The sequence below is a fragment of the Streptococcus equinus genome (assembly GCF_900104225.1).
GTDB lineage: Bacteria > Bacillota > Bacilli > Lactobacillales > Streptococcaceae > Streptococcus > Streptococcus equinus_D.
Window position 1 is genome coordinate 115,344 of record NZ_FNJK01000003.1, and the last position, 115,343, is coordinate 230,686.

The 115,343-nt window shown below is 36.9% G+C and carries 109 protein-coding genes, 1 tRNA gene, 1 other RNA gene and 1 pseudogene (2 of these 112 cut by a window edge); 93 read left to right on the forward strand and 19 right to left on the reverse strand.

The genetic code is table 11. From position 1 onward, the window contains the following. The 11 genes from BLP98_RS09410 to BLP98_RS05785 all read left to right on the forward strand — a co-directional run. On the forward strand, positions 1–4,081 hold the 3' portion of the coding sequence (locus BLP98_RS09410; protein ID WP_159427430.1) for a SpaA isopeptide-forming pilin-related protein. It extends 401 nt beyond the left edge of the window; the window shows 4,081 of its 4,482 coding nt (coding positions 402–4,482); its start codon lies beyond the left edge, outside the window; the stop codon is at positions 4,079–4,081. A gap of 125 nt (positions 4,082–4,206) precedes the next feature. Further along, entirely contained in the window at positions 4,207–5,691 is a 1,485-nt protein-coding gene (locus tag BLP98_RS05740; RefSeq protein WP_074482339.1) for an isopeptide-forming domain-containing fimbrial protein, read from the forward strand. Positions 5,692–5,809: 118 nt separating this feature from the next. Continuing rightward, the gene (locus tag BLP98_RS05745; RefSeq protein WP_074482340.1) at positions 5,810–6,637 is read left to right on the forward strand and encodes a class C sortase; all 828 of its coding nucleotides are present in this window, start codon (positions 5,810–5,812) and stop codon (positions 6,635–6,637) included. A 158-nt stretch (positions 6,638–6,795) separates the two neighbouring features. Next, positions 6,796–8,691 carry a M13 family metallopeptidase gene (locus BLP98_RS05750; protein WP_074482341.1) on the forward strand — a complete coding sequence of 632 codons (1,896 nt, stop codon included), beginning with the start codon at positions 6,796–6,798 and terminating at the stop codon, positions 8,689–8,691. A gap of 262 nt (positions 8,692–8,953) precedes the next feature. Continuing rightward, on the forward strand, positions 8,954–9,826 hold the full coding sequence (locus tag BLP98_RS05755; RefSeq protein ID WP_074482342.1) for a helix-turn-helix domain-containing protein: 873 nt from the start codon (positions 8,954–8,956) through the stop codon (positions 9,824–9,826). A 582-nt stretch (positions 9,827–10,408) separates the two neighbouring features. Then, positions 10,409–10,624, forward strand: a complete 216-nt coding sequence (locus BLP98_RS05760) for a hypothetical protein (protein ID WP_074482343.1) — start codon at positions 10,409–10,411, stop codon at positions 10,622–10,624. Between the two features lie 45 nt (positions 10,625–10,669). Continuing rightward, on the forward strand, positions 10,670–11,398 hold the full coding sequence (locus tag BLP98_RS05765) for an ATP-binding cassette domain-containing protein (RefSeq protein WP_074482344.1): 729 nt from the start codon (positions 10,670–10,672) through the stop codon (positions 11,396–11,398). Then, complete coding sequence (locus BLP98_RS05770; RefSeq protein ID WP_074482345.1) at positions 11,340–12,698, forward strand: hypothetical protein; 1,359 nt, start codon at positions 11,340–11,342, stop codon at positions 12,696–12,698. The genes BLP98_RS05765 and BLP98_RS05770 overlap by 59 nt, the downstream gene beginning before the upstream one ends. After that, a complete protein-coding gene (locus BLP98_RS05775) occupies positions 12,685–12,960 on the forward strand; it encodes a hypothetical protein (RefSeq protein ID WP_074482346.1) in 276 nt (91 codons plus the stop codon). The genes BLP98_RS05770 and BLP98_RS05775 overlap by 14 nt, the downstream gene beginning before the upstream one ends. After that, positions 12,953–13,327, forward strand: coding sequence for a hypothetical protein (locus tag BLP98_RS05780; RefSeq protein ID WP_074482347.1), 375 nt, complete (start codon positions 12,953–12,955; stop codon positions 13,325–13,327). The genes BLP98_RS05775 and BLP98_RS05780 overlap by 8 nt, the downstream gene beginning before the upstream one ends. Beyond that, positions 13,317–13,841 (forward strand): transporter, encoded by a 525-nt coding sequence (locus tag BLP98_RS05785; protein ID WP_234792801.1) that lies wholly within the window; start codon positions 13,317–13,319, stop codon positions 13,839–13,841. The genes BLP98_RS05780 and BLP98_RS05785 overlap by 11 nt, the downstream gene beginning before the upstream one ends. A gap of 87 nt (positions 13,842–13,928) precedes the next feature. On the opposite strand, the gene BLP98_RS05790 is transcribed toward BLP98_RS05785, so the two are convergent. Next, positions 13,929–14,882 carry a S66 family peptidase gene (locus BLP98_RS05790; RefSeq protein WP_074482348.1) on the reverse strand — a complete coding sequence of 318 codons (954 nt, stop codon included), beginning with the start codon at positions 14,880–14,882 and terminating at the stop codon, positions 13,929–13,931. A gap of 162 nt (positions 14,883–15,044) precedes the next feature. Here BLP98_RS05790 and BLP98_RS05795 point away from each other — a divergent pair. The 3 genes from BLP98_RS05795 (at position 15,045) to tsf (ending at position 17,322) form a co-directional block, all read left to right on the forward strand. Further along, positions 15,045–15,115: transfer RNA gene (locus BLP98_RS05795), tRNA-Cys, on the forward strand. Positions 15,116–15,408: 293 nt separating this feature from the next. Further along, positions 15,409–16,176, forward strand: a complete 768-nt coding sequence (gene rpsB, locus BLP98_RS05800; RefSeq protein ID WP_074482349.1) for a 30S ribosomal protein S2 — start codon at positions 15,409–15,411, stop codon at positions 16,174–16,176. Between the two features lie 108 nt (positions 16,177–16,284). After that, positions 16,285–17,322 carry a translation elongation factor Ts gene (tsf, locus tag BLP98_RS05805; protein WP_074482350.1) on the forward strand — a complete coding sequence of 346 codons (1,038 nt, stop codon included), beginning with the start codon at positions 16,285–16,287 and terminating at the stop codon, positions 17,320–17,322. 99 nt (positions 17,323–17,421) lie between these two features. Here tsf and BLP98_RS05810 read toward each other — a convergent pair whose 3' ends face one another. Further along, entirely contained in the window at positions 17,422–17,886 is a 465-nt protein-coding gene (locus BLP98_RS05810; RefSeq protein WP_074482351.1) for a COG2426 family protein, read from the reverse strand. 261 nt (positions 17,887–18,147) lie between these two features. Here BLP98_RS05810 and BLP98_RS05815 point away from each other — a divergent pair, with 261 nt between their 5' ends. Together BLP98_RS05815 and BLP98_RS05820 are read left to right on the forward strand one after the other, a co-directional pair. Next, positions 18,148–18,609: a CtsR family transcriptional regulator gene (locus BLP98_RS05815; protein WP_074482352.1), complete on the forward strand. Its 462-nt coding sequence runs from the start codon at positions 18,148–18,150 to the stop codon at positions 18,607–18,609. After that, positions 18,606–21,047, forward strand: a complete 2,442-nt coding sequence (locus BLP98_RS05820; RefSeq protein ID WP_074482353.1) for an ATP-dependent Clp protease ATP-binding subunit — start codon at positions 18,606–18,608, stop codon at positions 21,045–21,047. The genes BLP98_RS05815 and BLP98_RS05820 overlap by 4 nt, the downstream gene beginning before the upstream one ends. A 73-nt stretch (positions 21,048–21,120) precedes the next feature. On the opposite strand, the gene dusB is transcribed toward BLP98_RS05820, so the two are convergent. The 5 genes from dusB to gshAB form a co-directional block, all read right to left on the reverse strand. After that, on the reverse strand, positions 21,121–22,098 hold the full coding sequence (gene dusB / locus BLP98_RS05825) for a tRNA dihydrouridine synthase DusB (RefSeq protein WP_074482354.1): 978 nt from the start codon (positions 22,096–22,098) through the stop codon (positions 21,121–21,123). Continuing rightward, a complete protein-coding gene (hslO, locus tag BLP98_RS05830; RefSeq protein WP_074482355.1) occupies positions 22,091–22,957 on the reverse strand; it encodes an Hsp33 family molecular chaperone HslO in 867 nt (288 codons plus the stop codon). Before hslO ends, dusB begins: the two co-directional genes overlap by 8 nt. A 119-nt stretch (positions 22,958–23,076) precedes the next feature. After that, entirely contained in the window at positions 23,077–24,348 is a 1,272-nt protein-coding gene (locus tag BLP98_RS05835; protein ID WP_074482356.1) for a toxic anion resistance protein, read from the reverse strand. Between the two features lie 26 nt (positions 24,349–24,374). Next, positions 24,375–25,193, reverse strand: coding sequence for a hypothetical protein (locus tag BLP98_RS05840; protein ID WP_074482357.1), 819 nt, complete (start codon positions 25,191–25,193; stop codon positions 24,375–24,377). A 101-nt stretch (positions 25,194–25,294) separates the two neighbouring features. After that, entirely contained in the window at positions 25,295–27,544 is a 2,250-nt protein-coding gene (gshAB, locus tag BLP98_RS05845) for a bifunctional glutamate--cysteine ligase GshA/glutathione synthetase GshB (RefSeq protein ID WP_074482358.1), read from the reverse strand. Between the two features lie 411 nt (positions 27,545–27,955). Between gshAB and BLP98_RS05850 the strand changes: the two genes are divergently transcribed. From BLP98_RS05850 to perR, 9 genes are all read left to right on the forward strand, one after another. After that, entirely contained in the window at positions 27,956–29,248 is a 1,293-nt protein-coding gene (locus BLP98_RS05850) for an adenylosuccinate synthase (protein ID WP_074482359.1), read from the forward strand. A gap of 241 nt (positions 29,249–29,489) precedes the next feature. Next, on the forward strand, positions 29,490–30,260 hold the full coding sequence (locus BLP98_RS05855; protein WP_074482360.1) for a DUF4931 domain-containing protein: 771 nt from the start codon (positions 29,490–29,492) through the stop codon (positions 30,258–30,260). Beyond that, positions 30,247–31,167, forward strand: coding sequence for a DMT family transporter (locus tag BLP98_RS05860; protein WP_074482361.1), 921 nt, complete (start codon positions 30,247–30,249; stop codon positions 31,165–31,167). Before BLP98_RS05855 ends, BLP98_RS05860 begins: the two co-directional genes overlap by 14 nt. Positions 31,168–31,187: 20 nt before the next feature. Next, entirely contained in the window at positions 31,188–32,210 is a 1,023-nt protein-coding gene (locus tag BLP98_RS05865) for an ArsR/SmtB family transcription factor (RefSeq protein WP_074482362.1), read from the forward strand. A 229-nt stretch (positions 32,211–32,439) separates the two neighbouring features. Then, complete coding sequence (locus tag BLP98_RS05870) at positions 32,440–33,693, forward strand: YkvI family membrane protein (RefSeq protein WP_074482363.1); 1,254 nt, start codon at positions 32,440–32,442, stop codon at positions 33,691–33,693. A gap of 113 nt (positions 33,694–33,806) precedes the next feature. Further along, a complete protein-coding gene (locus BLP98_RS05875) occupies positions 33,807–34,751 on the forward strand; it encodes an AEC family transporter (RefSeq protein WP_074482364.1) in 945 nt (314 codons plus the stop codon). A gap of 270 nt (positions 34,752–35,021) precedes the next feature. Then, positions 35,022–37,658, forward strand: coding sequence for a DNA polymerase I (gene polA, locus BLP98_RS05880; RefSeq protein WP_074482442.1), 2,637 nt, complete (start codon positions 35,022–35,024; stop codon positions 37,656–37,658). A gap of 104 nt (positions 37,659–37,762) precedes the next feature. After that, positions 37,763–38,185 carry a CoA-binding protein gene (locus BLP98_RS05885; protein WP_074482365.1) on the forward strand — a complete coding sequence of 141 codons (423 nt, stop codon included), beginning with the start codon at positions 37,763–37,765 and terminating at the stop codon, positions 38,183–38,185. Between the two features lie 232 nt (positions 38,186–38,417). Beyond that, complete coding sequence (perR, locus tag BLP98_RS05890; protein WP_074482366.1) at positions 38,418–38,924, forward strand: peroxide-responsive transcriptional repressor PerR; 507 nt, start codon at positions 38,418–38,420, stop codon at positions 38,922–38,924. 41 nt (positions 38,925–38,965) lie between these two features. On the opposite strand, the gene BLP98_RS05895 is transcribed toward perR, so the two are convergent. Both BLP98_RS05895 and BLP98_RS05900 read right to left on the reverse strand, forming a co-directional pair. Then, positions 38,966–39,751: a DUF975 family protein gene (locus tag BLP98_RS05895; RefSeq protein ID WP_074482367.1), complete on the reverse strand. Its 786-nt coding sequence runs from the start codon at positions 39,749–39,751 to the stop codon at positions 38,966–38,968. A 130-nt stretch (positions 39,752–39,881) separates the two neighbouring features. Then, on the reverse strand, positions 39,882–40,637 hold the full coding sequence (locus tag BLP98_RS05900; RefSeq protein ID WP_074482368.1) for a DUF975 family protein: 756 nt from the start codon (positions 40,635–40,637) through the stop codon (positions 39,882–39,884). A 260-nt stretch (positions 40,638–40,897) separates the two neighbouring features. Here BLP98_RS05900 and tgt point away from each other — a divergent pair, with 260 nt between their 5' ends. The 11 genes from tgt to BLP98_RS05955 all read left to right on the forward strand — a co-directional run bounded on the left by tgt (position 40,898) and on the right by BLP98_RS05955 (position 49,643). After that, positions 40,898–42,040 carry a tRNA guanosine(34) transglycosylase Tgt gene (tgt, locus tag BLP98_RS05905; protein WP_074482369.1) on the forward strand — a complete coding sequence of 381 codons (1,143 nt, stop codon included), beginning with the start codon at positions 40,898–40,900 and terminating at the stop codon, positions 42,038–42,040. Positions 42,041–42,172: 132 nt separating this feature from the next. Further along, positions 42,173–42,475: a CHY zinc finger protein gene (locus tag BLP98_RS05910; protein WP_419177411.1), complete on the forward strand. Its 303-nt coding sequence runs from the start codon at positions 42,173–42,175 to the stop codon at positions 42,473–42,475. 3 nt (positions 42,476–42,478) lie between these two features. Then, entirely contained in the window at positions 42,479–43,009 is a 531-nt protein-coding gene (locus BLP98_RS05915) for a biotin transporter BioY (RefSeq protein ID WP_074482370.1), read from the forward strand. A gap of 73 nt (positions 43,010–43,082) precedes the next feature. Continuing rightward, positions 43,083–43,859, forward strand: a complete 777-nt coding sequence (locus BLP98_RS05920; protein WP_074482371.1) for an MBL fold metallo-hydrolase — start codon at positions 43,083–43,085, stop codon at positions 43,857–43,859. Next, complete coding sequence (gene tadA / locus BLP98_RS05925) at positions 43,859–44,365, forward strand: tRNA adenosine(34) deaminase TadA (RefSeq protein WP_074482372.1); 507 nt, start codon at positions 43,859–43,861, stop codon at positions 44,363–44,365. Before BLP98_RS05920 ends, tadA begins: the two co-directional genes overlap by 1 nt. 26 nt (positions 44,366–44,391) lie before the next feature. Then, positions 44,392–44,489: signal recognition particle sRNA small type (ffs, locus tag BLP98_RS05930), an RNA gene on the forward strand. A 189-nt stretch (positions 44,490–44,678) separates the two neighbouring features. Then, entirely contained in the window at positions 44,679–46,028 is a 1,350-nt protein-coding gene (locus BLP98_RS05935) for a glucose-6-phosphate isomerase (RefSeq protein ID WP_074480136.1), read from the forward strand. 251 nt (positions 46,029–46,279) lie between these two features. After that, positions 46,280–46,978: a 2,3,4,5-tetrahydropyridine-2,6-dicarboxylate N-acetyltransferase gene (gene dapD / locus BLP98_RS05940; RefSeq protein ID WP_074482373.1), complete on the forward strand. Its 699-nt coding sequence runs from the start codon at positions 46,280–46,282 to the stop codon at positions 46,976–46,978. 58 nt (positions 46,979–47,036) lie between these two features. Further along, complete coding sequence (locus BLP98_RS05945; protein WP_074482374.1) at positions 47,037–48,170, forward strand: N-acetyldiaminopimelate deacetylase; 1,134 nt, start codon at positions 47,037–47,039, stop codon at positions 48,168–48,170. A 277-nt stretch (positions 48,171–48,447) separates the two neighbouring features. Beyond that, a complete protein-coding gene (locus tag BLP98_RS05950; RefSeq protein ID WP_074482375.1) occupies positions 48,448–48,975 on the forward strand; it encodes a 5-formyltetrahydrofolate cyclo-ligase in 528 nt (175 codons plus the stop codon). Beyond that, complete coding sequence (locus BLP98_RS05955) at positions 48,972–49,643, forward strand: rhomboid family intramembrane serine protease (protein WP_074482376.1); 672 nt, start codon at positions 48,972–48,974, stop codon at positions 49,641–49,643. The genes BLP98_RS05950 and BLP98_RS05955 overlap by 4 nt, the downstream gene beginning before the upstream one ends. A gap of 58 nt (positions 49,644–49,701) precedes the next feature. On the opposite strand, the gene galU is transcribed toward BLP98_RS05955, so the two are convergent. Next, a complete protein-coding gene (gene galU / locus BLP98_RS05960) occupies positions 49,702–50,616 on the reverse strand; it encodes a UTP--glucose-1-phosphate uridylyltransferase GalU (RefSeq protein WP_074482444.1) in 915 nt (304 codons plus the stop codon). A gap of 48 nt (positions 50,617–50,664) precedes the next feature. Next, positions 50,665–51,681: an NAD(P)H-dependent glycerol-3-phosphate dehydrogenase gene (locus BLP98_RS05965; RefSeq protein ID WP_074482377.1), complete on the reverse strand. Its 1,017-nt coding sequence runs from the start codon at positions 51,679–51,681 to the stop codon at positions 50,665–50,667. 203 nt (positions 51,682–51,884) lie between these two features. On the opposite strand from BLP98_RS05965, the gene BLP98_RS05970 reads away from it, so the two are divergent. The 22 genes from BLP98_RS05970 to bglS (BLP98_RS06070) all read left to right on the forward strand — a co-directional run bounded on the left by BLP98_RS05970 (position 51,885) and on the right by bglS (BLP98_RS06070) (position 71,202). Continuing rightward, positions 51,885–52,652: an epoxyqueuosine reductase QueH gene (locus tag BLP98_RS05970; protein ID WP_074482378.1), complete on the forward strand. Its 768-nt coding sequence runs from the start codon at positions 51,885–51,887 to the stop codon at positions 52,650–52,652. Positions 52,653–52,678: 26 nt separating this feature from the next. Next, entirely contained in the window at positions 52,679–53,125 is a 447-nt protein-coding gene (locus BLP98_RS05975; protein WP_074482379.1) for a dUTP diphosphatase, read from the forward strand. Between the two features lie 54 nt (positions 53,126–53,179). Beyond that, a complete protein-coding gene (locus BLP98_RS05980) occupies positions 53,180–53,653 on the forward strand; it encodes an isochorismatase family protein (protein ID WP_074482380.1) in 474 nt (157 codons plus the stop codon). Further along, positions 53,646–55,007, forward strand: a complete 1,362-nt coding sequence (gene radA / locus BLP98_RS05985; protein WP_074482445.1) for a DNA repair protein RadA — start codon at positions 53,646–53,648, stop codon at positions 55,005–55,007. The genes BLP98_RS05980 and radA overlap by 8 nt, the downstream gene beginning before the upstream one ends. A gap of 132 nt (positions 55,008–55,139) precedes the next feature. Beyond that, a complete protein-coding gene (locus BLP98_RS05990; RefSeq protein ID WP_074482381.1) occupies positions 55,140–55,637 on the forward strand; it encodes a beta-class carbonic anhydrase in 498 nt (165 codons plus the stop codon). Positions 55,638–55,690: 53 nt separating this feature from the next. Beyond that, positions 55,691–56,188 carry an LURP-one-related/scramblase family protein gene (locus tag BLP98_RS05995; RefSeq protein WP_074482382.1) on the forward strand — a complete coding sequence of 166 codons (498 nt, stop codon included), beginning with the start codon at positions 55,691–55,693 and terminating at the stop codon, positions 56,186–56,188. A 122-nt stretch (positions 56,189–56,310) separates the two neighbouring features. After that, a complete protein-coding gene (gene gltX / locus BLP98_RS06000; RefSeq protein ID WP_074482383.1) occupies positions 56,311–57,768 on the forward strand; it encodes a glutamate--tRNA ligase in 1,458 nt (485 codons plus the stop codon). A 176-nt stretch (positions 57,769–57,944) separates the two neighbouring features. After that, a complete protein-coding gene (locus tag BLP98_RS06005; protein WP_074482384.1) occupies positions 57,945–59,111 on the forward strand; it encodes a CynX/NimT family MFS transporter in 1,167 nt (388 codons plus the stop codon). A gap of 219 nt (positions 59,112–59,330) precedes the next feature. Continuing rightward, positions 59,331–60,521, forward strand: coding sequence for an argininosuccinate synthase (locus tag BLP98_RS06010; RefSeq protein ID WP_074482385.1), 1,191 nt, complete (start codon positions 59,331–59,333; stop codon positions 60,519–60,521). Between the two features lie 483 nt (positions 60,522–61,004). Further along, positions 61,005–62,399 (forward strand): argininosuccinate lyase, encoded by a 1,395-nt coding sequence (gene argH, locus BLP98_RS06015; RefSeq protein WP_074482446.1) that lies wholly within the window; start codon positions 61,005–61,007, stop codon positions 62,397–62,399. A 140-nt stretch (positions 62,400–62,539) separates the two neighbouring features. Then, complete coding sequence (gene rnpA / locus BLP98_RS06020; protein WP_074482386.1) at positions 62,540–62,902, forward strand: ribonuclease P protein component; 363 nt, start codon at positions 62,540–62,542, stop codon at positions 62,900–62,902. After that, positions 62,868–63,701: a YidC/Oxa1 family membrane protein insertase gene (locus BLP98_RS06025; protein WP_327084540.1), complete on the forward strand. Its 834-nt coding sequence runs from the start codon at positions 62,868–62,870 to the stop codon at positions 63,699–63,701. Before rnpA ends, BLP98_RS06025 begins: the two co-directional genes overlap by 35 nt. A 12-nt stretch (positions 63,702–63,713) precedes the next feature. Further along, positions 63,714–64,721 (forward strand): RNA-binding cell elongation regulator Jag/EloR, encoded by a 1,008-nt coding sequence (gene jag / locus BLP98_RS06030; RefSeq protein ID WP_074482388.1) that lies wholly within the window; start codon positions 63,714–63,716, stop codon positions 64,719–64,721. A 122-nt stretch (positions 64,722–64,843) separates the two neighbouring features. Then, a complete protein-coding gene (locus BLP98_RS06035) occupies positions 64,844–65,695 on the forward strand; it encodes an ABC transporter ATP-binding protein (protein ID WP_074482389.1) in 852 nt (283 codons plus the stop codon). A gap of 1 nt (position 65,696) precedes the next feature. Beyond that, positions 65,697–66,536: an ABC transporter permease gene (locus BLP98_RS06040; protein WP_074482390.1), complete on the forward strand. Its 840-nt coding sequence runs from the start codon at positions 65,697–65,699 to the stop codon at positions 66,534–66,536. A 14-nt stretch (positions 66,537–66,550) separates the two neighbouring features. Then, positions 66,551–67,006, forward strand: a complete 456-nt coding sequence (locus tag BLP98_RS06045; protein WP_074482391.1) for a LytTR family DNA-binding domain-containing protein — start codon at positions 66,551–66,553, stop codon at positions 67,004–67,006. A gap of 10 nt (positions 67,007–67,016) precedes the next feature. Then, complete coding sequence (locus BLP98_RS06050; RefSeq protein ID WP_074482392.1) at positions 67,017–67,418, forward strand: DUF3021 domain-containing protein; 402 nt, start codon at positions 67,017–67,019, stop codon at positions 67,416–67,418. Between the two features lie 241 nt (positions 67,419–67,659). Continuing rightward, a complete protein-coding gene (locus BLP98_RS06055; RefSeq protein ID WP_074482393.1) occupies positions 67,660–69,141 on the forward strand; it encodes a hypothetical protein in 1,482 nt (493 codons plus the stop codon). Positions 69,142–69,296: 155 nt separating this feature from the next. Continuing rightward, positions 69,297–69,431, forward strand: a complete 135-nt coding sequence (rpmH, locus tag BLP98_RS06060) for a 50S ribosomal protein L34 (protein WP_002885866.1) — start codon at positions 69,297–69,299, stop codon at positions 69,429–69,431. 127 nt (positions 69,432–69,558) lie between these two features. Continuing rightward, on the forward strand, positions 69,559–69,768 hold the full coding sequence (locus BLP98_RS06065; protein ID WP_074482394.1) for a CsbD family protein: 210 nt from the start codon (positions 69,559–69,561) through the stop codon (positions 69,766–69,768). Positions 69,769–69,916: 148 nt separating this feature from the next. Next, positions 69,917–70,090, forward strand: coding sequence for a hypothetical protein (locus tag BLP98_RS09470; RefSeq protein ID WP_015695712.1), 174 nt, complete (start codon positions 69,917–69,919; stop codon positions 70,088–70,090). A gap of 389 nt (positions 70,091–70,479) precedes the next feature. Beyond that, the gene (gene bglS / locus BLP98_RS06070) at positions 70,480–71,202 is read left to right on the forward strand and encodes a beta-glucanase (RefSeq protein ID WP_074482395.1); all 723 of its coding nucleotides are present in this window, start codon (positions 70,480–70,482) and stop codon (positions 71,200–71,202) included. 495 nt (positions 71,203–71,697) lie between these two features. Here the strand turns inward: bglS (BLP98_RS06070) and BLP98_RS06075 are convergent, their stop codons facing one another. Next, positions 71,698–74,109, reverse strand: a complete 2,412-nt coding sequence (locus BLP98_RS06075; protein ID WP_074482396.1) for a glycoside hydrolase family 94 protein — start codon at positions 74,107–74,109, stop codon at positions 71,698–71,700. A gap of 19 nt (positions 74,110–74,128) precedes the next feature. Continuing rightward, positions 74,129–76,841 (reverse strand): annotated as a pseudogene (locus BLP98_RS06080) (GH36-type glycosyl hydrolase domain-containing protein). Positions 76,842–77,220: 379 nt separating this feature from the next. Between BLP98_RS06080 and BLP98_RS06085 the strand changes: the two are divergent. The 13 genes from BLP98_RS06085 to dltD all read left to right on the forward strand — a co-directional run bounded on the left by BLP98_RS06085 (position 77,221) and on the right by dltD (position 90,155). After that, positions 77,221–78,588, forward strand: a complete 1,368-nt coding sequence (locus tag BLP98_RS06085) for an ABC transporter substrate-binding protein (RefSeq protein WP_074482397.1) — start codon at positions 77,221–77,223, stop codon at positions 78,586–78,588. A gap of 176 nt (positions 78,589–78,764) precedes the next feature. Then, a complete protein-coding gene (locus BLP98_RS06090) occupies positions 78,765–79,709 on the forward strand; it encodes a carbohydrate ABC transporter permease (RefSeq protein ID WP_058832839.1) in 945 nt (314 codons plus the stop codon). Beyond that, positions 79,709–80,554, forward strand: a complete 846-nt coding sequence (locus tag BLP98_RS06095) for a carbohydrate ABC transporter permease (protein WP_074482398.1) — start codon at positions 79,709–79,711, stop codon at positions 80,552–80,554. The genes BLP98_RS06090 and BLP98_RS06095 overlap by 1 nt, the downstream gene beginning before the upstream one ends. Positions 80,555–80,579: 25 nt before the next feature. After that, positions 80,580–81,905, forward strand: coding sequence for a beta-glucanase (gene bglS, locus BLP98_RS06100; RefSeq protein ID WP_074482399.1), 1,326 nt, complete (start codon positions 80,580–80,582; stop codon positions 81,903–81,905). A 27-nt stretch (positions 81,906–81,932) separates the two neighbouring features. Next, on the forward strand, positions 81,933–82,580 hold the full coding sequence (gene bglS / locus BLP98_RS06105; protein WP_074482400.1) for a beta-glucanase: 648 nt from the start codon (positions 81,933–81,935) through the stop codon (positions 82,578–82,580). Between the two features lie 159 nt (positions 82,581–82,739). Continuing rightward, positions 82,740–83,534 (forward strand): helix-turn-helix domain-containing protein, encoded by a 795-nt coding sequence (locus BLP98_RS06110; protein WP_074482401.1) that lies wholly within the window; start codon positions 82,740–82,742, stop codon positions 83,532–83,534. A gap of 311 nt (positions 83,535–83,845) precedes the next feature. Then, positions 83,846–84,535: a response regulator transcription factor gene (locus BLP98_RS06115; protein ID WP_074482402.1), complete on the forward strand. Its 690-nt coding sequence runs from the start codon at positions 83,846–83,848 to the stop codon at positions 84,533–84,535. Beyond that, a complete protein-coding gene (locus tag BLP98_RS06120; RefSeq protein ID WP_200795913.1) occupies positions 84,529–85,686 on the forward strand; it encodes a sensor histidine kinase in 1,158 nt (385 codons plus the stop codon). The genes BLP98_RS06115 and BLP98_RS06120 overlap by 7 nt, the downstream gene beginning before the upstream one ends. 9 nt (positions 85,687–85,695) lie before the next feature. Then, positions 85,696–85,818, forward strand: a complete 123-nt coding sequence (locus BLP98_RS06125; protein ID WP_074482404.1) for a teichoic acid D-Ala incorporation-associated protein DltX — start codon at positions 85,696–85,698, stop codon at positions 85,816–85,818. Between the two features lie 15 nt (positions 85,819–85,833). Next, positions 85,834–87,372: a D-alanine--poly(phosphoribitol) ligase subunit DltA gene (gene dltA / locus BLP98_RS06130; RefSeq protein ID WP_074482405.1), complete on the forward strand. Its 1,539-nt coding sequence runs from the start codon at positions 85,834–85,836 to the stop codon at positions 87,370–87,372. Further along, positions 87,369–88,631 carry a D-alanyl-lipoteichoic acid biosynthesis protein DltB gene (dltB, locus tag BLP98_RS06135; protein ID WP_074482406.1) on the forward strand — a complete coding sequence of 421 codons (1,263 nt, stop codon included), beginning with the start codon at positions 87,369–87,371 and terminating at the stop codon, positions 88,629–88,631. Before dltA ends, dltB begins: the two co-directional genes overlap by 4 nt. A gap of 26 nt (positions 88,632–88,657) precedes the next feature. Next, on the forward strand, positions 88,658–88,897 hold the full coding sequence (gene dltC / locus BLP98_RS06140) for a D-alanine--poly(phosphoribitol) ligase subunit DltC (protein ID WP_074482407.1): 240 nt from the start codon (positions 88,658–88,660) through the stop codon (positions 88,895–88,897). Beyond that, entirely contained in the window at positions 88,890–90,155 is a 1,266-nt protein-coding gene (gene dltD / locus BLP98_RS06145) for a D-alanyl-lipoteichoic acid biosynthesis protein DltD (RefSeq protein WP_074482408.1), read from the forward strand. The genes dltC and dltD overlap by 8 nt, the downstream gene beginning before the upstream one ends. Positions 90,156–90,213: 58 nt before the next feature. Here the strand turns inward: dltD and BLP98_RS06150 are convergent, their stop codons facing one another. Further along, on the reverse strand, positions 90,214–91,095 hold the full coding sequence (locus tag BLP98_RS06150; protein ID WP_074482409.1) for a LysR family transcriptional regulator: 882 nt from the start codon (positions 91,093–91,095) through the stop codon (positions 90,214–90,216). Between the two features lie 157 nt (positions 91,096–91,252). Between BLP98_RS06150 and BLP98_RS06155 the strand changes: the two genes are divergently transcribed. Then, on the forward strand, positions 91,253–92,875 hold the full coding sequence (locus BLP98_RS06155; RefSeq protein WP_074482410.1) for a malolactic enzyme: 1,623 nt from the start codon (positions 91,253–91,255) through the stop codon (positions 92,873–92,875). 21 nt (positions 92,876–92,896) lie between these two features. Beyond that, positions 92,897–94,168 (forward strand): 2-hydroxycarboxylate transporter family protein, encoded by a 1,272-nt coding sequence (locus BLP98_RS06160; RefSeq protein WP_074482411.1) that lies wholly within the window; start codon positions 92,897–92,899, stop codon positions 94,166–94,168. 120 nt (positions 94,169–94,288) lie between these two features. On the opposite strand, the gene BLP98_RS06165 is transcribed toward BLP98_RS06160, so the two are convergent. Then, complete coding sequence (locus BLP98_RS06165; RefSeq protein WP_074482412.1) at positions 94,289–95,482, reverse strand: L-lactate MFS transporter; 1,194 nt, start codon at positions 95,480–95,482, stop codon at positions 94,289–94,291. Positions 95,483–95,621: 139 nt separating this feature from the next. Continuing rightward, positions 95,622–97,187 (reverse strand): ATP-binding cassette domain-containing protein, encoded by a 1,566-nt coding sequence (locus BLP98_RS06170; protein WP_200795914.1) that lies wholly within the window; start codon positions 97,185–97,187, stop codon positions 95,622–95,624. 164 nt (positions 97,188–97,351) lie between these two features. Between BLP98_RS06170 and BLP98_RS06175 the strand changes: the two genes are divergently transcribed. The 8 genes from BLP98_RS06175 to BLP98_RS06205 all read left to right on the forward strand — a co-directional run bounded on the left by BLP98_RS06175 (position 97,352) and on the right by BLP98_RS06205 (position 101,970). Then, complete coding sequence (locus BLP98_RS06175) at positions 97,352–98,122, forward strand: TatD family hydrolase (RefSeq protein WP_074482414.1); 771 nt, start codon at positions 97,352–97,354, stop codon at positions 98,120–98,122. Beyond that, the gene (gene rnmV, locus BLP98_RS06180; protein WP_074482447.1) at positions 98,115–98,684 is read left to right on the forward strand and encodes a ribonuclease M5; all 570 of its coding nucleotides are present in this window, start codon (positions 98,115–98,117) and stop codon (positions 98,682–98,684) included. The genes BLP98_RS06175 and rnmV overlap by 8 nt, the downstream gene beginning before the upstream one ends. Beyond that, positions 98,681–99,205: a DUF1697 domain-containing protein gene (locus BLP98_RS06185; RefSeq protein WP_074482415.1), complete on the forward strand. Its 525-nt coding sequence runs from the start codon at positions 98,681–98,683 to the stop codon at positions 99,203–99,205. Before rnmV ends, BLP98_RS06185 begins: the two co-directional genes overlap by 4 nt. A gap of 88 nt (positions 99,206–99,293) precedes the next feature. Further along, positions 99,294–100,166: a 16S rRNA (adenine(1518)-N(6)/adenine(1519)-N(6))-dimethyltransferase RsmA gene (gene rsmA / locus BLP98_RS06190; RefSeq protein ID WP_074482416.1), complete on the forward strand. Its 873-nt coding sequence runs from the start codon at positions 99,294–99,296 to the stop codon at positions 100,164–100,166. Positions 100,167–100,545: 379 nt separating this feature from the next. Beyond that, positions 100,546–100,704, forward strand: coding sequence for a bacteriocin class II family protein (locus BLP98_RS09320; RefSeq protein ID WP_081341169.1), 159 nt, complete (start codon positions 100,546–100,548; stop codon positions 100,702–100,704). Positions 100,705–100,800: 96 nt separating this feature from the next. Next, positions 100,801–101,199: a hypothetical protein gene (locus tag BLP98_RS09575; protein WP_234792804.1), complete on the forward strand. Its 399-nt coding sequence runs from the start codon at positions 100,801–100,803 to the stop codon at positions 101,197–101,199. After that, positions 101,160–101,474: a CPBP family intramembrane glutamic endopeptidase gene (locus BLP98_RS09580; protein ID WP_234792805.1), complete on the forward strand. Its 315-nt coding sequence runs from the start codon at positions 101,160–101,162 to the stop codon at positions 101,472–101,474. The genes BLP98_RS09575 and BLP98_RS09580 overlap by 40 nt, the downstream gene beginning before the upstream one ends. Positions 101,475–101,790: 316 nt before the next feature. Beyond that, on the forward strand, positions 101,791–101,970 hold the full coding sequence (locus BLP98_RS06205; RefSeq protein WP_074482417.1) for a hypothetical protein: 180 nt from the start codon (positions 101,791–101,793) through the stop codon (positions 101,968–101,970). Positions 101,971–101,995: 25 nt separating this feature from the next. Here BLP98_RS06205 and BLP98_RS06210 read toward each other — a convergent pair whose 3' ends face one another. Together BLP98_RS06210 and BLP98_RS06215 are read right to left on the reverse strand one after the other, a co-directional pair. Further along, positions 101,996–103,378, reverse strand: coding sequence for a bacteriocin secretion accessory protein (locus tag BLP98_RS06210; RefSeq protein WP_074482418.1), 1,383 nt, complete (start codon positions 103,376–103,378; stop codon positions 101,996–101,998). A 9-nt stretch (positions 103,379–103,387) separates the two neighbouring features. After that, complete coding sequence (locus tag BLP98_RS06215; protein WP_074482419.1) at positions 103,388–105,535, reverse strand: peptide cleavage/export ABC transporter; 2,148 nt, start codon at positions 105,533–105,535, stop codon at positions 103,388–103,390. 435 nt (positions 105,536–105,970) lie between these two features. Here BLP98_RS06215 and BLP98_RS06220 point away from each other — a divergent pair, with 435 nt between their 5' ends. The 7 genes from BLP98_RS06220 to BLP98_RS06265 all read left to right on the forward strand — a co-directional run bounded on the left by BLP98_RS06220 (position 105,971) and on the right by BLP98_RS06265 (position 111,211). Next, on the forward strand, positions 105,971–106,192 hold the full coding sequence (locus BLP98_RS06220; protein WP_074482420.1) for a bacteriocin class II family protein: 222 nt from the start codon (positions 105,971–105,973) through the stop codon (positions 106,190–106,192). A gap of 28 nt (positions 106,193–106,220) precedes the next feature. Next, on the forward strand, positions 106,221–106,418 hold the full coding sequence (locus BLP98_RS06225; RefSeq protein ID WP_074482421.1) for a Blp family class II bacteriocin: 198 nt from the start codon (positions 106,221–106,223) through the stop codon (positions 106,416–106,418). A gap of 654 nt (positions 106,419–107,072) precedes the next feature. Beyond that, positions 107,073–107,243, forward strand: coding sequence for a Blp family class II bacteriocin (locus BLP98_RS09630; RefSeq protein WP_074482423.1), 171 nt, complete (start codon positions 107,073–107,075; stop codon positions 107,241–107,243). 40 nt (positions 107,244–107,283) lie between these two features. Continuing rightward, positions 107,284–107,493, forward strand: coding sequence for a hypothetical protein (locus BLP98_RS06240; protein ID WP_074482424.1), 210 nt, complete (start codon positions 107,284–107,286; stop codon positions 107,491–107,493). Between the two features lie 259 nt (positions 107,494–107,752). Continuing rightward, positions 107,753–108,367, forward strand: a complete 615-nt coding sequence (locus tag BLP98_RS06250; RefSeq protein ID WP_074482426.1) for a thioredoxin family protein — start codon at positions 107,753–107,755, stop codon at positions 108,365–108,367. A 785-nt stretch (positions 108,368–109,152) separates the two neighbouring features. Continuing rightward, positions 109,153–109,884 (forward strand): response regulator transcription factor, encoded by a 732-nt coding sequence (locus BLP98_RS06260; RefSeq protein WP_074482428.1) that lies wholly within the window; start codon positions 109,153–109,155, stop codon positions 109,882–109,884. 4 nt (positions 109,885–109,888) lie between these two features. Further along, positions 109,889–111,211, forward strand: a complete 1,323-nt coding sequence (locus BLP98_RS06265; protein ID WP_074482429.1) for a sensor histidine kinase — start codon at positions 109,889–109,891, stop codon at positions 111,209–111,211. A gap of 19 nt (positions 111,212–111,230) precedes the next feature. Here BLP98_RS06265 and BLP98_RS09415 read toward each other — a convergent pair whose 3' ends face one another. Beyond that, positions 111,231–111,380, reverse strand: coding sequence for a hypothetical protein (locus BLP98_RS09415; protein WP_159427431.1), 150 nt, complete (start codon positions 111,378–111,380; stop codon positions 111,231–111,233). 323 nt (positions 111,381–111,703) lie between these two features. Here BLP98_RS09415 and BLP98_RS06270 point away from each other — a divergent pair, with 323 nt between their 5' ends. From BLP98_RS06270 to BLP98_RS06290, 5 genes are all read left to right on the forward strand, one after another. After that, complete coding sequence (locus BLP98_RS06270) at positions 111,704–113,032, forward strand: sensor histidine kinase (protein WP_074482430.1); 1,329 nt, start codon at positions 111,704–111,706, stop codon at positions 113,030–113,032. Positions 113,033–113,267: 235 nt separating this feature from the next. Further along, on the forward strand, positions 113,268–113,420 hold the full coding sequence (locus BLP98_RS06275) for a bacteriocin (RefSeq protein WP_234792806.1): 153 nt from the start codon (positions 113,268–113,270) through the stop codon (positions 113,418–113,420). A gap of 11 nt (positions 113,421–113,431) precedes the next feature. Further along, complete coding sequence (locus tag BLP98_RS06280; RefSeq protein WP_074482432.1) at positions 113,432–113,737, forward strand: bacteriocin immunity family protein; 306 nt, start codon at positions 113,432–113,434, stop codon at positions 113,735–113,737. Positions 113,738–113,754: 17 nt separating this feature from the next. Continuing rightward, positions 113,755–114,048 carry a bacteriocin immunity protein gene (locus BLP98_RS06285; RefSeq protein WP_074482433.1) on the forward strand — a complete coding sequence of 98 codons (294 nt, stop codon included), beginning with the start codon at positions 113,755–113,757 and terminating at the stop codon, positions 114,046–114,048. 542 nt (positions 114,049–114,590) lie between these two features. Further along, positions 114,591–115,343: part of a sensor histidine kinase coding region (locus BLP98_RS06290; protein WP_074482434.1), annotated on the forward strand (this coding region is incomplete at its 3' end). The annotated region continues 176 nt past the right edge of the window; the window shows 753 of its 929 annotated nt.

Here is a 115,343-nt window from a genome sequence, read left to right on the forward strand (position 1 = left end):
TGATACCAATGCCATTGATAACAAATTGACATCACTACTAAGTGAAAGCAAACAAAGCTTGTCACAAGCACATTCTTACGACATTTCATTTGTCACAGATGATGGCAAGGAAGTTGAACCAAGCAAAGAGGTTAAGGTTTCAATGGCCTTTAAGAATGACTTATCCACAACCGACGACAAACAAGCTGGTTGGAAGTTGTATCACTTTGTGGATAACGATGTCAACCAAGTTCAAGATTTGACTGAATCGACAGATACAGACATCAAAGAAACTGGTGACGGAGCCGTCGAAAGTGTTGATTTTAAATCAAATACGTTTTCAACATACACCCTAGCAGGAGTTACTTATGCTGATTTTGCAGATTATTTGACAGGATACAGTTATGATGAAAAATCAGCTCAAAAAGACTTATCCACAAAATTATTAAGTGTCTTGTTGCATTTAGATTTTAAGATTAACCAAAAGGATGTTGCTAAAGAAAAACATTACTATTTAGCATTACCGGACGATACAGCAATCGGCAAGGATCTTAAATTAGGCACTGAATATACCGGACGTGATAGCAATAATACTGATGCTTTTAATTATCAGTTCAAAAAAGATGACAAGACTGGCAAGTATTATTTGTTGATTACATTTTTGGATAGCTATGTTGCTAGTATGGGACAGGGTGTTCAGTCGACAGGTTATATTGATTATGAAGCAGTTTTTGGTTTAACTCATAAGAACAATCATGATGATTACACAATCAAGTACTCTGATAATGTAACTGTTCAAATCCCATCGGATAAGATTACAAAAAATTATGATTTATCGGCAACCAAGACAGGTCAGGTATCTTACGATGGCGATACGCCGTATATCACCTATACGGTTAAGATAGATTCTAAATATGGAACGCCAGGTAATATTGATTTATCAGATGTTTTAACTGCATCAGATATTTCGATAGCTGATGTGGATAATGTATCCATTACAAAATCAACTTATACCGGTGATTCTAATCAAGTGACAGCTACTGAGAATGTATATGCTAAGCCAAGTTTTGATAAAGCTAATAAGAAATGGTCATTGACACTTCCACAACTAGTCACTGGTGGAACGGATAGTAGCGGCAATCCAATTGGTCATTTTTACACTATCACTTATCGTTACAAGATTAATGGCTTGTCAGCTGGTAAAACGGTTCAAGCCAATAATACAGTAAATGCAGTTTCTAAAGATGACCAAGATAAACGTGAATCAAGTAGTAGTACAAGTGTTACTTTAAAACTTAATGATGTTAAGAAGACTGGTAAATATGATAAATCAACTGGTAAAATTACTTGGACTATCACTGTAAATCCAGATGGCAATAATATTTATGGCGCAATCTTGAAAGATGATTTCTTAAAAGATGCACAAGATTTAAAGATTTCGCCAGAAAATAAAGGCTATCATATTTACTATGACAGTAAAGGTAAAATTGATTACATTAAGTTTACCGGTAATCCTAATCGCAAATCTTATACGATTACTTATACAACAGATGCTAAAAATTCAAGTTGGAATAAAAAAGCTATAAAAAATACCGTCATCCTAGATGATGATGGTAATACTGATACTAAAAATGATCAGACTTCAGCTTCTGACAGTCCTTCGGTTCCTGGTGATGGAGATTTTGAAAAAACCTCACTTGGAGAAGCCGATACATCGGATACAGATGTCAAAATACTTAGTTGGCAAACTAAAATCATTATGCCAAGTAGTGGTGTGATTGAAAAGGGAACAAATTTCAGAGATATTTTGACAGACCCTTATAATCAAAATTCTGAAGTTCACTGGTATACAAAAGCTCAACTGCAAGATTTGTATCAAAATCTGGTTAAAGTTTTTGGTTCAGGCAAGTTTACTTTGGAAGCTCGGGCTAAAAACTGGGGCGGTTATACAAACTATGAAGATTTGGATGACAATGCTAAGTACACAGAATTTCAAATTATTTTGACCTCAGATTTCAAATCAAGTAAAAATGTTATCATTTCTTACAACTCGACTGCTAAGTTAAATGGTGGAGCTAATCTTGATTTTTGGAATACGATTAGTTCAGCCGATCATTCTAGTCAAGCTAAATATCATCATACAGATAATCCAAATGTTATCAAAATGGATGGTGATGAAAATCACGCAACAACTAAAAAGACTAGTACTGATGGTGTCGTGACTTGGAAAGTTAAAGTTAATCTAAGTGATGATGCTAAAAACATGACAGTGACGGATACTTTGCCAAAAGGTGTTCATTTGACGGGTTTGGTCTTTGGACGTCACTGGAGTCAAACGACTGCAACAATTTCAGATAAAACCATTTCAGCCGCAACCAACCAGGATGATTGGGGAGCTGCTAATATGAAAGTTGATGGTAGCATCTCAGCTGATAATGTTGTTACGTTGAACTTTTCAACAACTGATGGTAGAACCATAAAGGAAAGTATTGGTGGCAATAATGATTTCTGGCTAACCTTTACTACAGCCTACGATAAGTTACCCGAAGCAGGTAAAAAGGTGACAGATACTTTGACTAACACGGTTTCTGTTCTTGTAGACGGTAATAAAGATTATGGCTCAGATAGTCAAACACAAATTGTTACTTTTGGTAAAAATAGTGAAGCTGTAAAACCAATTACTAAGACTGGTAGTTGGGATAATAGTCATCGTGATTTGCATTATAGTTTATCTATTAACCCTAATGCTGATGACTTGGTTGAAGGTAGTGATAAATTAACTTTGACAGATGTTCTAAGCATTTATGGAACAGATATTTCAATTGCTTTGAGTCAAAGTTCTGTTAAACTTTATTATGCCGATAGCAATCAAGAAGTTCCCTCTAGCGAGTGGTCTTGGAAAGTGTCATCGACAGATGATGGCTACGGCAATCTAACAAGTACTTTGACAGTTGATTTGAAAGATTCAACAGCATACACACTGAAATATGATTATGTTGTAACGAAACAAAATCCAGAATATCAAGCAAGCTACTGGTCTAAGAACACAGCAACCTTATCTGGTGTCAAGTCTGGTTCAACTGACACGACAACCGAGGTAGCATGGCAAAGAGTGGGAACAGATGCTGGTATTGATACTGAGCATGCTTACACTATTGATAAAGTTGATTCAAACAACTACGGAAAAGGGCTTGAAGGTGCGGTATTTACGGTTTATAAGGCTGATGGTGATTGTGATGACCGTAATGACGAAGTAGTTGGTGAATATGTCAGTGATGCAAATGGGCATATTTCAATTTCAAAAACCTTGTTGGAACCAGGTAAATGTTACCAAGTTTATGTTCCAATTCTTGGACGGATTACAGTAGGTTGGACAGATCCAAAAGAAAACTTTGAAGATAATCAAGCCTATTACTTCAAAGAAACCTTTGCTCCACCTGGTTATGAATTACCAGAAAATCCAGAAAAGCATTATTTCTACTACTCTCCAAATGAATGTGATGCTTATGATGATTATTATAAAAAGGTATATGGAGCTGTTAACTTAGCCAAGACTGGTGCTTCGATTTATGTTGAAAATAAAAAAATCAAGCAAACCAACTTAACCGTTAAGAAAGAATGGCTAAAATCTGATGGTAGCAAGACTGACCGTTCGGATGGTTCGATTACCTATGACATGATACAGGTGGCAACAAATGAGTGTGGTCAATCAACTGAGACAGTTTATAAGTCTGGTGAGACATTGACTCATGCTGATAATTGGACACGAATGTACAAGGATTTACCAGTTTCTGGTAAAGATGCTTGTGGTAATAAGGTAGATTATAGTTACTATATTCGTGAACAAGCTGTTCCTGGCTATGATACTAGTTATTATGATGGTTCTAAGGCTTCTAAAAATCCGGCTGAGATGGCTACGGATTCTGAGGATGGTCAGATTACCATTAAAAATAAAGCTCAGAAGCAATATGAATTGCCTGAGACGGGTGGTATTGGTGTGAAGATGCACTATATGATTGGCGCTGGTCTTGCCCTACTTTCCTTAGGATTAATCCTCCTAAAAAGTTACAAGAATTATCAAAGAGGAGGTGACTCCGAATGATAGTATTTTCGGTAAAGGTGGTGATGCCTGATTCACTACTGTAAGGATTTAGGTTGTAACTTCAATTTTGGAGTTTACACAATTTAATTTTTGGTTTAAAAAGAAAGAAGGAAAAGGAATTTATAATGAAGAAGTTTAAATTATTCTTAGCAGCCTTGGCTGCAACGCTTTTTGCCTTTGTTGGTGGAAAAGCATACGCTTATACGTTGACAATTGATCATGTTGCAGATGGTCATACTTACGAAGCTTACCAAGTATTTTCTGGTACGCTTGCTTCAGATGGTAAGACACTTTCAAATATTCAATGGGGTTCTGGTGTTAACCCATTTACATATGCTGGTGAATCAGACGCTGCTAAAATTGCTGAAGCAATTTCAGGCCAAGAAGCTGATTCAGCTGATGCAAAAGCTCTTTCAAAACTAGCTGGTGCAAATCTTACAACTCCAGCAGCTACTGCTGAAAGCTCAAACGGTCAAGCTGTTCTTACAGTTTCTGAACCTGGTTACTACTTGGTAAAAGATGCTGATGCTTCACAAAATGATAAATATTCAGCTTACACTCGTTTTATGATGGAAGTTGTTGGTGATGTTACTGCCCGTGTTAAAAATGATAGACCAACTGTTCAAAAGAAAGTAAAAGAAACTAACGATTCAACTGGTACAACAACTGATTGGCAAGATGCTGCTGACTACGATATGGGTGATACTGTTCCATTCCAATTGAAGGCAACACTTCCAATTCATATTGATGATTACGAACACTACTATGTAGAATTTACAGATACTTTGTCTGCAGGTTTGACATTTAACGAAATCACAAAAGTAACAGCAGACGGTACAACTTTGACAAAAGATCAATACCAAGCAACTACAACACAAAATGAAAATGGTACAACAACACTTTCTGTTATCATCACTGATGTTAAAAAAGTCGCTACAATCACTAAAGAAGACGATATCGTCGTAGAATACAATGCAACACTTAATGATAAAGCTGTTCTTGGTTCAGCAGGTAACACGAATGATGTTGAATTGACTTACTCAAACAACCCTAATGATACTGGTGATGGTACATCTAAACCAGCTGATACTGGTAAAACTCCAAAAGATACTGTAAAAGTCTTCACTTACCAAACAATCATTAACAAACTTAATGAAAATAAAGAAGCCTTGAAAGGTGCTGGATTCACACTTTCTAAAAAAGATAAAGATGGTAACTGGAATACTGTAAAAGCTATTTCGGCTGGTGAAGCAACAACATTCGAATTCAAAGGTCTTGACGCTGGTAACTACAAACTTGAAGAAACAACTACACCAGATGGTTACAATAGAATCAACCCAATCGAATTCACAATCGATGCTAAATACGATACAGAAGCTGATGATCCTCAATTGACTAAACTTTCAGGTGATGTTACATCAGGTGAAGCACAATTTGATGCTAACAAAGCCGACGGTTCATTGACTGCAGGTATCGTCAACCGTAAAGGTTCACTTCTTCCATCAACTGGTGGTATGGGTACAACAATCCTTTACGTTGTAGGTTCAATCCTTGTTCTCGCAGCAGCTGTTCTATTGATTACTAAAAAACGTATGGATGCTGCTAAATAAGGATTAATTACCGCATCAATTAACCTTGTTTAATCAATTTGATAAAGGGAGTGGCAAGTAGCGATGAGCTTTCTTTCTACTCCCTTTACTCTTGCAAGGGTTTGGAGAGCTCTTTATTATGTTAAAAAAATTCAAAGAAAATTTTTTGACGAATATACTCGTCTTTATATTAATAATCGGGCTGTCCCTCTTGTTGTATCCGACAGTTAGCGATTATTGGAATTCTTTTCACCAATCAGAAGCTGTGGCTGGCTATGTCCAAGATGTTCAGGACATGAGTCAACAAAAGAAAGATGACATGTTGAAAGCAGCAAAAGATTATAACCAAACTTTAGCAAAAGGTGTCATGCCTGATTTGAATTTATCAAAAGCTGAGAAAGCTCGTTATAATCAAACGCTTGACGTAACTGGTACAGGAATCATGGCTTATGTCGATATTCCAAAGATTAACACGACTTTGCCAATTTATCATGGTACGGACGATAGTATTTTGCAAGTGGCTGTCGGTCATATCCCAGGAACATCCTTACCAGTTGGCGGAAAAGGGACACATGCAGTGATTTCAGGTCACCGTGGTTTGCCATCAGCTAAGCTTTTTACAGACATCGACCGTTTGCGTGAAGGGGATACGTTCATGATTCAAGTTCTAGATGAAACCTTGACTTATGAAGTAGATCAGATTTTGACGGTCTTGCCAGATGATGTCTCAGCGCTAGCAATTGATCCAAATCAAGATTATGTGACCTTGGTAACTTGTACGCCTTATGGTGTAAATAGCCATCGCCTCTTGGTACGTGGTCATCGTATTCCAAATAAAGTTAAAAATGCGCGCGTGATTTCTGAAGCTAGTCGGGTAGAACCCCTATTAGTGGCACCGCTATTAGCTGTTTTTATCTTTATTCTTCTCTTGTTGGTGATTACGGTTTATCGTAAACTGCGATATTAATTTGTGTTTTATCGAAAAGTTAGCTTTGTAATAGGCTAGCTTTTTGATTTTTTATTGAGGAAATCAGTCCTGAAATCTTTTGCGTTTGAAAATCCTTGTAACTGTTATTCTTTTGATTTTTTGATAGAATGGTTTTAACAGATAAAAAGGAGATCCTTATGACTCGATATCAAGATGATTTTTATGATGCCGTTAATGGCGAATGGGAAAAAACAGCTGTTATTCCCGATGATAAACCACGTACAGGAGGCTTTTCAGATCTAGCTGATGAAATTGAAGAATTAATGCTAGCAACGACAGATGACTGGTTGGCTGGAAAAAATCTTCCGGATGATAGCATTTTGCAGAATTTTGTTAAGTTTCACCGCATGACATCTGATTATGCCAAACGTGAAGCAGTAGGAGTAGCACCAGTCCTTCCTTTGATTGAAGAATATAAAAAGTTAACTTCTTTTACGGATTTTGCAGAGCAAATTGCTGATTTTGAACTGGCAGGAAAACCAAATGAATTTCCATTTGGTGTTGCACCTGATTTCATGAATGCTCAGCTAAATGTGCTATGGGCAGAAGCACCTGGAACAATTTTGCCAGATACGACTTACTACGCAGAAGACAATGAAAAAGGAAAAGAATTGTTAGCGACATGGCGTCACATGCAAGAAGAATTGCTAGCAAAATTTGGTTTCTCAGCAGAAGAAATTAAAGATTTGCTAGATAAAACAATTGAACTTGATGCCAAGTTGGCTAAATATGTCTTGTCACGTGAAGAATCATCTGAGTATGTTAAACTTTATCATCCATACGATTGGGCTGATTTTACCAAATTAGCACCGGAACTTCCTTTGGATAGTATTTTCACAAAAATTCTTGGGGAAATTCCAGATAAAGTCATCGTACCAGAAGAACGTTTTTGGAAAGAATTTGCAGCTGAGTATTATTCAGAAAAAAACTGGGACTTGCTTAAAGCAGACCTTATCATTTCTGCAGCAACAAGTTACAACAGTTATTTGACAGATGATATCCGCGTGCTTTCAGGGACTTACAGTCGTGCTCTTTCAGGAACACCACAAGCCATGGATAAGAAGAAAGCGGCTTACTATCTAGCATCTGGTGCTTATAGTCAAGCACTTGGTCTTTGGTATGCTGGTCAAAAATTCTCTCCTGAAGCTAAAGCTGATGTAGAGCATAAGGTCGCTACTATGATTGATGTTTATAAGAAACGTCTAGCATCTGCAGATTGGTTAGCTAAAGAAACACGTGAGAAAGCTATCGTTAAGTTGAACGTTATTACTCCTCATATTGGTTATCCGGAAAAATTACCAGAAACTTATGCGAAAAAAATCATTGACGAGTCTTTGTCACTCGTTGAAAATGCGCGAAATCTGGCTAAAATTTCTATCGCTCACAGCTGGAGCAAATGGAATAAACCGGTTGATCGTAGTGAATGGCATATGCCAGCGCACATGGTCAATGCTTATTATGATCCTCAACAAAACCAAATTGTCTTTCCAGCAGCTATCTTACAAGCACCATTTTATAGTTTAGAGCAAAGCTCATCAGCTAACTATGGTGGTATTGGAGCAGTTATTGCTCATGAAATTTCGCATGCTTTTGATACCAATGGAGCATCATTTGATGAAAATGGTAGCCTAAACAACTGGTGGACAGATGCTGATTATAAAGCCTTCACAGAACGCACTGATAAAATTGTTGAACAATTTGACGGACTAGATTCATACGGTGCGAAGGTCAATGGTAAATTAACTGTTTCTGAAAATGTAGCAGACCTTGGTGGTGTGGCTTGTGCCTTAGAGGCAGCAAAACAAGATGCTGATTTCTCTGCGCGTGATTTCTTTATCAACTTTGCAACGATCTGGCGCATGAAGGCGCGTGAAGAATACATGCAAATGTTAGCAAGTATTGATGTGCATGCGCCAGGTAAACTTCGTACTAATGTGACTTTGACAAACTTTGACGAATTCCATGAAGAATTTGATATCAAAGCTGGTGACCCAATGTGGCGTGCACCAGAAAATCGAGTGATTATTTGGTAATTATTATCGATAAAATCGTGAGAAACAAGAACTTGGATAAACCAAGTTCTTGTTTTTTTTGCTATCTCTTTTTTAAAAATGTGATACAATAAACATTAGTATACCTAGCTAATACAACTAGATTTTTAAAATAGAAATATAGACTATGACTTTTCTAAGCTGTTTAGGATAACAGATAAAGACCTTTCTTGTTGTGAGAATATAGAAAACATAGTTCTTAAAGGTCTGATAACATCAGATTACAATCAACAAAGGAGACTGTATGAAACTTGAAAAATCAATGCAATTGGGTGAACTTTATCGTGAATTACGAATCGCGCGTGGCTTGAAACTAAAAGATGTCGCACGCGAAAACCTCTCAGTATCTCAACTCTCACGTTTTGAAAACGGCCAATCCATGCTCGCTGCAGACAAACTTTTAATCGCCATTTCAGGTATTCACATGACCTTCTCAGAATTTGGACATGCGATTAATAACTATCAAGAACCGAAATATTTTCAATTATCAACCAAAATAGCTGAGTTATATAACAAACAAGATATTGAAGGTCTTAAAGCTTTACTTGAAAGTGAAAAAGGGTCTGAAGTTTTTGATGTTTATGAGCGTTTAAACGGATTGATTATAAAAGCTTATATTTATAATCTTGATCCCACTTATGTAATACCTGAAGAAGAGACAAATTTTTTGACTTCGTATCTTTACGAAATTGAAGAATGGACAGAATTTGAATTATTTATTTTTGGAAATACTATGTCCATTCTATCAGAGTCGGATTTGATTTTTTTGGGAAAAGCTTTTGTGGATCGAGATAAGCTTTATCAATCACTTACAAGTCATAAAAAAAATGCAGAAGTTGTTTTCTTAAACCTAATTGTTTTATTGGTTACTTATCGAAAGTTTTATCAAGCTACTTATTTTATTGAAGCTCTAGAAAAAATAATTACTTACCAAGACATGCTTGCCATGACTTATCTTAATTTTTTAAAAAAATTAATTGCTAATCTTGAAGACGGGACAGATGATTTATCGGATTTGGAGCATTTTATTGTCTGTGTTGAAGAGATTGGGAACCCTTTAGTTGCTTCGTATCTCAAGATGAATTTATTAAGAATTACTAATAATAGTGAGAAATGATATTGACTGGATTCTAAAACATAAAGATAATGGGGAGAAGAACAGCAGGACCAATCAAAGCATAGTTAACCAATTGTTTAGCAGTTTTTTTCAATGTGAACATAATAAGTATCCTCCAAATTTTATATATTACGTATTATTCATAAGTTTTGTGAGTAACAACATTTCTTAGGGCAGGGGAAGGGATGAATGTTATTACTTGGGGCTGATTGATTATTTTGAATGGGTTTTACGGGTAATATACAAAGAATGGAAGTACCAGAACGACTGTTTTAAGTAATGATTTAAGGGTTAGTTTAAGCATTAGTAGTATCCTCCTTAATGTTATGTCTTCATTGTATCAGCGAAAGTCTTAAAATTGGTTTATTTGCAAATACGCAAATAAACTTTTTTTGTTGAGCAAATATACAATTTTCAGAAAATAAGACTTTTCAATGGTAGGATATAGGAGTAATCTGTTTAAATAGTTTACGTTTTTGGTAATTATTTTTCGAAAAATAACACCTTGCAAAATAGGAATACCTTACCATTTACCATGGTAATTTTGAGTATTCATATTTTAAAGTTGAAAGGAAAAACATTATGTTTGGATTTATGGATAACTACTTGGTTGCTTTGCAAGCTAAATATGCTTCAAAAGTGACTGTTAAGTGGGTTTGGGCAGTTTGCGCTCTTGTTTCTGTTATTGCAGTTATTGGTTATGCAGCTTACTGTACTTCACAATCAGGGAATTTTGCTGGCGGTATTAAGCTAGGTGTTCCAGATGTTATTCATGTAACATTTAACTGTACTAAATAGAATCTTTTCTTTATTTTTAAGAGAAGGTGTTAGAATAAGGAATTTATGATTAAGATTGAACACTTATCTAAAAAATATAAGCGCTTGGTTTTAAATGATATCTCAGTGAGTTTTCCTGAAAAACAAGTGAGTGTTATTGTTGGTATTAATGGTAGCGGTAAGACGACATTTATAGATTGTGTCGTTGGTTTGAAACGCCCAAGTGATGGTCAGATTTGGATTGATGATCACCATAATCAATCCGATGCCTTCAAAGAGCAAGTCTTTTATATTCCATCTGATTTTTATCTTCCGGATTACATGACGGGAAATGAATACATTCAATTTGTTTTGGCGCGTTATCCAAATGCAGAACCTGATAAGGTCGATTCTTTCTTTGAATTATATGATTTGAAGGAAGCTAAGAATCAGCTATTAGAATCATATTCTTTTGGGATGAAAAAGAAGGTTCAAATCATAGCTGCTGTTTTATCAAATGCTCCCTATGTTTTAGGAGATGAATTGTTTAACGGTTTGGATTTTGAAACCACTTTGATTACAGTAAAACTTTTTCAGGCTTTGCTTAATCATCGCAGCTTCGTCTTAATTTCACATAATATGACCATAATCAATCACTTTTGTGACCATATCTTTTTAATGTCCAATGGGAAATTAGTTCCTTTTACTGGTGATGCTAGCCAGCTGGAAGCAGAAGTGTTACGCACGGAGTCTGTTCATGATAAAATCACGTTCATTCAAAGATACGCAACTTTTGATGACCATGTTTCTGAATAATGCTTTGAAAGGTTTCTTAAATCGTCCTATTTTTAAATCAAAATGGGTAAGACGTTCCTTTGTAACTTTCCTATGCCTGCTTTACATTTTGTATTATCTTTACAATATGAAAGAATTGGCAAAAATATCATCCATCAGAACAAATGTTCCTCTTGCTATTTTGGAAACAGGGCAAAAACAAATCTTTTTTAGTTATTTCAGCAATACTGTCGTTTTGGGCTGCTTGTCCTTCCTTTTTGTTGAGGCAACCTTAGCTTTGGATAAGACATCTTTGTACTTCGTTAAAGCCTTACCATTTCGAAGACGTGATGTTCAAAGAGCCTACTCTTTGTTTCGCTTGGTGTTGATGATTGGGATTTATGAATTAGTCATGATTATTGCAACGCCTGCTATTAAATTAGTCACAACTTCTGTGGGAGATTTTGGCCTGTTTTTCCTTAGTCAACATTTTTCGTTCTTTCTTGTTATCATCAGCTTAGAAATTCTATCCTTAGGGCTGGATCTGCTTTTGCAAAGGCAGATAAAACACTTGCTTGTGATTAAACTACTCCTAGCAAATGTTATTTTGATAATCAGTTTAGCTTATTTCTTTCAATGGCGTTATGCTCTAGAATCACGATTAGCTTCTTCTCCATTTTCCATTCATGAGTTGATTTTAGGGGCGTTTCTTGTTAGTTTGAGCTGTCTGATTATAGCTGTTTATCTGCTTTTGCATTTGCCTTTAGCTGATACTTTAGTAACTAGTCATAGTCGTTTTATCAAGGTACCTGTTCTTGATAAAGTCACTTTTCGTTATAAAACAAATTGGTATTACCTCATTTTTCCGGTGATTGTTGTGGGAATTATTGCTTATCAAAGCGGCAGAGATGCAGTTTTGGCAGTCTTACCAACATTGCTTGCTTTTAATGGCTTATTATTACTTTCGCATGGCGATAGCACAGAGGATTTTCGACATCAATATAATCTCTTACGGATTACGGTGTGGGAAGAATACTTTAGACAGTATTTTCTTCTTGTATTGTTGGAAGTTCCTTTATTGATTTGCTATGGCTACCACTTAGCTAATATCAATCAAGTAATGGTGTCAATTGCATTTGCTCAATCTGCTTTGATGTTAGGCTATCTTTTTCCAAAATCACGAGGGAATCTCAATGAGACCACATCAATGTTTTTGTTAGGAATTGTTTTTATATTAGTTACGCTTGTTGTAAAAAATGCAAGTTTTGGTTTGATAATTATTATTCTATTAGCAGGTATTCACTATAGTCTTCTTAGGAGGTTAAGATATGAAAGATTTTAGTCGTTGTCTAGGGATTAGTGTAGTGAGCTACGCTGCCTTAGTTGTGTTTACAAGCCTTTGGAAATTATTTCAACTTGGCGGCTCATCAGCTTCAGTAAAAACTTTGTTAGGCATCACCATTGATAACAAAATTACTGAGCATAATATTTCCACAACGTTTGGCTTGTCTTGGCAAACTTTGATAGCTTTTATTATCTATTTTTGCCTTGTCTATGCTTTGACATATCTCACTGATAAATACAGCACGAATAAACATGATTGAAATATTCGTTTTAGTCGTCATTACGATTCTGTCGGTTTATGTCGCTGTTGGATTACATGAGATTTTGCATTACTTGGTGGCACGAGTATTGCGTTATCAAGCGTGTTTTAAACACGTAGGTATTCTTGCTTTTCAAGTAGAGTATAGAAATCAAAACTGTCCACTAGATAATTTCTTAATTGCTTTTATATCACCATTTCTGTTAACAATTATTGGCATTTTAATCCCTTTAAACTACTATACCCTTGTATTGAAGGTAACTTGTCTAATGAATCTGTTTAACCTCTTACCATTTACAGCAGATGGCGAAGTGATTTTATTGTCAATTGTTCAACTTATCCAAAAGGAGAAAAATAGTGAAAAATAAAAAAACATTGAAAATAGGTTTTCTTGTTGTTTTATTTGCAGTTGTTTTCGTTGGCGGTTATGTCATAACCAATAAAGTCAATGGAACAAGTCCATATGTTGATGAAACGGCTCAGCTGGTTAAAGAAAATCCAGATGATGTGGTTAATCGCTTAGAAGCTAAAGAACAAGGAATGTATTATTTTGGCTTTCCAACCTGTCCATGGTGTGTAGAGTTATTGCCTGTTTTAGACAAGGAATTACAAGCAGACCATAGTAAAGCCTATACAGTCGATGTTCGAGGCGACCAATATAGTGATGCTGACAACGCTATCGTGAAAAAATTTTCTCAGACTTACACCAAAGAAGACAAATTATACGTTCCTTTTGTCGTTGCAATTAATAGTTCAGGAGAAGTCAAAGTTCACGTTGGTACAGTCGATGACCACGATGCTACTAAGGATAAAATGACTAAAGATCAAGAACAACGTCTAGTTAAAATCCTAGATAAAATGATTGCATTTAGTCAAAGCTGAAAGATAAAATACGCCAATTCGTTTTTACGAAAAGGCGTTTTTGTTTTTTAGTTCATACTCATATATAAAATTCTTCATAGAGGAGTTTTATTCCTCGATGTGAATATTCAAAGTATCAGTGTCAATGCTTGTTTTAGCGCCAATGGTGAAGGTGAAGAGTGGTTGGGTATGGGCAAAATCAAGGTCATACATGACAGGAATGGTTTTAAGGAGTGGGTGTTTATCAAGAATGAAGGTAAAGATTTCTGGTGTCATTTGGCATTCTTTTGGGAAGCGTCCGATAAGCACCGCTTTTGGATTGGGGTAAGCTTGTAAAATAGCTGCTAAATTGCGGTCAAAATCATGATAGTCATCATCTTCTGCCTCTTCTAAGAAAAGGACATAATCGTTGACTTGAGGGGCGTAAGGTGTTCCGCGAAGAAGTCCAAAAGTAGATAAATTTCCACCAATAATGGTGCCAGAAGCTTTCCCTGCGTTGTAAATTTTCCATTTTGTTGGCATAAAATGACGTGGTTGAGTTGGATCATACCAAGGGTCGCTTGACCACTTTTGACTTGGAACAAGGTCATAAGCTGATTTTGTCATGGCGTTTAACCAAGCCTTGCTTTGATACTCTTGACCTTCTTTCATTTTAAAACTTGAATATGAAGGTCCCATGTATGTCAGCATTCCAGTTTTAGCATAGATAGCATTTAAAAAAGCTGTTGAATCAGAATAACCGCAGATAATTTTGGGGTGTTTGGCAATTAAGTCATAGTCAAGATAGGGTAATAGCTCATTAGAATTAAAGCCACCAATGGTAGCCAAAATGACGTCGACAGAGTCATCAGCAAAAGCAGCGTGCAAATCAGCAACACGGCTCTTGATTGAAGAAGAATCGAGCATATCAGATTCTAAATAATGTTCTGAAAATGACACACGAAATCCTAGATTTTCTAACGTTTCTTTGGCAGAAAGATTGGCTTCAAATCCACCCAAGCGAGCAATTGAATCTGACGGACTAAGGATACGAATATGACTGTTAGGACTTAGTTTTTTCATAAAACACCTCCAAATATTTTTAGTATTCTATCACAGACTAAAGAAATGTCAAAGCTAAAGTCGTGAAAAGCTATATTTTCTAAATTTCTGAAATCGTCTACCATAATTTCACGAATTAGGCTTGACGAGCTTATTATTTTAGGGTAAAATATTATCTGTTATGGCGGTATAGCCAAGTGGTAAGGCACGGCTCTGCAAAAGCTTGATCGTCGGTTCAAATCCGTCTACCGCCTTCATGACAAAAAAGCTCGACTTTGTCGGGCTTTTTTTCTTTCCTAAAAAAGAAAAATCATGAAAATTTTTTCGGATAATTTTCAGTCATGATTATCGTCAAAAGCCTAAAATAAAAACTCTTTCAAGCCTCATATGGCTTGTCAAAGCAATGCTTTTATGGTAAACTATGATAGTTGTATTATGCAACAAATACTCATTCTGGATGTATTGTGAGTCTGTTGCTCATTATGAGTGGATTTGCAAGATGAAGTCTGGAAGAGGAAAAAAACATTTTATAAAGGAGAAACTACTCATGGCAGTAATTTCAATGAAACAACTTCTTGAAGCTGGTGTTCACTTCGGTCACCAAACTCGTCGCTGGAACCCTAAGATGGCTAAATACATCTTCACAGAACGTAACGGTATCCACGTTATCGACCTTCAACAAACTGTAAAAATGGCTGACGCAGCTTACGAATTCGTTCGTGATGCAGCTGCTAACGACGCTGTAATCTTGTTTGTTGGTACTAAAAAACAAGCTGCTGACGCTGTTAAAGAAGAAGCAGAACGCGCAGGTCAATACTACATCAACCACCGTTGGTTGGGTGGAACTCTTACAAACTGGGATACTATCCAAAAACGTATCGCTCGTTTGAAAGAAATCAAACGTATGGAAGAAGATGGAACTTTTGAAGTTCTTCCTAAGAAAGAAGTTGCTCTTCTTAACAAACAACGTGCTCGTCTTGAAAAATTCTTGGGCGGTATCGAAGATATGCCACGTATTCCAGACGTAATGTACATTGTTGACCCACACAAAGAACAAATCGCTGTTAAAGAAGCTAAAAAACTTGGTATCCCTGTAGTAGCTATGGTTGATACTAACGCTGATCCAGATGATATCGATGTTATCATCCCAGCTAACGATGACGCTATCCGCGCCGTTAAATTGATCACTTCTAAATTGGCTGACGCTGTTATCGAAGGACGCCAAGGTGAAGATGCTGACGCTGATTTTGCAGCAGAAGCACAAGCTGATTCAATCGAAGAAATCGTTGAAGTTGTAGAAGGCGACAACGAATAAGATTAGAGGCTTAACAGTCTTTGATATGCTTTAAAACGGGGCAGAAAGCAAACCGCTCTGTCTCGTTTTTATTATTTGGTAAACAAAAAAATCCTGGAGGACATAAAAATGGCAATTACTGCAGCTCAAGTAAAAGAATTGCGTGAAAAATCAGGTGCTGGTGTCATGGACGCTAAAAAAGCACTTGTTGAAACTGACGGTGACATGGAAAAAGCAATTGAATTGCTTCGTGAAAAAGGTATGGCTAAAGCAGCTAAAAAAGCTGACCGCGTTGCTGCTGAAGGTTTGACTGGTACTTACGTTGACGGTAACGTTGCAGCAGTTGTTGAAGTTAACGCTGAAACTGACTTCGTTGCTCAAAACGCACAATTCGTTGAATTGGTTAAAGAAACAGCTAAAGCTATCGCTGAACAAAAACCTGCTAACAACGAAGAAGCACTTAAAGTTACTTTGGCTTCAGGTGAAACTTTGGAAGCAGCTTACGTTAACGCTACAGCAACTATCGGTGAAAAAATTTCATTCCGTCGTTTCGAAGTTATCGAAAAAACTGATGAACAACACTTTGGTGCATACCAACACAACGGTGGACGTATCGGTGTTATCACTGTTCTTGAAGGTGGTGACGAAGCTCTTGCAAAACAAGTTTCAATGCACGTTGCAGCTATGAAACCAACAGTTCTTTCATACAAAGAACTTGACGAACAATTCATCCACGATGAATTGGCTCAAATGAACCACAAAATCGATCTTGATAACGAATCACGTGCAATGGTTAACAAACCAGCTCTTCCACACTTGAAATTCGGTTCTAAATCACAATTGTCTGATGAAGTAATCGCACAAGCTGAAGAAGATATCAAAGCAGAACTTAAAGCAGAAGGTAAACCAGAAAAAATCTGGGATAAAATCATCCCTGGTAAAATGGCTCGCTTCATGCTTGATAACACTAAAGTTGACCAACAATACACACTTCTTGCACAAGTTTACATCATGGACGACAGCAAAACTGTTGAACAATTCCTTGATTCAGTAAATGCAAAAGTTGTTACTTTCGCACGTTTTGAAGTTGGTGAAGGTATCGAAAAAGCAGCTAACGACTTTGAATCAGAAGTTGCAGCTACAATGGCAGCAGCTCTTAACAAATAAGAATAGCTTGCTAATATAAAAAGAAGATCACTTAGTGGTCTTCTTTTTTGTTATAAATAAAGAGCTTGGAAAAGTTTCCAAGCTCTATTTTTTAAGTTTTTAAGATAAAGCACCTAATCCAAGAACAGTTAATGTTCCCATGATTAAGCCAGCAAGGATAACGCCTAGCATAACTGCTGTGATACTGCGTTTGAAGTCCCAGTCAAGGATTGAAGCAGCAAGTGTACCTGTCCAAGCTCCTGTACCAGGAATTGGAATACCTACAAAGAGAAGAAGCGCGATAAAGACTCCTTTATCCCCTGCAGTATCGGCTAGTTTTTTACCACCTTTGTGACCTTTTTTCAAGCACCAAGTAAAGAAACCACCAATAATAGGTTTATCAGCACCCCATTCTAAGACGCGACGTGCAAAGAAGAAGATAATTGGTACGGGAAGCATGTTTGCGACAACACCGATAACGAGTGCTTGCCACATTGGAATACCAGATGCAATGGCATAAGGTACAGCACCACGAAGCTCAATAAGTGGCACCATACCAATCAAAAATGTAATAATATAGTTCATTTACTTGAAACCTTTCATTTGTTACAAAGTTAATTGTATCTTATCTCTTAAGCAAAGACAACTAAAATCTGTAGTAATGAAAAAATACTATCAATGAAATGAAACCGTTGTCGGTTACAAACCATAAGAAAAGCTTGCTAGGTAAGCTCATTTGGTGTATTTTCGTTTATAAATAGTGATATTTTTGTTATAATGATAGTCAGTTATAGTCAAAGAGAGTCCATCTTGAAATGGTCTTTAATCTTGAAAAGGAGGAAGCTAATGGCAAAAAATACATCTGATAGTATTGAAGAATACATCAAGCAATTACTTGCCCAATCAGGTATTGCTGAGATTAAACGGTCAAACTTGGCAGATGCCTTTCAAGTTGTTCCTAGCCAAATTAACTATGTGATAAAAACACGTTTTACAGAAAGTCGTGGCTATACAGTCGAAAGTAAGCGTGGTGGCGGTGGCTATATTCGCATTGCTAGAGTGCGTTTTTCAGATCAACACCAAATGTTTGACAACCTCATGGCAAATATTGGTGAACGTATTAGTGAGCAAGTCTTTACGGATCTGATTCAATTACTTTTTGACGAAAAAATTATTAGTGAACGTGAAGGAAATCTGATTTTAGCAACAGCAACTGATGATGTTTTGGGTAAAGATGCTCCCGCCATTCGAGCACGTATGTTGCGAAAAATCTTACAAAGATTAGATAGAAAAGGATTCCATTTATGAGTGAATATTCAATGAAAATGCAAGAGGTTTTCAGTATCGCCCAGTACCAGGCAGCACGATTTGAAAGCCCATATTTAGAAAGTTGGCATGTGCTTTTGGCCATGGTAGCTGTTCATGATTCAGTGGCAGGATTAACATTTGCTGAATATCAAAATAAAATTGCTTATGAAGAGTATGAATCAGCAGCAGTATTAGCACTTGGAAAATCACCTTTGAGTGATGTAAAAAATGTTCAATTTTTGGAGCAATCAAAGGCTCTTAAGGATGTGTTAGCTTTTGCAGAATCTATTTGCAAAGTGACTGGTGGCACTGAAGTTGGGACAGAACATGTTCTTTATGCGATGTTGCTTAATTTAGATCTATTTGCCACACGTCTATTAGAACTTGCTGGTTTTAAAAATAAAGAAAATGAAGACTCAGCACGTTTACTTGACTTGCGTAAGAGCTTAGGACGTAATGCTGGATTTACTAAAGAAAAAATCAAAGCTATCCATGATCTTCGCAAACCGAAAAAAGCTACAGTAGGCGGAGCTTTTTCAGAGATGATGAAACCTCAGTCAACAGCGGGAGAATTATCTGATTTCACACGTGACTTGACTGAAATGGCTCGTCAAGGGAAATTAGAACCAGTTATTGGTCGTGATAAAGAAATTTCACGTATGGTTCAAGTCCTTAGCCGTAAAACTAAAAACAACCCTGTCTTGGTCGGTGAAGCCGGTGTTGGTAAAACAGCTCTTGCTTATGGTCTAGCCCAACGAATTGTTGATGGTGAGATTCCATACGAACTTCAAGACATGTGTGTTCTAGAACTTGATATGATGAGTGTTGTGGCTGGTACGCGTTTTCGAGGTGACTTTGAAGAACGCATGAATCAAATCATCTCTGATATTGAAGAAGATGGTCACATCATTTTATTCATCGATGAAGTGCACACTATTATGGGATCTGGTTCTGGAATTGATAGTACTTTAGATGCTGCTAATATTTTAAAACCAGCTCTTGCACGCGGGACACTTCACATGGTTGGTGCGACAACTCAAGAAGAATATCAAAAGCATATTGAAAAAGATGCTGCGCTTTCTCGTCGTTTTGCTAAAATCACCATCGAAGAACCAAGTGTTGAAGATGCTTATCAAATTTTACTTGGGCTTAAGAAATCTTACGAAACTTTCCATAATGTGACGATTTCTGATCAAGCTGTGTTGACGGCTGTTAAAGCTGCACACCGTTATTTGACAAGTAAAAATCTACCAGATTCAGCTATTGATTTGCTTGATGAAGCTAGTGCAACTGTTCAAGGTTTGGTTAAAAAAGAAGTCCCAAAAGCTCTTACAGCTGCAGATAAAGCTATTTTAGAAGGTGATTTCAAATTAGCTACAAAATTGCTTAAAGAGTCACGTAAGAAAGTGACACGTAAACCAACAGCTGTGACTGAAGATGATATCATGGCAACACTTAGTCGTTTGTCAGGTATTCCTGTTGAGAAAATGACACAGGCTGACAGCAAGAAATATTTGACGCTTGAAAAAGAGCTTCACAAACGTGTGATTGGTCAAGATGCTGCTATTTCAGCGATTAGCCGAGCAATCCGTCGTAATCAAGCAGGTATCCGCACAGGAAAACGTCCAATTGGATCATTCATGTTCTTGGGACCTACTGGTGTTGGTAAGACTGAATTAGCTAAAGCTTTGGCTGAACTTCTCTTTGATGATGACTCAGCACTTATTCGTTTTGATATGTCTGAGTATATGGAAAAATTTGCGGCTAGTCGTCTTAACGGAGCTCCTCCAGGATACGTTGGTTATGAAGAAGGTGGCGAATTGACTGAAAAAGTTCGTAACAAACCTTATTCAGTCCTTCTTTTCGATGAAGTTGAAAAAGCTCATCCAGATATTTTCAACGTCCTTCTTCAAGTTTTGGATGATGGTGTGTTGACAGATAGTCGTGGTCGTAAAGTTGATTTCTCAAATACGATTATTATCATGACGTCAAACCTTGGTGCGACAGCTCTTCGTGATGATAAAACTGTTGGATTTGGTGCGCGTGATATGGCTCATGATTATGATGCTATGCAAAAACGTATCATGGAAGAACTTAAGAAAGCTTATCGTCCAGAATTTATCAACCGTATTGATGAAAAGGTTGTCTTCCACCACTTGACACAAGAAAATATGCGTGACGTGGTTAAAATCATGGTTAAACCATTGATTGCAACCTTAGCTGAAAAAGATATTACGCTTAAATTCCAACCATCAGCACTTAAATATCTTGCTGAGGCTGGATATGACCCAGAAATGGGAGCTCGTCCACTTCGTCGTACTCTCCAAGATAAAGTTGAAGATAAATTATCAGAGCTTATCCTAGCAGGCGACCTAGCAAGTGGAGATACCCTTAAAATTGGTGTTTCTAAAGGACAACTCAAATTTGATATTGCTTAATAAAATAACCCCTGCTGGTAAACCAGTAGGGGTTATTTTTAATCCCTGAGAAAGTTTCAGGGACTTCTTTATCTCATCGCAAACTGTTAAAGATTTCTTTGACTTCGTCGATAGTTTCTGCGCGTGAAACAGCTCCGCGGATTTTGGCTGCGCCAGCAGTACCACGTAGGTAATGTGGAGCTAGACCACGGAATTCACGGACAGCAATTTTTTCACCCTTGAGGTCAATGAGACGTTTGAGGTGATCTTCTGCAATGTCCAATTTTTTGGCAAATGGAAGATCTGGTAATTCTTCACCAGTTTCAAAATAATGATTGATTTGAGTGAAGATGTATGGGTTGTTCATGGCTGCGCGTCCAACCATAACAGCATCAACACCGATTTCTTCAATCATGTACTTAGCATCGTGAACGCTGCGCACGTCACCATTTCCGATAAATGGAATTTTAGTGATGGCTTTTGAGACGCGAGCAAGTGTTTCATGGTCACATTTACCAGTATACATTTGTTCACGTGTGCGTCCATGCATAGCAAGGGCAGACACACCAGCTGATTCAGCAGCCAGTGCGTTTTCAACAGCCAGTTCGCTGTCTGACCAGCCTGTACGCATTTTAACAGTTAATGGAATATCAAGAACAGAAGTGACTTCATCGATGATATGATAAATCTTATCAGGGTCTTTGAGCCATTTTGCTCCTGCTTCATTTTTGACAACTTTATTGACAGGACAGCCCATATTGATGTCAACGATGTCAGCTTTTGTATTTTCTTGAATATACTCAGCTGCACGTTTCAAACCATCCGCGTCTCCACCAAATAATTGGATAGACATTGGATGTTCAGTTTCATCAATGTGAAGCATGTGAAGGGTTTTTTCGTTATTGTAAAGGAGACCTTTTTCGGAAATCATCTCCATTACGACTAAGCCAGCTCCGAATTCTTTGGCAATAGTACGAAAAGCAGAGTTTGTCACCCCTGCCATGGGTGCTAGAACCGTACGGTGAGGAATTTCAACATCACCAATCATAAATGATGAGCTGAGTTTAGTCATTGATTAATTCCTCCAAGTCATCTTCAGTGAAGTTGTAAGTTTTACCACAGAATTGGCAAGTGATTTCAGCACCGTGGTCTTCGTCTTTCATAGCTTTAAGCTCGTCTTTGCCAAGAGTGACAAGAGCAGCTTCAAAACGTTCACGTGAGCAGTCACAGTTAAAGCCAATTTCATCTTCAGCAAGAACTTTATATTCGTCTTCGCCGTAGATAGCTTTTAAAAGAGCTTCGATGTGGTCATCAGATTCCAAGAGTTTTGAAATGGCAGGCATTTCTTGGATACGTTTTTCGTAACGGTTGATTTCTTCTTCAGAAGCACCTGGAAGAACTTGCAACATAAAGCCACCGGCAACTTCAACTTTATCATCGTCATCAAGAAGGACATTAAGTCCAACAGCAGAAGGTGTTTGTTCAGATTCAGTCAAATAAAAAGCCAAATCTTCACCGATTTCACCTGAGACAAGTGGTGTTGAAGATGTGTAAGGATTACCTGTACCATAGTCAGTAATGACAACGAATTGACCGTGTCCCATGAATGGACCAACCATGACTTCGCCAGTAGCAGTTTTCTTAACATCGATACCAGTATTTTGAATGTAGCCCTTAACATGTCCTTTAGTATCAGCCACAGAGATAATGTGGCCAAATGAGTTATCACCAATGACTTTGACGGTTACTTTGCTGTCTCCTTTCTGATTGGCAGCTAGGATTTGATTGGCAATAAGCGTTCTACCTAGAGCAACTGTAGAGCTAGAAAGTGTTTGATGTTTTTCTTGAGCAGTTCTGACAGTCTCAGTGCTATCAAGCACATAAGCACGGAAAGAACCAGATTTTGAAATTGATTTTATAAGTTTATCCATAAGAATATTATAACACAAAGCAAATTTGATGGGCTAGTATTGTGAGCTGTAAAGCGTAATCATCTAGTGAAAAATGAGAAGATAAAAAAGGCGAGGTTTTCCTTGCCTTTTTACTGTTATTATTCTTCTGCAATGTCTGTTCTTTCGACTTCTTCTTGGCTTTCTTTGCCTTCGTTAAGAAGGGCTTCGACGATTTTTTGGTCACGGATTTTGACAGAGTCGTTAATGGTTTCTGCGGATTTGACAACAGCTGCTTCGAGTTGGGCACGTTGTTTACGACCGTTGTCGATAGCGGTGATAATGCCGTTATTTTGTTCAACGAGGCTTTCAGCAAGAGCTGTGACAGACTGGATAGAAACCGTTGGGCTTTGAGCAGTGCGTTCGAGCATAGGAATAGCTTCCTTGCTAGTCTCAGCAAGCATTTGAAGAGCAGCGTTATTAGCATTGACAATGGCATCAGCAGTCACACCAGATTTAACTGATTGTTGCAAAATGCCGAGCTGGGCAATTGACAATTTCATTGTCGGAATGGTGTTGCGACGAAGCATACCAAGTTTTTGGCGCATGTCTGATGACACTTTGACCATGTTACGCATTTGCGGCGTTGTTGTCCAAGCCACGTAAAGGCGACTGAGGTATTCAGTGTGCTGTTGTTCCAGTGTGTTGATAACTTCAGTCATGCGAGCTAGTTCGTCAGATTTTGTTTGATATTCTGGTGTTGCACTATCTAGTGTTGCCAGTTCATTTTGAAGGGCTTGTGCGCGGTTAGCACTTTCTGTTTGAGAAGCTTCGATAAAAGCAATCACACCGACAAGGTTTTCAATCGATTTGTTATTATCTTCAATCAGCATCTCAGCAGAGACGATGTTGCGTGCTAAGGTTTCTTCTTGTTTAACAACAGCGGCAGCCATGCCATCCATTTTTTGTTCAATATTTTGTGAATCAAAGTAGAATTCTTGTAAGCTATTTTTGCTTTGCTTGAAGAGTTTTTGGAAGAAATTCGGTTTCTTTTCAAGCTCAGCAGGTGTAGCATCTTTATATTTAGCGATGAAGCCATTCAATTCACGGTTAGCATTTTTGAGCAGGTCATCAACTTGCGGAATTTCCAGTTTCTTTTGTTCTGCCAAAATGCGATTAACTGTCGTGTTAACTTCTTCAACAGCAGATGTTCCAAAATCAAGCAGTGCATTCTGGTCAGCAACAAAATTATCAACCAAAGCTGGCGCTTTAGCGGTAATAGCAGTCTGTTGTTCAGGAGTCAACTTATCGTAAAAAGAGACTTGTCCAGTTGAGGCGGTGTCAGTTGCTACGATAATTTCTGTTGTTTTGTCAGTTTTTGTAATAGCATTATCAGCGATTTTATCAATGTCAAAATTAAATGTATCAGCCATAAATAATCTCCTTTGTCAGAGCTAAATTACAAATTAGTATCGTCATCAGCCATCATGCGTAGGCTAATGTCAAAGTCTTTCAAGTCGCTTTCGTTAAGTTTTCTAAGGGTCTCATCAAGTGCCAAATCAAATTTTTTCATAGCAGCTTTTGCTTTTGCTAGGCGCTCCTCAGCATTGTAGTAATTCTTAGGAGCTCTTTTGATTTTGAGGTAGCCATCTAAAATATCATGGAATCGTTCCATATCAGCTTCATGCAGAGCAGTAAGCTCTTCACGGTTATCAGCTTTTTCAATTTTTTTCAAAATGGTAAGGTGATCTTGCTGAATGTTGTTATAAAGATGAGCCAACTCTGGAGCAAGTTTTAGCAAATCTGTTTCTTCCTTAGAAGCATTTGCTGTCGTTGGAGAGACATCTAATTTATCCAGTTGCAAGAGAATATCATTTTCGACTGATTCGGCTTTTTTAAGGACACGTTTATAGATTTTGAGGTCCATTTTAGCCTTAAGGTCAGTAACTTCACTTTTAATATGACGAATTTGTGGCAATAGCTGGCGCGCCACAACGACATATTGTGTATAGTTTTTTTCATCGAGATAACTGTCCAAAAGTTTGACTTGGCGGTCAGCAATACGAATATTATCTTTTAAGTCTTGAAGACGTTGTTTAGTATTTACTTTTTCTAAGCGTGATTGTTTGGTCGCCAAATAATAAACGCCAAACCCAATACCACCGATAAAGGCAATTGGGATAATAATTTCAAGTAAGCTTTCGAGTAAAGCAATAAGAAGGATAACGCCAATAATAATAGTGATTAATCCTCCGGCACTATTTCTAGGTCTTGACATAAACTCATTCAATCCATTTCTATCTAAGATTGTATTTATTTTATCGCAAAAAGGGGAATAATGACAAGCGATGACTGTAATTGTGGCAAAGATTTTATGGGCTAAAGTTCAGGAAATAGTTTAGCTAGAATTTTAGGTGCGAGGGCTTGTCCAGGTCCTTCATGACAGTAAGTGTGAAGGTAAATGGCAGGGTTAAAGTTTAGCTCGATACAAGCGCAATTTGGTGTTTCTTTACTAGCTGGTAAGGTCTTGTCTGGGATAATCAAGTCAACACCACAGACCCAAGCACCGACAGCGCTAGCCATTTGCGCAGCTAATGTTTTATAATCGTCTGGCATGATGTCAGTGACATCGATGGAATCGCCACCAGTTGAAATGTTAGAGTTACGGCGCAAATCAACCTTGACACCTTTTGCTGGAATATCATCAGGAGTATAACCTTGTTGCTCTAACATGAGACGCTCGACAGCTCCAAGGTCAATGACTTCAAGAGGTGAGCGGTGACCACGGCCTCGAAGAGGACTCTGGTTTTTGAGTTCTACCAATTGGGCAATGGTGTGTTTGCCATCGCCAACGACATTTGCTGCCACGCGCAAGACAATAGCTTCGCATTTACCATCAAGAACGAAGAAACGGTATTCGGTACCTGCGATAAAGTTTTCAACTAAGACGGTATCATCTTCAGAAAATGCAATATCTAAGGCTTTTTGATACGCTGTCAGTTCAGCTGGTTCTTTAAAAATAGAAATTCCCAGACCGAAGTTAGTTGATTTAGGTTTAACGACGATAGCTTTATTTTTGATTTGTGAGAAATAGCGGAGCGCACTGTCTTTATCGCTGAATTCTTGGCCAGCTGGAACAGGAAATCCTGCTTGAGCGAGGAGTTTTTTAGTAACCACTTTATTTTCCATAATAAGTGGTGTAATGTAGCTGTCCTTAGCAGTCATATTGGCATTTTTAACGTATTCAATATGATCGCCATGCCATAATTTAATAAATTGATCACTCTCATCAAGGATTTCCAGGTGAAGGCCTTTTTGGATGGCTTCAAACATTAACATTTGAGTTGATAACTCCATTGATTCATACCCTTTAAGAGCATAGGGAGCTTTAAGGGCATACTCGTGGAAAGCTTGTCCTTGTTTTTGACCAAATGTTTCTAATGAAAGATTATCAATTTTTTCTAGTAAACGTCCTCCAATAGTTAATTCAGGATTCTTGATTTGTTCTTTGACATGATTTAACAATTCTTGGTAATAAGATGGCAAGTCAAAATGTTCAATCACGCCTTGCATAGCTGATAAGATTTCTGAAATAGGTGCTTCTTGTGGTAATTTTTCAAGCGGGTGGCTAAGAGCAATGGCATTATTAAGCTCACTAGCCTTAGCGATATCTTGGTCAACAGAAGAACTACTATCTAGCCAGAGAAGGGCAAGAACGAAAAGATGAACAGTATCAAGTGTTTCTTGGGTGATTCCACGATGATCAAAAGGATTAAGGTCAAAGCAGCGTACTTCAAGGTAAGTAACGCCTTGTGCGATATAATCATGGATGTGCTTGCTACCACGAAGGCGAACAGCAGAATAGAATTCTTTTTCAGCAATAAGTTGACCAGAAGCTACATAATGTTCGATATCATTAATGTAGTTTTCAAGACTCTGATAAGACACTTGGATGTTATTGCGGTTCACGTAGCCAAACTGACTATTTCGAATAGAACGAACAGGTTGAGCTAATTTGTGACTTAAAAATCTTTGTTCAGCGATTGGCGAAGCTCCGTAAAGATAGGTTAGAAGCCAACGATAGCGTAAGAAATTTTGAGCTAATTTTAGATAAAGGTCGTTTTTGAAGGTGATGAGCGAATCATAGCCGCTTTGTTGGAAAAGCGCAGCGACCAAATCTTTTCCCAGCTCCATATTGTAATGGATGCCAGACATAGATTGTAATTTTTTGCCATAAACCTCAGCTAGATGTTTACGATAATGACGCTCCCAATCATCTTCTAATTGAGCAATGTGAATCTCATCTTCACTGACTTGAGGTGGCATTGATAAAGGCCAGAGGTATTCATCCTTATCAATCGAGCGCCCTGCAACGTCTGTAATGGCTCCTAAAAAACGTAGGGCATCTTTGGTTGACTGCCCGATAGGAGTAATGAGTTCCAGCTGAGCTTCACTATAATCTGTCTGAATATAAGGGTGAAAAGAACGACTTCCAAGACAGGTTGGGTGGCTTGTTTGAGCAATTTTGCCTTGCTGATTAATCCGCAAGCTTTCTCTTTCCAAACCAAAAGTTGCTTGCAAGATTGGTAAATGTTTAGACGAATCTTGTAATAAACTATTGATGTTCATATCTATGTATCTCCGTTGATTTTCAATTATTATTATGGCAAATTCTACCATTGTATGTAATGTATACCTATTCTATGGAAAAGTTTATGAAAATGCAAAGAATTGCTATACTTTTGCACAAAAAGTTTAAGAATTTTTAGAAAATTTAGACTATGTTAGAAAAACTGTCATATTTAGCCCCTTTTTCAAAAAAAGTTCGGAAAAAATAATATTTTACCGTGAAATATTGAAAAAAAAGCAGAAAAGTCATATAATGAATTGTAAGACAAACTCGCAGGTGAGATTCCTGCCAAGTTGTAGAGAAAGGACGAAGATACGAATTTTAGCTTGGAGATGGAGACGACAGGCTGGATAAGTTAGTATCGTTTTTATTTGCTCGCTAGGTGATTTCGTATCAATATCGAACAGAATATGACATCAGTAGTAGTTGTTGGTACCCAATGGGGTGATGAAGGTAAAGGTAAAATCACTGACTTCTTGTCACAAGATGCTGAAGTGATTGCACGTTATCAAGGTGGAGATAATGCAGGACACACTATCGTTATCGACGGTAAAAAATTCAAATTGCATTTGATTCCATCAGGTATTTTCTTCCCAGAAAAAATCTCTGTTATCGGAAATGGTGTAGTTGTCAATCCAAAATCATTGGTAACTGAGTTGAAATACTTGCATGATGAAGGCATTAAAACAGACAGCCTTCGTATTTCAGACCGTGCTCACGTTATTTTGCCATATCACATCAAACTTGACCGTTTACAAGAATCTTCTAAAGGTGATAACAAAATTGGGACAACAAACAAAGGAATCGGCCCTGCTTACATGGATAAAGCAGCGCGTGTTGGTATCCGAATTGCTGACCTTTTGGATAAAGACATCTTTGCAGAACGCTTGCGCGTGAACTTGGAAGAAAAAAATCGTCTCTTCGAAAAAATGTACGAATGCGAACCAATCAAATTTGAAGATATTTTTGAAGAATACTATGAATATGGTCAACAAATTAAAGACTATGTAACAGACACATCTGTTATCTTAAATGACGCTCTTGACGCTGGTAAACGTGTCCTTTTTGAAGGTGCACAAGGTGTTATGCTTGATATCGACCAAGGTACATATCCATTTGTTACATCTTCAAACCCAGTTGCTGGTGGTGTAACTATTGGTTCTGGTGTTGGTCCAAGCAAGATCAATAAAGTTGTTGGTGTATGTAAAGCTTACACAAGTCGTGTTGGTGATGGACCATTCCCAACTGAACTTCTAGACGAAGTTGGAGATCGTATCCGTGAAGTTGGTCACGAATATGGTACAACAACTGGACGTCCACGTCGTGTTGGTTGGTTTGACTCAGTTGTTATGCGTCACAGCCGTCGTGTATCTGGTATCACAAACTTGTCACTTAACTCAATCGACGTCCTTTCTGGCCTTGATACTGTTAAAATCTGTGTGGCATACGACCTTGATGGTCAACGTATCGACCACTACCCAGCAAGTCTTGAACAATTGAAACGTTGTAAACCAATCTATGAAGAATTACCAGGTTGGTCAGAAGACATCACAGGTTGCCGTAGCCTAGATGAACTTCCAGAAAATGCTCGTAACTACGTTCGCCGTGTTGGTGAGCTTGTTGGCGTACGCATTTCAACATTCTCAGTTGGACCAGACCGTGACCAAACTAACATTCTCGAATCAGTTTGGGCAAATATCTAAGAAGAATTTTTAGGTTATAAATATAGAAAACCGCTGAATCTTTGTATTCAGTGGTTTTTTTAGTGATTTTCTAAATTAATGATTTGATAAATCTGAAATGGATTTGCTGACTTTACTTAGTAAAATTGGTCTTTTGTATAATCTGTTCTATATGTTCAGTGATTAACGATTTCAAAAAATCACAATAGATTGGAATGGGAGGAGTGATTCAGTATAATTTACAGTTAAAAGGAGGGAGATTATGAAACCATTGATTTTTAATCCTAAAATTGCAAAAGAAAAGCCTGATGATAGTAGTGATTGTCCATTTTGTCAGGTTCATCAGTTGACAAATATTCTTGATCAAAATGGAGCAATGATTTGGTTGGAAAATAAATATCGAACGTTAGAGGAAACTTATCAAACGATTATTATCGAGTCTGATGATCATTGGGGAGATATTTCAAATTATACTTATGACTATAACCGGCAGTTGATTCGATATGCAATGGACAAATTTTCTAGTATGCAATCGCAGAAAACATTTCAAAGCGTGGCAATGTTTAAAAATTATGGGCCTTTATCAGGCGGTAGTTTGCGTCATCCTCACCTGCAAATAGTAGGATTTGAATCCCAAAACGTCTATGAAGCTTTAAAAACTGAAAATTTTGAAGGGCTTACTGTATGTGAAGAGGATAGTTATCATGCTGAAATCAATTTATCAACTGAGCCAATAATGGGTTTCTGCGAATTTAATATCATCACAAATCAGAATAAATTGGATTATTTTGCGGATGCTATTAAAAATGTTGTCATGTATTTGCTTAAAGACTACTTTTTAGGAAATTGTCGCTCTTATAATCTTTTCTTTTTCAGAAGTAAAGAAAAAGTCATGTGTAAAGTTGTTCCTCGCTTTGTAGTGTCACCTTATTATGTAGGGTATAAGGTATCGCAAATGAATGATATGACTAGATTGGTAGAGATTAAGCAGGAGTTTTTGAAGAAGTTTAGGAGTTATTATGTCAAAAAATAAATTTTTAACAGGTTTTTGTAGTTGTTTGATTGCAGGGGTAATGTTTGGTGCTCAATGGCCAATTGCGGGAAGTGCCTTACATGTAATAGACCCATATTGGTTTACTTTAATAAGGTATTTGATTGTAGCAATTGTTTTGTCAGTGATTCTTTTTTTGAGAGAGGGAAAAGGTGGCTTTACGGTTAACAAAAGTCAATTGATTGGCATTTATTTTTTAGGAACAATGGCTTTTTGTGCTTACAATTTTCTAGTTTTTGCTGGTCAAAAGATGGCAGGAACTCAAGGAACAATATTAGCCTCTTTGTTAATGGCTTTAATTCCAATGGTTTCTATTTTGGTTTTATGGGTTTATAAAAGAGAATTTCCAGGTTGGTTAACTTTGAGTTTGATTTTGGTTTCTCTTTTAGGAGTATTTTTAGTTGTTACAAAAGGAAATATTTCTATTTTTCAACAAGAAAAGAATCTTTTGAAACCAATTATCTTAATTTTTTTAAGCGTATTTGCTTGGGTATTTTATACAATCGGTGTTAGTCATTATCCAAGTTGGTCACCATTAAAATATACGACTTTAAGCTGTTTATTTGGGAATATCAGTTCGATTTTTGTTATAATTATTCTAACAAAAATGAATATTTCTAATGCTCCATCTTTATCTGATTTACAATCTGTTCAAGGACAATTATTATACATGAGTATTTTTTCAGGTGTTATTGGTGTCTTGATGTGGAATGTTGGGAATAAGTTTTTAGGACCTCAGAATGGTTCGTTATTCATGAATTTAGTGCCAATTGTGACTTTTTTGGTAGAAGTCTTTTTAGGTTACCAGATTTCAGCCATTGAAATTTTTGGAGCTTGTTTAACAATTGGGGCAATTGTTGTCAATAATTTAGCTAGGAGAAAAATTTAGGATTTTATAGGGGGCAGTTAATGACGATTACAATCAATTTTTCAGAACAATTAGTGGAAAATATTCGTTCGATGGATAATAATTGTCGTAGCATTTTTTCACCTCTTAGTGAGCTTTTTTGTAGTTTACATGTTTTGCTAAATCCTGAGGGGCATGGACTAATGACCGCATGGGCTATTGAAACTCGAAAACAGATGGATTGTAAAACATTAGCTGAGTTAAAGTATTTTTCGCCACTTTATAGGAAGGCTGTTCCTAGCTTTTTTATGGAAGAGATGATTCTTGAAGATAAGTGCCTAGAACTGCAGCTATCTCATTTAGGAACTAGTTTTTTTAACAAAAATGTTGATGATTTGATTCAGGAACTCAAGGAATTCGATAACACAGAGTTAGTACATGATTTGAAGTGCAATCAGAATTTGGTTTTTTTGAAGCTTTTTTCTTTTTTGAGGGAATATCATGATACCTATTTTAAAGAATTGGTTTCGAATTCAAATTTGATTAATATTTTGAACCATAATGTCAAAAAACAAAGGGATTATATTGCAGAAAAAGGATTTATAAATTTCATTAGCACCATTGATTCCAATCAAATTTATTGGAATAATGATTCAATTAAGATTCAAACTAAGGAAGATGACGTTTATAAGCTAGATGATGGAGAAAAGTTATATTTCATTCCAAGTTCTGTGACTTGGCCCCATGTTAGAGTAAATCGGCTTAAAAATGGTATTACCATCATTTATGATATTAATTCGCAACATATAGGAAATTTTTCGCGACAAGTCATGGCCAACACTTTTAAAATTTTATCGGATCCGGTGAGAATTGATATACTAGTTAACTTAAATAAAGGAAAAAAGACAACCAAAAATTTATCGCAAATTTTAAGTGTCAGTGAGCCAACAATCTCTCATCATTTGACTTTGTTAAAAGAGGCTGGTTTGGTAAATAAAATCCGAGATGGTAAGCGTGTTTTTTATTATAATACCAACAAAGTTCTTAGTTTGATTCCTAATTTTTATAATAATGCTAGTCGCTAATTTTATGGTGGATCCCCTGCTAGAATCACCGTTCTAGTAGGGTTTTATGTTAAAATGAAGGTAAGAATACCCTTGTTTTTTTAATGGCATTTGCTTGAAAAAGAGTTGTAAATAACGTGAAAATTTTCACAGGAATTTAACAAATGTCATACTGAGATTACAATCGTCATTTTGTCTTAATCTGTTTTTGTTAACCTATTAATGTTGCCTGATTTAAAAAGGAGGAAAAATGGTTAAACGAATTTTATCAATTGCACTAGCTTATGTTGGTATTATTGTTGGTGCTGGACTTTCTTCGGGGCAGGATTTGATGCAATATTTTGTCGGATTTGGTATCTGGGGAATGATTGGCGTTATTGTTTTAGGGATTTTGAATGCTATCTTTGGACGTATTATCGTGACATTAGGAAGTTACTATCGTTCGAATGACCATTCAGAGGTACTTTCAAAGATTGCCCATCCTTTTACCAATCGTGTATTAGACATTGCTTTGATTGTTTCTTGTTATGTCATTGGTTTTGTTATGATTGCTGGAGCGGGTTCCAACCTTAATCAACAATTTGGATTGCCCACTTGGTTAGGAGCTTTAATCTGTGTTCTCCTTGTGATTTTTGTAAGTTTCCTTGATTTTGAGAAAATTACTCAGATTATTGGGATTTTTACGCCGATTGTTATTATCATGGTATTGATTATTGCTGGTCATAGTCTGATTGGACATTCTTTTGACTTTGAACAGTTAAATACAGTAGCTAAGACTCTACCGACAAATATGCCAAATATTTGGGTGTCTGTTCTTAATTACTTCGCCATTTGTGTGATGACTGGGGTATCAATGGCTTTTGTCCTTGGTGGTTCAATTATTCGTATTGGCGTTGCTGAAAAAGGGGGAACACTTGGTGGTGCAATTGTCGGCCTGATTATTGCGATTACCTCACTTGTCTTGTTTGTCAATGTTGGAAAGATTGCTTCTGCAGATATTCCAATGTTAGTACTCGCCAATGAAATCCACCCTTGGTTTGCTTTTGCTTATTCCCTTGTCGTATTTGGACTTATTTTCAACACAGCCTTTAGTCTTTATTACGCTCTAGCTAAACGCTTTTCTGAAAATAAAGGTGAGGGTCAATTTAAACGTTACATGGTTATCTTTGTCGTGACTGGGTATGTTTTGTCTTTCCTTGGCTTTAAACAACTGGTTTCTGTCATGTATCCTGTGCTTGGTTACATTGGTTTGGTTATGTTGGTTGTTTTGCTTCAAGCTTGGATTCGTGAAAAAGGCAATGTGCAGGACGAAAAACATTTGCGTCGCCGCATGATTTCTTTGATTTCTAAAAAATATGACGATAATAAGCAATTTACTAAGAAAGACAAGGTAGAATACCAACAGTTGGGTGAAGAATCTGTGGTTGAAACAGATGAGATTAAAGAAGATATTCATGAACATGTCGAACAAGTTTTTGATTCAGAAAACGAGGATAATCATTAAAACTATTGCTGGGAAGAAGTTTTTCCCAGCTTTTTTTGAATATTTGTTCTAGAGGTTAAGAAAGCGGTAAAAATATGCTATACTGAAACTAAAAGATGAAAAGGAAGTAAGCAATGACAAGGTTTGTGACTAGTTTTTCAGGTGTTCTGATTATTCTCATCATGGTCATGGTTGGCTATGTCTTGGCTAAAAAAGGTTGGTTTGATGATAAATCATCAAATTTGATTGCTAAGTTAGTGACTCAGGTGGCTCTGCCATGTTATATGATTTCAACCATTGTCGGTCGTTTTACGGCAAAGGAACTGTTAGAGATGCTGCCGCAACTGCGTTTTCCAGCATTGTCTATGGTGATTTTATTAGCAATTGCTGTGGCAGTGGCACACTTATTCTTGATTGATAAAAAATATCAAGGTTTGTTTGTTTCCATGTTCTTTAATTCGAATACGATTTTTGTTGGTCTTCCAATCAATCAAGCGCTTTTTGGTGATAAAAGTATTCCCTATGTTTTGGTTTATTATATGTGTAATACGACTTTCTTTTGGACTATCGGAACTTATTTGATTCAAAAAGATGGTCGTAAAGAGGTGACTCTTGATTTCCGTGGTACCTTGAAGAAAATCTTCTCGCCACCATTGTTAGGCTTTATTGTTGGGGTGATTTTAGTTCTTTTGAATATTCACTTGCCAGCCTTTTTACTCAGCGATTTTCAATATTTGGGGAACTTGACTATCCCCTTATCAATGATTTTTATTGGGATTTCGGTGGCAAATGCAGGGCTGTCACGCTTGCGTTTTACAAAAGACAATGTCTTGGTTTTAGTTGGTCGTTTTGTGATTGCTCCGCTTTTGATGATGCTTATCGTGAAGCAGACCCAAATGCCACAGCTGATGAAAGAAGTCTTTATCATTCAATCAGCCATGCCTGTTATGACAAATGCTCCTGTTGTAGCTAAACTTTATGGGGCAGATAGTGACTATGCAGCTATTATGGTGACTGAATCAACTATTTTGACCATCATTGTGGTTCCGCTTTTAATGCTGTTATTAAATGGTTTATAAATTTTGAGCACTTCCAAGTACGGAAGTGTTTTTTAATACAAAAAGCCTAGCTAAAGCTAGACTTTAAGGAGATTATGAAAAAGTGTATTCATCCAGTCTTTGGGAGAAGTGGATGGATACGAGCTAGCAAAGCTAGCTGTGAAAGTTTTAGGAATGATTACAGTATAAGAGCACTGGCTTAAATAAATCTTAATAGAAAGGATTATTTTTATCGTTTTTTGAGCACCTTTTAAGTTAAAATGCATGCTCAAGATGTGTTATAATAAAGCCATGGAAAACAAGAAAAAATTATTATTGATTGACGGTTCATCCGTTGCTTATCGTGCCTTTTTTGCACTCTACAATCAGATTGATCGCTTTAAGAACCGAGCAGGTCTTCATACCAATGCTATCTACGGTTTTCACCTTATGCTCAATCATTTATTAGAAAGAGTTCAGCCAACGCATGTTTTGGTGGCTTTTGATGCTGGAAAGACAACTTTCCGTACGGAAATGTACAAAGATTACAAAGCTGGTCGTGCTAAAACACCAGATGAATTCCGTGAGCAGTTGCCATACATCCGTGAAATGTTAACAGCATTGGGTATCAACTGGTATGAGTTGGAAAACTATGAAGCTGATGACATTATCGGAACGCTTGATAAATTAGCTGAAAACGAAGACGAGTATGATGTTACAATCGTCAGTGGAGATAAAGACCTTATCCAATTAGCTGATAACAACACAACCGTTGAAATTTCTAAAAAAGGTGTGGCTGAGTTTGAAGAATTCACTCCAGCTTATCTCATGGAAAAAATGGGAATCACACCAAAACAATTCATTGACCTCAAAGCTCTTATGGGAGATAAATCAGATAATATCCCTGGTGTTACAAAAGTTGGTGAAAAAACAGGTCTTAAATTACTCTTAGAATACGGTAGCCTTGAAGGTGTTTATGAAAACATTGATGGCATGAAGAAATCTAAGATGAAAGAAAACTTGATTAACGATAAAGAACAAGCTTTCTTGTCTAAGACTTTGGCAACAATCAATATTCAAGCACCAATCGCCATTGGACTTGATGACATTGACTACAGTGGACCTGATTTGGATAAACTGCTGCCGTTTTATGATGAAATGGGCTTCAAGCAATTTAAAGACAATCTTGGTGCCACTAAAAAGCAAGAAAAATTTGACGTGAGCTATACTGAAGTTGATAGCTTGAATGCTGACATGTTCACAGATAATCAATTCTTCTACTTTGAAATTTTAGGAGAAAATTATCACGTTGAAAATATCATTGGCTTTGCTTGGGGAAATGACAAAGCGATTTATGCGTCAACTAATCTTGACCTTCTCAAGGATGATTTGTTTAAGGCAGCGCTAGCTAAACCAATCAAAACTTATGATTTCAAACGCAGCAAAGTTCTTCTTAGCCATTTAGGCATTGATTTGCCAGCGCCAGCCTTTGACAGCCGTTTAGCTAAATACCTTCTTTCAACGGTTGATGACAATGAATTATCAACGATTGCTCGTCTTTACACAGAGTATGTTCTTGATAGCGATGAAGCTGTTTATGGTAAAGGGGCTAAACGCGCGGTGCCAGATAAAGCTGTGCTTCTTAGCCACTTGGCTCGTAAGATTGTGGTCTTGAACCATTCTGAAAAAGCCATGCTAGACAAGTTGACAGAGCATCAACAAGCAAGCCTTCTTTTTGACATGGAACAACCTCTTGCAAACGTTCTTGCTAAGATGGAAATCGCTGGTATTTCAGTTAAGAAAGAAACGCTGCAAGACATGGAAAAAGCCAACCAAGCTGTTATTGATGAGTTGACACAAGAAATCTATGACCTTGCTGGCATGGAATTTAACATTAATTCACCAAAACAATTGGGTGAATTGCTCTTTGACAAGATGCAATTACCAACAAGCTACACCAAGAAAACTAAGACAGGTTACTCAACAGCAGTAGATGTTTTGGAACGTTTGGCACCAATTTCACCAATCGTGTCTAAGATTTTGGAATATCGCCAAATCGCTAAACTTCAATCAACTTACATCGTTGGTTTGCAAGATTTCATTTTGAAAGACGGCAAAATTCATACGCGTTATTTGCAAGATTTGACGCAAACAGGGCGTTTGTCTAGTGTTGATCCTAACTTGCAAAACATTCCAGTTCGTTTGGAACAAGGTCGCTTAATTCGTAAGGCATTTGTCCCAGAAACAGAAGACGAAGTGCTTTTGAGCTCTGACTACTCACAAATTGAGTTGCGCGTACTAGCTCATATTTCAAATGATGAACATTTGATTGCGGCTTTCCGTGAGGGAGCAGATATCCACACGTCAACAGCTATGCGTGTCTTTGGTATTGAAAAGCCAGAAGACGTCACACCAAATGACCGTCGTAACGCCAAAGCTGTTAACTTCGGCATTGTTTACGGAATTTCTGATTACGGTCTTGCTAATAATCTGGGTATTCCACGTAAAGTGGCAAAACAATACATTGAGACTTACTTCGAACGCTACCCAGGTATTAAAGACTACATGGAGCGCGTGGTGCGTGATGCCAAAGATAAAGGCTATGTTGAAACGCTCTTCCACCGTCGTCGCGAATTGCCAGATATCAATGCTCGCAATTTCAACGTACGTCAATTTGCAGAGCGTACAGCCATCAACTCACCAATTCAAGGTAGCGCAGCTGATGTTCTCAAAATCGCTATGATTAACCTTGATAAAGCTCTTGTTGATGGTGGGTTCAAGACCAAGATGCTTCTACAAGTGCACGATGAAATCATCCTTGAAGTGCCAAAAGACGAGCTAGAAGCTATCGAAAAATTAGTCAAAGAAACCATGGAATCAGCCATTGAACTTTCAGTCCCACTTGTGGCAGACGAAAGTGCAGGCCAAACATGGTACGAAGCAAAATAGAAAAAATGAAAAGGAAGTGGCTGATACAGTCATTTCCTTTTTGCTAGGCAGAAAATCCATGATTTGCTATACTTAAGAAAAACGCAATAAAAGGAGGCAGCTAAATGACATCATTTCAAAATCCTAGCCAAGATGTGATTGCATCTTATCTTAAAAATGCTAAAACCATTGCAGTTGTCGGCTTGTCTTACCGTGAAAATAGCCCAGCATATGGCGTTTCAAAGATTATGCAAGAAGCAGGATACACCATTATTCCGGTCAATCCTCGCCTTGCGGGTCAAAAGGTTCTTGGTGAAACTGTCTATGCTTCGCTTCAAGATGTTCCTGTCCATATTGATATTGTCGATGTCTTTAGGCGCAGTGAGTTTCTCCCTGAAGTTGCCAAAGATTTCATTGAAACGGATGCTGATGTCTTCTGGGCACAACTTGGACTCGAAAGCCAAGAAGCTGCAGATATATTGCAGGCCGCTGGACGTGATAAAATCGTCATGAACAAGTGTATTAAGATTGAGTACCAAGGGTTATAAAATAATTCTTTGAAAATACTAGTGAAAATGAGATGACTTTTCAAGAAAGAGTTTTCTCATTTTTTCATGCTCTAAAAATCAGATTTTAAGCGTTTTTTAGAAAAAATAAGAGACTTTTACTTTGAAAACTTGAAATCGTCAGATTTTTATAATAAAATGAATGAGCATGTCGATACGAGTAACAGTTAAACTATGTTATAATGACTTTAATCTATAGAACAGGAGAGCCATAATGGACATTCATACCCATCACCGTCCTTTGGATGCCTATGAAAATGTTATCGAGCATCTCAAAAGGAAGCACATCCGCATTACGGAGACTCGTAAGGCCATTATCGCTTATATCATAAATAGTCATGAGCACCCAAGTGCTGAAAAGATTTATAAGGACTTGTTGCCTGAACATCCTAATATGAGTTTGGCAACAGTTTACAATAACATGAAAGTCTTGGTTAAAGAAGGGTTTGTTGCTGAGTTAAAAGTGACTAACGACCCAACAACTTACTACGATTTCATGGGACACCAGCATATCAACATTGTTTGTAAATATTGTGGTGATATTGCAGACTTTATGGATGTTGATGCTATTGATATTGGAAAAGAAGCCTATGAACAAACAGGCTATATGATTACCAAGGTTCAGCTAACAGCCTATGGAATTTGTCCAAAATGCCAAGAAAAACTGAAAGCAGCAGGAGAACCTTTCATGGCTTATCGAGAAGAATATAAAGAAGATTAAAAAAGAAGATGTGGGAAGCATCTTCTTTTTGTGTATGTTAATTATTTCAATAATTGTGATTTTCTTTCGAGCTCTAGTAGTTCTTCGTAAAATACGATTTGAGCTGCTTGTCTGTATGGGAACACGTAGAAATTCATAATTGCCCAGAAAATATATGCTAATACATTCCAACCAATAAAGCTAAATTGAAGACAGAAGTAACGCCATCTATTGCCGTCCATGAGTTCTTTACTTCTTTTGATGACATTATTGGGGTTTGTATAGGTTCCGTTTTTGATTTGGTCATAGAGAATATAGGAAGTCATTGAGTAAGAGTAGCTTTTAATGATAGATAAGATGATTCCACCAAATATAAAACTAAAAAAGATAACAACAACGACGTTTGCCCAAATTCCGGGTGCATAGAAACCATATTTTATTTCATAGAGTAAATAAAGAATTGCAATCCCTGTTGGCCACATCCATAAAATTAGATAGAACCATTTTACGAGTGATGTTACAAAGAGTTTTCCAAAAATTTCTTTTGAAAAAGCAATGCCATTATCAGAAATTCCCACTTTCTCACGGTAGCCTCGCAAACTGTCAAGTAATGCGAAATTAGCAGACGTTAATAGGAAAAATGACAACAATCCCAATCCCCAAAAGATGATATCCACTGGAAAAGCTTGGTGCATAAAAACTCTAAAAATTGATGTAGATATTTCAAAAAGAATTAATGGTGAAATGATATATAAAATCACTGGAAAAAGGTAAAGAGGGACTTTACCTGGAACAAAAAGTGCTTTTCTTGCTTTCGCACGAATTTCGGATGCAGTAGATGCATTCATGATATAAACCTCCTAATTTTTTAAATTTTCCCGAGGAGTATTATACCATAATTAGCTAAGAATGTTTAGAAAATTAAAAGAAGCTGAACGAACTCATCTCAGCTTCTTTGTTTGGTATCTATTGAATTTTTTATTCAGCTTTTTCTCGTAAATCTTCGTAGAAGAAGAGTTCAGCGGTTGTTATATATGGCAAAGTATAGAAATGAAGTAGACCACATGTTAGAGCAGTCAAAATAATCCAACCGATGAAACTAAATTGTAGGCAGAAGAAACGCCATTTATTACCCTTCATCAATTCAGTACTTTTAGTAATAACACTACGAGGGCCTTCATAAGTACCATTTGTGACATCGTCATAAAGAACGTAAGTTGTCATGCTGTATGCATATTCTTTCATAATTGCAAGGACAAAACCTGCAATCATCACGATAAAGCCGATAAGGACAATAACCCAGCCTGCAGCAGAATCATCTGTAGCAGCAAACATAACCCCAGCAGAAAGAATGATAATACCAGCGATAGCGATTAATGACCATAAGAAGAGGAATACCCATTTAACAATTGCGGTTACGACGTATTTACCGAACAATTCGTTTGAGAAAACGCGCATGTTGTCGCTAACTTCAACATGATCAGCTTTGTGACGCATTACATCAAGAACTGCAAAGCTTGCTGAAGCAAGGAAAAGCGCTGATAGGATTCCGATGATACTTGGAACAGATTGCGTGACGCTAATTTCAGTGCCATTGTAAGAATAAATTGATTCACGATAAGTCACTGAAATAGTTAAAATCGCCAAGATAATAGAAACAATAAACAATTGATACTTGCCAGAGAGAGTTTTTAGAAATTCTCTAGCTTTTTGTCGAGTTTCTGAAGCTTTCATAATATGGACCTCCTTTAAATATTCCCTAAAATGTAAATACTTCCACACCTTCATTATAACATCTTGTATTAGAGAAGTCACACGAAAACATGTAAACATGACAAATAATGTGATTTCTGGTAAAATCGTAAAGGTTGCGCTTTTTAAAAGCAATACATAGTAGAGTCTGGATATTAGATTCGTTCTCTGTCTGATTACTTCTAATCATGACAATATCAAAAATGCCCACAACTGTTTTTTGTGGTAGCTAGGAGAAAAAAATGACAGATTATCCGATTAAATATCGTTTAATTAAAAAAGAAAAACACACTGGAGCTCGTCTGGGTGAAATCATCACGCCACACGGGACTTTCCCGACACCAATGTTCATGCCAGTTGGGACACAAGCAACAGTTAAAACACAATCACCAGAAGAACTTAAAGAAATGGGTTCAGGAATTATCCTATCAAATACTTATCACCTTTGGTTACGTCCAGGAGATGAGCTCATTGCTCGAGCTGGTGGCCTTCACAAATTCATGAACTGGGATCAAGCTATCTTAACAGATAGTGGTGGTTTCCAAGTTTATTCATTGGCTGAAACACGTAACATTACCGAAGAAGGGGTTACTTTTAAAAACCACCTTAATGGTCAAAAAATGTTCTTGTCACCAGAAAAAGCTATCTCTATCCAAAATAACCTTGGGTCAGATATTATGATGAGCTTTGATGAGTGTCCACAATTCTATCAACCATACGATTATGTTAAAAAATCAATTGAACGTACAAGTCGTTGGGCTGAACGTGGTTTGAAAGCACACCGTCGTCCACATGATCAAGGACTTTTTGGTATTGTACAAGGTGCTGGATTTAAAGATCTTCGCCGTCAATCAGCTAATGATTTGGTTAGCATGGATTTCCCAGGTTATTCAATCGGTGGATTAGCTGTTGGTGAATCACACAAAGAAATGAATGCGGTGCTTGATTTCACAGTGCCAATGTTGCCAGAAAATAAACCACGTTACCTTATGGGGGTTGGTGCACCAGATAGCTTGATTGATGGTGTTATCCGCGGTGTCGACATGTTTGACTGTGTACTTCCAACACGTATCGCTCGTAACGGAACATGTATGACAAGTGAAGGACGTTTAGTGGTTAAAAATGCAGCTTATGCAGAAGATTTCACGCCACTTGATCACGATTGTGATTGCTACACATGTCGTAATTACACACGTGCTTATATTCGTCACCTTCTTAAAGCTGATGAAACTTTTGGACTTCGCTTAACAAGTTACCATAACCTTTACTTCCTTGTAAACTTGATGAAAAAAGTTCGTCAAGCTATTATGGATGACAATCTTTTGGAATTCCGTGAAGATTTCTTTGAACGTTATGGCTACAATAAGAGCGACCGTAATTTCTAATACATTATAAAGCTTGAAACGATTGTTTCAGGCTTTTTTTCTTGAATCTCAAAAAGTGTTAACCTATATACAAAAAATAGTTGACTAAAATAAAATGAAGTAGTAAACTTTGTTAAAAGGTTGGTGATTATAATGATTTATGGAATTGATCTTGATAGTGAGGGAAGATGTCGACACTATCATACAGCATGTGATGTTGTTGCTTTGAAATGTAGCAAGTGTCAGGAATATTTTGCTTGTTATCAGTGTCATGATCAGTTGCGAGATCATCCTTTTGAGCCTGTTTCGGTAGACGATGATGCACCAGTGCTTTGCGGCAGTTGTCTTCATACGTTAACTTTTACGGAGTATAAAAAGGGATTTTGTCCTTATTGTCACCATGCCTTTAATCCAAAGTGTCAGTTACATGAGACTATTTATTTTTCAAAGGAGTAGGTTATGAAAAACGTCAGGGATTTACTTTACATTGCCATGATGGCAACTATTTTGGTTATTTTGGGCTTCATTCCAGCCATTCCACTAGGTTTTATTCCCGTTCCAATTGTTTTGCAGAATTTGGGAGTCATGTTAGCAGGAGTTTTGTTAGGTTGGAAGAAGGGGAGTTTATCAATTCTTTTATTTTTCCTTTTAGGAATGCTTTTACCAGCTTTCTCAGGAGGAACTTTATTTGCCGTTTTGGCTGGACCAACAGCTGGCTATGTCATTGCTTGGTTCTTTGTGCCAATTTTAGTTAATTTGGTTTTGAAGGGCTTTAAAAATACATCATTTATCAGTTATTTAGTTGCGATTTTACTTGGTGGAGTTTTGTTTGTTGATGTGGCAGGAGCTATTTATCTTTCTGTCTACATGCACATGCCTTTAGTGACATCGCTTTTATCAAATCTTGCTTTTATTCCTGGCGATACGATTAAAGCTGTGGTTGCTAGTACTATTGCTTATAAATTTAAAGACAAATTGGGCTTGGCATAAGAGAACAGTCTTTTTAAAAAAGCGTCTATTTCTGTTATAATGTGAGTAAGTATAACTAGAGAAGGAGCCTATTATGAAACTCACAACACTTGGTTGCTGGGGAGCATACCCTTATAAAGATAGCGGAACAACCTCTTATCTTGTTACGAGTGAAGATGGTTTTCAATTGCTTATGGATTGTGGAAGCCGTGCCGTCACAGAATTAGAAAAAGAAATCAGCCCACTTGATTTGGATGCGGTGATTATTTCACATTATCACCCTGATCATATTGCTGATCTTGGTGTACTTCGTCATTATTTCCAACTTTATCCAAAACACCTTTGGACACCAAAAGTTTTGCCGATTTACGGTCACAACGAAGACGAAGTTGAATTTGCTAAATTGACTTTACCAGGCGTTTCTGAAGGAAAAGCTTACGATGTCACTGGCGTTGAAAAAATTGGTCCATTTGATATTACCTTTATCAAAACGGTCCACCCCGTTCCTTGCTATGCCTTTCGTATTGTCGAACGTGCAACTGGTCAATCGCTAGTCTTTACTGGTGATACAGGCTATTTTGCTGAATTGGAAAAATTCGCCGCAGGCGCAGATCTCTTTTTGGCAGATGTTTACCTTTATGCAGGAAATGAAAATCACCCAGCTCATTTGACAACGAAAGAAGCAGGAGAGATTGCCAAAGCTGCAGGTGTGAAATCACTTGTCTTGACGCACACGCCACCAGTGCCACCACAAGGTATTGATGCTAAAAATCACCTTCAAGTGCTTAAAGAAGAAGCACAAGGTTTTGCTGACGGTGTGCCAGTTGACTTGGCTGAGCCACACAAATCTTGGCAAATCGGGGAGCTCTAATGGCTGAATTTACGCAGGAAGAAAAAGAGTTTTTCATGCGAGAAGCGCTCAAGGAAGCGCAAAAATCGCTAGAAAAAGAAGAAATTCCAATTGGCTGTGTTATTGTCAAAGATGGTGAGATTATTGGACGTGGGCACAATGCGCGTGAAGAAGAGCAAAAAGCGATTTTGCATGCTGAAATTATGGCCATCAATGAAGCTAATGAGAACGAAGGCAATTGGCGTTTGCTTGAGAGTACTTTATTTGTCACCATTGAACCTTGTGTCATGTGCAGTGGAGCTATTGGGCTTGCCCGCATTCCACAAGTGATTTATGGAGCTGCTAATCAAAAATTTGGCGGAGCAGGCAGTCTTTACGATATTCTGACAGATGTTCGTCTCAACCACCGTGTTGAGGTCGAAACGGGCATTCTTGAGGCTGAATGTGCTGGCATTATGCAGGACTTTTTCCGAAAAAATCGTGAGAAGAAAAAAGCAGCCAAGAAGCAAGCCAAAGAGCAGTGCTGATTTGCATAATCAAAAAAATATGATATAATAGCTATCGGAGCAACATCTGCGCGTGAAGCGGGTCAGGGGAGGAATCCAGCAGCCCTAAGCGATTGTAGGTGTGTGCTCTTTTTTATTCTTTAAAATGCTTGAAATCATGCAAAAAAAGCGGAGTTTTTTCATGCATGAATGATTGTTTCATGAAAGTTTTCAGCAAGTTAGAAAAAGTCCGTGAAACGCTTTATTTTATAGGATTATTTAGCAAAAATGATTGAAAAAAAGTGTATAAAAGAGTAATATAGAAGAGAAATTTAATTTTTTGAGGAGTATTGTAATGACACATATTAAATTTGACTATTCAAAATTGTTGGGTCAATTCGTCGAACAAGAAGAAATCGACTTCATGCAAACACAAGTCAACGTTGCTGACGAATATTTGCGTAAAGGTACAGGACCTGGTTCTGATTTCCTTGGTTGGGTAGACCTTCCTGAAAACTACGACAAAGAAGAATTTGCTCGTATTCAAAAAGCTGCTGCTAAAATCCAATCAGACAGCGAAGTTCTTGTCGTTATCGGTATCGGTGGTTCTTACCTTGGAGCACGTGCTGCTATCGATTTCTTGAGCAATCACTTCTACAACCTTCAAGCATCTGCAGATCGTAAAGGTCCACAAATCCTTTACGCTGGTAACTCAATTTCTTCAACTTACCTTGCAGACCTTGTTGAATACGTTAAAGATAAAGATTTCTCAGTTAACATCATTTCTAAATCAGGTACTACAACTGAACCAGCTATCGCTTTCCGTGTCTTCAAAGAACTTCTAGTTGAAAAATACGGTCAAGAAGAAGCTAACAAACGTATCTACGCTACAACTGATAAAGCTAAAGGTGCTGTTAAAGTTGAAGCTGTTGCTAACGATTGGGAAACATTTGTTGTTCCAGATAACGTTGGTGGACGTTTCTCAGTATTGACTGCTGTAGGTCTTCTTCCAATCGCTGCTGCTGGTATCGATATCGAAGCTCTTATGAACGGTGCTAACGCTGCTCGTAAAGAATTGACTTCTGCTGAAATCTCAGAAAACATCGCTTACCAATACGCTGCAGTTCGTAACGTACTTTACCGTAAAGGTTACATCACTGAAATCTTGGCTAACTACGAACCATCACTTCAATACTTTGGTGAATGGTGGAAACAATTAGCTGGTGAATCAGAAGGTAAACACCAAAAGGGTATCTACCCAACATCTGCTAACTTCTCAACTGACCTTCACTCACTTGGTCAATTTATCCAAGAAGGTTACCGTAACATCTTCGAAACAGTTGTTCGTGTTGATAAACCACGTAAAAACGTTGTTATCCCTGAATTGTCAGAAGATCTTGATGGTCTTGGATACCTTCAAGGTAAAGATGTTGACTTCGTAAACAAAAAAGCAACTGATGGTGTACTTCTTGCTCACACTGATGGTGGCGTACCTAACATGTTCTTGACACTTCCTCAACAAGATGAATTCACTCTTGGTTACACAATCTACTTCTTCGAGTTGGCTATCGGTCTTTCAGGTTACCTTAACGCTGTTAACCCATTCAACCAACCAGGTGTAGAAGCATACAAGAAAAACATGTTTGCTCTTCTTGGTAAACCAGGATTTGAAGACTTGTCAGCTGAATTGAACGCACGTCTTTAATTCATCAATACACAGATAAAAAGCTTCCGAAAGGAAGCTTTTTTTTGCGTGTGAAAAATATGTGAGCATGAAATTGTGAAAACAAATAAAATTTCTTTCCAAATTTTCTGAATATTTGTTATAATAGTATACAATTAACTAACTTTGAATGGAAGGAATAGAGTGTTTGGCAAGGGAGTAGTTTTTATTACCCCAAGCTAAAGTATTGGAAAAGGCGAATTTCTGCCATTTACACTCTTGGTATCTTAAATATGACTGCACAAAAAATGACGGCTCAAGAGATTATTGCTTTTATTGGAAATGCGGAGAAAAAAACAAATGTTAAGGTAACATTTGAAGGTGAACTTGCTGCAGCTGTTCCAGAGAGCGTTCTAAAATTGGGTAATGTGCTTTTTGGTGACTGGAAAGATATTGAACCACTTTTGGCTAATTTGACTGAAAATAAAGATTACGTTGTTGAACAAGATGGCCGTAATTCAGCTGTTCCATTGCTTGATAAACGTAATATTAATGCACGTATTGAGCCAGGTGCTATTATTCGTGACCAAGTGACTATTGATGATAATGCCGTGGTTATGATGGGTGCAGTTATTAATATCGGTGCAGAAATCGGTGCTGGTACTATGATTGATATGGGTGCTGTTCTTGGTGGACGTGCTATTGTTGGTAAAAACAGCCATATTGGTGCAGGAGCAGTACTTGCAGGTGTGATTGAACCAGCTTCAGCAGAACCAGTTCGTATTGGAGATAACGTTCTTGTTGGTGCTAATGCCGTGGTTATCGAAGGTGTTCAAGTTGGTAATGGTTCTGTCGTAGCAGCGGGAGCTATTGTCACTAAAGATGTTCCAAAAAATGTTGTGGTAGCAGGCGTTCCTGCACGTGTCATTAAAGAAATTGATGCCAAAACACAACAAAAAACAGCGCTTGAAGACGCTTTGCGTAATTTATAATAAGAGATATAAAGGCTTGGGAAATTCTCTCAAGCTTTTAAAAAATAAAGGAAACAATATGAATTTAGATTTAATTAAAATTCGTCGTGATTTGCATCAGATTCCTGAGATTGGTTTGGAGGAATTTAAAACTCAAGCTTACCTTTTAGACAGTATTGCAGAAATCACAGCTGGAAAAAATTTTGTTGAACAACGTACTTGGCGAACTGGTATTTTGGTCTTTTTAAAAGGTTCAGCTCCTCAGAAGACCATTGGCTGGCGCACAGATATCGATGCCTTGCCAGTGATTGAAGAGACGGGTCTACCATTTTCTAGTCAACATGAAGGACGTATGCATGCTTGTGGTCATGATATGCACATGACAGTTGCTCTTGGTTTGTTAAATGAATTGGTACAAGTACAGCCTAAAAATAATCTTCTTTTCCTTTTCCAACCAGCTGAGGAAAATGAGGCTGGTGGCATGCTGATGTATCAAGATAATGCTTTTGGAGATTGGAAGCCAGATGAATTTTATGGGCTTCATGTGAGACCTGATTTTAAAGTTGGTGATATCGCGACAAATACCTCAACTTTATTTGCAGGGACTTGTGAAGTTTTGGTGACGTTTAAAGGAAAAGGCGGACATGCAGCTTTTCCACACGAAGCAAACGATGCGCTTGTAGCGGCTTCTTATTTTGTGACACAAGTACAGACGATTGTTAGCCGTAATGTTGACCCTATTCAGGGTGGTGTTGTCACTTTTGGGTCTTTCCATTCTGGAACAACTAATAATGTTATTGCAGAAACCGCACAGTTGCATGGAACTATCCGAACGTTGACGCAGGAGATGAGTCTCTTAATTCAAAAACGTGTAACAGAGATAGCTCAAGGAGTGGCAGCAAGTTTTGGTATGGAAGTTGATGTAAACCTTAAGCAGGGTGGTTATTTACCTGTGGAAAATAATCCTGAACTAGCAAGTGAACTTATGGATTTCTTTAGAAACAGAGAAGCGGTTCATTTGATTGATTGTTCGCCAGCTATGACTGGAGAAGATTTTGGCTATTTATTGCATCAAATTCCTGGAGTCATGTTCTGGCTTGGAGTGGATACGCCATATGCGCTCCATCATCCTAAAATGAGTCCAAATGAAGCGGCGCTTCCATTTGCGGTTAGTGAAATCTCAGCCTTCTTAAAAGAAAAAGCAGCGAATTAAAAAAGTAGCAGGGTTAGACCCTTGCTACTTTTTAGGTTTAGGAAATAAAAAAGCCGCTATTGGGAGGTAGCGGCTTAAAAAGGGAAGGACATGATTTTTCAATCATGTCCAGGAGATTTATGAAAAGGGAATAACTCCAAAAGAGCCAATTCCCAGCGGTTTGGGAGAACCGCTATTTAGGATAGATATAGTATAGCCGAGAAACCTTAAAGAAACCTTAAAGTAAATTTTAAGGTTTTTACTGAGTAAAAAATCGGTTTTGTGTTATCATAATAGCATGGAAAAAGTAGCTTTAAGAAAGAGTATTATTGCGTATCTAAAAAATCAAGATAAAGCAGAAAAAGCCTTGAAGGATCAGGCTTTATTGGATGATTTGCTAGCAACAAAAGCATACAAAGATGCTAAAACGATAGCGACTTATCTAGCTTTTGATTTTGAATACAATACAGAATTGTTAATTAAGCAAGCTCAAAAGGATGGTAAAACTATTTTAGTTCCTAAAACTTATCCAAAAGGAAAAATGATTTTTTGTGTCTATAATCCTCAACAATTAGTTAAGACAAAATTTGGCTTGTGGGAACCTGTGGATGACGTAGCTGTGGAAAAATCAGATATTGATTTGATTCATGTTCCTGGTGTTGGTTTTAATCAGAATGGTTTTCGAATTGGATATGGGGCAGGCTACTATGATAGATATTTAACAGACTACAGCGGTCAAACCATTAGTACGATTTATGATTGCCAAAAGGCGGATTTTCAACCAGATAGCCACGATGTAGCTGTTATGGAGGTATTAAGTCGATGAAAAAAGTTTTTAAGGAAAGTCCAGTAACCATCTTTCTACTGGCTTTAACGACCTTGGTTTTTATAGCCATGCAGTTGATTTATTTTGGTAATGCAACATCTAACCAAGCGATTTTTAATGCTGGTGGAATGTATGGAGCTTATGTTAGCCTATTCCCAAGCCAATTATGGCGCTTGGTAACACCTATTTTTGTCCACATTGGCTGGGAACATTTTTTCTTTAACATGTTGACGCTTTATTTTGTTGGACAAATGGCAGAGCAAATTTGGGGCCATCATAAGTTTTTGGCTTTGTATGTTTTATCGGGAATTGTTGGTAATATCTTTACACTTTTCTTTACTCCAAATGTGATTGCAGCAGGTGCTTCAACGTCGCTCTTTGGTGTTTTTGCAGCAATTATGGTTGTAGGATATTTTGGAAGAAATCCTTATTTGAAAGAGCTTGGACGAAATTATCAAGCTTTGATTATCATTAATTTGATTTTTAATTTATTTACGCCAAGTATCGGGATTGCAGGGCATATCGGTGGTCTTGTTGGTGGCATTTTATGTGCTGTCTTTTTACCAACGCTTGTGGAAAAAGATATGTTCAAGCCATGGCAACGCTGGTTAGCAGCGGGTGGATATGTTGCTTTAAGTCTTCTTTTGATTGTAATGGCTTTGCATTAGAACTAACAAAAAGTTCCTCTAGACACTGTCTAGAGGAACTTTTTTATGTTATAGCATATTATTTAGTTTCTTTTTTAGCTGATTCAGCTTCTAATTTTTTACCCAAATCGATAAGATATTGTTTCATACTATCTTTGATTTGTGGGTGTTCAAGGGCATAGTCAATAGAAGTTTTCATGAAGCCAAATTTATCACCGACATCATAGCGATCACCATTAAATTGACGTGCAAAAACTCGTTGTGTTTTATTCAAAGTGTCGATAGCATCTGTCAATTGGATTTCGTTACCAGCTCCAGGTTTTTGAGTTTCAAGAATATTGAAGATTTCTGGAGTAAGAAGGTAGCGACCGATGATAGCAAGATCACTAGGTGCATCTTCAGGTGCTGGTTTTTCAACGAATGTTTCAACACTGTAAAGTCCGTCTTTTCCTTCACCTTGAGGTGCGATAACGCCGTAAGATGAAACTTCTTCATGTGGCACAGGCATAACAGCGATTGTTGATGCATGTGTGTTTTCGTAGTCGTTAATCAACTGTTTTGTAAGTGGCACAGCTTTGTCGTTGTTGATATCCATAAGATCATCACCAAGCATAACAACAAATGGTTCATTACCTACGAAGGCTTTAGCTTGAAGAACGGCATCCCCTAATCCACGTGGGTGGCTTTGGCGGATGAAGTGAAGGTTAATGGCTGTGGTGTCATTAACGAGTTTAAGAAGGTCTGTTTTTCCTTTATGTTCCAAGTTGTATTCTAGTTCGAAGTTTGAATCAAAATGGTCTTCGATAGAACGTTTTGATTTACCAGTAATAACCAAGATATCTTCTATGCCTGATTTTAAGGCTTCTTCTACGATAAATTGAATGGTTGGTTTATCAACAATTGGAAGCATCTCTTTAGCGAGTGCTTTTGTGGCTGGCAAGAAACGAGTTCCAAGACCAGCTGCGGGAATAACGGCTTTTCTAACTTTTCTCATACTCATACGAGAACTCCTTTTCATAAATAAACTAATAATTTTTTGGTTTTAATGCCATTCGTTTTCTGAACGGAAATCGTTTGACATCATGCCAAGAATGCTTTCGCGAACGTCAGCACCTTCGTAGATTACTTTGTAGATAGCACTTGTGATTGGCATGTAAACATCCAATTCTTTTGCTAGCTCATAAGCAACTTTAGTTGTTGAAATCCCTTCGATAACCATGCCCATGTTTTTCTCGATATCTTCGAGTTTTTCACCGCGACCAAGAGCATCACCAGCTCGCCAGTTACGAGAGTGAACAGATGTTCCTGTTACGATAAGGTCTCCGACACCAGAAAGTCCGCTATAAGTGAGAGGGTTAGCTCCCAATTTAACTCCAAGGCGCGTAATTTCAGCAAGGCCACGTGTAATGACAGCAGCCTTAGCGTTGTCACCAAAACCAAGACCGTGAAGGGCACCAGCTCCAACAGCGATGATGTTTTTAAGGGCACCAGCTGTTTCTACACCGATGACGTCAGTATTAGTGTAGAGACGGAAATAATTGTTACTAAAGAGTTTTTGAACGTATTTAGCAGCTTCGTGATCTTTTGAAGCAGCAGTGATCAAAGTAATATCTCGAACAATTGTTTCTTCAGCGTGGCTTGGCCCAGAAACAACAACGATTTCAGAACGCAATTCAGCAGGAATTTCTTCTTCAAGAATTGTTGATAAGCGTTCGTGTGTTCCAGGTTCAAGACCTTTTGAAGCGTGCATGATAACAGCTTTGTGGTCAAGTGTTTCAGCGACTTGTTTTGCAACCAAACGTGTTACTTTTGTTGGAACAACAAACAAGATAGCATCAACATCTGTAAGTGCTTCTTTTAAGTCTAGTGTCGCTTTGATGTTTTCAGAGATAACGATATCTTTGAAGTAGCGAGTATTTGTGTGTTTCGTATTTAATTCTTCGATTTGTTCTGGGATATTTCCCCATAGACAAACTTCATGTCCATTGTCGTTTAATACTTGTGCAAGAGCGGTTCCCCAAGAACCAGGCCCTAAGACAGCAACTTTTTGTCTTGTCATTTTTACTCCTCTCTTAAACGAGCAAGATTACATTCTCCATTATATCATAAGAGCAGTCTGTTTGTCTTTGTTTATTAGAAAAGGTGAGTTTTGTCATCTTTTTACTTAAGCTGTATTATAGAAAAAACGTCGATATGTTTTTGTAAAATAACTTGTGGTATAATGAAATGACTTAACAGGAATAGGAAAGGAAGACTTATCTGGTGATTGATTTAGAAGAGATTCTGTCTAAGATGAATCCCAATCAAAAAATCAACTATGACCGTGTCATGCAACAAATGGCAAAGCGTTGGGCGCAAGAAGAAGTAAGACCCAAAATTCTTGTCCACGTTTGTTGTGCACCGTGTTCAACATATACTTTAGAATATTTAACGCAGTATGCTGATGTGACCGTTTATTTTGCAAATTCAAATATTCACCCTAAAGATGAATACCTTCGTCGTGCCTATGTGGTGCAAAAGTTCATCTCGGAATTTAATGAAAAAACAGGCAATACTGTTGATTTCATCGAGGCACCATATGATCCATCAGAGTATTTCCAAAAGGTTCATGGCTTAGAAGACGAACCTGAAGGTGGAGAACGTTGTACGGTTTGCTTTGATTATCGCTTGGATAAAGCTGCTAAAATGGCAGTTGAGCTCGGATACGATTACTTTGCCAGTGCGCTAACAATCAGTCCACACAAAAATTCTCAAGTCATCAACAGTGTTGGTATTGAAGTCCAAAAAGTTTATGCGACTAAATATTTGCCAAGCGATTTCAAGAAAAACAATGGCTACCGCCGTTCAGTTGAAATGTGTGAAGAATATGATATCTACCGTCAATGTTATTGTGGCTGTGTCTTTGCAGCAAAAATCCAAGGTGTTGATTTAAATCAAATCAAAAAAGAAGCCAAAGAATTTATGGTCGGAAAAGATGGTGAAAAAGAATTCCCACACATTCGATTTACATTTGAAGGAAAAGAAATTTAATACGAATAAGTAATTAAGGAGACAACATGAGTAAAATTAGAGGGTTTGAATTGGTTTCACAATTCACAGATGAAACATTGCTACCAAAACGTGAAACAGCGCATGCAGCTGGTTATGATTTGAAAGCGGCTGTCACAACAGAAATCGCACCTGGTGAGATTAAATTGGTGCCAACTGGTGTCAAAGCTTATATGCAAGCTGGCGAAGTACTTTATCTTTTTGACCGCTCATCAAATCCACGTAAAAAAGGTTTGGTTTTGATTAATTCAGTTGGTGTCATTGACGGTGATTATTATGGCAATCCCACAAATGAAGGCCATATCTTTGCGCAAATGAAAAATATCACAGATGAAACTGTCGTCGTTGAAGCTGGCGAACGAATTGTTCAAGGTGTTTTTATGCCTTTCTTGGTTGCTGATGGTGACGAAGCAGACGGCGTACGTACTGGCGGATTTGGGTCAACAGGAAAATAAGGCCTTAAGGTAAGAAACTAAGCAAGGAGGTAATGAGCTATCGCTAAGAAAAAAATGGCAGATTATTTGTTGGTCATTGATATGCAGTTAGATTATATTACTGATGGTGAACCGTATAATGGGCGAAATTTGGTCCAAACCGTTAACCAAAAGATAGCTAGTTATCCGAAAAAACAAGTCATTTATGTGGTTAATCGTTTTTGGTGGGAGCTTGGCAAAAAGCCAAAAGTATTTGCCAATGGCTTGTCTATTGTTTCTAACCAAATTTTTGAGAAACGCCGAGCATCTTGTTTTTCCAATCAACAGTTGAGAAGCTTTTTAGAAAATAATGAAGCGAATTGTTTAGAATTTATTGGTGTTGATGGTAATGCTTGTGTTAATAAATCTGTTCTTGAAGCGCTAAACTACGGTTATCAGGTTAGTATTGATCTTTTGTGCTTGGGAGTATCTAATCGAAAGAAATTTCAAAAAACATTGAAAAACTGGAGAAGGCACAGAGTATTGGTGAGGGGTGAAAATTATCGCTAAGAAAAAAACAACGTTTATTTGTCAGGAGTGTGGCTATCATTCTCCTAAGTATTTAGGGCGTTGCCCAAACTGTTCATCATGGACATCATTTGTCGAAGAAGTTGAGGTGCAAGAGGTTAAAAATGCGCGTGTCAGCTTGACAGGTGAAAAGAGCAAACCAACTAAGTTAAAAGATGTTAGCTCGATTAACTATTCACGTACCAAGACTGATATGGATGAATTTAACCGAGTGCTTGGTGGCGGCGTCGTGCCAGGTAGTTTGGTGCTTATTGGTGGTGATCCTGGTATCGGGAAATCAACACTTCTTTTGCAAGTTTCGATTCAGTTAGCAGACAAAGGAACTGTTCTTTATGTTTCTGGTGAAGAATCAGCTGAGCAGATTAAATTACGTAGTGAGCGTCTTGGCGACATTGACAATGAATTCTATCTTTATGCTGAGACAAATATGCAAGCTATTCGCGCACAAATCGAGCAAATTCAACCTGATTTCTTGATTATTGACTCGATTCAAACCATTATGAGCCCTGATATTTCAGGGGTTCAAGGGTCTGTATCACAAGTCCGTGAAGTAACAGCAGAGCTCATGCAGTTAGCTAAGACCAATAATATTGCAACCTTTATCGTTGGTCACGTGACTAAGGAAGGGCAACTTGCGGGTCCTCGTATGCTTGAGCACATGGTGGACACAGTCCTTTACTTTGAGGGGGAACGTCATCATACCTTCCGTATTTTACGTGCGGTGAAAAACCGTTTCGGTTCAACCAATGAAATCGGCATTTTTGAAATGCAATCTGGTGGGCTGGTCGAAGTGCTCAATCCAAGTCAGGTCTTCTTAGAAGAACGTTTGGATGGTGCGACTGGTTCAGCTATCGTGGTAACCATGGAAGGCAGTCGTCCAATTTTGGCGGAAGTTCAAGCTTTGGTGACACCGACTGTTTTTGGGAATGCCAAACGCACGACAACAGGACTTGATTTTAACCGTGTTAGTCTTATTATGGCGGTTCTTGAAAAACGTTGTGGACTTCTTTTGCAGAACCAAGATGCATATCTCAAGTCAGCTGGTGGTGTTAAACTTGATGAACCGGCGATTGATTTGGCTGTTGCGGTGGCTATTGCCTCAAGTTACAAAGAAAAGCCAACTAATCCCCAAGAAGCGTTTATCGGTGAAATTGGCTTGACTGGTGAAATTCGTCGTGTGACACGTATTGAACAACGTATCAACGAAGCGGCAAAACTTGGCTTTACTAAAGTTTATGCACCAAAGAATTCTTTATCAGGTATTGATATTCCAGACAATATTCAAGTCATTGGTGTGACAACTGTTGGTGAAGTACTCAAAAAAGTATTTAGCTAATGAAGAAAAACTGAGATGTAAGTCTCAGTTTTTTTGTATTGTGAAGCAGAAGTCTTTTTAGGCGACAAGCAAAACTAAAAATGATAAGATGAGAAAAACGCTATCATAGGCGACTCTTAAGGAGAGATTTGAATGTCTTATTTTGAAAAATTTTTAAAAACAAATCAAGCATATGCAGACTTACATGGAACGGCGCATTTGCCTCAGAAACCTAAAACGCATGTTGCTATTGTTACTTGTATGGATTCACGTCTGCATGTGGCGCATGCGCTGGGTTTGGCGCTTGGTGATGCTCATATTTTGCGGAACGCAGGCGGGCGCGTGACAGATGATACCATTCGTTCATTGGTGATTTCAGAGCAGCAACTTGGTACACGCGAGATTGTTGTTTTGCACCATACGGATTGTGGCATGCAGGGACTTAGTAATGAAGGCTTTGCAGAGCAGTTAGCGCGTGATCTAGGAGTAGAGGTGCATGGAAAAGACTTTTTGCCCTTTTCTGATGTTGAAGAAAGTGTCCGTGAGGATGTTAGAAAGCTGCGCGAGTCGCCGTTGATTCCTGATGATATCGTCATTTCAGGAGCTGTTTATGATGTTGATACAGGTCGCATTACAGAGGTTAGTATGTAATTTGGGATTTAGAGAAAAGAGAAGTAGAAGTTTGAGAAATAAGGATAGAGGTTATGCGAAGATTTGAAATCAAACAAAAAATATGGTCACTAGCTGGAAAGTTTGATATTTTTGATGAAGATAAGCAGCTAGCCTATCATGTTCAAGGGTCCTTGTTAAAATTATTTAAAGAATTTACGATTTCTGATAGTCAAGGCAAAACCGTCAGTCATATCAAACAAGGTTTCAGTTTTCCTTTCCAGCGTTTTACGGTGACTTTTGCAGATGGTAAGGAAATCAGGATTCAAAGACGTTTTTCGTTATTAAAAGCTAAATATGATATCTCTGATTTTGGACTAGAGGTGTCAGGTGATATCTGGAATATGAATTTTAGCTTGCTTAATCAAGGACGTGAAGTTGCTACAATTCGCCAACAATGGTTTAAATTCCCTTCGACTTACCAAGTAGATATATATGATGATCACCTTTCAGACTTAGTTATATCTCTTGTGATTGCTATTGATTATGTGAAGGAAAAAGAATCGAGTGCAGGCAGCGCAGCATCAAGTTAAAACCTGATTGATCAAAATCTCAAATATAAGAAGGAATTCAGCTGTTTTTCAGCTGAATTTTTTGTTCCAATACTAAAGATTGTGCTATAATAGAAACGATTGAAATTTAACAGGAGACGAAAATGCCTAAGAAAATTCGCGTGCGTTATGCACCAAGTCCAACAGGACTTTTACACATCGGAAATGCGCGTACAGCGCTCTTTAATTATCTTTACGCTCGTCACCATGGTGGTGATTTTGTAATCCGTATCGAAGATACTGACCGTAAACGTCATGTCGAAGACGGTGAACGTTCACAATTGGAAAACCTTAAATGGTTGGGAATGGATTGGGACGAAAGCCCACAAACTCACGAAAAATATCGCCAATCAGAACGTTTGGACATCTACCAAAAATACATCGACCAATTGTTGGCTGAAGGTAAAGCTTATAAATCATACGTTACTGAAGAAGAACTAGCTGCAGAACGTGAACGCCAAGAAGCTGCTGGTGAAACACCTCGTTACATCAACGAATTCCTTGGTATGTCTGAAGAAGAAAAAGCTGCTTATATCGCAGAACGTGAAGCAAAAGGAATCATCCCTACTGTACGTTTGGCTGTTAACGAATCAGGTATCTATAAATGGCATGATATCGTTAAAGGTGACATCGAATTTGAAGGTGGAAACGTCGGTGGTGACTGGGTTATCCAGAAAAAAGATGGTTACCCAACATACAACTTTGCCGTTGTTATTGATGATCACTTGATGGAAATCTCTCACGTTATCCGTGGAGATGACCACATCGCAAACACACCAAAACAATTGATGGTTTACGAAGCACTTGGTTGGGAAGCACCAGAATTCGGTCACATGACATTGATTATCAACTCTGAAACTGGTAAAAAATTGTCAAAACGTGACACAAACACTCTTCAATTCATCGAAGACTACCGTAAAAAAGGTTACATGCCAGAAGCAGTATTCAACTTTATCGCTCTTCTTGGTTGGAACCCTGGTGGTGAAGATGAAATCTTCTCACGTGAAGAATTGATCAAACTCTTTGATGAACACCGTTTGAGCAAATCTCCAGCTGCCTTTGACCAAAAGAAAATGGACTGGATGAGCAACGAATACATCAAGAATGCAGATTTCGATACAGTCTTTGCAATGGCTAAACCATTCTTGGAAAAAGCTGGTCGTTTGACTGACAAAGCTGAAAAATTGGTTGAACTTTACAAACCACAAATGAAATCTGTTGATGAAATCATTCCATTGACTGATTTGTTCTTTGAAGATTTCCCAGAATTGACAGATGCTGAAAAAGAATTCATGGCTGGTGAAACAGTTCCAACAGTTCTTGAAGCTTTCAAAGCTAAATTGGAAGCAATGAGTGACGAAGATTTCAAATCAGAAAACATCTTCCCACAAATCAAAGCTGTTCAAAAAGAAACTGGTATTAAAGGTAAAAACCTATTCATGCCAATTCGTATCGCCGTTTCAGGTGAAATGCACGGTCCAGAACTTCCAGATACTATCTACCTTCTTGGTCGTGAAAAATCAATCGAACACATCGAAAACATGCTTAACAACTTGAAATAATATCAATAAAAGTCTGAGATGAATGTCTCGGGCTTTTTGTTTATAAATTATGAATTTTGAGAAATATTTTAATTTGTTGTGAAAAACGTTTTCTTTAACAATGCCTATTCTAAACGCTTTTAGTTCTTGTTATAATAGGCTTTAAAATTGTTTATTTATAAGTTAAGAGGAGTTACATGAAAAAAGACTATTCTATCTTTTTTGTCCCAGGGATTATTTTAGTGGGTGCGGTAATGCGTATTCCATTTACGACAATTCCAACTGTCCTTAGCTATGTTGCGGACGGTCTTGGTGTTTCAGTTAATTCTTTGGGCGTTTTGACAAGTATTCCGTTGATTATGTTTGCCTTTTGTTCATCTTTGGCACCACGTTTAGCGGATAAATTTGGACTTGAAAAATTATTCACTATGGTTTTGATTGCCATGTTTATTGGTTCAAGTATGCGTGTGCTTAACCTTCCAAGCCTTTATATCGGGACAATGATTATTGGAATCAGTATTGCTATGATGAATGTCTTGTTCCCAAGTGTCATTTTGGCAAACCAACCATTTCGAATTGGACTGTTGACAACAATCTACACAACAGCTATGGGGCTTGCCTCATCAGTTGCTGCCTCAGTTGCTGTTCCAATTGTTAAAATGACATCGTGGAAAGGTTTGATTCTGATTCTTAGTTTCTTGATTTTGGTAGCTTTAGTGGTTTGGTTCCCAAATACTTTCCATAATCACATGACTGAGCAAGATGAAGAGAAACACTCATCATCTCTTTGGAAAAATAAAGCTGCCATTGCCCTTCTTGTTTTTGGTGGTTTGCAGTCACTTCTTTTCTATACAGGAATGACATGGTTGCCAACAATGGCTAGTCAAGCAGGTCTTTCAAGTGAAGCAGCTGGTATTTTGGCTTCTATTTATTCATTGATTAGCTTGCCATTTTCATTAACTATTCCAACTTTGACAACGAATCTTTCAAGTAAAAATCGTAAAATCATGCTTGCGATTGTGTCAGCATGTGCGATTGTAGGAACAGGTATGCTTTTATTCCAAACAAGCAGTTTTGCTTATTGGTTGACTGTTAATGTCTTAATCGGTATTGCTGTTAGTGCCTTATTCCCTTACTTACTTGTGACTTTCTCAATGAAATCACATACACCAAGCCAAACAGCACAGTTGTCTGGTATGGTACAATCAGGAGGTTACTTCCTAGCGGCCTTTGGACCAACACTTTTTGGTTACAGCTTTGATCTTTTTGGTTCATGGACAGTAGCAGCACTTTGTTTATTTATCTGTACAATTATTATGACAGTAGCCTTGTTCTATACAGAACGTTTTGAAAAAATTCAATAATAAATGAAAAACATTAGTTCCCTAGATTTGGCTAGGGAGCTTTTTTTGTATAAAAAGTGCGGAATTTTTGTATATATACTGTATATTTGTTATAAAATCATAAAAAAGTAACTTTTTTTGAAAAAATATTCAAAAAAATGTTGACAGGGGTGAAAGGTATGTGTATAATTATACACATAAAGTTGATAAAAACACAAAATAAGAAAAGAGAGTAGTCCTATGTCAAAAGAAAAAGTTATCCTTGCGTACTCTGGTGGTCTTGATACTTCAGTTGCCATTACTTGGCTCATGAAAGATTATGATGTCGTTGCCGTTTGTATGGACGTTGGCGAAGGTAAAGACCTTGATTTTATTCATGATAAAGCTCTTAAAGTTGGTGCGGTTGAATCTTATGTTCTTGATGTTAAAGATGAATTTGCTGAAGAATACGTACTACCAGCTCTTCAAGCCCACGCTTACTATGAACAAAAATACCCATTGGTATCAGCACTTAGCCGTCCAGTTATTTCTAAAAAATTGGTAGAAATTGCTCATAAAACTGGTGCAACAACAATCGCTCACGGTTGTACTGGTAAAGGTAATGACCAAGTTCGTTTTGAAGTGGCAATCGCTGCGCTTGATCCAGAATTGAAAGTTATCGCTCCAGTTCGTGAATGGAAATGGTCTCGTGAAGAAGAAATCGAATACGCAAAAGCAAACGGTGTTCCAGTTCCTGCAGACCTTGACAACCCATATTCAGTTGACCAAAACCTTTGGGGACGTGCTAACGAATGTGGTGTTCTTGAAAACCCATGGAACCAAGCTCCAGAAGATGCTTTTGGTATCACAACTTCACCAGAAGAAGCTCCTGATACACCAGAATTCATCGATATCGAATTCAAAGCTGGTAAACCAGTTGCCCTTAATGGCAAAGAAATGAAACTAGCTGACCTTATCCAAGAAGTGAATGCTATCGCTGGTAAACATGGTATCGGACGTATCGACCACGTTGAAAACCGTTTGGTTGGTATCAAATCTCGTGAAATTTACGAATGTCCAGGTGCTATCACACTTTTGACAGCTCACAAAGAAATCGAAGACATCACATTGGTTCGTGAAGTTTCTCATTTCAAACCAGTTCTCGAAAATGAATTGTCAAACCTTATCTACAATGCTTTGTGGTTCAGTCCTGCAACAGAAGCTATTATTGCTTACATCAAAGAAACACAAAAAGTGGTTAACGGTACTGCTAAAGTGAAACTTTACAAAGGACATGCGCAAGTTGTTGCTCGTAAATCACCAAACTCACTTTACGATGAAAACTTGGCAACATACACATCAGCTGATAGCTTTGACCAAGATGCAGCTGTTGGTTTCATCAAACTTTGGGGACTACCAACTCAAGTTAACTCACAAGTTAACAATAAATAATATATCTGCGTAAGCAGAAAATAATGAAAAAGAAAAGAAAAACACAGGCGTGAATCAGTCACAGCCAATAAACAAGAAAAGAATTGGGGAGAAATTTTCATGGCTAATCAAGGAAGAATGGCGCAGGCTGTACTTAGGGTACGGCAAGCCATGATGACGATGATTAGTACCGAAAATTTCCACCAAGCTTCAGATAAAAGGGGACAGGGAGCCCCATCTGAGACTCTTTTCTTATAACTTACCAAACCTCGTTAATGTCAACAGAGAGTGGCATCGAGCTTAAATAATGATATCCGGAGAGAATCATTTAAGAAATCGCCCCGTGAGGCAACACACTATAAGTCCTAGGTCGCTCCTTGGACTTATTTAGTATAGTCGCTTCGCTTGCTTTAAAAGCAAGTGAACCAGCTATACTCATGACTAGATAAGAAAAGAGAAAGGCTTTGAACGCCACTTGGGATGGTAGTTCATTGTATCATTGCTATGACAACAGAAAATCATAAATTATGGGGCGGGCGTTTTGAAGCTGGTCTTGAAAAGTGGGTTGAAGAATTTGGAGCATCGATTTCTTTTGACCAAAAAATGGCAGAATTTGATTTGAAAGGCTCAATTGCTCACGTGACCATGCTTGGTGAAACAGGGATTATCGCAAAAGACGAAGCTGCGCAAATCAAAGCAGGTCTTGAAGAATTGCTTGCAGAATACAAGGCAGGAAAAATTGAATTTGATGTGTCAAACGAAGACATTCACATGAATATGGAAAGTCTTTTGACAGCAAAAATTGGTCCTGTAGCTGGTAAATTACACACAGCTCGTTCACGTAATGACCAAGTGGCAACAGATATGCACTTGTATTTGAAAGCCAAACTTGATGAAGTGATTGAAAAGCTTACGAACTTGCGTAAAACTTTGGTTCATTTGGCTGATGAACATGTCTACACTATCATGCCAGGTTATACGCATTTACAACATGCTCAACCTATTTCATTTGGACATCATTTGATGGCATACTACAACATGTTTACACGTGATAGTGAACGTTTTGAATTTAACATCAAGCATGCTGACATGTCACCACTTGGCGCAGCTGCTCTTGCTGGAACAACTTTCCCAATTGATCGTGAGATGACAGCAGAGCTCATGGGCTTTGCTAAACCATACAGCAACTCACTTGATGCGGTGTCTGACCGTGATTTTATTCTAGAATTTTTGTCAAACAGTTCTATTTTGATGATGCACATGAGCCGTATCTGTGAAGAAATCATCAGCTGGTGCTCAAATGAATTTAAGTTTGTGACACTTTCTGATACCTTCTCAACAGGATCATCAATCATGCCACAGAAGAAAAATCCAGATATGGCTGAGTTGATTCGTGGAAAATCTGGTCGTGTTTACGGTAACTTATTTGGCCTTTTGACAGTCATGAAATCTTTACCTTTGGCTTACAATAAAGATTTGCAAGAAGATAAAGAAGGCATGTTTGATACAGTTGAAACAATTACAGTAGCTATCGATATTTTGGCTGGCATGCTTAAAACAATGACCGTCAACAAAGAGCACATGGCTGAATCTACTGAAAAAGACTTCTCAAATGCAACTGAGTTGGCTGACTATCTTGCAAGCAAAGGTCTTCCATTCCGTCAAGCACATGAAATTGTTGGTAAATTGGTTCTAGAATGCACTAAAGCAGGTTATTATTTGCAAGATGTGCCGTTTGAACGCTATCAAGAAATTTCAGATTTGATTGAAGAAGATATCTATGAAACACTGAAATCTCATACAGCTGTTGAACGTCGTCATTCACTAGGTGGTACAGGTTTTGATCAAGTGAAATGGCAGATTAAATTAGCCAATGAAGCCTTGCAAACTCTAGATTAATAGACACTTAGGCTTTCCAAGATTTTTAAGCGTATTTTCCAATAAAAATATTTTAAAGATAATAAGCCCAAACTCCTTAGAGGTTAGGGCTTTTTTGAATTTTATGGTATAATAAAAATAATTTAGAATGGAGTCGTACGTTGAAGAAAACCTATCGTGTCAAAAGTGACAAAGATTTTCAGGCGATTTTTAGCAAAGGAACAAGTGTTGCTAACCGAAAATTTGTCCTTTATCATTTAGAAAAAAATCAGAGCCACTATCGAGTAGGGCTTTCTGTGAGCAAAAAACTTGGTAACGCAGTTACTCGTAATAGTATTAAACGAAAAATTCGTCACGTTATCATGGAATTGTCACCAAATTTGATTAATAATCAGGACTTTGTCATCATTGCACGTAAAGGTGTCGAGGAACTTGATTACCATGAAGTGAAGAAAAATTTATTGCATGTTTTAAAACTTGCTAATTTATATCAGGAAGGTCTCAATAGTGAAAAGAAAGATTAAATTATTAGGATTAAGTAGTCTTACTTTAGGACTTTTGGCTGCTTGTGGGCGCAGCGAAGTAACCGCTTCATCAACCAATGGTTGGGAACAAATTGTTTACTTCTTTGCCAAAGCTATTCAGTGGCTTTCAATTAATGGTCGTATTGGTGTAGGGATTGTCCTATTTACCATTATCATTCGTGCTATCATGATGCCGCTTTACAACATGCAAATCAAATCTGGTCAAAAGATGCAAGATTTGCAGCCAGAGCTTAAAAAATTACAAGAAAAATATCCTGGCCGTGATACAGACAGCCGCATGAAATTAACTGAAGAAAGCCAAGCCTTATACAAAGAATATGGTGTTAATCCATATGCGACAATGCTTCCTTTGATTGTTCAATTGCCAATTTTGATGGCTTTGTATCAAGCATTGACGCGTGTTGCTTTCTTGAAAACAGGAACATTTTTATGGATTGAGTTATCACAACCGGATCCATACTACATCTTGCCTGTCTTAGCTGCTTTCTTTACTTTCCTTTCAACTTGGTTGAGTAATAAAGCTGCGCGTGAAAAAAATATTGCCATGACCATCATGACTTATGCGATGCCGATTATGATTTTCTTTATGGGGTTCAGATTGGCTTCAGGGGTTGTGCTTTATTGGACAGTATCATATGCATTCCAAGTGTTCCAAATTCTTTTATTGAACAATCCTTTTAAAATTATTGCAAAACGTAAGGAAGAGGAGAACGCTGAAAAAGAACGTGCGGCTAAAATTCGTCGTGCTAAGAAGAAAGCGCAAAAGAGAAGAAAGTAAGAGGATAAGAATATGGTAATATTCACAGGTCGGACTGTTGAAGATGCTATTGAAAAAGGTTTGAAAGAGTTAAATCTTTCACGTCTTAAAGCCCACATTAAAGTTGTTTCTCGTGAGAAAAAGGGTTTCTTTGGTTTTGGTAAGAAACCGGCTCAAGTAGATATTGAAGGGATTAACGAAGTAACTGCTCATCGAGCAAATCAAAAAGCTGTTAAAGGTGTGCCAGAAGAAGTTAATCAAAAAAATGAGCCAGTATCATCAAAATTTGAAGATACTATGGAGCTTCGAAAAGTTGCTAGCATCATTAAGAAAATGGAAGAGCGTGGCGAAGTCATTGATGACTCAGTCAAAGAAGATATCGTCATGCACAAGAAAAAAACACAAACCATTCTTGAAGAAGCTGGTCACACAGAAGTTCTAGAAGCACTTGGCAAAGTAAATGACGCTAAAGAAGTTGCTCAAGAGGCTAAAGAAGTTTCAGACACACCCAAACCTGTTAATACAGATCAAAGCTTTGAAGAATTTGTTGCTAGTGAATTTCCAGCTCAACGTGAATTGAGCAAAGATATTGAAAAAGCAACTGAAGAAGTTGCCGACTACGTTAAAAAAGTGATTTATGAGATGGATATTGAGGCAACTGTTGAGACAAGCCACAACCGTCGTCAAATCAACTTACAAATTGAAACACCAGAAGCAGGTCGAGTGATTGGTTATCACGGAAAAGTCTTGAAGTCACTTCAATTGCTTTCACAAAATTTCTTACATGACCGCTATTCAAAGAACTTCTCTGTTATCTTAAATGTTCATGATTACGTAGAACATCGTACAGAAACATTGATTGAATTCACACGTAAAGCTGCTAGTCGCGTACTTGAAACTGGTAAAGATTATGTTATGGATCCAATGAGTAATAGTGAACGAAAAATTGTTCATAAAACAATCACTGGTATCGAAGGTGTTGATAGTTATTCTGAAGGTAACGATCCAAATCGTTATGTGGTTGTCACACCTGTTCAATAAGAGGAAAAAGCCCGTTAGGGCTTTTTTATTTACCGCTTACCAATTATTTTTAACCGCTTACCGAAAAAGGCTTTATATCGAGCCTTTTTTTGATAAAATAATGTCAAAAGGGAGGGACGATTATGCTAATTAGAACAAAAAATCTAATCAAAACCTTCGGAGATAAAACAGTAATTGATCACTTAAATTTGGAAGTGGAAGAAGGGAAATTATTAGCCTATATCGGGACAAATGGTGCTGGGAAATCAACAACGATGAAGATGCTAACTGGTTTGTTAGAACCAACTTCAGGGGAGATTGAATTGGCACCAGATTTGAAGATTGGAATGGTTTTTCAAGATAGCGTTCTTGATGCTGAACTAAGTGTTTTGGATAATTTAAAGAGTCGACAAGCACTTTATCATCAAAAAGATAAAGTTTGGTTAGAAAAATTAATTCAATTAACAGGCTTGGATACTTTTCTTAATCAAGCTTATGGCACATTATCTGGAGGGCAACGACGTCGTGTCGATATTGTTCGTGCGCTTTTGAATAAACCTAACTTGTTATTTTTGGATGAGCCGACAACAGGGCTTGACATTCAGACACGTGAGGCTATTTGGGACTTATTACGTCGTTTGCAACGTGAAGAGAAGTTAACCATCTTTTTGACGACTCATTATCTTGAAGAAGCTGAAAATGCAGATATGGCTTATATTATTGACCAAGGGAAGGTTTTGGCTAAAGGCTCTGCTAAAGAATTAAAGGAAACATATTCAAAACCACATTTATTAATTGAAACAAATGATACGGCTGCTTTTTCAGATGTTGACTATAAGTGCTTGGAAGATGGTCGTTTGAAGATTATTGTTGAAGATTCTGCACAAGCTTTGGCCATTTTATCAGACAAGCGTGCAGTGATTAGTGATTTTGATTATGTTAAAGCAAATATCAATGATGTCTTTTTGAGCATTACGGGAAAGGAGATGGCGTAAGATGTGGGCAATGACAAAACGAAACTTAAAACTTTATTTTTCAAATAAGGCTAGTGTTTTTTTCTCATTACTTGGAGCTTTGATTGCTTTCATTCTTTATGTTGTTTTTTTACAAAAGAATATGCAAGATTCATTTACAGGAACACCGAATTTAGAAGAGCTTCTTGATAATTGGGTTCTGGGTGGTACGTTAGCCGTTACGAGTATTACAACAACTTGGACTGGGGTTACACGTCTGGTAGAAGATAAAGTAAGCCATAAATTAGAAGATTTCTTATTAACAGATATTTCTCGTTTGAAAATCTATCTTGGTTATTTGATTTCTTCTAGTGTGATTGGTTTTATCATGCAATTAATCATGTTGACTATCATGAAATTGTATTTCTACTGGCAAGATGATGTTAGTTTTGATCTCGATCATTTGCCACAAATTCTTCTGATTATGCTTATAAGTTCTATTATGGGTTCAGGAATTGCTTTGTTTGTTTTACAATTCATTAAAACTTTGTCAACAAGCGAAGCCTTGGCAACAATTGTCGGGACTGTTTCTGGTTTCCTTGTGGGAGTTTACATGCCAATCGGAGTTCTGCCTGATTTCGCTCAAAAAGTGGTTAAATTAACGCCTGCTGCCTATGTTGCTGCGGCTTATCGTCAGCTGTTGATTGCTAAGGATGCTGTCAATGAAGAATCAAAAGAATTTTTAGGAATTGGTTTGAAATTAAAAGAGCTAACGACTATCAACCAAGAAATTTTACTTATTAGTCTTGTCGCTTGTGGCTCTATTGTTCTTATAGCCATTAGTTTATACGTTAAAAGATTTGCGTTTATCAAAAATAAATAAGAAGGAGATGGCCTGTGCACTGCCAGTTTGAAGAGGATAATTGTTTACCAAAAGATGCTATTGAAGTTTTAGTACGAAGTGGAAAATACAATCAAGCTGTTCAAGATGTTTTGGATTATTTAGCAAAATTTGAGCAGGAAAAGACAGAAGTCTTACCAATTAAAACATCCATCAGGACGGAAGTTTTGCATGTGGCGGATTTAATCCTTGTGGATGTTGACGGAAGTTCCTTGGTTTTAGAGACGACCAATGGGAGACTTGTGACAAATGATCGTTTATACAAGTTTCGCGAGCGCCTAGCTAATCCAGATTTTGTGCAGGTCTCAAAACATGCCTTGATTAATATTAATCATTTAAAATCGTTAGAGAGTAGTTTTTCAGGAAATATGCTAGCTTTGCTGACAAATGATATTACGACAGATGTTAGTAGACGTTACCTGTCTAATGTCGAAAAAGCTTTGGGAATGTGAGGTGTGATTGATGAGATATCTTAAACGAGGCGTTGCGTATTTTTTAATTGGCATCGGATTTGGAAGTCTTATTTACTTATTTTACTTATGGCAATGTCATGTTGAGGCGCAAACTGTTCAACAGATAACCTATGTTGTCTTTATAAGTGGCTTGATTGGCTTGGTCAGTATGATTTTTGAAATTGAGGCCATCCCAATGATATGGGAAATCATTATTCACTTTTGTTTAGTTTATAGTTTGAATAGCTGGTTGAATATGCTCCTTGGGCTTACAAAATCATTTATTTGGTCATGGCAATTTTTAGGAGAATTTGTCTTAACGTATTTGATTATTTGGTTTGTGATTTATATTAGTTTTAATAATCGCGTAAAAAATATTAATCAGAAATTGAAAGAAAAACTAGATCAATAGATCATTAATAAAGTCTTTAGAAGTTTTCTAGAGACTTTTTAGTTGCTTTAAAATGCTAAAAACATGGTAGAAAAAAGTTTTTTCAAGTGTTATCATAATTGCGGTATCTTTTAGGGATAACCAAAAATAATTAAAAATAGCAATCAGTTAGGGATAGTCATGTAGAAAAGAGCAGGTTTCTGTTCTCTTTTTTTGGGAGTTTTAACAGACTATCCCTTTGTAAGGGAAAGGGGCAGTTGCTATGAAGGGGAAAATAAGAAAGGCTGCGGTGAGAACAACAGTCATCACATTTACATTGTTTAGTTTTGGAACTCATTTGACGGTTTTAGCAGATGAATCTGGAGAATCGTATACTTGGGATGATTTTTCGCAAGGAAAGCAAGTGGCAAATACTAAAGTGGGGACAGTAAACATCTACACTCAGCAAGATCTTGAAGATTATTTGGAAAGAACAGGTTGTGATTTATCTGGGGACGCCATTTGGTTTTATAATGCTGAGGACATTGTTTTTCCAAAGGGGACTTACTATGTTGATGGTGCTTATTTGGATTTTTATTTGCCGAGTGCGACGGGAAATATTGATTTTAATGGGTCAACATTACTAATTGGTGATGGTGCTGCGACCATGAGAGGTAATGGTGACCAATATCATCGCATGTTTTCTAACTTGACTATCTATGGAACAACAGGCTGTGATGAGAGTTATGCTTTTGGGAAAAGTAATATCAATCCATACACTGGGACAAGTAAAACAGGTGCTTGGGATGCTTATCTTTATCATGTGTCTAACATGAATTTTAGTCATTTAAAGCTTAATAATGCTCAAAACGTGGATGGGCATCTTTTCGATGTAATTGGTTCTAGTCACATCACTTTTGATGATATCAAAGCGCGTGGTTCAGCTCTATCAACATCACTCGGACAAGATTTACTTTACAACCTTTATCAGAGACGATCTCATTCCATTTTTTCTGAAGCTATTCAGCTTGATAGTGCTATTTTGGGTTCTTTAGGAACTGTTAACGGTGCTTATGACGGCTTTTTTGATGGTTCTCAATCATGGGGAAAAATCTGGGAAGGCGAGACATATGATAACTGTGCGAGTTCTGATGTTTCAATAACGCAATCAGAATTTACTTCCTACCATGGGCCAACTGGCTTATCCTTAATTCGAAAAATTGACCAAACTGTCCGTAAATATGGTGCGGGTCTCGGCAGTCATACGGTTGGTAAAACAGGCTATCATGGGATTGTTATCGATGATGTTTTAATGGAAGGAACGGTCTATGTCACAGCAACACCGAATACTGACTTAGCTCCTATTAAATTTTTGAATTCAGATTATTATCAGACTCATATTGATAAAGATTCTACGGTTAAGAAATCAGACTATATTGCAGGAGATATTGTTCGTCAGACGACAGATATCCAAGTCACAAATGTCCGTTATGTTAATACCAATACCTCAGGATTTTTAAATCCATCTGGTGAGGATACACCCAATTCTGTCTGGAGAGCATATTATGATGACGATGACAATCCTGATAATAATAAAGTAACTTCAGTAACCAATTGTGATACTAATGGTCACGAGATTTCAAGTATTGATGGCTATAGTGAGGTTGAACCAGTTATTAACCGCGATAATATAACCTATACCTTAATAGAAAGTCAGTTCGATCCTGCAAGTGGTCAGTTGATTAGAACTTATGAAGCTTCTTAAAGTGTAAATGAAACTTGAAAAGAAAGTCCTTGAAATTAAACAAAAGTATGGCTTGACAGTTAGACGTACTTATTATAAAATAATATGGTATGTTTAGTAACTGATCAAATATAGCCGGCTAAACGAATACGAAAATCTATTAGGAGGTATTCATCGTGAAACGTACTTATCAACCAAGTAAAATCCGTCGTCAACGTAAACACGGATTCCGTCACCGTATGTCAACTAAAAACGGACGTCGCGTGCTTGCTGCTCGTCGTCGTAAAGGACGTAAAGTTTTATCTGCTTAATGATAGACTATCCGCCAGTGCTCGAGTCTGGCGGCCTTTTTTTTATCAGAAAATGAAAGCGAATTCTTTTACTTATCTAACTGAAAATGATAGACTTTAGGTAATTTAAAGATAGGAGGACACTAATATGTCTGACGAAAAATACAAAGCTAAACTGGACCAAGTTAAGGGAAGTCTTAAGGAAGGGCTAGGTAAGGTAACTGGTGATAAAAAGGTAGAAATTGAAGGCTTGGTTGATAAAACACTGGCTAAAGGTAGGGAAATTGTTGATGATATCAAAGAAGGCTCTGAGGGGGCTGTTGATAGCATCAAGAAAGCATTAGATAAGAAAAAATAGTAATTAAACCACAGTTTCACGTTGAAATTGTGGTTTTTTATAAAATTTTTTTAAGATTTTATGAAAAAACGGCAAAAAATGTAGTATAATATATATGAAAGCGGTTTTATAAAAATACATGGGATAAAATAAAGGGAGGTTTTTGTCGATGAAGGAAATTAGCATTTATGTCAGAATTATTGATTTGATTTTGCTGGTTCTAGCATTTTTAGATAGTGGTGTGAAAAGTGTCTTGATTTTAGCTGCAGTTATTTTCTTTTTATCAGCATTAATGCAAGTCATTATGTCTTATAAACGAGTGAAGTTGAGTCACCACGTTTAAATGATGAGTTGTCTTTCTTTATTTTTAGGAAGTCTTCTTAGAGCTATTTTTTAGCAAAATGGTTCTGAGAAGACTTTTTTAATTTTCTGCCTTCAGGTCATAAATTTGATATTTTTTGTGAGAATATAATATATTATCTAAAATGAAAGCGCTATACTTATGACATAACGGTGTAAGGAGGGTTTTAAAGAGAAACATTTATCGTGTGACTAGCATTCTTTTCGGAATTATGAAAAAGAAAAATTGCCCCATTTTTGAAGTAACAGTTACTGAAAAGAAAAAGTGAATTTAACTACGATTGATTTGGCGTTTTCAATCGGTAGTAGAGGAGATTAGTTCCTTTTTCTAACAGAACTCCTTTTTAAAATGATTTAAATTGAGGTATTATTATGTGGAAAAAAGTTAGTTGTTTAATTGCTCTCTTATTGGCTTTCTTTGGGATTCAACAAAGTGTTGCTGCGCAAAGTACCTATCACTACAGTTCAGAACTAAATTACTATGATGGAAACACCATGGAACTTCGTAACGGTTCTAACGGTAGTATGTTTAACTGTAATTTTGTCCCTGAAAATGTCGGTTTTAATAACGGCTTGATGAGTCTTAAAATTGACAGTGATGGCCACGGTGGTTACACTGGAGGCGAATGGCGCAGTAAAGACCGTTTTGGATATGGTCTTTACCAAGTTAACATGAAACCTATTAAAAACCCTGGTGTTGTTTCATCTTTCTTCACTTATACTGGTCCAAGTGAAGGCAACCCATGGGATGAAATTGATATTGAATTCCTAGGAAAAGATACAACAAAAGTTCAATTCAACTACTTTACTAATGGTAGAGGTCAAAATGATGAACATGTGCATCTTCACAATTTAGGCTTTGATGCTTCTCAAGGTTTCCATACTTATGGCTTTGATTGGGAAGCAGATCATATTACTTGGTATGTTGATGGAAATGCTGTTTATACTGCTTATAACGATATTCCTAACACACCTGGTAAGATTATGATGAATGCATGGCCAGGAAAAAATGTTGATGCATGGCTAGCTCCATACAATGGTAAAACTCCTTTGTATGCAAACTATGACTGGATTAGCTACGATAAATTTAATTAAGCTAAACACCAATAATAACAATTTGTTTTTACTTAACTGATTAAAATTACACTCCCCAACAAATCGGTTAAACTCTCTCTTAACAAAAACTCTTTAAAATTCTTTCTTTTTAAAACGTTAAAGCTAAAAGGAGCTGAGATTATCTCAGTTCCTTTTGTGATGGCTTTCAGCTAGATTTTTCAAAGATAAGAAAAGCTGGTGGTTTATAAGTTTTTGTTCCAGTCATGTTGAGAAAATATACCCCATTATTAGCCTGTATTTGCTTTGTTAAGAAGGAAATAATAAAAACATTCGGTAGGATAAAATAAGCTTGTAGAGGCTCGATAATTGTCTATAAGCTGGTTGGCTTTTATAGAGAGTAAACCTTTGAGTTATTTTAAAATAGGCAGGGACTTCAGAGTGATGTGTCGTTATCTCTGGAGCTTAATCGTTATTGCATTTTGCGATTTTATAATATAAAAAAGCTGAGACATTGTGTCCCAGCTTTCAAGTTTTTTAAAGGGTAAGAGTGATTTGGTTGGTTTCTTGCAAGAGATCTTCAGGAAGGTAGGCTTGGTCAAGCTCTTGACCGTTGAGGACGAGTTTTGTAAAGCCTGTTTCTTTATGCTCTGGATTTTCCACAGTGATGTGAAGTTCTTTGCCGCGGAAAATCTTAGTCATGCTGAAGTTATCCCATTCTTTTGGAATAGCTGGTGAGAGCTTCAAACCGTTCAAATCAGGTCTGAGTCCAAGAATACCTTCGACACAACCGACCATAACAGTTGAAGCTGTACCTGTGAGCCAGTGAACATGTGAACGTCCAAAGTGTGGACTGGCAGGTCCTTCGGTAAATTGACCATAGCAGTAAGGTTCCAATTTGCGGATATCTGCGCGGTCATTTTGGGCAGCGGGAGCATTTTCCATAAAGTAAGTGAAGGCACGTTGTCCTTGTCCACGAAGGGCTTCTGCTAGAATGAGCCATCCTTGTGATTGTGAGAAGATACCAGAATTTTCCTTTGTGCCTTGGTTATAGATAACTGCAAGGGCACCATCAAAGGCATGAGCGTGATAAGGTGGATTCATAAGAATAGCACCGTAGTCAGTGTTGAGTTGTTCATAAACGTTGTCCATGGCAAGCTCAGCTTGTTCTTGGTTGGCAAATCCACTGATAACAGCCCAACTTTGTGGGTTTAACCACATATTGGCTTCTGGGTCATCGGCAGCACCGATACGTTCACCTGCCTCGGTAAATCCACGAATAAAGCGGTCATTATCCCAGCAAAGATCTTGGATTTTTTGTCCCATTTTCTCTTGTTCAGAATCAAGGAATTCAAGGTAGTTAGTATCATTTTTAGCTTCGGCAAATTCTCTCAAAACGCTAAGAGCATAATAGAATTGCAAGGCAACGAATGATGATTCACCATTTGCTCCTAGGCGGAGGCAGTCATTCCAGTCAGCGTAAAGACCAGCCGGCATGCCGTGTGGGCCAAGGTGATCAAGAGAGAACTGAACAGCCCCTTTTAAGTGTTCATAAACACTTGCTTCACCTTTGTTTGCAAATGGAATCACTTCATCAAGGAATCTAAGGTTACCTGTTTCAGAAATGTATTTATAAACTGTTGGGAAGAGCCAGAGGGCATCGTCAGCACGATAAGCAGGGTGACCTGTTTCTTGAACGTAAGAGGCATCATCTGGTGTGTCTTCATGGCCTGGATTGTGAGTGAATTTGACAAGAGGAAGTCCACCACCATTGTCGACTTGAGCTGAGAGCATGAATCGAATCTTTTCAGCTGCCATTTCTGGTTTTAAGTGGATAATCCCTTGGATATCTTGGACAGTATCACGATAGCCGTAACCGTTACGAAGGCCGCAGTAGATGAATGATGCTGCGCGTGACCAGATAAAGGTCATATAACAGTTGTAAGCATTCCAAGTGTTAAGCATTGTGTTAAATTCTGGGCTAGGTGTGTTGACTTGAAGGTTAGTTAAGCGACCTTCCCATTCTTTACGAAGTTCTTGAATTTCTGCTTCAACTGTTTTAGCTGGATTAGCATAATTAGCGATGATGTCAGCCGCTTCTTGTGATGATTTTTCACCAAGAAGAAAGACAAGTGTTTTACTTTCTTGAGGTTCAAGTGTGACTTTACTTGAAAGAGCACCACAGGCATTTTCGTTGTAGCTTGTTTGATTTCCGAGGTCTCCTGATGCGACTCCAGCAGGTTTGTCGTAACCGTTATATTGACCTAAAAAGCCTTTTTTATCTCCACAGAATGAGCTAACGCTAGCACCGCCAAGCCCAAAGAAACGTTCAGTAACGTTTTTTTCATCAACTTGTTCGCTATCATCAAGTGTATCTAAGTTTCCGTGAATTTGTTGGATAATGCGGTTATCTTGGAAGAGTGTGCGTGTGATGAAAAGAGAATATTGAAGGTTAACTTGGTCTTGTTCATAGTTACTATGGTTAGTGAATTCAGCGTAACCAGTTAATGTTAGGTGACGAGTTTGTTCAGAACGGTTAGTCACTGTAATTGCCCAAACTTCATAGCTCTTATTTTTTGGAACATAATAGCTTGCTTGAGAATGAATACCAGCATAATCGGCAATCATTTTAGTATAACCCATACCATGGTGACATTCGCTGTGGTAATCTTTTAAATCTTTTCCAACAGGTTGCCATGATGCAGACCAGAAGTCTTTAGTGTCATCATCACGTAGGTAAATATAGCGACCAGGTTGGTCAAAGTTGTTGAAAACGTAACGAAGAATACGACCATTAGCACCAGATTTGGCAAAGCTATAACCTCCAGCATTGTTGGAGATGATAGCTCCGTATTCAGGTGACCCAAGGTAGTTTACCCATGGATTAGGAGTATTGGGATGGTCGATAACATATTCGCGATTGGTATCGTCAAAGTATCCGTATTTCATAGGATTTCCTTTCATTTCCTTAGTCTAATGTAATGACAATTTCATGAACGTCATCGCTAAGTTTAGCGAGGTCAGATTTTGTGATGAAGGCAAAAGCATCATCGGTAACGTCGATTTCTTTATTATCACAAGTAGCTTTTTTAATAATGTATTTTCCAAAGTCTTTTTGATTTGGATTATCGTAGTGAATTTGGAAAGTCTTATCAGCAAATTGTGTTGTAATGCTTGCGCGACCTTTTTCATCAAATTGCTCTGCAAGAAGTTTAGGATAAAGGATAAGGTCACCGGCTTTTCCGTGAACACCAAAGGCTTCAGTAACCATTGTCAACATGTACCAGCTTGCAGCACCTGTTAAGTAGTGGTAAACTCCACGACCGTCAGCACGGAAGTATTCAGGGATACCCGGATAGATACGGCTAGTTTCAAAGTTCAATGCTGTATCAGAGAGTGTTTTAAGGGCTTTCCAACCTTCTTTAGCAAATCCACGACGGTAAAGTGCGTTAGCGTACATAACGGTCATGTGAGAGAAGACAGCACCATTTTCTTTTTCACCGTAAGCAAAACCAAACATACGTCCAAGGTCTGTTTTGATTTCTTTGAAATCTGTATTGAGACGGTAGCCACCGATTTCAGGACGGTAGAGGTAGTGGTCTGCGCTAGCGGTGATTTTACGGATTTGTTCATCTGTAGCGACATAGTTCATGATAGGGAAGACTTGTCCAGTCAACATCATATGCATACGGTCATTATAGAAGCCGTCAGTTGGTTTGCTGCTGTTGTCATAGTAGCTGTTGTAGCATCCTTCTTGGTCGTTGAAGTCAAGCCATTCTTGTTTTTGAAGGTGTTGACGTAACCAAGCGGCTTTTTGAATAAGGTTAAGAGCAAGTTCAGAAAGAGAAATTCTGATTTTACGTCCTTTAACGTTGTGACGACATTGATTTGTATAGGCTTCAAGAATTTGGTGTTTGCGTTCGATGTTATCGTAGATATCTGAATCTTTCTTAAGCAAAAGTCCAATTTCTTCAAGAATTTCAATAGAATCTGTGTTAGTTTGACTTTCTAATAGGCGAATCAAGTTGGCAAGATCCATTAAGTTACCAGAATAAGCTGCGGTAAAGGCAACACTTTCACCGTTTTCATCAGCCATATCAAGAGCATCGTTCCAGTCAGCTCCGCGGAGACGATAAATATTATGTTTACCAACTTCGTAGAATCCTGTCAAATGTTGAATCAACAAGTGTTCGAGGATACTACCAGTGTAAATGGCATCGTCAGCTGTACGTTGTTGGTTACCGTAAGCATCGTTCCAGTCTTGATCGATTTCAGTTCCACGTTTAACGTGTGGATCTTTGAAGTATGAGACTTCTTTAGTCAAAATATCGATATCACCAGTTTGGTCGATATAGAGTTTAGTTGTCATCAAAGGCCAAAGAGCATGGTCCATCCAAACACGAGTGATACCATTACGGTCAGCTAGGAAGTTTCCGTCACCATCACCAATGATTGTAGCATTGGTCCCATCTAGACGGACACCTTTGTAGTTATTAACAATCATGTCACCAACAGTTTTTGGTTCCATTAGTAATAGTGACAAGCAATCTTGCCATAGGTCACGCCATCCGCGTCCACCACGTCCATAGTCATGGTGTGGAAGGAATGAACAACCAAAGAGGCGACGAAGGAATGGTTGGAAACATACCCATTTCATGTAGCTATCAAAGTCACTGTCACCTGTCTTGAAGTCAACACCGACTTTTTCTTGCCAGTAATCTTTAGTTTCTTCCAATGTTTTATCAACAGTAGCTAGATTTTTGTATTTATTAGCGACGGCTTGGATGTTTTCAGTTTTATCATTAATCCCCATTAATAGGATAAAAGTTTTACTTTGGCCTGCTGCTAGGGTAAAGCTTTCAAATTTGAAAGCTCCCATAGCTTCACGGCCATCAATACGAGTGTCGCTAGTAACGCCAGCTGTTTCTTTGTACACGGCAGCAGGATGAGTAAATGTTCCACCTTCTCCGATGAACATTTCTACAGTTGGATAGAAAGTTTCAGGGGTTTTTTGGGCATCATCAAAACCAAGTACATAATAAATTTGATGATTAAGCTGGTGACCACGTTCGTCAAATGAGTTCGTCAAATGACATTGTAGGGCAAACGAGAACGCCATCTTCAGTTGTTGAAATACGGTGAAGCATTGAAGTAACGTTTCGGTGATCACGGATATTATCAGCACTGCGTCCGAAAATTGGAATGGCACCAAAAGCAGTTAAGTTTTGATCTTTATCAGATAAGTTTTCAAGTGTCACACGCATGATTTCGACATTTTCATCACGTGGGACAAAAGAAGTAATAGTAGATTTTAATGGTAAGTTAGCGGCTTTACGTTCAACAGTATGCCACATAAAACCAGCTTTAACTGTATTTTCTTCTTCTTGATTTGAGAAGCGGAGAGCTTCTTGCTGAGCAGAAGCTCCTGTTGCAGAATAAACATTTCCTTGATCATCGCGAACCCAGAAATTACGAGTTGAACGATTGTTGTGGAGGTTATCCACACTGACAGGTTCTAATAGGAAAGTTTCTTGATTAATCTTTGAATCACCACCTAAGTTAGGAGTGACAGCACTTTTTAGTCCAACTTCTGATGCAAGTGGAAAGTACAAAGAACTAATATTTTCTGCTTGGGAAAGTTTGAAATCTCCCTTGTTGTTAGTAAATGTTAATGGCTTCATAGTTATCTCCTTTATCTTCTGCCACATATTTTAGTCGAAATTGAATTTTGAGAAAACAAAAAAGAAGAGAAAAATATCATAATTATGATATTAACTGAAGAAGTGTCATTTTTTGTACATAAACTCTTTTATTAGGGAATTACAGTGTTTAAAGTTAGAAAAACGGCTAAAACCATTGATATAAAAGGAATTTCACTGTTTTTATTGAAAAGGTTTACCTATCAAAAAGATTAGAAAAACATAATTTTTTATAAAACTTTTTTCAAACATGGTCATAAAAATGACATTTTTTAAAATATTATAATATAACACTCCTGTTAATCGAGGTATAATGCAGTTACAAAAAACATGAGGGGAAACCTCAAAAAGGAGAAGGATTATGAACAAAAAAGTAAGCGCTTTTATAGCGATTGCTCTTGCAGCAGGGACAATGGTTGGTTGCTCTTCTAAATCAAGCACATCAGCTTCAGGTGCAGAAGGCAAAGTTATCAACATCTACTCTTGGAATGATGAATTCCGTCAACGTGTAGAAGCTGTTTATCCAGAAGTTAAATCAACTTCTAAAGATGGAACAGTTACTAAACTAAAAGACGGTAGTGAAATCCACTGGATTATCAATCCAAACCAAGATGGTGTTTACCAACAAAAATTGGATGAAGCGCTTGAAAAACAAGACTCAGCTTCTGCTGATGATAAAGTCGATATTTTCCTATCAGAAACTGACTACGTTTCAAAATACACTTCTAAAAAAGCAAACGTTGCGATGCCTTTGAAAGATTTGGGAATCAATCCTAAGAAAGATTTGGCTGACCAATATGATTTCACTAAAGAAACAGCTTCTGATGAAGATGGTGTTCAACGCGGTTCAACTTGGCAAACATGTCCAGGTGTTCTAATCTATCGTCGTGATATTGCAAAAGATGTCTTTGGTACTGATGACCCAACAGCAGTTGGTGAAAAAGTTAAAGACTGGGATACTATGAAAGCAACATCACAAGAACTTCTTAATAAAGGTTACTACACATTTGCATCATATGCTGATACATTCCGTTTGTACGGTAACAGTATTTCTAAACCTTGGGTTGAAAAAGGTTCAACAACTGTACGTGTAGACCCTCAAATCATGAACTGGGTTAAAGATTCTAAAGAATGGCTTGACGCTGGTTACTTCAATAAAACAGTTAAAGGTCAATGGACAGATGACTGGAACAAAGCTATGGGTTCACAATCTAAAGTCTTTGCATTCTTGTTCCCAGCTTGGGGTATTGACTTTACTTTGAAATCTAACTGGGATGGTGCTGATGGAGAATGGGCAGTTACTAATCCACCACAAGAATATAACTGGGGTGGTTCATACATCCACGGTGCCGAAGGTACTGATAATCCTAAACATGTTAAAGAAATCATCAAAGCTTTGACAGCTGATAAAGATAACCTCTTGAAGATTTCTAAAGATTACCAAGACTTCACAAATACTAAATCTGGTATGGAAGCAGCAGCTAAAGATGATAGCTTCAAATCAGACTTCCTTGGTGGTGAAAATGCTTATTCTTACTATGCACCAGTTGCAGAAAATATCAAGATTGCACCATTGTCATCATATGACCAAGGTTGTGTTGAATTGATTCAAAATGCCTTTAATGATTACCTACAAGGTAAAGTAAGCTATAACAAAGCTAAATCAAACTTTGAAACAGCCATTAAAGAACGTTATCCAGAAATTACAGATGTTAAATGGCCAGACTAAATAGCTTAAAGAGTTTGGGTCGATTGTCCTAGACTTAAATGCTATTAGTTTAGAGGATTGAGTCGTTTAATAGAGGGTTTTAGAATTTTGGTAGACCTTGCGGGGGCGAGTTAGAAAATCGATTCCAGATGGAAGGTGTTCTGACTTGCTCCCCGTATTTTGGAGGAGTGATAAAGATGAAAAAAAGACGTAAGCGTATAGATTATGGGAAATGGGGATATATTTTCATCCTTCCCTTCTTCCTAATTTTCTTCATTTTCTCTTTTATACCTTTGGTAGATACCATTCGGTATAGTTTCTTTGAATATTATCGTTCAGGGATGACAGAAATTGGCCCTAACTTTGTTGGGTTAAAAAATTACGTGAGCTTACTGCATTCAGATATGTTGAAATATGCGGCAAATACAATGATTATGTGGTTGATTGGTTTTATTCCACAGATTGTCATTGCTTTGCTACTTGCTAACTGGTTTGTTGATGCACGACTAAAAATTCGTGGACGACAATTCTTTAAAGTTGTCATTTATTTGCCAAACTTGATCATGGCCTCAGCATTTGCCATGTTATTCTTCACACTCTTTTCAACAAATGGTCCTATCAATTCTATCTTGGAATCACTTGGTTGGATTAAAGAACCAATTGATTTTATGGGATCAGCTCTAGGAACTCGTTCATTGGTTGGTGTGATGAACTTCTTGATGTGGTTCGGTAATACAACAATCATGTTGATGGCAGCTATCATGGGGATTAGCCCAGATATCTTTGAAGCTGCTGAAATTGATGGTTGTAACAGTCGTCAACGTTTCTTCTATATCACTTTGCCAATGATTCGACCAATTTTAGCTTATACATTGATTACTTCAATTATCGGTGGTTTGCAAATGTTCGACGTTCCTCAAATCTTGACAAATGGACAAGGTTCACCAGACCGTACGTCAACTACTTTGATTATGTTCTTGAATAATCATTTGAAGAGCAAGAACTACGGTATGGCGGGTGCACTATCAGTTTACCTCTTTGTGGTTAGTGCTATTCTTTGTTGGTTCGTTTACCGTATGACTAACAATGAAATTAAAATGACCAAACACCAATTGAAACACAAAGGTAGAAAGGCGAAATAATGTCAACAAAAGCAAAAAACAGATTACGTGTTATTGTGGCACATTTTGTATTAATTACCTTATCATTCATGTGCCTATTCTTCTTTTATATCTTGATTATCAATGCGACACACTCACATGCTGAGTTGCAAAAAGGCTTTTCAGCACTACCAGGTGCTTCATTATTTGATAATCTGAGTAAGGTAGCTAATGATGGTAGCTTCCCAATGTTTCATGGGATTTTGAATAGCTTGATTATTTCAGGTTTGACAGCTGCTATCTGTACTTACTTCTCAGCATTAACTGCTTATGGTTTATATGTTTATGATTTTAAATTGAAGAAAGTTGCCTTTACTTTCATTTTGGCGATTTTGGTTATGCCAACACAAGTTACTTCAATGGGTTTCTTGCGTTTAATCACTAACATGGGAATGTACGATAGTTGGCTTCCATTGATTATTCCATCAGTAGCTTCACCAGCGGTCTTCTATTTCATGTATAGCTACTTGGAATCATCATTACCAATTTCATTGGTAGAAGCTGCACGTATTGATGGTTCAAATGAATTTAGAACATTTAACACGATTGTCCTTCCAATTATGAAACCGGCTATTGCGGTTCAAGCAATCTTTACCTTTGTTGGTTCTTGGAATAACTACTTCATTCCAGCCTTGGTTATTCAAACAAAGAGCAAGATGACCGTACCAATTTTGATTGCAACATTACGTGGTGCAGACTATATGAACTTTGATATGGGTAAAATCTACACTATGATTTTAGTTGCTATCGTCCCAATTATTATTGTTTATCTTTTCCTTTCAAAATACATCATTGCAGGTGTTACACTCGGTGGTGTTAAGGAATAATTTATAAGAGAAAAAAGGAGATTTCATGTCTAAGAAAGATGTAGTAAAGTACATTTGCTACGCAACTGCTTTGTGCAGTTTAAATGTTGGAGTTAATTTTGTATCAGCTGATGAGGTAAATAATGTTGCATCAACAGATAATGCAGCACTTGTGACAAATGCTCAAACGACTAATACAGAAGAAAATGTCAGTGAAGCAGGCAATCAAGCTATTGCCCAAGTCCCTAATCAAACCTCAGAATCAAATGCAGTTTCTTCTGATGAAGCAGGTGACACTAATCAAACAGTACTAGCTTCTAATGAACAAGCGCAGACTAATGTTCAATCAACTGACAATCAAGAGCAAACTGATTCTCAGTTAACTGCTACAGAAAATACTGATTCAGATTCTGAAGATACAACAGAAGCACCTGAACAAGTTCTTCACACAGGTGATTATCGTGTAGATTTTGATAACTATGACGATACTACAATGGAACGTTCTGACTGGTTCAATGGTGATCCATTTGATTGTCGCTGGGTTCCAGATAATACGGTTGTTAAAGATGGCACATTGACATTGACAATTGACCGTAACAACACACGTGCTTACAGTTATAATGCTGCTGAATGGCGTACGCGTGAATTCTTTGGTTATGGTATGTATTCTGTTCGTATGCAACCAATTAGTAATCCAGGCGTTGTATCATCATTCTTTACTTACACTGGTCCAAGTGACAACAATCCTTGGGATGAAATCGATATTGAATTTCTCGGAAAAGACACAACAAAAGTTCAATTCAACTACTACACTAGCGGTGTGGGTGGGCATGAATACCTTTATGATTTAGGATTTGATGCTTCACAAGCCTATCACGTTTATGGTTTTGATTGGCAAGCTGATCACATCACTTGGTATGTTGATGGTGTTGCGGTTTACACAGCGACTGAAAATCTCCCAGTTACACCAGGTAAAATCATGATGAATGCTTGGCCAGGAATTGGTGTTGATGATTGGTTAGCACCATATGATGGTCAAACACCACTTGTTGCTTATTATGATTGGATTTCTTACAACGGCAATAAAGTAGAAGTTGAAAATCCAGCGGTTGAGGCATATCAAAAAGCAAAAGCTGCGGCAGCTGATTTGGCAGCTTCAACAGCCTCTGCAACATCAACAATTTCATCAACACAAGTAACAACAAATCAAGCAGCAGTCACACAATCTGTATCAACAGCTAGTCTTGCTAAAAATTCATTCCTAGCTTTGCCAGAAACTGGTCAACGTCCAAGCAAATTGTTGACAATTTCTGGTGTCTTGGTAGCCTTCCTTGGCTTCTTAGCACTTCCTTTTAAAAAAGGTAAATTATAATATCAAGAAAGTATGAGTGTTAAAAACATGAAGATAAATCAAGAAGCACATTTTAAGACAACTTTTGAAACTTATGATGCGTCTTATATGGAATTACGAACAGGTGCAAATGGTGATATGTTTGATTGCATTTGGCAACCTGATAATGTTAATTTTGAAGGTGATGGTCTTAGTTTAAAGATTGATCGTGATGCTGCTGGTTATACTGGTGGTGAATGGCGAACAAGAGAATATTTCCATTATGGTTTTTATCAAGTTCGTATGAAAGCTATTAAGAACACTGGTGTGGTGACATCGTTTTTCACCTACACAGGTCCAACTGATGGTACAAAATGGGATGAAATTGACATTGAATTTCTTGGCAAAGATACAACAAAAGTTCAATTTAACTATTTTACTGATGGTGTTGGTAATCATGAATATCTTTATGATTTAGGATTTGATGCTTCAGAAGAATGGCACACTTATGGTTTTGAATGGCGTGAAGACCATATTACTTGGTATGTTGATGGAAAAGCGGTTCATACAGTGACTGAAAATCTTCCAAGTACGCCTGGAAAAATCATGATGAACGTTTGGCCAGGAGTTGGTGTTGATGATTGGCTAGATCATTATGATGGAAAGACACCTTTGTACGGTTACTATGATTGGATTAGCTATGATAAAGAATCTTAAAGAAGCTAATATTCAAAACTGGTAATCTTCTTTGTAGGAATAGAAATAAAATCTCCATTGGAGATTTTATTTATTTCATTGCACTTGATTTTTATCAAAAGTACAGAAATGTGGTAAAATGATAAGAAAATAGTAATCGTTTACAAGAAGGAGATTGGGATGAATTATAAGGATGAGTGGAGACTTTTAGCCATTAGTGATAATTTGGATGATGTGGAGCATCGTCCTTTGACGGAAGAGTTCTTATTTTATCAAGCAGTTGCAACAGGTGATGTTGAGGCAGTTCGTAAAAATTGTGAACAAGAGCGTTTTGTGTCAGAAGATGGTGTGGGAACTCTTTCACGTAATCCAATTACGAATTTGAAATATCATTTTGTCATTACAACTGCAATGATTACACGCATGTGTGGTCAAAATGGTATGGAATTGGAACAAGCGTTTAGACTTAGTGACTTTTATATTCAAAAACTTGATGATCTTCACACTGTTCAAGAAGTTCAAAATCTACATGATGAAATGGTTATTGATTACACTGAACGTATGCGACGTGAAATTCAAAAAGATGTCATTTCAAAACACGTATCAGATTGTAAAGATTATATTTATTGTCATGTTAAAGAACGTATTACAGTGGAACAATTGGCAACTGAATTTGGTATCTCAGCAAGCTATCTTTCACGTTTATTTAAGAAAGAAGTCGGTGTTTCTGTTAGCACCTATGTGAAAAATAAGAAAATTGAAGTTGCAAAAGATTTGCTGAAATTTAGTGATTATTCAATGATTGAAATTGCCAATCATTTATCATTTTCATCTCAAAGTCACTTTATTCAACAATTTAAGGAAGTTGTCGGAATCACTCCTAAAAAATATCGTGACACACATCATAACGTCAAGTGGAATGAAAAAATTTGGTCAGAAGGTAGCAAAGCTAGTAAATCTTCTGAAGCCATGTAATAATTGATTGAATTATAAAGCCTGAGAAATTGTCTCAGGCTTTTTTGGTTTTTTCGCTTAACTTACAGCTTTGTAAGGACATTTGGAGAGATTAAGTATAAACTAGGAATAAAGAAAACTGCCACATTTTTGCCTTAAAATTTCATCAATTTACACGGACTTTTAGGGCTAAGCTTACTTATAATGGTTTGGTATAAGTCCCTGTGAGAAATAGATTTAATCAGGCAATCTTAAAAAATAAAGAAAATTTCAAGGTTAATTCAATTTTGGCGTTTTATACTAGATTTTGAGTAAAAGGGGAGGAGAGACAGTTGAGAATTTTAGTGGTCGAGGATGAGCAGGGAATTGCGGAAGCTATTCAAGCCATTCTTGAAAATCATCGTTATGAAGTTGATTTGGTTTTTGATGGTGAGTCTGCACTAGATTATATTTTAACGGGACTTTATGATTTAATTCTTTTGGATATTATGTTGCCAAAACTTGATGGTGTCAGTGTTTTGAAGCGCGTGCGCCAAATGGGAATGGAAGTTCCAATCATTTTTTTGACAGCCAAATCTCAATTAGAAGATCGAGTCTTGGGGCTTGATTTAGGGGCTGATGATTACATGACAAAGCCATTTGAAGCAGAAGAGTTGTTAGCACGTATTCGATTACGAACACGCCAATCATCGATTACTCAGGTGAATCATCTCAAGTTTGGAAATTTGATACTAAATCAGGATACTAGAGAGTTAACGGTAGCAGAACGTGATGTTAAGCTTTCTAATAAAGAGTTTCTTTTGATGGAAACTTTCATGCGTAATCCACAGAAAATCATTCCCAAAAACCAGTTAATTTTAAAGGTTTGGGGACCTTTGGATGAGTCAGATTATAATCAGCTGGAAGTCTTTATCTCCTTTTTACGTAAAAAACTTCGGTTTTTGGCAGCAAGTGCCGCTATTAAAACAACCAAAGGTGTTGGATATTCGCTAGAAGATGGAGAGAAAGAAGGCTCATCATGAAGAATCTTCGGCTAAAATTTGTCTTGATTACCATGTCCATGTTAACGGCTATGGTTTTGATTTTATTGGTTATTAGCGACCGTTACGATAGGTATTGGGATGAATATGATACTTATCGAATTGTTAAATTGGTGGCTAGCAATGGCTATGTTAAGGAGAATACTGATGAAGCTATCGCTTTTACAACCATTGATGAGGATAATAAGATAAACGTTCAAGTTAACAATACTTTCTTAACTAATAAAGAGGTTAAAGAAGTTAGTCGGGACTTGTTGGATAGAGGTAAAAAGAGTTGGAAATGGCATGATTACATCTATTCTTTGAAAGAAACGAAAGATGGAACTTGGCAAGTTGTTTTTATTGATTTTTCGAGTTATTCAGCTTCCTATGCTCAGATTTTTCTTATCACTGTTTATGTCATTTTTGGGCTTCTTTTGCTCACGGGAGTTAGTATTTATTTGTCACGGTTTATTGTTCAGCCGGCTCAAGATGCCATTGATCGTGAGAAACGATTTGTTTCAGATGCAAGTCATGAATTGAAGACACCAATTGCTTCGATTCGTGCTAATGCTCAGGTTTTGCAAAGCCAAATTGAGCCGAATCGTTACTTGAATCATATTCTTTCTGAAACAAAACGAATGGAACATTTGATTCAAGAGCTTCTTGGCTTATCTAAACTTGATAAAGATGGCAGAGCTCATTTTGATAAAGTTAATCTTTCAAGCATTTGCCAAGAAATGATTCTGAGTTACGAAAGTTTAGCCTATGAAGAAGGTAAGTTAATCGAAGATAATATCTCAGAAAATATCGAAGTTCTTGGAAAAGAATCTCAGTTGAAGCAATTGATTACCATCCTTTTGGATAATGCTATTAAGCATTCTTTGGACAAGGGAAAGATTAAGGTCGATTTGCTGCAAGAAAAGAAAACGGCTATTTTACGAGTGTCAAATCCTAGCCAAGTCTACCCAGATGATGTGTTAAATAATCTTTTTGAACGTTTCTATCAGGCTGAAGATTCTCGTAACAGTAGTTCAAGTTTTGGTTTAGGATTAGCGATTGCCAAAGCAATTGTGGAAAAACATAAAGGTAGTATCAAAGTTTGGCAAGCTGACGGTAATTTAACGTTTGAGGTGCAACTACCAATTAAATAAGGAGTTTCAATGAAAGATAGTACTCGATTTCTATTAAAAACCTTGTTTTATTTTGTGATTTTTATGGTTTTAATTTATTTTTTCAGTTATCTTGGTCGTGGTCAAGGTAATTTCATCTACAATGAGTTTTAGAAAGGTAAACTGTTCATGTTACACGATATGATTGAGAGAATTGAGCATTTTGCTCAAACGCAGGGCGATTTTCCAGTCTACAATGTCTTAGGAGAAGTTCATACTTACCGTGACTTGAAGGAAAATTCAGATTCTCTAGCAGCTTATATTGATTTTTTGAAGCTAGAAGAAAAATCTCCTGTTCTTGTTTTTGGAGGACAAGAGTATGATATGTTAGCTACTTTTGTAGCGTTGACAAAATCTGGACATGCTTATATTCCAGTTGACCAACATTCAGCTCTTGAGCGTATTGAAGCTATTTTAGAAGTAGCTGAGCCAAGCTTGATTATTGCAGTAGGTGATTTTCCTTTGGAAATAACGAATATTCCAATGATTAAGCTTGACCAATTACAGACGATTTTCGCTCAAAAAACGGACTATCAATTGACTCACCCTGTCAAAGGTGATGATAATTATTACATCATCTTTACATCTGGGACAACTGGTAAACCAAAAGGGGTTCAAATTTCCCATGATAACCTTCTTAGCTTTACCAATTGGATGATTTCGGACAAAGAGTTTTCAGTACCAGAACGTCCACAAATGTTGGCACAACCACCATATTCGTTTGACTTGTCAGTCATGTATTGGGCACCAACTTTAGCACTTGGTGGGACACTCTTTGCTCTTCCGAAAGAATTAACAACTGACTTCAAGCGACTCTTTACAACCATTAATAAATTGCCGATTGAGGTTTGGACATCAACACCATCATTTGCTGATATGGCCATGTTGTCAACTGATTTTAATCAAGAAACATTGCCAAACTTGACGCATTTTTATTTCGACGGTGAAGAGTTGACGGTGAAAACAGCTCAAAAATTACGTAGCCGTTTCCCTAAAGCACGCATTGTTAATGCTTATGGACCAACGGAAGCTACAGTTGCGCTTTCTGCGGTAGCTATCACAGATGAGATGTTGGAAACATGTAAACGTCTGCCGATTGGTTATACTAAGGCTGATTCTCCAACCTTTGTCATTGATGAAAATGGCAAAGCTCTCCCGAATGGTGAACAAGGTGAAATTATCGTGTCTGGTCCAGCGGTCTCAAAAGGCTATCTCAATAACCCAGAACGTACTCAAGCTGCTTTCTTTGAATTTGAAGGATTACCTGCCTATCACACAGGTGACTTGGGAGTGATGACTGATGAGGGACTCTTACTATACGGTGGACGTATGGATTTCCAAATCAAATTTAATGGTTACCGTATTGAGCTTGAAGAAGTTTCACAAAATCTTAATAAATCAGAATACATCAAGTCTGCTGTTGCTGTTCCACGCTACAACAAAGACCATAAGGTCCAAAATTTGTTGGCTTATGTGGTGTTGAAAGAAGGAGTTGCGGAGCAATTTGAACGTCAATTGGATATCACTAAGACTATCAAAGAAGATTTGAAAGATATCATGATGGATTATATGATGCCTTCAAAATTCCTTTACCGTGAAAGCCTACCGTTGACACCAAATGGCAAAATTGATATCAAGGGCTTGATGAACGAGGTAAATAGTCGATGATTGAGTTTCTCCATCAATTGCCGCATTTAGAAGCTTACGGAAATCCGCAATATTTTCTTTATCTGATTGTGGCAGTTTTACCTATCTTTATCGGACTTTTTTTCAAAAAAAGATTTCCTGTTTATGAAGCTTTGGTTAGCCTGGCTTTTATCATTTTAATGTTGACAGGGAAAAATCTTTATCAAATAACTTCTCTGTTAGCTTATGTTATCTGGCAAGTATTTCTTGTTTTTGTTTACAAAACTTACCGAAAAAATCATAATAACAAATGGATTTTTTACCTTAGTGTTTTTCTAGCTATTTTACCTTTGGCTTGGACTAAGGTTACCCCATTAATGACTATCGATAATCATCAATCGCTCTTTGGATTTTTAGGGATTTCCTATCTAACTTTCCGTGCGGTTGGGACGATTATGGAAATGCGTGATGGTGTCTTAAAAGAGTTTAGTTTATGGCAATTTTTGCGTTTTCTTCTCTTTATGCCAACTTTTTCAAGTGGTCCGATTGATCGTTTTAACCGCTTTGATGAAGACTATGAGAACATTCCTGAAAAAGATGAACTGCTTGATATGCTTGAAGAGAGTGTTCGTTATTTGATGCTTGGTTTTCTTTATAAGTTTATCTTGGCATACATCTTTGGAACGCTTATTATGTCGCCGTTAAAAGAAGAAGCACTAGAAATGGGCGGTGTCTTTAACATCGCAACTTTGGGTGTGATGTACGCCTATGGTTTTGATTTGTTCTTTGATTTTGCGGGATACAGCATGTTTGCGCTAGCTATTTCAAATCTTATGGGGATTAAAAGTCCAGTTAACTTTAATCAGCCATTTAAATCACGTGATTTGAAGGAATTTTGGAATCGTTGGCACATGAGCTTGTCATTTTGGTTCCGTGACTTTGTCTTTATGCGCTTGGTTAAAGTACTCGTTAAACACAAAGTCTTTAAAAACCGTAATGTGACCTCAAGTGTTGCTTATATTATTAACATGTTAATTATGGGATTCTGGCATGGTTTAACGTGGTATTATATTGCTTACGGTTTATTCCATGGAGTTGGTCTGGTGATTAACGATGCTTGGGTTCGTAAGAAGAAAAAAATTAATCGTGAACGTAAAAAACAAGGCTTATCGCCATTACCTGATAATAAATGGACACAAGGTCTTGGTATTTTCATCACATTTAACGTTGTGATGTTGTCGTTCTTACTATTTTCAGGGTTCTTGGATCAATTATGGTTCCCTCAACCACCTGCAAAATAAAAATTCAATATAAAGGAGTTTAGCAAATGGATATTAAATCAGAAGTATTAGCAATTATTGATGATCTTTTTATGGAAGACGTTTCAGACATGATGGATGAAGATTTGTTTGATGCAGGCGTCCTTGATAGTATGGGAACTGTCGAATTAATCGTTGAATTGGAAAGTCATTTTGATATTGAAATCCCAATTTCAGAATTTGGACGTGATGATTGGAATACTGCTAATAAAATCATTGCTGGAATAGAGGAACTTCGCAATGCTTAAACGCCTTTGGCAAATTCTAGGACCAGTTATTTGTGCTCTGTTACTTGTATTCATTATCCTTGGCAGTGTCTCTGTTTCCAATAAATCTCACTCCCTAGAAGTTGAAAAGAAAGATGCTGTTTCCTTAAGCAAAACAGGTTTTAAGAGCAAATATAAAAAGGTTCGTGCTTTAACGGATCCAAATCATCGTTTCGTTCCTTTCTTTGGTTCAAGTGAGTGGCTGCGCTTTGATAAAATGCACCCTTCTGTCATTGCAGAAGCTTACAATCGTTCTTATACACCATATTTGCTTGGCCAAAGAGGATCTGCTTCATTGACACACTTTTATGGCATTCAACAAATTAATGGTGAATTAAAAAATAAGCAGGCTGTTTATTTTATTTCACCTCAGTGGTTTACGTCTAAAGGAGCAAATGCGGCTGCATTTCAAACCTATTTTAGCAGTGGACAAGCCATTGATTTCTTGCAAAGCCAAACAGGAACAGCTTATGATCGTTATGCTGCTAAACGTTTCTTGAAACTTTATCCAGAGTCTTCATTCAAAGACATGATGGAAAAAGTAGCTGAAGGCAAAAAATTATCAGCAGCTGATAAGAGAAAACTCAGAACTCAAAGTGTTGTTTATCAAAAAGAAGATGCTTTTTTCAGTCGCGTTTCTGTGATTGATCATTACGATAGCAAAGTAGTTACTCAAGCTAAAAAACTCCCAAATGCTTTTTCCTATCACTGTTTAGAAAAAGAGGCGACAGCAGCTGGTAAAAAGGCAAGTAGCGGTAACACTTTCGGCATTGATAATGGCTTTTATGATATTCGCATTAAGCCAAGATTGAAAGACCTCAAAAATTCCCAACGTAAATTTAACTACTTAAAATCACCGGAATACAACGATTTACAATTGGTTTTGAATCAATTTGCTCAAAATGATACCAATGTTCTTTTTGTTATCCCACCTGTCAACAGTAAATGGTCAGATTACACAGGACTTAACGAAGACATGTATCAAAAAGCAGTTGAAAAAATCAAATACCAGTTGCAAAGTCAAGGATTTAAAAATATTGCAGATTTCTCAAAAGATGGTGACAAAGCTTACTTTATGCAAGACACTATCCACATGGGATGGAATGGCTGGGTAGCCATGGATAAAGCTGTTAATCCATTTTTGACTGAAAAACAAAGTAAACCAAACTACCAAATCAACAAACAATTTTTAAGTAAAAAATGGGCTAATTATACTAAAGACCCTAATTCATTCTATTAAAAAATTTAACAGGACAAAAAACTCAACCCGAATAAGGTTGAGTTTTTTGTTTTATTCACTATGACACTTTTTCAATTAACTCAATCAGTTTTTCAGTTTCTTCCGACAAAACAGCATGTTTTGAATGAGCATAACTGACGTAGAATGTGATGCTATCCTCTTTTGCTAATGGGATTTTGACGAGCTGGTCAGAATCACTGGCTAAAGCAATATCTGATAGAAGTGAGATGCCCATGTTTTCAGTAACCATTTGTTTGATAACTGATACATCATCGATTTTGAATAGGACAGATGCTTGGTCGTGATAGCGATGATTCAACTGGTTGAAGGCTGTTAAGTGGATATTGTGTTCATCTAGCAGAATGAATTTTTCAAAGAGAATATCTTGAAATGATAATTCTTTTTGATTTGCTAATGGGTGATTTTTAGAAAGAACAACATAAAAATCTTTTTTGAAGAGTTGTCGGATAATCAGTTGATCATTTTTGATGGGGGTTAGTGAGCCAAGCAGACTAAAATCGATTTGCCCATCGAGCAATTTCATCATGAGGCTATTTGAACCACCACGAATGGCTTTTACCTGTGAAAAAGGTTCCAAGTTTTCATTTTGTTCCAGCAATTCAGTCAAAATATAATTACAGATAATGGGCGGAAAACCAACTGTCATCATAGGGTTAAGTGATTGATGAACCTCATTAACTGCTGTTTTGATTTGTAGTAAGACATCCTCCACGTGACTTTGAAAAATATCACCTTGTAAGGTTAATTCGGCAGTACGGTGCGAAGGATCTTTAATGACTAAGTCACAGTCCAACTCTTTTTCTAAGCGCTTGATAGCGTAAGAAATAGTGGGTTGGCTGACCTTGAAATGCTGCGCTGTTCCAGTATAGGATTTTGATTTGGCTAACTGGTAAAAATACTCTAAATCACGTAAATTCATGCCTACCTCCTTGACTTATTTTATCATATTCTTTGGGATTCTACTTATAAATAATTTTTATTAAAACTGCTGGGTTTGACTATAAGAAGTTTGGAAGTTTATAATGACCCGCATAAGATCTTTCTACATATTTAATATACTATCAGGAGGAAAAATCATGCGTGGACATGAAATTCTAAATAACCCGTTTTTAAATAAAGGTACTGCCTTTACCATGGAAGAACGTAAAGAACATGGATTGCTTGGTATTTTGCCACCTTACGTTCAAACAATCGAAGAACAAGCTGAACAAGCTTACCAACATTTCTTGCGTAAACCATCAAATCTTGAAAAACGTCATTTCTTGATGGAAATCTTTAACACTAACCGTACACTTTTCTACTACCTATTCAACCAACACATCGTTGAATTCAATCCAATCGTATATGATCCAGTTATCGCCGAAACAATCGAAGAATACAGTGAATTGTACGTTGATCCACAATACGCTGCATACCTTGATATCAACCACCCAGAAAACATCGAAGAAACATTGCGTAATGCTGCTGGCGACCGCGATATCCGTTTGATCGTTGTAACAGATGCTGAAGGTATCCTTGGTATCGGTGACTGGGGTGTACAAGGTGTGGATATCTCTGTTGGTAAATTGATGATCTACACAGCTGCAGCTGGTATTGATCCTGCGTCAGTTATGCCACTTGTTATCGATGCTGGTACAAACCGTAAAGAACTTTTGGAAAACCCAATGTACCTTGGTAACCGTCACGAACGTGTTACAGGTGACCAATACTATGAATTCATCGAAAAATTTGTTCAAACAGCTGAAAACATGTTCCCTAAATTGTACCTTCACTGGGAAGATTTCGGTCGTTCAAATGCTGCTAACATTCTTAACAAATACAAAAAAGAAATTCCAACATTTAACGATGACATCCAAGGTACTGGTATCGTAGTTCTTGGTGGTATCTTCGGTGCTATGGACATCACTGGTGAAAAACTAACTGACCAAGTTTATCTATGCTACGGTGGTGGTTCTGCTGGTGCTGGTATTGCTGACCGCGTTCACGCTGAAATGGTTTCAGAAGGTTTGACTCCAGAAGAAGCTTACAAACACTTCTTCATGATTGACAAACAAGGTCTTCTTTTCGATGACATGGAAGATTTGACACCTGCTCAAAAACCATTTGCTAAAAAACGTGAAGACTTCGCTGACTGCGGTGATATGACTAGCCTTCTTAACATTATTAAAACAGTTAAACCAACAATCTTGGTTGGTACATCAACTGATGCTGGTGCCTTCACTAAAGAAGTTGTTGAAGCAATGTGTGAAAACACTGAACGTCCAGTTATCTTCCCAATTTCAAACCCAACTAAGAAATTAGAAGCAACTGCTGAGCAAGTTATCGAATGGTCAGACGGTAAAGCCTTCGTTGCTACTGGTGTGCCTTCAGGTACAGTAAGCTACAAAGGTGTTGATTACCAAATCGGACAAGCTAACAACGCTTTAATCTACCCAGGTCTTGGTCTTGGTATGTTGGCATCTGAAGCTTCACTTCTTACAGACGAAATGATTGGTGCGGCTGCTCACTCACTTAGCGGTCTTGTAGATCCAGGTCAACCAGGTGCACCTGTTCTTCCACCATTCCAATACGTTGCTGAAGTTTCTATCAAAGTTGCGGAAGCTGTTGCCAAAAAAGCTCAAGAACAAGGTTTAGCTCAAGCTGAAGAAAAAGATATGGCTAAAGCTGTTCGTGACCTTAAATGGTATCCAAAATATTAATGAAGGAGGATAACCATTCGTATGAAAAAATTCTCTGACGTTAAAATCGCGGGTATTTCATTGCCCCTTTATACGGCTCTGGTTATCGTCTTAGCTGCTGTTATTGCTATGGGTAAATTGCCACTGAACATGGTGGGAATTACCTTTATGTTAGTTGTTTTAGGGCACCTCTTTTACTTCCTTGGTGAAAGATTACCATTTTGGAATACCTATCTTGGTGGTGGCTCTGTATTTACCCTTCTTTTAGCTGCAGTGCTAGCTACAACTGGCCTTATCCCGAAGACAGTTGTAGCAGCTACCTCAGCCTTTATGAGTGATTGGGGCTTTCTAGATTTTTACATCGCTGCTCTTATCTGCGGTTCAATTTTGGGAATGAATCGTAAGCTCTTGGTGAAAGCATCTGCACGTTTTATTCCAGTTGCACTTTTATCAATGGTCGTTGGATTTTTTGCGACCGGTGTTGTCGGAGCTCTTCTTGGTCAGGGCTTCGGGCACTCTGTCATGTATATCTCCTTTGCGCAAATGGCAGGTGGTATGGGAGCAGGGATTGTTCCTTTATCTAAAATTTATGCTGCTGGTCTTCACACAGATGCTTCATCAATCTTGTCACAATTAGCACCAGCAACTACATTAGGAAATATTTTTGCTATTATTGGTGCTATTGTGTTGGCGCGTGGATTTGCTAATACAAAATTTAATGGACATGGTGTACTTATCCCTGTTAGCAAGGATGAGTTGGAAAAAGCACCAGTAACACCTGACCCAACTAAAATCGGTGTTGGAATGTTGATTGCGTTTGCTCTTTTCCTTATTGGTGTCATTTTGAATGCTTTTGTTCCAAAAGTGCACAGCTATGCCTTTATGATTATCATTGTGTTTATCCTCAAAGCACTTGATATCGTTCCAAAACCATTAGAAGAAGCTGTAGTCATGTTTAACCGTGTGATTATGGTGAATTTAACGCATGCTGTTTTAGCTGGAATTGGACTTGCAATGATTGATCTAACATCACTTGCGCAAGCTATGACATGGCAATTCGTTCTTATCAGTTTAACATCTGTTGTTTCAATGGGACTTGCTAGCTGGATTTTTGGTAAGGTTTTAGGTATGTATCCAGTTGAAACAGCTATTGGTGCTGGTATGATTAATAATTCTATGGGTGGTACCGGAAATATTGCTGTGCTTTCAGCCGCAAACCGCATGGAAATGATTGCCTTTGCTCAGATGGCGAATCGACTAGGTGGGGCTATTGTCCTCATTCTAGGTGGAATCTTAATCCAATTCTTACATTGATTCAACAATCTTTACTCCTTAAAAATGTGTTTGGATAACTTTTAAAATTTTTATCAACTCTGAAAAAAACTAGACAAAACAGAACCCCTTAGCCTAAAAATAGGCTAGGGGGTTATTTGGTTAGTTAAGGTATTTATCTGTCTTTTGTTGTTTCAACCAGAGCATAATAGCTAAGGCAACAAGGTATAGGACAATGAAGAGAATAAGAGTTGTCGTGTATGATTGGGTTGCTGAGAAGGTTACAGCTAATAGCATAGGACCAGCTAGCGCAGCCATTGCCCAAGCGGTCAAAATATAACCATGCATGGTTGCTAGTTCCTTGGCACCAAAAATATCGCTCAGATAAGGTGGAATCAGTGAAAAACCAGCGCCATAGCAGGTCATGAGAACAGCCATAGCAAAAGTAAATAATGCTGGAGCATGGAAGAAGATGAGAGATACCGTCATGAGGATATTAACGACAAATAAAATCAAGAAAGTTAAGGGACGTCCGATGTAGTCTGATAAACTAGCCCAGAGCAATCTGCCAAAGCCATTGAAAATTCCCATAAGCCCAACGATGATAGCAGCTTGGTTAGCAGACATGCCAGCTAAATCTTGTGCCATCGGTGAGACAACAGAGATTAAGGCTAAACCACACGAAATATTGATGAAAAGAATAAGCCAAAGAAGATAGAATTCTACGGTTTTAAGAGCCTTTTTAGCACCGATACCTTGGCTTAATTCATCAGTATCATCTTTGCTGCAAGCAGGAAATTTGAGAAATTGTGAGACAATAAACATAACCACAAAATATGTAAAACCTAAGAGATAGAAAGTGTTGATGATGCCATAGTGTGTGATTAAGAAATGTGCGACTGGACTTGTTAGAAGAGAGGCAAAGCCAAATCCCATAATTGCCAATCCAGTTGCCAGTCCACGTTTATCAGGGAACCATTTGATAATCATTGAGACTGGTGTCACGTAGCCAGTACCAAGGCCAATACCGCCAAGAACACCATAGCCTAGATAAAGTAATAAAAGACTATGATTAGCAAGTGCTACTCCAGTTAAGATATTTCCAGATGCGTACAAGATAGCTGAGATGGTTCCAGTCATCCTAGGACCAAATTTCTCAACAACTTGTCCCATAAAGGCAGCAGACATGCCAAGACAGAAAATCGCAAGTGAGAAGGTAAAAGCAATCGAAGATTGGTTCCAGCCAGTTTCAGCGATAATAGGATTACGATAAACACTCCAAGCATAAGTAGATCCCAACATTAAATGCAAGATAACACCGCAGCTTGCGATGAGGTAACGATTTTTGGTTGACATGTTTTCTCCTTTTTACGAATGTTAAACCAATTAACTTTATAAACGTTAGGATATTATTATATCTTATTTTTTATAATAAGTAAAATAGTATTTTCGTTACACAAAAAGCGAATGATAAAAAGGGGATAGCTAAGAACGTTCAGAGATTTATAATTTGGTCAAATAAAGCTCTATTTTCATCGTATAAGTGGTGAGTAATCATGATGACAGTGAGTTCGTTTGTTTGTAGTAGCTTTCTTTCAATATCAATAGCAGTTAGCTTATCAAGATTAGATACCGCTTCGTCCATAATGACAATTGGCTTATTACCGAGTAATTCTCTAGCAATAGCAATTCTGGCAGCTTGACCTCCAGATAAATCATCTTGGAAAGTAGTATCTAAGCCTTTGCCGATAAACTTATCCACATGTGCAAAAGTTAAAACCTCTTTAAAAAATTTCTTATCCACAGAACGACCAAGCGTGAGGTTAGTACGTAATGTATCTTTAAAAAGATGAGCTTTCTGCGGAATTAAAGCAAAAATATTTTGTAAACTTTCTAGTGATATTTCTTGATAGTTATGGCTATCTAAATAAATGTCACCGTCATAATCTGTTAATTCTCCAGTTAAAATACGAATGAGTGTTGACTTCCCTGCACCTGAGCTGCCAATAAGGGCAACTTTTTCGCCTTTTGAAATTGTAAAGTCGGGAAAGGTAATTTGTTTTCCATTATCGAAACGGAGACTTAACCGATGACAAGTGATGTTTTGGTTAAAATCTGTTAGACTAATAGTTCTTTTGGTTGAAATTGTTTTAGGGTATTTATCAATTAGTTTAGTAGTTGCTTTATATGTGACGATATTGTATGCAGCTCCTCTAGTGTAATTAAATAGGCAGCTGGTTAGATTAGCAATTGAAAAGATAACCCCCGTAGTGATTTCACCCTTGATAACTAAATAACCTGTTGCGATGAAGATTATAACTTGTGCGATAATACTTGACATCATGGAAAGGGAATTAGCGCTACTTGATTCTCTAGTTAGCGTGACTTTAGCTTTGATAAGTTTACTAAAATCAGTTAAAATACGATTTTTAAAAAAGTCGGTTTGATTATTGTGATAGAAGATTTCAAAGCCCTCTAGGTAATCACTTGTTCTATTTAATGCTTGATTAGAGGTATTGGATACTTCTTCGGTTCTTAGAGCGATTTTTCCCTCAAAAACTTTAGGAATAAAATAAACGAAGGTTGTCATTATAATACTGACGATGAGTAATAACCAGTGGAAATAGATAATGGCAAAAGCATTTAAAGCGACTGTTACAATACTTTCAATAGCATCATAAAATTGTTTGAATCCATTATCTTTTAAAAGATTCATATCATTAATCAACCATGAGTTGTATTCAGATTTGGTGTGATGGTTATTACCAGAATAAGTGTTAACAATTAAGGAATTTAGTAAATCATCTCGTATGAAATTCACTTCTTTTTGGCAGAGTTTTTCTTTCAGACTATCTTTCCAAATTTGTAGGAGACTGTAGCCAGCCCAACAAAGAATATCAATGCAAGACCAAAAAATAAATTGGTTCCAATTGCTTTTTATTAAGGCATCAAGCATCCATGTTAAAGACAGTGAACTCATAACATTAGTTGCAACCCAAAACACAATAACAATAAGTAAAATGAGATTTTCTTTTTTTAATTTCCACAAGTAAGATAGCATAACCAAGATTTCCTCTTTTGTTGAATATACCTTTATTATAAAGAATTATCGTCATAAAGCAAACGGTTGCATAAGGATATTTTTGTTGAATATTATATCTAACTTTCCCTGATTTTCCTGGCACTTGCTTTGGTGTCTCTTGCGGTCTGTGTTATAATAAAACCATGGAAATATTTGATACACACACGCATTTGAATGCTGATGATTTTGCTGGGCGTGAAGCAGAAGAATTGGCACTTGCAAAAGAAATGGGCGTCACTCGACATAATGTTGTTGGATTTGATGCACCAACTATTAAACGCGCTATTGAGTTAGCTGAAGAATACCCAGAAATTTACGCCACAATTGGTTGGCACCCGACAGAAGCAGGTTCTTATAATCAAGAAATCGAGGACATGATTGTCTCAAATCTCTCACACCCAAAAGTGATTGGTCTAGGTGAGATTGGCCTTGATTACTACTGGATGGAAGACCCTAAAGAGGTTCAAATCGAAGTTTTTAAACGCCAGATTCAACTTTCAAAAGACCACAATTTGCCATTTATTGTCCACACACGCGACGCTATGGAAGATACTTACAAAGTGATTAAAGAAGTCGGTGTAGGGCCACGCGGTGGTATTATCCATTCATTTTCAGGCTCTTTGGAAATGGCAGAGCGTTTTATCGAGCTTGGCATGATGATTTCATTTTCAGGTGTTGTCACATTTAAAAAAGCTCTTGATGTTCAAGAAGCTGCGCAAAAATTACCGCTTGATAAGATTCTAGTTGAAACGGATGCGCCTTATCTTGCCCCAGTTCCAAAACGTGGTCGTGAAAACCGCACCGCCTATACTCGCTATGTTGTAGATAAAATTGCTGAACTTCGTGGATTAACAAGCGAAGAAGTGGCAAAAGCAACATCAGACAATGCAAAGAGGTTATTTAACTGTGACTGAAAAAATTAAAATCCAAGAAGTCTTAGTCGTTGAAGGGAAAGACGATACTGCAAATTTGCGTCGCTTTTACGACGTGGACACTTACGAAACACGCGGTTCAGCTATCAACGATGACGACCTTGAACGCATCGAAAAATTAAATAATCTTCGTGGTGTTATCGTCTTTACTGACCCTGATTACAATGGCGAACGCATTCGTAAAATCATCATGAATGCTATTCCAAACGTCAAACATGCCTTTTTAAATCGTGGTGAAGCCGTTCCAAAATCAAAAAGTAAAGGCCGCTCACTTGGTGTTGAACACGCTAGCTTTGAAGACTTACAAAAAGCTCTCAAAGGTGTTTTAGGAAACTTTGATGATGACAACCAATTTGACATCACAAAAGCTGATTTGATGCGCATGGGGCTGTTAATGGGTGGCGATAGCCGCAAACGCCGTGAATACCTCGGAGAAGAACTCCGTATTGGCTACAGCAACGGCAAACAACTCCTTAAACGCTTAGAACTCTTTGGCATCACTTTAGCCGAAGTAGAAGAAGCTATGGAGAGATATGAGGGATGAAAAAAGTTGCGCTTTTACGGGGAGTTACGCCAGTTGGGCAGAATCGTATTCCTAAAATGGCTTATCTGGCAGAGATTTTAACAGAAGCAGGTCTTGAAAATGTTAAGACATATATTCAAAGTGGCAATATCGTTTTTGAGACAACCTTGTCTGACGATGACATTTGTGCATTGATTCATGACACGATTCAGGCAAAAATCGGTGCGGATTTATCGGTTATCCTCAAAACGCAAGCCCAGTTTACGACGGCTCTTGCTGAAAGTCCCTTTGATGAAAGCTACGATGACTCACGTGTTCACCTTGTTTTTACAAATGACCAGTTTTCGCAGGATAAGTTAGCTGACCTGTTAGAAACTGACTTTGGTGATGAAATCTTGCGAGCAGGAAGTGAATGCCTCTATCTCTATTTACCAAGAGAAGCAAAGAAAAAGCGACTGAATACCAATTACCTTGAAAAACAGTTACATATCACAGCAACCATGCGAAAACGTCGCAGTATTTTGCGATTGAGCCAGATGTGATACAATAATAACTTGCATTGATAGAAACGAAAGGAATGACAAAACCTTATTCTGGGGATAACTTGTGGATAAGGATATTAACTAAATTATGAGAATTGCAGATTACAGTGTGACGCGTGCTGTCCTTGAGCGTCATGGATTTACTTTTAAAAAATCATTTGGACAGAACTTTTTAACAGATACTAACATTCTACAAAAAATTGTGGATACTGCTGAGATTGATAAGAATGTCAACGTTATCGAAATTGGTCCTGGTATCGGTGCTTTGACAGAATTTTTAGCTGAAAATGCTGCTGAAGTTATGGCGTTTGAAATTGACGACCGTTTGATTCCGATTTTGGCTGATACGCTTCGCGATTTTGACAATGTCAAAGTCATCAATGAAGATATCTTGAAATCAGACCTTCAAAGCCGTATCAAAGAATTTGCTAACCCAGACCTTCCAATCAAGGTCGTAGCAAACCTTCCTTACTACATCACAACACCAATCTTGATGCACTTGATTGAATCAAAAATTCCATTTGCAGAATTTGTCGTGATGATGCAAAAAGAAGTGGCGGACCGTATCTCAGCAGAACCAAATACCAAAGCTTACGGTTCACTTTCAATTGCGGTGCAATACTACATGACAGCAAAAGTTGCTTTCATCGTGCCACGTACAGTCTTTGTGCCAGCGCCTAACGTTGATTCAGCCATCTTAAAAATGACACGTCGTGAACAACCACTTGTTCAAGTTAAAGACGAAGATTTTTTCTTCCGCATTGCTAAAATCAGTTTTGTTCACCGTCGTAAAACCCTTTGGAACAACTTGACAAGCCACTTCGGAAAAGCAGAAGAAACAAAAGCTAAACTTGAAAAAGCTCTTGAAATCGCAGATATTAAACCATCAATTCGTGGTGAAGCTTTATCAATTGCAGACTTTGCAAAATTAGCTGACGCATTGAAAGAAGTCGGTTTATAATAAAAAAACAACTCGAAAGAGTTGCTTTTTTTATGCTTAAAATAGATGATGAGTTAAACTTGCTACTACTGTTGAAAAGTCATGCCAAGGCTGTGACATCATTAGTTTATAAAATATAATAAAACTCATGTTTAATCTCCTGAAACTCCCTTGAAAAAATTGATGCTACCATTATGCCATAAAACAAGTACTTATAAACGCTTAAGTCGTAAACAGTTAAAAAAAGGTCGCAAACGGTCAAAAAATCATGAAAATATGAAAAAAATTACCATTTACGACCTAAAAACAACAAATTACGACTTGGGCAAAAAAAGATGAAATATTCTGATAAAATAAAACTTATCAATCGCGATGACAAAAAATTATTGGGAGGTATTCAATGAACACAAAAACGATTGAACAATTTAACACAATGACAACTGAAGAGCTTGCGTGTGTTGAGGGCGGAAATCAAGTCTTCGCTGGAGGCGGCGGTAAATTAAAACCTGATTATTCTTGGTGGAGGATAGTTCCAATCATCGATATTCGACTATTTTGAAATAATAACTATCTAGAAGAATCTGACAAATGACTATTGATAAGAGAAGTTAAGCTATCTTACATGACTCCTTCCGTTTTAAAAAAAGGAGTATTTATGATAGAAAAAGTAAAGAACTCACTTGCTCCAAAACTATTGGCAATATTTTTTATCTATTATCATCTATTTGGATTAAAGTTTGTAATGTTTACTATTTTAGAGCGATTTGATTTACCATTAACGGAATATCATTACCCTCTTCTTAATATTTTTACCATCCTATTTATTATCGTACTGGTGATATACCTAAGACGAAGAAGACCAGAAATATTTCAAATGACATCGCTAAAACCTTTAGACTATTTATTAATTTTGCTTGCTTTTGGGGTGATATACACCTACTTCAATAAACTTTTATTTGTTGGTGGAGATATAAAAAATGATTTATTATTTTTCCGTGATTCCCATTGGCGTTTTTGGTCGCATTACAACCCTTTATTATCGGACCAATCCTAGAAGAGTTAGTTTATCGTGGTGTTTTGATGACTAGCTTTTTTGAGAAATCAAAATTTTACTTAGATTGCTTACTATCTGCTGTAATGTTCTCAGTAGCTCATCTATCTTCTTATGGTTTGAGTTTAGAGGTATTTAAAAACTATGCTTTTCTTGGTTTAATTTTAGCGATTCTTTTTAGAAAAACACGGTCAATCTATCCATCAATTCTTGTTCACATGGCGTGGAATATTTATCTTAGCTGGCATCTGATTGCCTTTATTTTCTTTGAAAGGTAGTAAAAATCATGAAAAAATTACCGTTTACGACGAAAAAACGACCGTTTACGACATAGACGGTCATTTCGCAAAATTTCTGCTACAATTAAATATGTCAGTCACAATGACACGTCATTTCCAGGAGATTTACAATGACGAAGTGGGATTTATCATAGAGCATTTTCCGTTTTAGGTGCTACTAATGATAATTTTTGGGAGAAGTCTATCTTTGAAAATATATCATTTTAAATGATACTAGAGGAAAGTAAGGTAAAAGTCTTGCTTCCCTTTTCTTTTTACACTTAAAAAAGAAAATTAAGGACAATGGGAGGATTTTATGAAAAACTCGCAGCAAAAATTTAGCTGGCTAGTAGCAGTAAGTGCTGTTTCAGTGATTTGGATAAAAAATTTTATACTAGAATCTAACGATTTATCGGAAAAACTTGTCTATATAGGAATTTATCTTCTTTATTTAGTTTTAGTTTTGGTTAAAGTATTCAAACCAAGAAAAAAATAAAACCAGCCAATTTGGCTGGTTATTCTTATTGAAAATCTTTTAAGAGTTTATCTTTGTAATAGTTAAAGAAAGATTTTTTACCGATAACACTGATGGTTTTGCCCTGCAATCCATATTTTAGTTTAGAGCTGTCTTTTTCAGTTACGGTTGCTGTTGCTGTGATTTTAAAGAAATTACCATTTTTAGTCTGTGTGGCAGAGCTAGCAATTTTATTAATTTTTCCTTTAACAACGATGGCGTGGTTACTAATTTTTTCAAGGGTAAGACGTACGCTTTGGCATTTTTTCAGTTGACTAACATGTGTCGAATCGACATAGTATGAAATAGCAACCTTTTTGGTTTTAACAATATCGGGGTAAATTTCTGCAATTTGGCTACCTTGAGGAAGAAGAGTTTTTCCTTCAAATTCATCAGAAATGTGTAAAATACCACTTTGTTTGGCTGTTAAGGTCGTATCAGATTTTGAAAGATTGGTTTGATCTAGCTGTGCTTGTAAGGTTTCTTTTTCTTGAGTAACTTGGGCTAATTGTGTTTCAGCTTGGGTCAATTCTTGCTGGCGTAAGCTTTCAATTTGACTGCTAGCGCTGGTATCATAACTAGCTGTTGAATAATTTGAAGCTGCTTGTGTTTGTAAACTAGAAATTGATGAGTTAATGCTATCAATCTGCCCTTGAATATCAGCTAAAAATTGATTTTGAAGACTTTCCTTGCTACTTGCAGTTGCATTGCTAGGAAGAGCTTTAATTTGACTTAAATAGCTGTTGAGAGTAGAGCTATAAGGATTGCTACCAGAAACACTGGTTTGATTGTTTTGAATGGCATCCTTAACTTCTTGATACTGATTGGCTTGGTTTTGTAACTCGGCAATTTGTTTGTTAATCGCGGCGTTGGCTTGATTGACGCCGGCTTCTTGTTTGGCTACGGCATTATTAGCTTGATCAGTTTGTGACTTGATGGTTTGGCTTTGGCTAAGGAAACGGTCAATCGTAGCAGCGCAGCCAAATTCATCATCACCTGTAAAAAGATTTTTGCCTTGATTAAGGCTGTCTTTTAGTGTATTTAAGGCGTTTTGTTGACGTTCATCACGTTCAATTTGAGTTTGGATAGCTTTCATTTGACTATCTTCTAGCTTATCAGAGTACTGAATCAGTAAATCACCTTTTTTGACGCTTTTATTTTCAGCAAGATGGTTAACCAGCACGGTGTTATTGCTAGTAGATTGTACAACATCGATGATTTTTGTTGGTCGAAGACTACCAACAGATGTCACTGTAATTTCTTTTTTTCCTATCAAAGAGAAAAGAATGAGAAAAACTAAGAAACCAGTCATAGGAAGGATCAAGAGTGTTGCGAAATTATGGTAACGTCTGTGATAGAATTCAGCCGATTGAAATAATTTAGGGTTCATGATTCCTCCTTATTTTTGAAATAATTTGGCATAAAAGCCTTGATTTTGCATGAGTTCATCGTGAGGTCCTTTCTCAACGATTTTTCCTTTATCAAGTACCAAAACTCGGTCAGTTTGTTCAGCAATGCTTAAACGATGGGCCACAAAGATGATGGTTTTATCTTTTAAAGATAACAAGTTGTGGATAACACGTTTTTCGGTTAAAACATCAAGACCACTTGTTGCTTCATCTAGGATTAAGACGGGTGACTTAGTCAGAAGTGCTCTGGCAATAGCTAATCGTTGTTTTTGACCACCAGATAAACCAGCCCCATCTGATAACTCAGTGTGGTAAGCCATTGGCATAGTTTCAATGTCAGCACGAATCTCAGCGATTTCACAGGCTTTGATAATGTCTTCTTGAGTAATCGCATCAGAAGCACCTAAAGTGAGATTATCAAGGATACTTCCAGAAAAGACATAAGATTGTTGTGGAAGGTAGTTGATGTGTTGACGAAGAACTTTTTTATCAATAGTTTTATAGTCATAGCCTCCCAAGGTGATTTGTCCTTGATTTGGACTGTAAAAATTAACCATCATTTTAGCCAGGGTTGTTTTCCCAGAACCACTGATACCGACTAGGCTAATTTTTTCGCCTTCTGAGATGTTTAAGTTGATGTGACTCAATGTGTCACGGCCAAAACCATATTTATAAGAAACATTCTCAAAAACGAGGTCACCTTTAAGAAAATCTTGATTGTCAATAACTTGATTGTCATCAAATTCTGAAGATACCAGATAAACCTCGTTAAGACGCTTATTAGCAACTTTAGCTGACTGCAATTTAGTCTGCAAATTGATAATGTTTTCCATTGGTGTGGTGAAATAAGACAAGAGAGTGTTATAGGTAATTAATTGCCCAACAGAAATCTTCCCTGCCATGACGAGATGTGACCCGTACCAGAGAATGGCCACATTTAAAATCAGCTGCGCCCCTTTTTTTAGGGATGCTTGCACAGCTTCATACTTGCTAAGCGTAAAACTTTTATCTAAATACCCGACAAATTCGCTGTCAATATTACGATAACGCACCTCTTCGCTAGTGAGTGATTTGATAGTTTCAATCCCATTGATGTCTTCAATAATAGCAGAGCTGACCATAGAGTTAGCTTGCATGACATCATGATTCATTCGCTCAAAAGGTTTCATAAAAGCAAAGATAATAACGGCGTAGATGGGTAATGTAAATAGCGTAATGAAAAAGAGTTTAGCATTTTGTAACACCAAAACACTTCCCACAATTATCAGAATACTGACGTCTAAAAAGAGGGACAAAATAGTAGATGCTAAGGCATCGATAATAGAATTAGCATCGGTAAAGCGTGAAAACACTTCACCAGTTCGTCTAGTCGCAAAAAAGGACATCGGCAATTCAAAAATATGACGAACGTAAGACAAAATCACATCAATAGTTAATCGTTGGCTTAGAACGACGAGTAAATACTGTTGCGAAAAACTCATAATCTGCTGCATGATGTAAGTCACTACTAAGCCAATAGAGACAATACCAAGGGTCGATTGCAGTTGGTTAGGAATATAATCATCTAAGATTCCTTGTAGATAATAAGAACCAACAATATTAATCAAGGTCACTAGCAAACTAGCAAGAATGATATAAGTCAATAAGGCCTTTTGTTTAAAGATAATTGGTAAAAAGCTTGTTAAGCCATTTTTCTTATCTTTATGCGGCTTATAAGTTGGAGCTGGTGCTAAGAAAATAGCTACCCCTGTCCACTCTTTGGCAAAATCTGCTTTAGTCATTTTTGTGACTCCCACACTTGAGTCAGGATCACCGATGATTAGATAATCTTTTTTTGCTTTGTAGACTACATAGTAGTGTTGTAACTTGCCTTCTTTATTGACATGGACAATGCAAGGATAAGGAATATCTGTCATCTCAAAAAGTTCCATGTTGGCCTGAATGGCGCGTGTTTCAAAACCAATTTTCTTTGCCGCTTCGACAATACCAAGAGCGGTTGTTCCTTCTTTGCTTGTCTTAGCCAATTCTCTCAAGTGAGCAAGCGAGAAATGTGAGCCATAGTGCTTAGCAACGGATGCTAGAGCAGCTACCCCACAATCTCGCATATCAATCTGACTAACGTATTTATATCTCCTCATAAACCCATTCCTTCTAATTAAAGTCAAGAATTATTATGCCACAAAATATTAGCTTGTGACCACCTATATCATAAAAGGTCAAAAAACAGTCTTGAAAGGCCAAGATTACCTCTAATTAAGAAATATGAAGCACTTAATAAAAGTCATGCTAATGTCCTGACCACTTTTTCAAAGACGTGATGAACTTATGAAAAATCTAGTTAATTCCTGTCTTTACTTATATCAAACTGTAATTATGCCATAAAAATCATGATAAAAATGGTAAAGTCGTAAACGGTTTAAATTCAGTCGCGAATGGTATAAATTTCTTGAGGAATTTACTGTTTACGACGAAAAAATGACTATTTACGACATTTACGTTTATAACTAAAATTCTGTGTTAAACTAAAATCGTCAGTTGCAACGACAAATAAAAAAGGAAAATGGAGAAAACAAATGAAAAATTTGGAACAATTTGATGTAATGACAGATGAAGCACTTTCTACTGTGGAAGGCGGGAATGTGGTTATTAATACTGCTGGTGTTGCTATTGCAGGAGGTGTAGTAGGTGCAGGAGTTTGCTCAGCTAGTGTAGCGTTTGCTCCTTTTACAGGAGCTTGTGCGTATGTGGGTGCTAAGGCATTTGCTTCTGGTTATCTAATTGCACATTATAGCTGATAAGTTTTATATATGAGGAGGAATTAAAATGAAAGATTTAGAGACTAAAGAATTAGAACGAATTATTGGTGGTAACCAGCGTGCGGGTGAAGTATTCTTATCAGCGGCGGCTGGAGCCGCCCAAGGAGTTCCAGTTTGTATGCAAACAGGTGTGGCTATCCAGCCTGGTGCAATGTTAGCTTGCGCAGGTGTAGGTGCAGCTTTAGGTGTGGTATTCCCACATTAAAATAAAAAATATGAATGAAAAACTATTAAAATTTGGTAATATATTAGTCATTATATTAACTCTAACCACAGATGTATTATGGTTTATTTCTCTAAGTATGATCAGTAGAGAGAAAGTACAGATTTTTAGTGCTATGATATTATTTGTTTTTTTGAGTTTTATTATTGATTTATTGGCACACTATTTTCTCAAAAAAAATAGTATTGACTATAAATGGCACAGGCAACAAATAATCATAATTTCTTGTGCAACTGGCTTAAGTTTATTGGTTGTAATAATTACTTTCTTCCAAAGAGAAAATGTCTTAGGCATGTTTCTTATGCTTGTTGATAGTATTTTACTACTCTTTTATCCTAATTCAATAGGTTATAAAAATAACATCAATTGAACTAGTATTGAAGGAATTGAAGGTTTAATCCATCAATTCCTTTATTTTATAGTATTCTAAATTTAAAGTATAAATAAAAATAATGATTTTAAAAGTTATTGAATCTTATAGAATGTTTTGTTTAGTGTTGATTAATACTTAATCAATCAAAAGAGTTTTACCATTTATGACCTAAAAGCAACAAATTACGACTTGGACAAAAGAAGATGGAATATTCTGATAAAATTTGTCAATCGTGATGACAAAAAATATTGGGAGGTATTCAAATGAATACAAAAACTTTTGAACAATTTGATGTAATGACATCAGCAGAACTTTCAAACGTTGAAGGTGGGAGTGTAGAGGTTGTTGGTATTGTGTTAGGCGCTGCTTGGGCAATTTATTCATTTGGCGAAGCTGCTGGTAGAACAGCCTATTATGTGACACATTCAAAGTAGCTTTAATAAGTTTGGATAGTATATTATTGGGAGGATAAAAATGGAAAAAGGTGTTATTTATGAAGGTTCTTCATTTAAAAATTTAAATGAAGTTGATTTATGTGAGATATCTGGTGGTGGTATTGATCCTGTTCTTGTTGCTGGAGCTTGTATGATTGGAGTCGCAGGTGCTGGTCCCTTAGGTTGTGCTGGAGTGGCAATATTTACTTGGGGATTCTATAATGGGTACGAAGGAGCTAAAAGAGGTTAATTCTATGAAGTCTGATATTTACAAAAATATTTTAATTAGTATGCTTGTGTTGGTACTTATTGGAATTGTCATGATGCTAATTGATTATTTTGTATACGGTAAGAGCTTTTGGAATTCAACAACTTGTAAATTAATTTTTGCGGGACTATTTGTTTATTATTTATACAGATTTTATTTAAAAAATGATAGTCAATTTTAGAGTTATTGTTTTCACAGCTGATAGATCAAACTATCAGCTTTTGTTTTGAAGGGAGATTTTATGAAAAAGAGTGTTTTGAAAGCAACAATTTTGTTATCGGCAGCGGTTTTATCAATGGCTACCGTTTCTGTTTTTGCTGATGATGAGCTTGTGCCTGCAACTGAAGTGACAGAAGTTGTGGATAATACTGTGGAAAATTCAGCTGATCAGGCAAGTGATGTTCAAGAGACTCAAACAAGTGCGACTAATTTAGAAACGTCAGCTGAGGCAGAAGAAGCTGAAGTCACTATTCCTCAATATGAAGAAAATGTTGCTGAATTTAACCAAGTTCTAATGACTGATGTTTACTCTATGTTTACAGAAGATGGCAAAGAGCACGTGATTTATTTTGGTAGACCAACTTGCTATTATTGTCGCCAGTTTTCACAAGAGTTAAAAGATTTCAACACTCTTATGAATAATCGTTTAGAATATTACAATACTGATAGTCAGGATTTTGATGAGGCAGCAGCGAATTTTCTGTTTAGAACAGTTGGCATCCCTGGAACGCCGACTATTATTCGCTTACAAAATGGTCAAATCGTGAGTGTCTGGGTTGGTGGGGGAATTTCTGGTCAAGAACTTTATGATTATCTTTTTACTGGAAAAATTCCAGCAGCTATTGCAGGAGAATAATTTAAAAGAGTTAAGAAAAAATATCTACTCTTCTAAGTTTGTTAGTAGTGATTCCCATGTTTTAAAATGCCAGATTTTTTTATCTTATTTACCGTTCGCGACTGAATTTTAACCGTTTATGACATTAACGGTTATCAATTAAAATTTATGCTAAACTAAGAATTGTCAGTTGTAACGACAAATAAAAAGTAAAATTGGAAAGAAAACATGACAAATTGGAGAACTGTTCTAAAAAATATACTGTTTTTAGCATTGGGAGTGAAGGCAGTATTATCGATGGATGGTTTGTTAGTAAAAGGAGTTCTCGTTTTTTTCACAATGTTTATATTGTATGATATTAATAAAGTAAATTAGTTTTTATGTGTTATTCTATTTTTGTTATTTTATATTGTGTTATTTTGGCAATAATTGCTGTTGATGGCTTTAGTATCAAGAAGAGTAGAAAAACGTCTACTTATATTTGTTTTTTGATTTTTTATTCTTTAACTCAAAAAGAAGGTACTACTACTCCGTTGTCAATAGTTTGCTTACTTGTTTTGATGTTGATCTATTATGAAAATAGGGATATCAACTGATAACAATTTAATTGAAGTAATTTATTAGGTATTACTATTATGATAGGTGAAGCTGATAGTTTATTCTGTCAGCTTTTTTAGTTCTAAACGCCGTTTACGACGAAAAATTAACTGTTTACGACATAGGTGTTTTTTTCACCGAATTTCTTTTATAATAGAAAGGGATAGTCTTTAAATAATCAAAAGAATAGTTTAGGTAGGGAGAGGTTTATGTTAGATATTTTTATCCTTGAGGATAATATCACGCAACAATTTCGAATTGAACGTCAGATTGAGATGATTATGGAAAAAAATCATTGGGAATATCAGCGCTTAGAAGCCTTTGCGGCATCCAAGGATATTATTGTGAAAGCAGCTGAAAAAGGTGAGCATCAGATTTTCTTTCTTGATTTGGAAATCAAAGATGATGAAAAGCAAGGTTTGGATGTGGCAAAAGCCATTCGTGAAAAAGATCCAACTGCTATCATTGTTTTTGTGACAACCCATTCTGAATTTATGCTGCTAACTTACCAGTCTTTAGTTGGTGCAATTGATTTTATTGATAAAAATTTAAATGATGAAGCATTTGGCACTCGTCTAGAATTGTGTTTAAAAGAAGCGCTAAAACATCAAAATAGTAATTTTGGTGAGAATTCTTATCTTTTTGAAACAGCCAAAGCTAGAATCCGTGTAGCTTATGATGATATCTTGTATTTTGAAACATCGCCAACTGTGCATCGCGTGATTCTACATACCAAAACAGGTCAAACAGAGTTTTATGGCACAATCGCTGAAGTAGCCAAATCAGATAAACGTTTGTTGAAATGTCACCGCTCATTTGTGATTAATGTTAATAATGTCACAGAATTTGACAAAAGTACCCGAACAGCTTACTTTGAAGATGGTTCTTACTGCCAAGTCTCAAGAGATAAAGTCAAAAAACTAATGGCAGAAATGAGGTGATGGGATGATAAAAGCAATTTTAATTTTTTATGCTTCACAACTTACTTATTATCCTGTTATCATGACAATTTTTGCGAATGTAAGAGGAGAAAAACTAAACTTACGAGAAATTATAACAATATCATTGTCATTTTTTGTTATTGATATTACACCGTTTCCTACCATTATAGGGAGAATCCTAATATTATTTTTAATATCTTACTTTAGTAGAAAAGATTTTCCGTTATCTTTGCATATGTTTAATGGTAGTTTCCCGTGGGTTATTGATAGCATCATTATTAGGACTATTAGTTTTTTTGTTCTTCCAATATTTGGGCTAGATTATATTGTCCTAAGTAAAAATAATATTTTATTTATTTTTGTGCAGCTTTCTGTTTTATTGGTTTACCTTCTAATTATCAAAATATCAAAAATCAATTTTCAAACTTTTATTGAGATTAGTGAAATTAAATCATTGCGTAAAAAGTTAGTCTTTACAGATGTTACGATGATTTTTTACTATGTTGTGATTGAATCTTTAACTGCAGTAGAGTTTAAAAGAAAAATTCCAACTTTGATATACCGAGAATGGCTAGTATTTCTGTATTTTTTATTTTTTATTCTTATGATTATTTACATGAGCCGTTCTTATCAAAATAGACTTGAAAAAGAGATTGCTAGTGCCCGCGAGCAAGAATTAAGATATTTATCAGCTTACAGCAAGAAAGTTGAAGGTTTGTACGAGGAGTTACGTGCCTTTCGTCATGATTATGCTAATATCTTAGTCAGCTTAAAAGAGGGAATTGATCAAGATGATATGGGGCTGGTTCGAAAAATCTATGATTCTGTTCTAGAGGATTCGGCAGATTTTATTCGAAATAGCAAATTTAACATTGGTCGCTTGGCTAATATCAAAGATGATGCTATAAAGAGTCTTTTATCAGCTAAATTTTTAGAAGCAGAAGCCAATCATATTGAAGTAAATTTAGAGGTTAAGGATAAGATTGGAGTACCCGATATTCCGCTACTAGATTATATTCGCTTGCTTGCTATTTTATGTGATAATGCCATTGAAGCAGCGCTTGAAGCAGAAAATCCAGCTATTACAATTGCGTGTTTTTATCAAGATGATGACTATGTGCTAATTGTAGATAATACGACTAAGGAAGAAAGTGTCCCAGTTAATTTGATTTATCAAAAAGATTATTCAAGTAAAGGACATGGACGAGGTATTGGTCTTACAACGATTCATCAGATGATGCGAAAATATTCCAATCTTTCTGTTCAAACAAATAGTGAAAATTACCATTTCAGCCAAACTATTCGTATTAAAAAGGCATTCGATTGAAAAATCGAATGCTTTTTGGTTACGTTTGATTTTTAGGTTTATTAATAGCTTTGAACCAATCAATAACACCAGTAAGTAGAGGATTACCATTTCCTCCAACTGTCTTCTCCAAGTCAGATTCTGTTAGAGTTTTAACAGATTCCAACTCTGACATTTTCCATTCTGTCATAACTGTTTTACCTCCAGTCAATGTTATTTTATCAGAAAATTTTTTAAGAACAGCATGAATTTCCTAAAAGGCTCAAAAATATTCCTGAAATGACCATTTTTTATCTTATTGAGGAGTAACTGTTCATGATAAGGTGTTTTTTTATACAATTTCCTTTATAATAGAGAGTATTAGTTTTTGAGATAATCAAAAGAATAGTTGAGGTAGGGAGAGATTTGTGGTGAATATATTTATTCTCGAAATGAATATTAAACAAGAATTTTATAAAAGACATTGTGGTACAATCAAGTCTAAAAAACTAATGGCAGAAATGAGGTGATGGGATGATAAAAGTGAGTTTATTGGGTTACCTTGTTGAGGCATTTTATTATCCTGTCATTATGATAATATATTCAAATATTAGAGGGGGTAAATTAAAATTATGGGAGATTATAGCGATATCGTTATCATTTTTTGCTATTGATTTTACTTGCTTTTATACAATTGTCTTTAGGTTTTTGGTCTTAGCGTTTTTATCTTATAAGAGAGATAAAGAGTTACCATTATCTTTACATATATTTTACGCTAGTTTTCCATGGGTAATAGAAAGTATTTTTAAAAGATTAATAGGTTTCTTTATTTTTCCAATTTTTTGTTCAGGGTATGCGGATTTAGGGAATAATTTAGTATATATAACTGTTGAAGCATCTGTCGTTTTACTTTACTTTGTGCTAATTAATCTTTCAAAAATAGATTTTCAATCCTTTATTGAATTAAGTGAAATAAAAGATCTACGAAAAAAATTAATTTTTACAGATATAACGATGGTTTTTTATTATATTATGGTTGAATTTTTGGTTAGTATGGAAGCTTATGGTGGTGTTAATAATTTAATCTATCGACAATGGTTAGTAGTTATTTACTTCATTTTCTTTATTTTAATGTTATTTTATATGAACCGTTCTTACCAAAATAAGCTTGAGAAAGAGATTGCTATTGCTCGTGAGAAAGAGCTAAACTATTTGTCGGCTTATAGCAAGAAAATTGAAGCTTTGTATGAGGAATTGCGCGCTTTTCGTCATGATTATGCCAATATTTTGGTCAGTTTGAGAGAAGGCATTGATCGAAAAGATATCGGAATGATTCAGAAAATCTACGATTCTGTTTTGGAGGACTCGGCTGATTTTATTCAAAATAGTAAATTTAACATTAGTCGCTTGGCAAATATCGAAGATGATGCCATAAAAAGTCTTTTATCTGCTAAATTTTTAGAGGCTGAAGCTAAGCATATTGAAGTTGACTTGGAAGTTAAGGAAAAAATCGGAGTGCCTGATATTCCACTATTAGATTACATTCGTCTTTTGGCTATTTTGTGTGATAACGCCATCGAAGCAGCCTTGGAAGCTGAGCACTCTGCGATAACCATTGCTTGTTTTTATCAAGATGATGACTATGTGTTGATGGTGGATAACACGACCAAAGAAGAGCAGGTTCCTGTCGATTTGATTTATCAAAAAGATTATTCAAGTAAAGGCAATGGCCGAGGAATTGGCCTGACAACAATTCATCAAATGGTTAGAAAATACCAGAATTTAACGATTGAAACAGATAGTAAGGATTATCATTTTTGTCAGAGCATACGTATAAAAAACATGCCAACTTCAAAAAAATGACGTTCTAATTTTCAAAGGATTTGGGACTGTGTCGCGTAGAAGACCAGTCCTTTTTGTTTTGCCTTAAGTAATTTTAGTAAATACATACTGACTTTGACGGCTTGTTTTTACCGTTTACGACGAAAAAACGACGATTTACGACTTATGCAGTTTTGGTACTAAAAAAGTTTTATAATGAAAGTGATTAATCTGTCACCTTTTCGTGTGATATTATGTCTAGTTTTTAGGGAGATTTATGATGTTTAAAAGCTTATTTTCAAAATATAAGATAACAATTGTAGTTATTGCTTTTGCATTGCTAATATTGGCTTATCCAATCATCTTCGAAACCCTGTATGCATCTGGACGAGAGTTCAGTCGAAGTCTTGTCAATGCCTTATTTCCATAAAGGAGAAAGTTATGAGTAAATTAGTTAAAGAAGAATTATTAAACGACGTGTATAATCTTGTTTTGTCAACAGATATCAAAGATGATGAGCGTCAAACTTTGCTTGCGTTTAAAAATACAGTGGAGCGTGGTGGAGATTTTGATAAAGCAGTTGTAAATTTGGCTTCAGATTTACGTCAGATTGGTGTGGCAAATATTACTAAAAAAGAAAAAATGTCTCCAAGTGTCAATGAATTTTATAAGACGATTTCAAGTCATGGATTGTTTGAAGGAAATCTTGCGCGTGGACTAGCTGCTACTGGCGTTATTTTTCATTGAAAAGGGGGAAAAATGAAATGGGAAAATTAAAATGGTTTTCAGGTGGAAAAGAAAGAAGAGAAGAAGCTATTCGTATTATTGAGGAGCTACTTTTAGACTTACAAACGAACGATTCTGCTGTAGATGTCAAAAGGACATTGACACATTATCTTAATGAATTTAAAACAAATGGAACTTCATTTCCTTTTCTTATGAATCGTATGAGTTTAGAATTAACAGATGCCATTTTACATAGCAAAGTTTCCTTTACTCCAAAACAATCTGAAAAATTTAAAGAACTTAGAAAATTAATGGAAATTAGAATCTACTAGGTAACGTCAATTAATACAACAAATAAAAGGCTTTAGGGCCTTTTTATTTTTTATAAAAATAACTATACCCAATATTAATGCAACGTGATACAATTAAAAAAGTCACAATTTTTAAGATTAAAATCTTTAGATAGTAAATGATAAATGAGAAAAGGGAGATTTAAGTGAGCATTTTACCGGAACTAGCCGCCTTCTTAGGAAACTTGTTAAGTCTAATAATATTTGGAATACTATTTCAACAAATCACCAAGAATAAATTGAGTGTGATGGAATGGGTGATGTATATCATTGTTTTTCATCTAGGATTAAGTACTTTTAATGTATTGGCACTTCGTTTTTCGAAGGTGTTAATGGTTCTTGGAAAAGATATAGCATTACTTTTTAGTTTAATGTATTTATCTTATCGGCATAAGCCAAAATTAAACGTTAGGTATCATCTTTTTTATGCTTTATATCCGATTATTGTTTTTACCGTTCTTCAAAGAATCTACGGCTATTTTTTGTATGAGTTTTTAGACATTAAAATATCACCATTTCAGTCAATGTCAGTAGTGATGCTTTCAGTATTACTTGTTCCACCGATACTTTATTATTTGTTATCCAAATGGTTGAATATTGATATTTCAAATGTCAGAAAGACCTTGAAAAATTACTTAAAGGCTAAAACTATAACAGTAATTAATTGTTTAATGTTGTTTTATTATTTTGGTTTTGATCTTTTACCATTAGTAGCGCCTTTTAATAGTGTTGTGGCTAAAAGAATTCATGAATGTGGTTCATTTATTTATTTTATTCTTCTCTTTATCTTCCTCTTTTATCTCAACTTCCGTCATGGGCAGGAGCAGAAAAATGAATTGCTTCGCAATCAGGAGATGGAGCTTGCAGCACTTGAAAATTATAGCAAGCACGTGGAAAGTTTATATCAAGAAGTTCGCAGTTTTCGTCATGACTACGCTAATGTCTTAATGAGTTTGAAGGTTGGAATTGACCAAGGGAATCTGGATGACATCAAGAAAATTTACGAGGAAATCACCGCGGATTCAACGAAATTAGTCAACAATAACAGATTTAACTTGACTCGTTTGGCTAATATCACAGGCAGTGGTGTTAAAAGTCTTATGTCAGCTAAATTCTTGCAAGCTGAAAGTCAAGACATTGAGATTAGTTTGGAAGTTTCAGAAAGAATGGGAACTCCCAAAATTCCCTTGATTTCTTATATCCGCATCTTGTCAATCCTTTCCGACAATGCTATTGAAGCAGCTTTGGAGTCTGAAACTCCCAAAATTTCAGTCGCT

Coding starts and splice junctions, on each gene's coding strand:
- BLP98_RS05740 (WP_074482339.1), top strand. CDS start 4,207: ATGAAGAAGTTTAAATTATTCTTAGCAGCCTTGGCTGCAACGCTTTTT.
- BLP98_RS05745 (WP_074482340.1), top strand. CDS start 5,810: ATGTTAAAAAAATTCAAAGAAAATTTTTTGACGAATATACTCGTCTTT.
- BLP98_RS05750 (WP_074482341.1), top strand. CDS start 6,796: ATGACTCGATATCAAGATGATTTTTATGATGCCGTTAATGGCGAATGG.
- BLP98_RS05755 (WP_074482342.1), top strand. CDS start 8,954: ATGAAACTTGAAAAATCAATGCAATTGGGTGAACTTTATCGTGAATTA.
- BLP98_RS05760 (WP_074482343.1), top strand. CDS start 10,409: ATGTTTGGATTTATGGATAACTACTTGGTTGCTTTGCAAGCTAAATAT.
- BLP98_RS05765 (WP_074482344.1), top strand. CDS start 10,670: ATGATTAAGATTGAACACTTATCTAAAAAATATAAGCGCTTGGTTTTA.
- BLP98_RS05770 (WP_074482345.1), top strand. CDS start 11,340: ATGATAAAATCACGTTCATTCAAAGATACGCAACTTTTGATGACCATG.
- BLP98_RS05775 (WP_074482346.1), top strand. CDS start 12,685: ATGAAAGATTTTAGTCGTTGTCTAGGGATTAGTGTAGTGAGCTACGCT.
- BLP98_RS05780 (WP_074482347.1), top strand. CDS start 12,953: ATGATTGAAATATTCGTTTTAGTCGTCATTACGATTCTGTCGGTTTAT.
- BLP98_RS05790 (WP_074482348.1), bottom strand. CDS start 14,882: ATGAAAAAACTAAGTCCTAACAGTCATATTCGTATCCTTAGTCCGTCA.
- rpsB (WP_074482349.1), top strand. CDS start 15,409: ATGGCAGTAATTTCAATGAAACAACTTCTTGAAGCTGGTGTTCACTTC.
- tsf (WP_074482350.1), top strand. CDS start 16,285: ATGGCAATTACTGCAGCTCAAGTAAAAGAATTGCGTGAAAAATCAGGT.
- BLP98_RS05810 (WP_074482351.1), bottom strand. CDS start 17,886: ATGAACTATATTATTACATTTTTGATTGGTATGGTGCCACTTATTGAG.
- BLP98_RS05815 (WP_074482352.1), top strand. CDS start 18,148: ATGGCAAAAAATACATCTGATAGTATTGAAGAATACATCAAGCAATTA.
- BLP98_RS05820 (WP_074482353.1), top strand. CDS start 18,606: ATGAGTGAATATTCAATGAAAATGCAAGAGGTTTTCAGTATCGCCCAG.
- dusB (WP_074482354.1), bottom strand. CDS start 22,098: ATGACTAAACTCAGCTCATCATTTATGATTGGTGATGTTGAAATTCCT.
- hslO (WP_074482355.1), bottom strand. CDS start 22,957: ATGGATAAACTTATAAAATCAATTTCAAAATCTGGTTCTTTCCGTGCT.
- BLP98_RS05835 (WP_074482356.1), bottom strand. CDS start 24,348: ATGGCTGATACATTTAATTTTGACATTGATAAAATCGCTGATAATGCT.
- BLP98_RS05840 (WP_074482357.1), bottom strand. CDS start 25,193: ATGTCAAGACCTAGAAATAGTGCCGGAGGATTAATCACTATTATTATT.
- gshAB (WP_074482358.1), bottom strand. CDS start 27,544: ATGAACATCAATAGTTTATTACAAGATTCGTCTAAACATTTACCAATC.
- BLP98_RS05850 (WP_074482359.1), top strand. CDS start 27,956: ATGACATCAGTAGTAGTTGTTGGTACCCAATGGGGTGATGAAGGTAAA.
- BLP98_RS05855 (WP_074482360.1), top strand. CDS start 29,490: ATGAAACCATTGATTTTTAATCCTAAAATTGCAAAAGAAAAGCCTGAT.
- BLP98_RS05860 (WP_074482361.1), top strand. CDS start 30,247: ATGTCAAAAAATAAATTTTTAACAGGTTTTTGTAGTTGTTTGATTGCA.
- BLP98_RS05865 (WP_074482362.1), top strand. CDS start 31,188: ATGACGATTACAATCAATTTTTCAGAACAATTAGTGGAAAATATTCGT.
- BLP98_RS05870 (WP_074482363.1), top strand. CDS start 32,440: ATGGTTAAACGAATTTTATCAATTGCACTAGCTTATGTTGGTATTATT.
- BLP98_RS05875 (WP_074482364.1), top strand. CDS start 33,807: ATGACAAGGTTTGTGACTAGTTTTTCAGGTGTTCTGATTATTCTCATC.
- polA (WP_074482442.1), top strand. CDS start 35,022: ATGGAAAACAAGAAAAAATTATTATTGATTGACGGTTCATCCGTTGCT.
- BLP98_RS05885 (WP_074482365.1), top strand. CDS start 37,763: ATGACATCATTTCAAAATCCTAGCCAAGATGTGATTGCATCTTATCTT.
- perR (WP_074482366.1), top strand. CDS start 38,418: ATGGACATTCATACCCATCACCGTCCTTTGGATGCCTATGAAAATGTT.
- BLP98_RS05895 (WP_074482367.1), bottom strand. CDS start 39,751: ATGAATGCATCTACTGCATCCGAAATTCGTGCGAAAGCAAGAAAAGCA.
- BLP98_RS05900 (WP_074482368.1), bottom strand. CDS start 40,637: ATGAAAGCTTCAGAAACTCGACAAAAAGCTAGAGAATTTCTAAAAACT.
- tgt (WP_074482369.1), top strand. CDS start 40,898: ATGACAGATTATCCGATTAAATATCGTTTAATTAAAAAAGAAAAACAC.
- BLP98_RS05910 (WP_419177411.1), top strand. CDS start 42,173: ATGATTTATGGAATTGATCTTGATAGTGAGGGAAGATGTCGACACTAT.
- BLP98_RS05915 (WP_074482370.1), top strand. CDS start 42,479: ATGAAAAACGTCAGGGATTTACTTTACATTGCCATGATGGCAACTATT.
- BLP98_RS05920 (WP_074482371.1), top strand. CDS start 43,083: ATGAAACTCACAACACTTGGTTGCTGGGGAGCATACCCTTATAAAGAT.
- tadA (WP_074482372.1), top strand. CDS start 43,859: ATGGCTGAATTTACGCAGGAAGAAAAAGAGTTTTTCATGCGAGAAGCG.
- BLP98_RS05935 (WP_074480136.1), top strand. CDS start 44,679: ATGACACATATTAAATTTGACTATTCAAAATTGTTGGGTCAATTCGTC.
- dapD (WP_074482373.1), top strand. CDS start 46,280: ATGACTGCACAAAAAATGACGGCTCAAGAGATTATTGCTTTTATTGGA.
- BLP98_RS05945 (WP_074482374.1), top strand. CDS start 47,037: ATGAATTTAGATTTAATTAAAATTCGTCGTGATTTGCATCAGATTCCT.
- BLP98_RS05950 (WP_074482375.1), top strand. CDS start 48,448: ATGGAAAAAGTAGCTTTAAGAAAGAGTATTATTGCGTATCTAAAAAAT.
- BLP98_RS05955 (WP_074482376.1), top strand. CDS start 48,972: ATGAAAAAAGTTTTTAAGGAAAGTCCAGTAACCATCTTTCTACTGGCT.
- galU (WP_074482444.1), bottom strand. CDS start 50,616: ATGAGAAAAGTTAGAAAAGCCGTTATTCCCGCAGCTGGTCTTGGAACT.
- BLP98_RS05965 (WP_074482377.1), bottom strand. CDS start 51,681: ATGACAAGACAAAAAGTTGCTGTCTTAGGGCCTGGTTCTTGGGGAACC.
- BLP98_RS05975 (WP_074482379.1), top strand. CDS start 52,679: ATGAGTAAAATTAGAGGGTTTGAATTGGTTTCACAATTCACAGATGAA.
- BLP98_RS05980 (WP_074482380.1), top strand. CDS start 53,180: ATGGCAGATTATTTGTTGGTCATTGATATGCAGTTAGATTATATTACT.
- BLP98_RS05990 (WP_074482381.1), top strand. CDS start 55,140: ATGTCTTATTTTGAAAAATTTTTAAAAACAAATCAAGCATATGCAGAC.
- BLP98_RS05995 (WP_074482382.1), top strand. CDS start 55,691: ATGCGAAGATTTGAAATCAAACAAAAAATATGGTCACTAGCTGGAAAG.
- gltX (WP_074482383.1), top strand. CDS start 56,311: ATGCCTAAGAAAATTCGCGTGCGTTATGCACCAAGTCCAACAGGACTT.
- BLP98_RS06005 (WP_074482384.1), top strand. CDS start 57,945: ATGAAAAAAGACTATTCTATCTTTTTTGTCCCAGGGATTATTTTAGTG.
- BLP98_RS06010 (WP_074482385.1), top strand. CDS start 59,331: ATGTCAAAAGAAAAAGTTATCCTTGCGTACTCTGGTGGTCTTGATACT.
- argH (WP_074482446.1), top strand. CDS start 61,005: ATGACAACAGAAAATCATAAATTATGGGGCGGGCGTTTTGAAGCTGGT.
- jag (WP_074482388.1), top strand. CDS start 63,714: ATGGTAATATTCACAGGTCGGACTGTTGAAGATGCTATTGAAAAAGGT.
- BLP98_RS06035 (WP_074482389.1), top strand. CDS start 64,844: ATGCTAATTAGAACAAAAAATCTAATCAAAACCTTCGGAGATAAAACA.
- BLP98_RS06040 (WP_074482390.1), top strand. CDS start 65,697: ATGTGGGCAATGACAAAACGAAACTTAAAACTTTATTTTTCAAATAAG.
- BLP98_RS06050 (WP_074482392.1), top strand. CDS start 67,017: ATGAGATATCTTAAACGAGGCGTTGCGTATTTTTTAATTGGCATCGGA.
- BLP98_RS06055 (WP_074482393.1), top strand. CDS start 67,660: ATGAAGGGGAAAATAAGAAAGGCTGCGGTGAGAACAACAGTCATCACA.
- BLP98_RS06065 (WP_074482394.1), top strand. CDS start 69,559: ATGTCTGACGAAAAATACAAAGCTAAACTGGACCAAGTTAAGGGAAGT.
- BLP98_RS09470 (WP_015695712.1), top strand. CDS start 69,917: ATGAAGGAAATTAGCATTTATGTCAGAATTATTGATTTGATTTTGCTG.
- bglS (WP_074482395.1), top strand. CDS start 70,480: ATGTGGAAAAAAGTTAGTTGTTTAATTGCTCTCTTATTGGCTTTCTTT.
- BLP98_RS06075 (WP_074482396.1), bottom strand. CDS start 74,109: ATGAAATACGGATACTTTGACGATACCAATCGCGAATATGTTATCGAC.
- BLP98_RS06085 (WP_074482397.1), top strand. CDS start 77,221: ATGAACAAAAAAGTAAGCGCTTTTATAGCGATTGCTCTTGCAGCAGGG.
- BLP98_RS06090 (WP_058832839.1), top strand. CDS start 78,765: ATGAAAAAAAGACGTAAGCGTATAGATTATGGGAAATGGGGATATATT.
- BLP98_RS06095 (WP_074482398.1), top strand. CDS start 79,709: ATGTCAACAAAAGCAAAAAACAGATTACGTGTTATTGTGGCACATTTT.
- bglS (WP_074482399.1), top strand. CDS start 80,580: ATGTCTAAGAAAGATGTAGTAAAGTACATTTGCTACGCAACTGCTTTG.
- bglS (WP_074482400.1), top strand. CDS start 81,933: ATGAAGATAAATCAAGAAGCACATTTTAAGACAACTTTTGAAACTTAT.
- BLP98_RS06110 (WP_074482401.1), top strand. CDS start 82,740: ATGAATTATAAGGATGAGTGGAGACTTTTAGCCATTAGTGATAATTTG.
- BLP98_RS06125 (WP_074482404.1), top strand. CDS start 85,696: ATGAAAGATAGTACTCGATTTCTATTAAAAACCTTGTTTTATTTTGTG.
- dltA (WP_074482405.1), top strand. CDS start 85,834: ATGTTACACGATATGATTGAGAGAATTGAGCATTTTGCTCAAACGCAG.
- dltB (WP_074482406.1), top strand. CDS start 87,369: ATGATTGAGTTTCTCCATCAATTGCCGCATTTAGAAGCTTACGGAAAT.
- dltC (WP_074482407.1), top strand. CDS start 88,658: ATGGATATTAAATCAGAAGTATTAGCAATTATTGATGATCTTTTTATG.
- dltD (WP_074482408.1), top strand. CDS start 88,890: ATGCTTAAACGCCTTTGGCAAATTCTAGGACCAGTTATTTGTGCTCTG.
- BLP98_RS06150 (WP_074482409.1), bottom strand. CDS start 91,095: ATGAATTTACGTGATTTAGAGTATTTTTACCAGTTAGCCAAATCAAAA.
- BLP98_RS06155 (WP_074482410.1), top strand. CDS start 91,253: ATGCGTGGACATGAAATTCTAAATAACCCGTTTTTAAATAAAGGTACT.
- BLP98_RS06160 (WP_074482411.1), top strand. CDS start 92,897: ATGAAAAAATTCTCTGACGTTAAAATCGCGGGTATTTCATTGCCCCTT.
- BLP98_RS06165 (WP_074482412.1), bottom strand. CDS start 95,482: ATGTCAACCAAAAATCGTTACCTCATCGCAAGCTGCGGTGTTATCTTG.
- BLP98_RS06170 (WP_200795914.1), bottom strand. CDS start 97,187: ATGCTATCTTACTTGTGGAAATTAAAAAAAGAAAATCTCATTTTACTT.
- BLP98_RS06175 (WP_074482414.1), top strand. CDS start 97,352: ATGGAAATATTTGATACACACACGCATTTGAATGCTGATGATTTTGCT.
- BLP98_RS06185 (WP_074482415.1), top strand. CDS start 98,681: ATGAAAAAAGTTGCGCTTTTACGGGGAGTTACGCCAGTTGGGCAGAAT.
- rsmA (WP_074482416.1), top strand. CDS start 99,294: ATGAGAATTGCAGATTACAGTGTGACGCGTGCTGTCCTTGAGCGTCAT.
- BLP98_RS09320 (WP_081341169.1), top strand. CDS start 100,546: ATGAACACAAAAACGATTGAACAATTTAACACAATGACAACTGAAGAG.
- BLP98_RS09575 (WP_234792804.1), top strand. CDS start 100,801: ATGATAGAAAAAGTAAAGAACTCACTTGCTCCAAAACTATTGGCAATA.
- BLP98_RS06205 (WP_074482417.1), top strand. CDS start 101,791: ATGAAAAACTCGCAGCAAAAATTTAGCTGGCTAGTAGCAGTAAGTGCT.
- BLP98_RS06210 (WP_074482418.1), bottom strand. CDS start 103,378: ATGAACCCTAAATTATTTCAATCGGCTGAATTCTATCACAGACGTTAC.
- BLP98_RS06215 (WP_074482419.1), bottom strand. CDS start 105,535: ATGAGGAGATATAAATACGTTAGTCAGATTGATATGCGAGATTGTGGG.
- BLP98_RS06220 (WP_074482420.1), top strand. CDS start 105,971: ATGAAAAATTTGGAACAATTTGATGTAATGACAGATGAAGCACTTTCT.
- BLP98_RS06225 (WP_074482421.1), top strand. CDS start 106,221: ATGAAAGATTTAGAGACTAAAGAATTAGAACGAATTATTGGTGGTAAC.
- BLP98_RS09630 (WP_074482423.1), top strand. CDS start 107,073: ATGAATACAAAAACTTTTGAACAATTTGATGTAATGACATCAGCAGAA.
- BLP98_RS06240 (WP_074482424.1), top strand. CDS start 107,284: ATGGAAAAAGGTGTTATTTATGAAGGTTCTTCATTTAAAAATTTAAAT.
- BLP98_RS06250 (WP_074482426.1), top strand. CDS start 107,753: ATGAAAAAGAGTGTTTTGAAAGCAACAATTTTGTTATCGGCAGCGGTT.
- BLP98_RS06260 (WP_074482428.1), top strand. CDS start 109,153: ATGTTAGATATTTTTATCCTTGAGGATAATATCACGCAACAATTTCGA.
- BLP98_RS06265 (WP_074482429.1), top strand. CDS start 109,889: ATGATAAAAGCAATTTTAATTTTTTATGCTTCACAACTTACTTATTAT.
- BLP98_RS09415 (WP_159427431.1), bottom strand. CDS start 111,380: ATGACAGAATGGAAAATGTCAGAGTTGGAATCTGTTAAAACTCTAACA.
- BLP98_RS06270 (WP_074482430.1), top strand. CDS start 111,704: ATGATAAAAGTGAGTTTATTGGGTTACCTTGTTGAGGCATTTTATTAT.
- BLP98_RS06275 (WP_234792806.1), top strand. CDS start 113,268: ATGATGTTTAAAAGCTTATTTTCAAAATATAAGATAACAATTGTAGTT.
- BLP98_RS06280 (WP_074482432.1), top strand. CDS start 113,432: ATGAGTAAATTAGTTAAAGAAGAATTATTAAACGACGTGTATAATCTT.
- BLP98_RS06285 (WP_074482433.1), top strand. CDS start 113,755: ATGGGAAAATTAAAATGGTTTTCAGGTGGAAAAGAAAGAAGAGAAGAA.